Below are 115,343 nucleotides of genomic sequence, written 5' to 3'. Positions count from 1 at the left end.
GCACCCTCGAAGCCTCGAGCCTGCTGGAAAAGATCGAAGTCCTCACCTGCGTCGCCCAGTACGAACCTTATAAAGTGCTGATCATCGACGATTCGCGTGCGCAGGCCTTGCACACCGAGCGCCTGCTCAATAGCGCCGGCATCGTCACCCGCACCTTGATCGAACCGATTCAGGCGATGGCTGAACTGGCCGACTTCCAGCCAGACCTGATCATCCTCGACATGTACATGCCGGCCTGCACCGGTACCGAACTGGCCAAAGTGATTCGCCACAACGATCGCTATGTCAGCGTGCCGATCATTTACCTGTCGGCCGAGGACGATCTGGACAAGCAACTCGACGCCATGAGCGAGGGTGGCGATGACTTCCTGACCAAACCGATCAAGCCGCGCCACCTGATCACCACCGTGCGCAACCGCGCCGCCCGCGCGCGCAACCTCAAAGCACGGATGGTCCGCGACAGCCTCACCGGTCTGTACAACCACACGCACATTCTGCAATTGCTCGAAGACTGCTCGTTCCGCGCCCGCCGCGAGAACAAGCCATTGAGCTTTGCCATGCTCGACATCGACCATTTCAAACGGGTCAACGACAGCCACGGCCACCCGATGGGCGACCGGGTGATCAAGAGCCTCGCGCTGTTTCTCAAGCAGCGTTTGCGCAAGACCGACTTCATCGGCCGTTACGGCGGCGAAGAGTTCGCCATTGTCATGCCCGACACCGATATAGAAGCCGCTCACAAAGTGCTCGACGAAATCCGCCAGCGCTTCGCCGAAATCCACTACCCGGCGCAGCCGCAGGATTTGTGGTGCACCTTCAGCGCCGGAGTGGTGGAGATGCACGATGATTGCGACAGCCTGATGATGGCCAGTCAGGCCGACGAAGCGCTGTACCGTGCCAAGGGTGCCGGACGCAATCGCGTGCAGACCGCGCGCGACTCAAAGCAAAGTGCCACTTTTTCATCGGATTCCACTGATTCGGTCATAACCCTGTAACAGAACCGCAATAAATTCAGGCGCTTACCATTTCTGCCGTTGGTAGCCGTCATGCGCCTGAAGTTGCTCACCAATCTCAATACCCTGCTGTTGGTCGCCGTGTGCCTCGCACTCGGCGCGACGCTGTGGTGGTCGCAAAAAGCCCTCGAACGCCCGTATCTGTTGATGGAGCGTTATCTGGGGCTGTCGCAGCAATTTCAGAACGAGGTGGCACGCAACGTCGAGGATTACCTCGCCAGCGGTGACGCTTTGCGCCTGAGCAGCGCCAGCCAGGCCATCGACGGCTTGCAGAAGGAGCTCGGCGAATTGCCGCCAGCGCTGGCCGACACCCTGCGTCCGAGCCTGTCGGGCCTTGATGAATTCAGCAAGACCGACCTGCTCGCTGCCGGCAAACTGGCGGGCGACCCGCAGGCCTTGCTGTTGCAGGCAGAGCGCGAACTGAGCGCCAGCCTCGATCAGCTCAGCACTTACGCCAACGGCAATGCGGCTTATCTGACGCCGTTGCTCGTCGCTTCGCAGCACTTGGGCAAGCTGTCACTGGCGCGGGACAAACTGGTCAGCAGCGGGCGCAGTGAACTGGCCGCCGATGTTGAGCGCGAAGTCACCAATATCCGCTCGCAAGCTCAAGTGATTGATGCCCTGCCCTTGCTCGGCGTCGTCGCCAACAATGAATCGGGCAGCGACGATTTCGCCGCGCTGATGGGCATCGAGAGCAGCGAAAAAGCCGTTGCCGAAGACGCCGGTGTCGGACTCAAACGCGAGCTCAACAGCTTGCTCGGACGCTATCCGGCGGAGCTGGCACGCACACGGGATCAGATTCAGAAACGCACCGACCTCAGCACCGCCACCCACCAGAAAATCGCCGCCGTGCAGCAGGCCATCGCTGGACTTGAGCCGGTCGTGCGCGCGCAGCACGGGCAGATTCAAGGCGAAGTGCGGCTGATGCAAGGCGTGATGATCGGTTTGATTCTGCTGATTGCGTTGCTCATCGACACCTTGCAGCGGCGGCTGGCCCGCACGCTGACCAATCTCGCTCCGGCGCTGTCGAACTGGGCCGAAGGCGATTTCAGCCGCGATATTCATTTGGGCAAAACCAACCGTGAACTGCACGACATCGAGGCCTCGCTCAATCGCTTGCGTGCCTACCTGGTGGATTTGGTCGGGACAATTCGCGGCAATGCCGAACAAGTCGCAGGCAGCAGCCGCACGCTTGCCGAACTGAGCAACGACTTGCACAACGGCGCCGAACATCAGGCCGGTGACACCGCGCTGATCCGCGATTCCCTCGGCGAACTTGAAGCGACAATCCAGCAAGTTGCCGGTGATGCGCAGCAGGCAGCGGATGCCAGTCGTCACGCTGGACTGGCGGTCGAGCATGGCCAGACCGTGATTGGCCAAAGCCTCACCGGCCTGCACGCGCTGGTCGGTGAGGTTCAGAGCAACGCGCAAATGATCGAGCATCTGGCCGAGGAGTCAGCGACCATTGGTGGCGTATTGACGGTAATTCGCTCGATCGCCGACCAGACCAACCTGCTGGCCCTGAACGCGGCGATCGAAGCGGCGCGTGCCGGGGAAATGGGTCGAGGATTTGCCGTGGTGGCTGAAGAAGTGCGCTCGCTGGCACAACGTACAGCCGGCGCAACTGCCGAGATTCAAACCCTGATCGCCGGCCTGCAAACCGCTGCTCGTCAATCGGTTGAAGGCATGCGCGCGCAGGTCGAGCACGCCGAAGCCACGGCCAATCAGGCGCAAGCGGCGGATGGCGCGCTGGATAAAATCGTCGGCGCGATCCAGACCATTTCCGACACGGCGATCCGCATTGCCGACGTCACGGCGCAGCAGAGCGGCGCGGTCAGCGAGATTCGCGATCACAGTGAGCGGATTCATCAGTTGGGTGGGGATAATCTGGTGCGTATCGGCCGCGGGCGTGAGCAGGGTGAGAATCTGCTGGTGTTGGGTGGGCAATTGCATACAGCCGTGCAGGCCTTCCGCGTCTGACGAAAATCCCTGTAGGAGCTGCCGAAGGCTGCGATCTTTTGATCTTGCTCTTGAAAATCAAAAGATCGCAGCCTGCGGCAGCTCCTACAGGGGGTTCACCACAAGTGACCGGATTAGGACCCTCAGTCACATATTTCGCGCAAACATCGGCCATCGTGCTGGCTATTGCATAGAACTGGACAGTCACAAAGTCTTTGCGGCATAGTCGCCGGGTTCTGACGATTGCTCATTCATAACAAGGACTACGCAGATGGCGACCCTCCTGGTGCTGCACGGCCCCAACCTGAACCTGCTCGGCACCCGCGAACCCGGCACTTACGGTTCCACGACCCTGGCGCAGATCAATCAGGATCTGGAGCGCCGCGCCCGTGAAGCCGGCCATCATCTGCTGTATCTGCAAAGCAATGCCGAGTACGAATTGATCGACCGCATCCACGCCGCGCGTGGCGAAGGGGTCGATTTCATTCTGATCAATCCAGCAGCTTTTACGCACACAAGTGTCGCATTACGTGACGCGTTGCTGGGAGTGAGCATCCCATTCATCGAAGTGCATTTGTCCAACGTGCACAAACGCGAACCTTTCCGCCATCACTCTTACTTCTCCGACGTAGCGGTGGGAGTGATCTGCGGCCTTGGCGCCAGCGGTTACCGACTGGCCCTGGAGGCTGCGCTAGAACAGCTTGAAACACAGGCAACGGCTTGAACTACAAGCGTTAAACGCCCCTGACCGACCCTTGGGAGTTGATGATTCATGGATATCCGTAAAGTTAAGAAACTGATCGAATTGCTGGAAGAGTCCGGCATCGACGAGCTCGAGATCAAGGAAGGCGAAGAGTCCGTACGCATCAGCCGTCACAGCAAGACCCCGGCTCAGCAGTACTACGCGCCGGCTCCGATGCACGCTCCGGCTGCCGCACCTGCCGCCGCTGCTGCTCCGGTTGCTGCCGCAGCCCCGGCTGCCGCTGCTGCACCAGCGCTGAACGGCACTGTTGCCCGTTCGCCGATGGTCGGTACCTTCTATCGCAAATCTTCGCCAACCTCGCCGTCCTTCGTTGAAGTCGGCCAGACCGTGAAGAAAGGCGACACTCTGTGCATCGTCGAAGCCATGAAGATGATGAACCACATCGAAGCTGAAACCAGCGGTGTGATCGAGTCCATCCTCGTCGAAGACGGCCAGCCGGTTGAGTACGACCAACCGCTGTTCACCATCGTTTGAACTGCGGAGAGCCTTTGATGACTGCGAAGTTGGAAAAAGTTCTGATCGCTAACCGCGGTGAGATCGCCCTGCGGATTCTGCGTGCCTGCAAAGAGATGGGCATCAAGACCGTCGCCGTTTACTCCAAGGCCGACAAAGAGCTGATGCACCTGGGTCTGGCAGACGAATCCGTCTGCATCGGCCCGGCGTCTGCCGCTCAGTCCTACCTGCACATCCCGGCCATCATCGCTGCCGCTGAAGTGACTGGCGCGACCGCCATTCACCCAGGCTACGGTTTCCTCGCGGAAAACGCCGATTTTGCCGAGCAGGTCGAGAACTCCGGCTTCGCGTTCATCGGCCCGAAAGCCGACACCATTCGCCTGATGGGTGACAAGGTCTCAGCCAAGCACGCGATGATCGAAGCTGGCGTGCCAACCGTTCCAGGTTCCGACGGCCCACTGCCGGAAGACGAAGAAACGGCATTGCGCATCGGTCGTGAAGTCGGCTACCCGGTGATCATCAAAGCCGCTGGCGGCGGTGGTGGTCGCGGCATGCGCGTGGTGCACAAGGAAGAAGACCTGATCGCCTCGGCGAAACTGACCCGCTCCGAAGCAGGCGCGGCGTTCGGCAACCCGATGGTCTATCTGGAAAAATTCCTGACCAATCCGCGCCACGTCGAAGTGCAGGTACTGTCCGACGGCCAGGGCCACGCCATCCATCTGGGCGACCGCGATTGCTCGCTGCAACGCCGCCACCAGAAGGTTCTCGAAGAAGCGCCGGCACCCGGCATCGACGAGAAGGCTCGCGAAGAAGTGTTGGCCCGTTGCGTCAAGGCGTGCATCGACATCGGTTACCGTGGCGCCGGCACCTTCGAGTTCCTCTACGAAAACGGTCGTTTCTACTTCATCGAAATGAACACCCGTGTTCAGGTGGAGCACCCGGTTTCGGAAATGGTCACCGGTATCGACATCGTCAAGGAGATGCTCAGCATCGCCGCCGGCAACAAGCTGTCGTTCACGCAGGATGACGTGGTAATTCGCGGTCACTCGCTGGAATGCCGGATCAACGCTGAAGACCCGAAAACCTTCATGCCGAGCCCGGGCACGGTCAAGCATTTCCACGCACCAGGCGGCAACGGCGTTCGCGTCGATTCGCACCTGTACAGCGGTTATGCGGTTCCACCGAACTACGACTCGCTGATCGGCAAGCTGATCACTTACGGCGCGACCCGCGACGAAGCCATGGCCCGCATGCGCAATGCCCTGGACGAAATCGTGGTTGACGGGATCAAGACCAACATCCCGCTGCACCGTGATCTGGTTCGTGACGAAGGCTTCTGCAAGGGGGGTGTGAACATTCACTACCTCGAGCACAAGCTGGCCAAGCAGTCGTAAGACTGACCTGGCGTGAAAAAACCCGATCCCTGTGGATCGGGTTTTTTTATGCCTGCAGCCAGCGCATCAGTTCATCGACACCAAGGTAAAAGCTTGCCCCTGAATCATTTCAGGGGTTGCCCGGCGCCCGTTCTGGTCGACTACAGCGCCAGAGGCATCTTGGTGCAATGGCTTTCGACGAAACCGCTCCATGAATACCTGTGCGCGTTTCGACACCGGATCGCTGGCATATCTGGCCCGCTGCAAAACCGGCGAATACAAGCGTTCAACCTGGCTGGCGGAAGTCTTGAACACCGTCGAAACACCATTGTTCAGATTCAACGAAACAGCATAGGTATTACCCAGACAGGAAGAATACGACCAGTAATCCCATGTCGGCCTCAGCCCCTGTTGACGCAATACACTCCTGACCGGTCCACCGATGTCGGTGCCGGTCAGCCAGTCACCGCCCACCAGCGTGACCCGAACATCTTTGGGCGAGCCTCCCAGACGCGTCATCGCATCCTTGACGGTGTGGTTGATCAGCGAGCGAATGTTGTGATCGAAATGAATGACTGCGCCGACCTTCGTCGTCGGGTTGTACATCGAGGCAATCACGCAGGTCTGCGCATTCAGCGAAAACAGATAATTGTCCATAGACCCGGCGACAAACTTCGCCACCACAGCCTCGCCCTGCAACGCACCACGGTTCAGCACTGGCTCGACCCGGCCGGGAAACGCATTGCGCAGATTGTTCACTCGACCAAGATTACGTACCTGATCATTGCCGCCGCGCAGCCCGACCCGGTCATGCGTCCATTTGCCACTCGCAGTCAGACGTACGGGGCGCTGATAAATGGCTTCGGGGCGCCGGGCATCGATCAGGCTGAGCCCCCCGAAATGCGGGTTTTCCCTGACCTGGAAGTACTTGCCTCTGTTGCGGATGTAATAGGTCGGCTGGGGCTGTGCAGCACTGGGCGGACTGCGCCATGTGCCAAAAAAGACACCTTCTTCAGTGACCTGCTGCAAATTATCCGGCTTGTTGCTGACAGCCTGTCTGGCGTAAAAACGCACCTTGCGAACCGCCGGCAGCGCTTCCTTGCGAATCGGAGCGACGGTGCTCAAGCGCTCTGTGAGCAATGAGACCGGCCGCGTCGTGTGCTTCAGATTTCTGACCGTGCGCCCGAGTAACTTGACCGTACTGCCGGCGCCAACCATGGCAAACAGCGCGCCCCACGACGCCTCAAGCCAATGGCCGAGCGCGCCATCGACATCGCCTTCCAGATGCGCCGCGACGGCATCACCGGCACTGACGGCGATGAACACCAAGTCCAACAACAAGGCGAAGGGCGGAAACACCATGCAGAACGGCGCGGCGGCGAACATCAGTCCCTTGACCACCTGTCTTTCGATCATTTCCGCGCGGCTGGTCGTGATGTCGTGCACATCCGTAACCGTGCGCTCGATGTAAGCGTTGAACTCAACCCGCGCGTCGCTCACTCGCTGTGCTTCGTACAGCGTATCGACGCGCTGATTTTTTACCGCTATCGCATGCAAGGAGAGCGAAACGGTTTTGCGTGCAGCAACCGCCGTGCGCGCCATCAAGTAGTCATGCAGCTCGCCGGCGATGTCGCCAAACAGTGAATGGTACGGGCGCACCGCAAGGCCGTCAGGAGCATCCGGGGTATACAACCACCAAGACGGCTCGGGATCGAAAGCGGTAAAAACATAAACCCCGAGTACGACATGACCACGCACAGTAAACCTGAATACGCCGTCAGTCGTGACCCTGTTGGCGCCCGGCAAATGGCCCCCTGACGTTGGCAGTTGACTCAACAGCGAGACCTGGCGGACGAGCGCTGTATACACCGTGTCGCTTAGCCGTGCCTGACTTCGCGCAACCCGCAAGTCACGATCCATTGTCGACAGCAGCACATTGCGCCAGGCAAACCGGCGCGGCTCGTAGTCCGCATGGCGAGCGTCGAGATATTTGCCTCGGATCTCGCTGGCGTACTTCTCACCCAGCCAGGCCCCACGCAGATACAACGCCAGATCGGCGCTGCGCACCTCGCTCAGATCCTGGCCAACGGATGAGCGCACGCCCTTTTTCGGATTGTCGATACCAGCGTTGTCGTCGTAGCCGTAGATCGCCAGATCGAGCAGGCTGGCTACCGACTGTTTCCTGCGATCGGCGATGCCGGCGTTGTAATCGATCAACACGGTGGCCGGATCAACCGGTTCCAGCACCTGTTTGCTGCGCATATAAGGCGCGATCTCTGCGGCCACCGTGCGTCTGGCAAAATCGACAAAGACTTCGAAACCGCCCAGTAACTCATTGAAGACCTGCTGATGAACAACCAGCTCCTGATTCAGACTGCTGAGGCGTCGACGCGCATCCAGGGTCAGCGTTGAGTTCCAGCGCAGCAAGTTGTCCTCTTCAACCTGCTGCAGGTTTTTGGCCAGGCCCATTTTTACAGCCGCTTCGACGCACTGAGCGAACGGCAGGGGCGCACGCCGAATATCACTGCTCATACCCCAACGGCCAGGGTCGGCAGCCACGGCGACAAGATACTCCCGCGCTCGGCGATGGGCTGTGGGAGAAAGCTGCTGCAAAAGATATTCGCGACCGGACTCGCTCTGCGTCCAGCCCCAGACCTCTCCGGTCAATGCCGCCAGCGAAGGCAGGCGCACCCACTCCTGGCCGTCTGGCTTGTTTGGCGCGTACAGCAGCAGATCGCTCACCGCTGGTGCAGGCTCTTGCCGGTAAAACACCAGAAAGTCGGCACACTGCATGCCGTTGGGTAAAGCCAGTGCGGCGACGCGCAAAGATTCGCCCATGGCTTCCCCTGCCCACATCGATTCGAGACGATCATGATCGTCCACCGCCAGATGCCCCGCACAACGCGCAACGAACGCGCTTTGCTTGAGTCGCGCGACAAACCAGTCGATCAAGGCCTTTTGTACGTCCTCGCGCTCATACTGCCCGGCCAGGGCTCGCAGGTACCCGACCGGATAATCCTGGCCGGCCAGCATGTCGGCGATGAATGCCGGCTCCAGCGGCTGATTGCGTCGCGAAGGACCACTGGTGACTTCCAGAACGGCAGCGAAATCCGTACCGATCGGCCCCGCCGCGAGCAACTGGCTCAAACTGCGGTTCTGCGTCGGCTCGCCGACCGCTGAAAGCCACCTCAGGCGGACATCGATCCGGTCTGGTTCCACCTCCATGTCGAGTTTGAGCTGGATATAGTCAATCGCCTGTTGCCGGGCATAGGCGCGCAACGAGCCGTAGCCTTCCAGCAGATCATCGAGCGCTGCCTGGGCCTGCGACGTCTGTTCTTGATAATGGCGCAGCCTGGCACGCTCCGGTTCGTTCAGCACCCGCAGCCAATGCGGTAATTGAGCGTATGACTGCGCTTCGAGCCTCTTCTTTTCCGCACCCGTTGCCAGTGCGGTCAACCGATAGCGGCGAGCACCTCGTTCCTGAACCTTTTCGATTTGCCTGCGCAATCGATCCGGCGTCAGTCGCACGAGCCGGTCAGTGCGGAACAGCGCGTCGATGTCATCGATATAGCGCTGCAATTTGCGCAAAACCAACTGATCGAACGCAGCCTCCTGCCCTTTGGTTTCCCAATGTGTTCGCAGGTAGTTTTTGTATTGATCAAGGAAATGCTCAGAAACGCTCTCCACAGTCTGGATGACCGCTTGACGATGGCCGAGCGGAAATCCCCGGTCAGCAGCACCCGGCCAGCGGTACGGAGCGTCCTGAATCGCCAGGTACATCATCGGCTTGCCGTCGATGATTTTCTGCAGAATCGAATCGAGCAAAGCCAGCACAAAACCCGGATCGATATTGCCGTGCGGGTAATGATTGCGCAGCTCGGTCAACGCGAAAGCTTCCATGGCCTCCAATAAGGTCAGCTGACTGCTCAGGCGCTTGTCGATGAGTACCTGCCAACGCGTGATCCGCAGCAGAATCTCCTGGGCCGTTCCTGTGGGCGCAGCGGCTTCCGGTGGTTTTTCTTCTACAATCCCTTGTTCACTCGCCATATCGTCCAGCCCGCTTGCGTAGAAATGAGCTTTCACTCTATTTGCCGGCAACCGCGCTCCGGGGATACATATGTATATCGCGCCGGCGAATGTGTAACAGCCAAGAGGCGTGTCCACTTTGCCGGCGACCTGGCGTAAACTGCGCGCTTTTGCAGCTTCGGGCTGCCCCACAGATTTTCAAAGGTGCCCGCCATGCCTTGGCTGCAAGTCCGTCTCGCCATCACCCCCGAACAAGCCGAAACCTACGAGGACGCATTCCTCGAAGTCGGCGCCGTGTCGGTGACCTTCATGGACGCCGAAGACCAGCCGATCTTCGAACCGGAACTCAACACCACCCCATTGTGGTCGCACACCCACTTGCTGGCGTTGTTCGAAGGCGGCACCGAACCAGCCCCGGTACTGGCCCACCTGGAACTGCTGACCGGCAGCCCGCTACCCGAACACCACAGCGAAGTCATCGAAGATCAGGACTGGGAACGCAGCTGGATGGACGGTTTCCAGCCGATGCGTTTCGGCCAGCGCCTGTGGATCGTGCCGAGCTGGCACGCCGCGCCGGAACCTGATGCGGTCAACCTGCTGCTGGATCCGGGCCTGGCGTTCGGCACCGGCACTCACCCGACCACCGCTTTGTGCCTGGAATGGCTCGACGGCCAGGACCTGAAAGACTGCGACGTGCTCGACTTCGGTTGCGGTTCGGGAATTCTGGCGATCGCCGCCCTGTTGCTCGGTGCGAAAGAAGCCGTTGGCACCGACATCGACGTGCAGGCACTGGAAGCCTCGCGCGACAACGCCGGTCGCAACAATATTGCCGACGAACTGTTCCCGCTGTACCTGCCGCAAGACTTGCCGCAGGTTCAAGCTGACGTGCTGGTCGCCAACATTCTTGCCGGTCCGCTGGTTTCGCTGGCGCCGCAACTGTCTGGCCTGGTCAAATCCGGCGGTCGTCTGGCCCTGTCGGGCATCCTCGCTGAACAAGGTGATGAAGTCGCTGCCGCTTATGCACAGGACTTCGATCTCGACCCGATCGCCAATCGCGATGGCTGGGTGCGCATCACCGGCCGTCGGCGCTAATATGACCGCCTGCATAATCCGGATCGCCGCATGACCGACAGTTTCGTCACTCAGTGCCCGCATTGCCAAACCAGTTTCCGTGTCAGCCATGCTCAATTGAGCGTGGCCCGCGGGGTGGTTCGCTGCGGCTCCTGCCTGCAAGTGTTCAACGCCGCCAAACAGCTGCTGGAACAACACGCCGGCAAGGACGCGGTGACGCCGGTCGCGCCTTCGCTTGCCGAGCCACCGCCGATTGTCGAGTCGACGCCAGCCGTCGAACCCGTAGCCATCGTCGAGCCGCCGGCACCGCGCGCCATCAGCCAAAAGCAGTGGAGCGCCTCGGAGCTGGATCTCGATAGCCTCGATCTGGATCAGGAACTTGCCCGCCTCGAGCAACGGGAAATCCAGCCGACCACCGAATTCGGTCGTCCCCGCGAAGATTCTCTGAGCGCCCGGCGCGACATGCCTGAGCCGGACGAAACCGTCTGGCGCGACAGCCTGTTCAGCGAACATGCCGATGAGCACACGATCGAGCCCGACGACGAGACAGAAGTCTCGGAGATCGAACCGGCCAAAGCCGCGCGCACCGAGCCTTCGCTGACTTTGGAACCGGTAGATCTCGACGACGAGCCGGTGATCCCGCAGCTGCGCCTTCACGACCCGATCGATCCGAATGCCCGTCGTGAACGATTTTCTGCCAGCGACGATATCGATGACGGCGACGAGTTGCCATCGATCGAGCCACTGCGCAAAAAACGCGATCGCGCCGAACCCGGTGTACGCGCTGAAGTCCTGCAAGACCTGACCGACGACCCGCTGCAACTGGACTGGCAGAAACGCCGCTCGCCGTGGGGACGCCGCATGCTCTGGCTGCTGTTGGTGCTACTGGCGGCGGGCGGACTGGCGGCCCAATACGTCGCCTATCATTTCGACGAACTGGCCCGTCAGGATCAATACCGTCCGTGGTTCCAGCAAATCTGCCCGCAGATCGGCTGCACAGTGCCGTCCAAGGTCGACATCGCCCGGATCAAGAGCAGCAACCTGGTGGTGCGCAGTCATCCGGAGTTCAACGGCGCATTGGTGGTCGACGCGATCATTTATAACCGCGCGACGTTCTCTCAGCCCTTTCCATTACTGGAACTGCGTTTTGCCGACCTCAATGGCCACTTGATCGCCAGTCGTCGCTTCAAACCCGGCGAGTACCTCAGAGGGGACCTCGAAGGTCTGGCGGAAATGCCGCCGCAAACGCCGATCCACATTGCGCTGGATATCCTCGACCCAGGCCCGAAAGCAGTGAATTACAGCCTGAGTTTCCACTCGCCCGAGTGAATCCCTGCGGCGGTTTGCAATTGACGGCGGTTTTCTGACTTTGCCACCCACAACCAAACCTGTGGCGATAACGGAATAACTGTTCAGATTTTGTTCAATTCAGCCTTTATCCAGTCATCGAGAGCGGGTATCATGCCAACCCTTTTTCGAACTCTCATGATCCGGCCCCACCTCAGGGAAGTCCTATGTCGGCGGTACGCATCGGCCCATACACATTGCAGAACGGCTTGATTCTTGCCCCTATGGCGGGCGTCACCGACCAGCCCTTTCGTCAGCTGTGCAAGCGTTTGGGCGCAGGGCTTGTAGTCTCGGAAATGGTCACCAGTGACATGAGCCTGTGGAACACCCGCAAGTCGCGCATGCGCATGATCCACGAAGGCGATCCCGAGCCCCGCTCGGTGCAGATTGCCGGTGGCGACGCGCAGATGCTGGCGGATGCGGCCCGGGCCAACGTCGAATTGGGCGCGCAGATTATTGATATCAACATGGGTTGCCCGGCAAAGAAGGTCTGCAACAAGGCCGCCGGTTCCGCGTTGTTGAAGGACGAAGCACTGGTGACCGAGATCCTGCAGGCCGTTGTGGCTGCGGTTGATGTGCCGGTCACCTTGAAGATCCGCACCGGATGGGATCGCGACAACAAGAACGGCCTGACCGTGGCGAAGATCGCCGAGCAGGCCGGGATCACCGCGCTGGCAGTGCATGGCCGCACTCGCGCCGATCTGTACACCGGTGAAGCCGAGTACGACACGATTGCCGCGATCAAGCAGGCGGTGTCGATCCCGGTGTTTGCCAATGGCGATATCGATTCGCCGGAAAAGGCCCGTTACGTGCTCGACGCGACCGGTGCCGATGGCCTGTTGGTAGGCCGCGCCGCCCAAGGGCGGCCATGGATTTTTCGCGAGATCGAACACTTCCTGCGTACCGGCGAGAAATTGCCGGCACCGGAGCTGATCGAAGTGGAACACATTCTGCTGGAGCATCTGGCCGCCCTTCACACTTTCTATGGGGATGTGATGGGCGTGCGCATTGCGCGCAAGCATGTGGGCTGGTATCTCGCAACCTTGCCGGGCGCCAGGGAGTTTCGCGCCCACTTCAATCGTTTGGATGGTACGGAAACACAATGCGCCAACGTTCGGGAGTTCTTCGCCGAGCGTTACAAGAGCCTGACAGGGGACGAAGAAGGGGTGGCCGCATGACGATGATGACCGAGACTTTAGTGAGTGGAACAGCACCCGTGAGCGACAACGTGAATTTGAAACAGCACCTCAATACCCCGAGCGAAGAAGGCCAGACCCTTCGCGGGAGTGTCGAGAAGGCGCTGCACAATTATTTCGCCCACCTTGAGGGCGCGTCCGTCACGGATGTGTACAACCTGGTGCTCTCCGAAGTCGAGGCTCCCCTGCTCGAAAGCGTGATGAACTACGTCAAGGGCAACCAGACCAAGGCCAGTGAGCTGCTCGGACTTAACCGCGGCACGCTGCGCAAGAAACTCAAGCAGTACGATCTGCTGTAAGCATTCAATCAAACCAGAAAGGCGCCCGCGTAAAAAACGGTCGCCTTTTTTGCTGACTTCCTTTGCTTTTGATGGAAATTGAGATGACCGACCAGACTACCCGCCTGCCGATCCGCCGCGCCTTGATCAGCGTTTCCGACAAGACCGGGATCCTCGAATTCGCCAAGGAGCTTGAAGCTCTGGGCGTCGAGATCCTCTCCACCGGCGGAACGTTCAAGCTGCTGCGCGACAACGGTGTTGCCGCAGTGGAAGTCGCGGATTACACCGGTTTCGCCGAAATGATGGACGGTCGGGTGAAAACCCTGCACCCAAAAATCCACGGCGGCATCCTCGGTCGTCGCGGTACTGACGACGCGATCATGAGCGAGCACGGCATCAAGCCGATCGATCTGGTTGCCGTTAACCTGTACCCGTTCGAAGCCACCATCAACAAGCCAGGCTGCGACCTGCCGACCGCCATCGAAAACATCGACATTGGCGGCCCGACCATGGTCCGTTCGGCGGCGAAAAATCATAAAGACGTAGCGATCGTGGTGAATGCCAGCGACTACGCCAGCGTCCTGGAAGGCCTGAAAGCCGGTGGCCTGACCTACGCGCAGCGTTTCGACCTGATGCTCAAGGCCTTCGAACACACGGCTGCCTACGACGGCATGATCGCCAACTATATGGGCACTGTGAATCAGGCCGCTGAAACCCTGAGCACTGAAGGTCGCAGCGAATTCCCGCGCACCTTCAACAGCCAGTTCATCAAGGCCCAGGAAATGCGCTACGGCGAGAACCCGCACCAGAGCGCGGCGTTCTACGTGGAAGCCAAGCCTGCCGAAGTCGGCATCGCTACCGCGACCCAACTGCAAGGCAAAGAACTGTCGTACAACAACGTGGCCGACACCGACGCCGCGCTGGAGTGTGTGAAGAGCTTCGTCAAGCCAGCCTGCGTGATCGTCAAGCACGCCAACCCGTGCGGCGTGGCGGTCAGCCCGGACGCTGAAGGCGGCATCCGTCAGGCTTACGAACTGGCTTACGCGACTGACACCGAATCGGCATTCGGCGGCATCATCGCCTTCAACCGTGAACTGGATGCCGAGACCGCCAAAGCGATCGTCGAGCGTCAGTTCGTTGAAGTGATCATCGCCCCGAGCGTCAGCGAAGAGGCTCGCGCCATCGTTGCAGCCAAAGCCAACGTGCGCCTGCTGGCCTGCGGCGAGTGGTCGGCAGACCGCGCAGCCGCGTGGGACTACAAACGCGTCAACGGCGGTCTGCTGGTACAGAGCCGCGACATCGGCATGATCAGCGCCGATGACCTGAAAGTCGTGACCAAACGCGCGCCGACCGAACAGGAAATCCATGACCTGATCTTCGCCTGGAAAGTCGCCAAGTACGTCAAGTCCAATGCCATCGTCTACGCCAAGAACCGTCAGACCATCGGTGTCGGCGCGGGCCAGATGAGCCGCGTAAACTCGGCGCGTATCGCCGCGATCAAGGCTGAGCACGCCGGCCTGCAAGTTGCCGGTTCGGTGATGGCATCGGACGCGTTCTTCCCGTTTCGCGACGGCCTCGACAACGCGGCCAAGGTCGGCATCACTGCGGTGATCCAGCCGGGCGGCTCGATGCGTGATGCTGAAGTGATTGCTGCTGCCGACGAAGCTGGCATCGCGATGGTATTCACCGGCATGCGCCACTTCCGTCACTGATTCCCCGCTCCCTCTGCACGCAGGAGCCATGTAGGAGCTGACGAGTAAAACGAGGCTGCGATCTTTTGATCTTGTTTTTGAAAAGCAAGATCAAAAGATCGCAGCCTTCGGCAGTTCCTACAGGGTTTGAATGCTGAGGTTTGGTAGCGCCCACAGAATTTTGAGGTTTTTGAAATGAATGTTTTGATCATTGGCAGCGGTGGCCGTGAACACGCCCTGGCCTGGAAAGTGGCTCAGGATCCGCGCGTGCAGAAAGTTTTCGTCGCACCGGGCAACGCTGGTACCGCCATCGAAGCCAAGTGCGAGAACGTCGCCATCGACGTATTGGCTCTTGAGCAACTGGCCGACTTCGCCGAGAAAAACGTTTCCCTGACCATCGTCGGCCCGGAAGTGCCGCTGGTCGCTGGTGTTGTTGATCTGTTCCGCTCCCGTGGCCTGGACTGCTTCGGTCCGACCGCCGGCGCTGCACAGCTGGAAGGTTCGAAGGCCTTCACCAAGGATTTCCTGGCTCGCCACAAGATCCCGACCGCCGACTACCAGAACTTCACCGAGATCGAGCCGGCCCTGGCGTATCTGCGTGAAAAAGGCGCACCGATCGTGATCAAGGCCGATGGCCTGGCGGCCGGTAAAGGCGTGATCGTCGCCATGACCCTGGCCGAAGCCGAAGACGCCGTGCGCGACATGCTCGCTGGCAATGCCTTCGGTGACGCCGGTTCGCGCGTGGTAATCGAAGAATTCCTCGACGGCGAAGAAGCCTCGTTCATCGTCATGGTCGATGGCAAAAACGTCCTGCCGATGGCCACCAGCCAGGACCACAAACGTGTTGGCGACGGCGACAGCGGCCCGAACACGGGCGGCATGGGTGCCTACTCCCCTGCCCCGGTGGTCACTGCCGACGTGCACCAGCGCGTGATGGACCTGGTGATCTGGCCGACCGTGCGTGGCATGGCTGAAGAAGGCAATGTCTACACCGGTTTCCTCTACGCCGGTCTGATGATCGACAAGGCTGGTAATCCAAAGGTTATCGAGTTCAACTGCCGCTTCGGCGATCCGGAAACCCAACCGGTGATGCTGCGTCTGCAATCGAGCCTGGTGCTGTTGGTTGAAGCCGCTCTGGCGCAAGCACTGGACAAGGTTGAAGCACAGTGGGATCCACGCCCGAGCGTGGGCATCGTGCTGGCCGCTGGCGGCTACCCGGGCGACTACGCCAAGGGTGCGGCGATCAACGGTCTGGACGCTGCGGCCAGCCTGGAAGGCAAAGTCTTCCACGCCGGTACCGCGCTGAAGGATGGTCAGGTCGTCACTGCCGGTGGTCGCGTACTCTGCGCCACCGCAATGGGCGCTAGCGTCGGTGAAGCCCAGCAGCAAGCCTACAAGCTGGCCGAGGCCATCGACTGGGAAGGTTGCTTCTACCGCAAGGACATTGGCTACCGCGCCATTGCCCGTGAACGTGGCGAAACCCAGGAATAAGCTGTTCATCAAGTCCGGCAAGGGATACCGTTCCTCGCCGGACTGTTCCGCCGCGGCGCATCGTTATATTCTGGCATCAACCTACGAAGGGATTTCGCCGTGCGCTGGCTCAGGATTGCCATAAGCTTCACCGTCACGTTGCTGACCTTGCTCTGCATGCTCCCGGCCCAGGCCGCGCAAGGCAGTGGCTGGTCGGTATTGCTTGACGATCAGGGCAATCTGCAACTGAGCGATATCCGCTCCGCTCGCTACACCAATCAATTCAGCCCCATCGACCTCGACCGCCTCACTGCGGCCGAGCCCGATGGCGCCCTGTGGTTGCGCTTCAAACTGGCGCCGGGCAAGCACGAACAAGTGCTGCGCATCTTTGCCCCCGACCTGTCACAGCTCAATCTCTACGTGCTCGACGGCGACAAGCTGATCGAGCAACGCAACACCGGCACCGACCAGCCACAGGCCGAAAGGCCGTTGCCGAGCAGCGACTTCATGCTGCCGTTGCCCCAGACCGACAAACCGCTCGATGTCTACCTGCGCCTGGTCTCCGATCACCAGTTGCGGCCGCACGTCACCCTGCAATCGGCGGTGATGAGCGCGGCCAACCACAATCAGACGCTGATCTTCGGCTTGCTGTTCGGCTGTCTCGCCATGCTGCTGTTGCACAACCTTGTGCGCTACGCCTACTCCCGTTCGCGCAGCAGCCTGTGGCTGGCGGTCTGCGAGGGTCTGCTGGGCCTCAGTCTGTTGCTGCTGCTCAACCTCGCCGGCCCCTGGCTGCCGAACTGGCACGCGGTGCAGACCCCGGGCGCCTATCTGGCGTTGCTGCTGACCGCTCCAGCAGGGTTGATGTTCGCCTATCGCTTCTTCGCGCCGCTCGGCCCGCACCCGCTGAACAAACTGTTGATTGGCGACATCCTGTTTATCGTCACCTGCAGCCTGTTGCTGCTGTTCGTCAATACCCTGCCGCTGAACATCATCACCTATGCCCTGGTGGCCCTGGCCGGCCTGAGCATGTTGTTTGTCGCCTTCTATCACTGGCAGAAGGGTTACCGCCCGGCGCGCCTGTTCGTCGCCGCAATGGTGGTGTTCAACATCGGCACCTTGATCATTCTTCCCGCGTTGCTGGGGCTGACACTGGTGTCGCCGCAGGGTCTGATCATGACCCTGATGGCATTCATCTGTATCAGCGGGCTGCTGATGAGCATCGCCCTCGGCGAGCGTCAGCGCAGCATCACCGAAAGTCGTTTCAGCGTCAGCCGCGACCTCGCCGCGAGCAATGCCGAGATCAACGCCAAAGCCGAGTTCCTTGCCAAGATCAGCCACGAAATCCGCACGCCGATGAACGGCGTGCTGGGCATGACCGAACTGCTGCTGGGCACGCCACTGTCGGTCAAGCAACGCGACTACGTGCAGACCATCCACAGCGCCGGCAACGAATTGCTGACGTTGATCAACGAGATTCTCGACATCTCCAAGCTCGAGTCGGGGCAGATCGAACTGGACGATGTGCAGTTCGACCTCAATGCCTTGATCGACGACTGCCTGAGCATCTACCGGGCCAAGGCCGAACAACAGAACGTCGAACTGATCAGCTTTATCCAGCCGCAAGTACCGCGGGTGATCAGCGGCGACCCGACCCGCCTGCGTCAGACGCTGCTGAGCCTGCTGGAAAACGCCCTGAAGAAAACCGATGAAGGGGAAGTGCTGATCGTCGTCGCCCTCGACGAGCGCAGCAACAAACCGCGTCTGCGCATCGCCGTGCAGGACAGCGGTGAACCGATGGAGCAGGAAGAACGCGACGCACTGATGCACGCCGAACTGCACAGCAAGCACTTCCTTTCGGCCAATCGTCTGGGTGGCAACCTGGGGCTGGTGATCGCGCGACAACTGATCCGCTTGATGCATGGCGAGTTCGGCATCAAGAGCGGCGCCAATCAGGGCAGCACGTTATGGCTGACTTTGCCGCTGGACCCCGACCGCCTCGAACACCCGACCTCCGATCTCGACAGTCCGCTGCAGGGCGCGCGGGTCCTGGTGGTCGACGACAACGACACCTGCCGCAAAGTGCTGGTCCAGCAATGCAGTGCGTGGGGGCTGAATGTCAGCGCCGTACCTTCAGGCAAGGAAGCGTTGGCCCTCCTGCGGACCAAGGCGCACCTGCGTGATTACTTTGATGTGGTGTTGCTCGATCAGAACATGCCCGGCATGACCGGCATGCAGCTCGCGGCCAAGATCAAGGAAGACCCGAGTCTGAACCACGACATCCTGCTGATCATGCTCACTGGCATCAGCAATGCGCCGAGCAAGATCATCGCGCGCAACTCGGGGATCAAACGCATCCTCGCCAAACCGGTGGCCGGCTACACCCTCAAGACCACCCTGGCCGACGAGCTCAACCAGCGCAACAAAGGTCAGGTGGTGTTCCAGCCGCAAGTGGTCACCCCGGCCACGGCGGCGAAAGTGCCGAGCGATTTCCGCATCCTCGTCGCCGAAGACAACACGATTTCGACCAAAGTGATTCGCGGCATGCTCGGCAAGCTCAACCTGCAACCGGACACCGCAGCCAACGGCGAAGAAGCCCTGCAAGCGATGAAAGCCCAGCGTTACGATCTGGTGCTGATGGACTGCGAAATGCCGATCCTCGACGGCTTCTCGGCGACCCAGCAGTTGCGCGCCTGGGAAGTCAGCAATCAACGCATTCGCACGCCGATCGTGGCGTTGACGGCGCATATTCTCGCCGAACACAAGGAGCGCGCGCGTCAGGCCGGGATGGATGGGCACATGTCCAAGCCGGTCGAGTTGTCACAATTGCGCGAGCTGATCGAGCACTGGGTAGCCGAGCGTGATCAGCAGAACCGTGCCACGACGCCCACCTCCTGAGCCGACAGACCCCGTAGCGCCTGATAGACTCCCCCACGAATTCCCTCGCCAGTGAGCTTGCACCATGCTCCATGTGTTGTTCAGCGTTTACCTGAAGATGCTGGTGCTCTACAGCCCGTTCTTCGTGCTGTCGTGCTTTATCAGCCTGACCCGCGGTTATTCGCGCAAGGAACAACGGCGGCTGGCCTGGAAAGTCGCCGTGGCCACGCTGGTCTCCAGCATCTTGCTGTATCTGTTCGGGCGGGTGATTTTCGATGTGTTCGGCATCACCGTGGATGCGTTTCGCATCGGCGCCGGCAGTGTGCTGTTCATTTCGGCACTGGGCATGGCGCAGGGCAAACCGGCGGTACAGGCCGACAATGTGCAGCAGGACGTCACCATCGTGCCGCTGACCATCCCGCTGACCGTCGGCCCGGGCACCATCGGTGCCTTGCTGGTGATGGGCGTCAGCCAGCCGCACTGGGACGACAAACTCACCGCGATCATGAGTATTGCCCTGGCCAGTTTCACCGTCGGCGTGGTGCTGTACCTGTCGAATCGTATCGAGCGGATTCTGGGCGATCAGGGCTTGCAGATCGTCAGTCGTTTGATGGGATTGTTTGTTTGCGCCTTGGCGGCGCAGATCATTTTTACAGGGGTCAAAGGCTATTTGGTGCCCTGAACAAGCGCTTCGAATACGTCAGTATATTTCTTGCAAAGGGCCGTGAATTTACTCTTCACGGCCCTTTTTGCTTCTACCTCGGTCGTTGACTCAAAGCGCTGCCTCGATCAGCACGTTCAGACTGACCACGGCATTGGCGCCCTGTATCTGCGCAAAACGCTGCAACCAATCAGCGAGAGTAAACGTGCAGTGGACCCGCTCATCGAGCCGGACTGTTATTTCCATTGGCGTGTTTTCCTCGCCGCCCTGCGGCTCGACATCCCGCACAATCAGCGTGCTTGCACTGTCCGGGTCGGCAAACACCAGATGCCCTTCAACCCGCGACATCAAAAGGCGCGCGCAGTCAGCCATGTCGAGAAACAGCAGGTTCGTGCCCGAACCATCGTCGTCCGCTGCCAGCCGCGTATCGACCACGATGCAGTCCAGACGCTGCCAGGTTTCGTCGGTGATGCGATACCCGGTTTCCCGGGAACCGAAGGCCAGAATCAGTGTGTCGATACCATCGGGCAACAATGCGCAGACATCGGTCACCTCATCGCTCAAGGACAGGGACAACACCTCGCCTTCGCGGTGCGCGTGGCAGCCCGGAATCCAGACAGGATCAGGATCGACCGGGCCTGCGCTGAAGACAAGTCCGTCAACTGCGTCGAACAGCAGCGCTACGGTGTTTTGGCGCGTGCCAAGAAACGTCGGCCACTGTCGCGCATGGCGCCCGGCGACCTCAAACAAGCGATCCGTTGCAGGCAGGTAATACGTGTAGCGCGCGCCGGTATGTTTGACCGGCACGACTTGCGCGTGGACCTGTCCCGCGAGCAGTGCTTTCAAGCGCGTACGCCACTGCTCGGCCGTCTGCCCCTGCACGTGCGACCAGCGATTTTCCACGCTGATGATCCGCGCTGGCTGCTGATCGTGCAGCTCGACATTGACCCCGTCGCGGGTTTGCCCGAGCAGACCTTGTCCATGCCTCAGCACGTGAACAAATGACCACTGCGGCCAGACCTTTTCTGCCATGGGCAACTGCCCGGGGCTCACGCGCTGCGGCCCAGCAGCAAACGCGACGCGCAATGCCTCGATGGCAATCGTCGGCTGGCGATAAAGCCGCCCGGTCGAACCCTCCAGCAACCATGCGGCCTGTTTGTCCGGCGTCAGTCCCAACGGCGTCAACTGCACTTCAGGACCGATGTTCGACACGACGAATTGCTCCTCGATGCACCACGCCGGCAGAAATGCATGAGCCGCCCCATTGCCCAATCCGATGAGCGGAAAAGGTTCGGCTTTGTAGACTTTTGCCAGCGCCGGCAAGGCGTCCAGCCAGTCGGAGTTGAGCTGTAGCCAGCGCTGGCCGAGGCCGGCAAATTTCAGAATGTTCGGTGTGGGAATGCCGCCCATCCACTGCTCATCTTTAAGGTTGGTGTCGACCTCGAAAAGGCGGCCGTCGGCCTTGGTGGCAATGTAGCTTCCGAACGTTTGGGTGACGTCGACAATATCGCGCTCGATGACCCGATTGATGAATTGCCCCACCCTCGGTTCCACCCCTCGACTGATGGTCTGCGCTTGCTTGCTGTAGAACAGCAGCGCACCGCTCTGTGGATCGGCCGGCATCAACATGACCATGTCCGCCTCACTGCCCAACCCCGCCGAAAAATAGTGGCCCGTGCGTTTGTTGACCCAGGCACGCCGGCGCAATCCTTCGAAGTAGTAGGTGCGCGCGTAAACGAACGATGCATATACCCAGGTGCTGATGGCATTGGCCATGTCCGGGGTTTCATCGTTATACGCGCCGAAGGTCGTGAAGTGATGCAAGTCGCCCTGCCCGGGGCGCGCGGTGGGTTCCTCGATAAACGACGACTTGATGCCCGTCAGGACCACGGCCGCATCGCTGAGGCGATACTCCAGTGTGGTTTCGGTTTCAGTTATCCGGGCGTCGATCAGCAAGCGTTGCAACACTCGCAAACTGCCATCGGCGTCCTGGACACAACCCATGATGTGCGACCCGCTCGCGGGGTTCATCAAGCGGTAGCGATGCACAACCGTGCCGGTGATGGTGTCCACACGCCAGACCGTCGCCCGTTGCGGATGGTAGAACCAGGCATGGCGGGCACTGGCGCCGCCCAACAGCAGCCCCTCGTTCACCGCGCTCGGCAGATTGCGTGCGTACAACAGACGATCACTGGTCGCGTCATACCAGGCGGTGGTCACCACCATGGTGGCGGCGGGCACGCGAAATTTGTACAGCGCCACAGCATTTGCGACCAATCGGCCTTCGCGGGCGTGCTGGCGCAGCATCGCCAGTATTTGCGGCAGGCGGCTTTGATCATCAAGGGTGACCGACTGCAAGCGAAGGCAGCGCTCCCACCCATCGACCCGGAACAGGCCCTCGGCCAGTTCGATCAAGCCATCGAAAACCGACAGCAGCGTGCCATCAACCAGCAGTTGGACTTCATCATCATTTTCCCGATTCGGGACGGCAAATCTGACCTGTTCCAGGCAAGCCCAGGTCGCCTGCACGATCCACTTGGCACGGCCATGAAATCTCACCGCGACAATGCCGGGTACCAGACGCACCTGATAGTCCCCGGCAGGAGCGGTGATCGCGTAGGAAATTTTGTTCTGCACTGGCGCTTCCAGCGTCGGCACCACCAGTTGTCGTACCTGACTGTCCAATGCCACCGTGATGTCTGTCGGTTGATAGACCGGATGCAGCTTGTACAGAATGTGCGGCAGCGACGGGTTACTGGTGAGATAAAAGCGCCGGTTTCCGTGTTGGTCATATTCCAGCATGTCCGCCATGCGATCCGTCACTTGCGGGTAGCGGGTTTCAGCAGGGATGTCGCCAGCGTCCCCGACCTCGCCGGGAAGGGGTTCGTAGGTGTACCCGCCCAGCCCCTTCAACTGATACTCGTAACCGTAATGGCAGATCGGCGTGCACGGCAGCACCAGCGTCTCGAGCCTGTCGGTTTCGTCACGGTAAAGGTGAACGACCTCCGGCAGCCCCAGTGCCTGGCGGATATCGAGGGACAGGTGAATAGCCTGCGGGTCATCGTTGTACTGCGGCAGTTCCAGTAGCCCGCCCGTCCATGGGTAAAACTTCTGGCTGTCGAAGCGCACGTCATTGGTTTGCAGGTTCAGACTGACGATGACCGCTTCTGCGGGAAATTGCAGCACGCCATCCTTCAAGGTGTAGGCACCGCGCCGGTAAGCATGACCGATCGCCCGCAGATGATTGCCCACCGCCGTCGCCTTGTCCCTGATCTGTCCCAGGTTGCTGGCAATCGCCGTCACCCCAATGCCGACACCCAGCAGCGGCACCGAGAGAACGGCCGCTGCCGTGCCCACCGCCCCGCCAGCCGCCAAAGCAACAACATCCAGCCCCAATGCCGCAACGTTGAATACCAGTGAGGTGGAGAACCGCGAGCGTTGCTCGTGGTTCTCGGCCACCGACAGGTTGTGGAGATCGAAGCCGATGTTGGCGAGCGAAAATACCAATCCGCCTGCCGTGGTGGCACGCCCCAGCAGACGCCCGGACAACGACGACTGACCAAGCGCCAATGCCCGTTCGCTGGCCGCCACCTGACGCACCAGATTGATCGTCTGGGCCGTGTCGCTCAATACGCCGAAACCCAACTGCGCATAGTTGAAATAGACCTGCACTTGCAGGGCTATCGACAAAACCGGCGCCCGCTCGCCATCAGCCTGATAGTCACGATGGCGCATTTCAGTGACCAACGCCTGGATCGCGAAGGCGAAACTCAGACGACTGCCGCCGTCGGCTTCGACCACGGCACTCGGCTTGCCCGTCAATGCGATAACCAAACGTTGAAGGTGTTTTTTAAGCCTGTCGAACCGCGCATCGGCGGTGCCGACCGTCAGTGATCTGGCCGGGTTTTGCACATCCACCAGCGTCAGCGAATAACCCGCGTCCGGTTTTGTCTTGAGCGTTTCCAGCAGCGGCAGATAGTCGCCACCCAATGTGTGTTCAGCGCGCAATTGCCGGGTCGCCTGATCAAACTCCTGCGCCCAGTAACGCGCGTCCAACTGCGCGAGGCTAGCCCCCAGCCGCGCGTTTTCACTGAGTGAGCGCGTGCGTGCGACAGCTTGCCTGGCCCAGACCGAAGCCGCCTGAGGATCGGCGATCGCTGCGGTTTGCAAAAAACTTTCGACGCGCAACCCGGACGACAATGTCCGCTCGGCAAGCGCTACGGTGTCCAGTTCGATTACATCGAACTGCGCAGTGCCGATGTCAGCCAGGCCGTACAACTTCGCCAAAGTGTTGCCGTCGTCACTTAAATAACGTGCCACGCCCTGCTTCATTTCTGCGCTTGCGGCAAATCCATAAATCGCAAAATTGGGATCATAAAAGCGATAGAACGTTTGCTCATCCACTTGCCCTTTGGCCACCAGCAAAGCGTGATTGCCTGTGTCGAGCAGCAGGACGCCGGGGGCGGTTTTCGCTTCCAGTATCTGCATCACGCTGTCGAGGCTTTGCCGGCCACGAGCCTGTCCGATCGCACGCCCGGAGACCTCGCCCAGCTCATCCAGCGCACTGAGCAACGCCCGCGAATCAACGTCTTCCGGCCTCAGGCTGGCATTGGCCACACGTCCGATCAGTGCACGCTCGGCCAACCCGCCGGCCACCACGGCGGCGCCCATCAACAACGCCAGCGGGTAGCAACGGCGTCCCGGGTCGCCCGTGCTGCGCCTCAACAAATCCTGCGGCAGTTGCCTGACGGACACGGCGCCGGACTGGAACAACGCCTCCCGCACCTGGCCACCCCGCTTGAAAATGTGCCTGTGGTATTCACGCTGTGCCGTGCGATTGATCTGTCCGATGCGCTCGCCCCACTGTTTCAGCGTCAGCGGTTCGCTCATCGCCAACGCCTTGAGTTCGCGCGCCGTGTGCGTGCTGTGGATGCTCGCGCCGGCAAGCCCCGCCTCGAATGTCGGCGATGCCTGCTGAATCAGGGCCTTTTCGATCGCGTGGTAACGGGCGAACAAACCGCCCTCAGCGGTTTCCCGAGCGATGTCCATAACGCTCTGCCAGACCGGGGCAAACCCGGCGGCATCCAGGCTGTTTGCCCCCAACATCCCGCCGAGGATGACGCGTTGCAACGGGCTGAGTTGCTCAACCGCCAGCGAGCCATGGGCAACGAGGGTGAACAACTCATTGAGATTGCGGGTAGGCTCCGCGCCATGGGACAGCGGAATCTCACGGACTGTTTGCGCGCGAACCTGCTCACGACTGTCGAAACCGATGGAGATCGCTGAATTGAACGTCATGTCGCCGCTCAACTTCTCCTGCATCGCGCGCAGGAACGGCTCGCCCAGATCGTCCATCAGTGGCTGCAATACCGAGGTCAACAACACCGGTTGGCCTTCGATGACCGGCCAGCCCTGCTTGAAGGTTAGCGTGTGCGCTTTCAGCAGATCCGCCAGTTGGCCGACGTAGCGCGATTTCAGTTTGCCGTTCTGCCACTTCTCCCGCTCTTCGAGCAACCATTGCTCGGCCTTACCGTCGACGGTCCAGCCGGAGATCATCTCCTCCTCGGTGTGGGTGTTGTAGCCTTCGAGCAACTTCAGGCGCTCACGGATCTGCACATGTCGATCGGGTTGCAGGTGCTGCTCTATGTATTTGAGCAGCGCGGCCGCGGCGGCTCCCGGGCCGGTCAGGGTGATGGTGCCGCGGGCTTCAAGGCGAATGCCATCGCGGTAATAGGTAAAAATCGCGTCGATCAATCTGGAGCGGAACACCTCGCCTTGCGCTTCAGGCAGTTTGCCCTGCGCCTGAGCTTCGTTGACCACATTCTCGACCACATCAAACATCCGGGCCTGATCCGTCGCGTCGATGCCGGCGAGCGCCGCACGCCGCTCCACTTCCAGCAGGCAGTCATAATTGAGGCGGATCATCTGCATGTACGCCAGGGTCATGGCACTGCCGGGATGGGCCAGCATGTGCGCATTCATTTCCGCCCAGTCCGGCAAGCCATAGGCCGTGCCCAAACGCATCGCGTCCTGCGGCACCGCGTGATCTTGCGGTGCGACAAAGATCTCGCTTAGCGGGTGTTGTTCACGGGCAAACGCCGTCAATGCCTCGAGGTGTTCGGGCGGGATTTTGTCAGTGCGGTCGAGATAACGCTGGCGGTCGCGTCCCGGCATCAACGCTTCATTGTGGTTCAACAGCAACTGCAAAACGCCGATTCGGCCTTCTTCGCCGACGCTGAGAATATCGACACCGGCCAGCGTCTCCGCCAGTGGCGGCAAGTAATCCATGTCACTGTAACGGCCACCTTCGAGGTATTCGGCCTGCAGGCGCACGACATCGCTCGCCGCGGCAAAATTGCCGCGCATGGCCACCTCGCGCTGATAGACATCCTGCAAAAAGTGCCCGGCAAATTCGTCGCCGACATCGCGCAATTGCAGGTCCGCTCCGAGCATCGCCTGATGCGTCTGCAGGCAGCGCTGGCGAAAGGCTTCGAGCGTCGCCCGATCCTTGCCGTAGGCACGCACCATCAAGTCGATCCGCGCTTCGTCGGCTCGCCCCCGCCACTGTGCTTGCTGAAGGTGGGCGAACATCTGCTGCTTCAACACCCGCGCACGGTCTTCGATCATCTGCGACAACTGAAAAGCCTTGCTGACCTTGTCACCGCCCGACTCCAGCGCATCCACTCTGGCGCTGTCGAGGATCACCCGGTTCATTTCAAAGGCCAGCAACGCATCACTGTCGTACCAGAGGTTGAAGCGGTAACCCTGCGGCTCCAGCACCTGGCGCCAGATGTTCATGTAGTCGCGCTGATTGGCCCCGACTTCACTGCCGCCCACCCAGACAAAGTGCATGATTTTCGCCACGGGCCTGGCCACGCCATGGAGCATGGCGTGTGTGTCCTCCAGCCTGGCGACAGACTTGACCAGATCCGATCTGATCTGGCTGATGGCTTCGGAAAGGGGCTGAGTCCTGCGTTGGAGCAACGACTCCAGCGCCTCCTGAAACAGCTTGATCAACAGCAGTCGCTGCGGGTCATCAGCGGCTTGTCTGGCCAGTTCATAGTGCGACAGCAACGCCTTGTATTCAGCGCTGCCGGCAAACTCGCTCAGCGCCCGCTGCAGTTGCGAGAAGTCTTTGACGGAAAGGATTTCGTACGGCTGGTTGGTTTTCATCGTGGCACTTCTTCAATAACGGCTTCGTTCGCCACGAAACTATTGAACTGAAGTACCACGCTCAAACCCGAACAAACTCAAACGATGTCCAGTGAAACAGCCAATAACACTCGGGGTTTGCGCTTGAACCATGTGGCAATGAATTGCCTGGTTTCTTACCGGCGCACAAACGCACAAGGCCGCCAATCCAGAAGATTGGCGGCCTTGTGTTCGAGCGGGATGATTCAATCCGAAGCGTTAACCGGATATCACGTCTCACGCAGTTGCTTACAACTGCGCTGGACGCTCAACACGACATTCTCACGCCCCGGGTTTTTCACCGTACCAGCGCGGGGTGTAAACCCAGACGCCGTCGTCGCCGCGCGGGAAGGTGCAGGTGGTCGAAGAACCAATCAACACCATGGTGCGCATATCCACTTGCTCGGGGGTTAAGGCGCCGAGTGTCGTGGCGCGCAGGGTCTGGCCCGGACGGCCGATGTCGCGGCCCAATACCACGGGAGTTTCAGGTGCGCGATGCTGCGCGACAATCTCCAGCGCCCGGCCCAGTTGCCACGGACGTGCACGGGAGATCGGGTTGTAGAACGCCAACGCCAGATCCGCTTCAGCGGCCAGATCCAGACGTTTCTCGATGATCGACCAAGGCTTGAGATTGTCCGACAGCGACATCACGCAGAAGTCATGGCCCAGTGGCGCACCGGCCTGTGCTGCGGTGGCCAGCGAAGCGGAAACACCCGGGAGAATTTCCAGGTCGACGCTGTGCCACGCCGGGTCCGTCGACTCGTGCAAGGCTTCGAGCACCGCCGCCGCCATGGCGAACACGCCGGGATCACCCGATGACACAACAATCACCGAGCGCCCCTCGGCGGCCAGCCGGAAGGCGTGACGGGCGCGCTGCATCTCTTCGCGGTTGTCGGTGCAGTGCTGCACTTGATCGTCGCGAAACGGCCCGGCCATGCGTACATAGGTCTCGTAGCCGAGCACATCGGTGGCGCGGGCCAGTTCGGCCTTCACCGCTGGCACCATCAGTTCGGCAGCGCCGGGGCCGAGGCCGATCACGGCGAGACGGCCGCGTGGCCGGCCAATGCTGGAAACATCCAACGGCTGTTCGGCGACCGCGATTGCCATGCCGTGGCTGACCACAACTTTAGCCTCAGGCACTGCGGCACGAGCCAGAGTTTCGATGTCGCTTTGCGCCGCAACGAAGCGCAGCGGCACACCCAGCTCAAGCGCCGCTTCACGCAAAAGTGGCGAAGCCATTTGCGTCTCGCTGGCCAGCAGACAGGCCAGCGATTGCCCGGCGATTTGCGCCTGCTGCAACGCACTGCGAACGGCACTCGCCAGGTCCGCTGTGTCGGCACTCACCACCAGCGCCACGCTGCGTGGATAGATCAGTAACTCACTGTCACTCACCTCACGCGCGGCACTGCCGACATGAATCGAGCGCTGCGCCTGCGGATCTTCCGGCAATTGCGCCTGATCCAGCCACGGCGCCGCGCCTTCGATGCGCACGCTGTGACCGGCCAACAGGTCGGAGACAAAACGCTTGCCCAGTTCCAGATCGCCCAGGGCATAACCGCTCGGAGGGTTGAGCAGGCACGTGCCAAAACGCAACTCGCCGCTGGTGGTGATCGCGGCTGCGACTTGCAGCCCGGCAGCGATGTCGCGCGCCATGACATTCACCCCGCCGAGGCCACCCAACAGCGGCACCACGGCGCTGCCGTCTTCGGCCACGGCGAGTACCGCAGGCTCGGCGCCCTTTTCCAGCAACAGCGGCGCCAGCGTACGGATGACGATGCCGGCCGCGCACAGGGCAATGATCGGCGTGTCCTGCTGATACAACGCGCGCAAGGTCGCGCCGAACTCCTGATAGGTGCAATCGGCGCCTTCGACGCGCCCGGCGAGGCCGTGGATCTGCGCCGCCGGATAGACCTGCTGAATGCGCCGTGCGGTGGCCAGGCTACCCTGGCCGAGAATGACGATGGCTGGCGTAGATTGAGTCATCAGCCTTGCCACCGTTCGCCCGGCACGATGATCAGCGAGAAGTACGGCGACGACATCGGCTCGACCTGATCCATCGGCACGATCTTCTGATTGGCCATGGTCGCGCGCTCGACATACAGCGCGCGTTCGGCCAGCCCCAGTTCTTCGAGGACCTGACGCACTTTGGGGAAATTGCGCCCCAGCTTCATGATCACCGCCGCGTCGGCATCGGCCAGACGCCGCTTCAACTCTTCATGGGGCAACACGCCCGAAAGCACCGACAGGCTCTGATTGCGATACACCAGCGGAGCGCCGAGCACCGAAGCGCCGCCCAGCATCGAGCACACGCCCGGCACCACTTGGGCTTCATAACGAGTGGCGAGGCGATCGTGCAGGTACATGTAGGAGCCGTAGAAGAACGGATCACCTTCACAGATCACCGCCACATCGCGACCGGCATCCAGATGGGCGGCGAGCGTCTCGGCGGCTTCGTCGTAGAAATCGCTGATGACCTGCTCATAGGACAGCGGCGCCGGCAGCGCTTCGGTGGTCACCGGATAGACCAGCGGCAACAGGTTCTGCGCCTGTTGCAGATGCGCTTCGATGATGCCGAACGCGTTGCCCTTTTTGCCCTTGGCGACGAAGTACGCCACTACCGGCGATTCGCGCAACAGGCGCAGGGCCTTGACGGTAATCAGCTCCGGATCCCCCGGGCCGACGCCCAGGCCAAGCAAACGTCCTTTGGCCTGCATCATTCGATCTCCGTGGCGAGGGCATTGACGGCGGCGGCGGCCATGGCGCTGCCACCGAGGCGGCCTTGCATGATCACGAACGGCACGCCACGGCTGTCGGCGGCCAGGGCGGCTTTCGACTCGGCGGCACCGACGAACCCCACCGGGAAGCCGAGGATCAGCGCCGGTTTCGGTGCGCCGGCGTCAAGCATTTCCAGCAGATAAAACAGTGCGGTCGGCGCGTTGCCGATTACCACTACGCTGCCTTCCAGGTGCGGACGCCACAGTTCCAGCGCGGCGGCGGAACGGGTATTGCCCAGCTCGCGCGCCAGCTCCGGCACGCTCTCGTCACGCAAGGTGCAGATCACTTCGTTGTTGGCCGGCAGGCGCGCACGGGTCACACCTTCGGAGACCATCCGCGCATCGCAGAGGATCGGCGCACCGGCGGCGAGCGCATCGCGCCCGGCCTTGCCGGCACCTTCGGAGAACTGCAGACCGTCAATGGCCTCGACCATGCCGCAGGCGTGAATCACCCGCACCGCGAGTTTTTCCAGATCGGCCGGGATGCGCGCCAGATTGGCCTCGCGGCGAATGATCGCGAAGGAGTTGCGATAAATCTCCTGACCATCGCGGATGTAATCAAGCATCAAAGGGGCTCCGAGAGCGGGCGGCGAGCAGGGTCGCGGCCGCTTCAATAGTAAGGTTGCGTGCGTGCAGCGCGCCGAAACCCGGCAGCGTCGCATCGCGAAAATAGAGGTCGTAATGACCGGCACTGACGGCCAGCAACGTCGCCGGGGCACAGTGGGCGGCAGCGCAAGAGCGCGTGCAGCCACTGAGATGCGCGTTGACGGCCGTGGGCAGCAGCGTCGCCAGATGGCGGGCATCCTGCTTGGTGTCGGCCAGGCCTTTGCCGCAGCCACTGGTCCCGGTGCAAGCGATCAAGCGTGCGAGGGGCTCGGTAGCGCGGGTCAACAGGTTCAGTTGCTCAAGACCTTCCTGCACCTGAGCCGCATCACTTGCTTTGACGTCCGGCACCAGCAGGCTTTGCCAAGGCGTGAAACGCAGGCTGCCATTGCCGAACTGGCGAGCCAGTTGCGCAGCCCCGCGCAGCATCGCCGGATCGAGACGGCCCAGCGCCGGCACCGCACCGATATACACCTGACCCGCATTGTTTTGCGGATGAACACCGATGTGCAGATCGTCCGCCTCGGCGGTGCGCTGCCAATCGCTGATCGGCTTGATCGGCAAACGTGCGCTCAGTTGTTGAAGAAACGCCGGCATCGGCAATTCATCGAGCAAATGACGCATGCGCGTCTGCTCGGGACGCGCCAATGCCAGAAACAACTCCAGCACCGCCACCACCAACGCATGGCCGTGCTCCAGCGCCACCGCGCCGACCGCGCGATCTGTCGGGCATCCGGCCAGGCCGAACGCCAGCCAGGTTTCACCGTCACGCGCGAATGCCGACAACCACAGGTCGTGGGGATGTTCGAGCATCGCCAGCGCTTCACCACCATCCAGTTGCACGGCGAACTTGGCGCTCAGCTCGTGGAACCGTGGATGGCTTTGCAAAGTATCGAGGATCTGCCCGGCGAGGCCGCGCGTGTCGATCTGCATCTGCCGATCAATGCCGGCAGCGGGGCTGAGCATCAGGTTGCGCACATCGTCACCGGCCGCCGTGCGCGGGCCGAGACCGGCGGCGAGCAAGCGTTCGATCAGTGCCGCAGATTGCTCACCGATCCCGCGAATCTGCAGATTGGCACGGTTGGTCGCCTCGATCGCCCCGCCGAACTGTTCGGCGGCATCGGCCACCGCGTCGGCCTGATCGACGCTGATCGAACCGCCATTGAGCTTGATCCGGCAGATGCCGCCGTCCAGTGCCTGGACGATACGCAGCAACCCCGGGCAGGCCGAGGGGCGTAAGGCGGTGGACATCGGGCGTTCGTTCAAGGGGCTGACCGGCTGCGTGGGAAAGGCGCTTCGCGGGCGAAGGCGCGGTATTATGCCTGCTTTGTCCGCTGGCATGAAAAGACTGCCCGTCGGAACGGCGTGTTTAGAGGAATATAGATGTCACCCTGGCTGACGGTAGTGGGAATCGGTGAAGACGGCTTCAAGGGCCTGGGCAAAAACGCCCGGCGTGCCCTGCTGGGCGCCTCGCGGATCGTCGGTGGCCAGCGCCAACTGGATTTGTTGCCGGTGTGCATTCGCGGCGAACGGCAGTTGTGGCCGAGCCCGTTCTCCCTCGCGCCGGTGCTGGAACAGTGTGGCGAAGCAGTTTGCGTATTGGCCAGCGGCGACCCGATGTTCTTCGGCGTCGGTGCCAGCCTCGCCCGCCAGGTGCCAAGCGAAGAGATGCTGATCCTGCCCGCCCCGTCGTCCTGCTCGCTGGCCGCCGCCCGTCTCGGCTGGCCATTGCAGGAGGTGGTGACGCTGTCGCTGGTGGCCCGACCGCTGGCGGCGCTCAATGCGCAATTGTTCAGCGGCGTGCGCCTGTTGTTGCTGAGCAACGATGGCCAGAGCCCGGCGGCGGTCGCGCAATTGCTCGGCGAGCGCGGCTTCGGTTCGAGTCGCATGAGCGTGCTTGAGCATCTTGGCGGTGACGCCGAACGGCGCATCGACAGCACCGCCAATGCCTGGAATGCCGCGTCCGTGGCCGACCTCAATGTCATCGCCATCGAATGTCTGGCCGACGCACAGGCCCCGCGCCTTTCGCGTCTCGCCGGACTGCCGGATTCGGCCTTCCAGCACGACGGCCAGTTGACCAAACGCGACGTGCGCGCCATCACCCTCGCCCGCCTCGCCCCGACCCCCGGCGAACTGCTCTGGGATGTCGGCGCCGGCAGCGGCTCGATCGGCATCGAGTGGATGCGTGCGCACCCGAGTTGCCGCGCCTTGGCCATCGAAGCCGACGAAGGTCGCCAGCAATTGATCGAGCACAACCGCGATGCACTGGGCGTGCCCGGTCTGCAACTGATTCGCGGCAAAGCCCCGCAGGCACTCGCGGGACTGGAACGCCCGGACGCCATCTTCATCGGCGGCGGCGTGACCCGTGAAGGCGTGTTCGAAACCTGCTGGGAACAGCTCAAACCCGGTGGCCGTCTGGTCGCCAACGCGGTGACGCTGCAAAGCGAAATGGCCCTGATGAACTGGCGCGAACGCTTCGGCGGCGAGCTGACGCGTATCCATGTTGCCCAAGCGCAACCACTCGGCGAGTTCGACACCTGGCGCCAGGCACTGCCGATCACCCTGCTCGATCTGGTCAAACCCCTCGATGCGTGACGAAACCGCCGAACAACCCGCGCCCCTGCGCAGCGGCCTGACCACCGGCAGCTGCGCCACCGCGACCAGCCTGGCCGCCGCGCGCCTGTTGCTCAGCGGACTGGCGGCCGATGCGGTGCAGATCGTCTTGCCCAAAGGCAAACAGGTGCAGATGCGTCTGGAGTTCTGCCGGTTGACAGATGACGGCGCCGAGGCCGGCACAATCAAGGATGCTGGCGACGATCCCGACGTGACTCACGGCGCGTTGCTCTATTCGCGCGTGCGGCTGCTGAGTGAACCGGGGATTCGTTTCAATGCCGGCGCCGGCGTGGGCACCGTAACGCGGCCGGGACTGGTGCTGGGTGTCGGCGAGCCGGCAATCAACCCAGTGCCACGCAAGATGATCAGTGATCACCTGACACTGCTTGCCACCGAAACCGGTTATGCCGGCGGCTTCGACGTCACGGTCAACGTCGAGGGCGGCGAAGCGCTGGCGCTGAAAACCATGAATCCACGGCTGGGCATTCTTGGCGGTTTGTCGATCCTAGGCACCAGCGGCATCGTCCGGCCATTTTCCTGCGCGGCTTACATCGCCTCGATCCATCAAGGCATCGACGTGGCGAAAACCAACGGTTATCTGCACATCGCCGCGTGCACCGGCAACGCCAGCGAAGACACCATGCGCCGGGTCTACAACCTGCCGGAAATCGCTCTGATCGAAATGGGCGATTTTGTCGGCGCGGTGCTCAAGCATCTGCGCAAAGTGCCTGTGGATAAACTCAGCCTGTGTGGCGGCTTCGGCAAGATCAGCAAACTGGCCGCCGGGCACATGGACTTGCATTCGCGGCATTCAAGTATCGATTTGCCGCAACTGGCTGAGTGGGCGGCGGCGATTGGCGCCGATGAGGCGTTGCAACAAAGCATTTGCGAGGCCAATACCAGCCAGCAGGCATTGGCCATGGCCAGTGCGGCGGGGATCGCCCTCGGTGATGAGGTCTGCCGCCATGCGTTGAATTTCGCCCGCAGCGTGGTGCCGCCGCAGGTGCAGGTCGAGGTGTTTGCGATTGATCGTCAGGGCGGCATTGTCGGGCAGGCCGGAGGTTTTGCATGAAGCGCATATTGCTGCTCGGCGGCGTGACCGAAGCACTGGCGATTGCCCGCACGCTCGGGCCAGAACATATCTACAGCCTCGCCGGTGTTGGCCGGGTGCCGACGGACCTGACCTGTCAGGTGCGCGTCGGTGGCTACGGGGGCGCTGAAGGTCTGGCGCAATTCATTCATGACGAAGGCATCGATCTGCTGCTCGACGCCACGCATCCGTATGCCGCACAGATCAGCCAGAACGCCGCGACCGCCGCACGACTGACCGACATCCCCTGCTGGGCTTTGCGCCGTCCGGCGTGGCAGCCGCAGCCCGGTGATGACTGGCGCGAAGTCAGCGACTGGGCCGAGTTGATCGCTACCCTCAAGCCGTTTCGCCGACCGCTGTTCACCCTCGGCCGTGAACCGCTGCAACACCTCGATGAAATCCCTCAGGACCAGTTCTGGACCTTGCGCGCCCTCGACGTCTACCCCGGCAATGAACGCTGCGAAGTGATCGGCGCGCGTGGGCCGTTTCTGTTGGAGGATGAGCGGGTGCTTTTTGAAAGACGGCAGATCGATGTGCTGATCAGCAAGAACAGCGGCAGCACTGCCACCGAGCCCAAGCTGGAGGTGGCGCGCGAGCGTGGGGTACCGGTGATTGTGTTGAAGCGACCGGGGTTGCCGGGGGTTGATCGGGAATTTGCCTCGGTCGACAAAATCCTCGCTGCCCTCGCTGCCCTCGCTGCCCTCGCGACCTTTAACCGTATCTGAAAATAAGCACAGATCTCACGGCCGCCTGCGCCGGCAAGTCGAATCGTCGCACCGCCGCTTCCACTGGGTTCGCGGGGTGAACAGGCAATGTGGTCGCCACCGAACAGTGTGGGAGCGAGCCTGCTCGCGAAAACGTCGGCAAAGTCTGCACATCATTGCCTGACCCACCGCTTTCGCGAGCAGGCTCGCTCCCACAATGTCACGGGCTCGGCCGGATATCTGACCTGAATCCTACAAACGCGCCGGACACTGCCCACAACAACTTAACGAATCACTGACTATCGGCATTCAGCGTCCACCTCTACGCTCAACGTCTTTGATTCCAAGGGCGTACATATCCAATGTCAGAAAAATTCTCCCGTTTCGACGTCAAGGATTACCTCAAAACGCCTGCCGATCTTAGCGAATACATCAAGGGTTGTGAGATCGAAGACTCGGGCGATGGGCAGCTCAACCGGGTGGCGCTCCGAGACTACAAGCAGACCATTCGTGCACGAATAGAAAGCGACTCGAATTTCGCCCAGGCAATGCGAATCGAAGCCGCTACACTCATTTATAACGGCGAAATCGAGCTGGGGCGCAGGCTTCTCAAGCTCTTGCAGGCAGCGCTGCGACACCAAACCGCACGACGCTTTTTTACTTATCGGCCCTGATCAGGCTAAATAGCCGCGCCTGATCGCCCACCCAATGGATCTGTCCCATGAACCGACACCGGCTAGCAATTGCCTGGATCGCCTGCTTTGCAGTGCTGTTCAACATGCTCGCCATGCCGATGACCGGGGCGATGGCGCAGGCGGCCAATTCACCGGCCGAACAGTTGCTCTGGAGCAGTTTCTGCACCGGCAGCGGGACGAAGATGGTGGCGATCAACATCGGCACCATCGATCAAAAAGCCCCGACCAACGATACACATTCGAACATGCAGCATTGCTGGTGCTGCTCAGGCTCGGCGCCACTGGTGGCGCTGCCGGGGCATTCGCCGCAGCTGTATTTCGCCCGCTATGAAAGCAATCGCAGTGTGGCACCCGCCTTGCTGCAAACACCCACGCCGCGCCAGCAATGGCCGAGTCTCAATCCCCGCGCCTCCCCTCTGGTTTGATTTGTTCGCGCAATTGACCTGCGTTTCAAATCGTTCTGGAGAACTGCCATGTTGAACAAACTCATCATCGTCGCTGCGCTGCTGTTGCCGGCGTGCTTTGCCCATGCTCACGAATACAAAGCGGGCGAGCTGGAAATCGCTCATCCGTGGTCGCAAGAGCTGCCGCCGAATGCGCCAACGGTCGCCGCCTATTTCATCATTCACAACGCCGGCAAGACGGACGACCGCCTGCTCAGCGTCGACTCGCCGATTGCCCCCGAAGCGCAACTGCACGAACACGTGATGCAGGGCGATCTGATGAAAATGCAGCAAGTGCCGAGCGTGGCCATTCCGGCCGGCGGCAACGTGACGTTTGCACCAATGGCCTATCACGTGATGCTGCTCAACCCGACCGATCGCAGCCTGCTCAGCGACGGCAAGCGCTTCCCGCTGACCCTGCATTTCTACAAGGCCGGTGACGTCACCGTCGAAGTCTCGGTGCAGAAGAAACCGCCGGAAACCACACAGGCCCACGCGCACGCCCAGTAAGCCTTCCGGCAGACTCCGCCCATGCGCCCGCTGAGCGCCAGGCCGCCAATGCAACGCCGTCAGACTCAACACCTGACTCGCGGCAGCTGGATCGCCCTGTTCGCCATGTTGATGATTTTCATCGGCCCACTGATTTCTCAGTCGATGCCGATGGATCAACACGCCTCGACATCGATGCCGTTGAGCATGGACATGTCGATGGACATGCCGGGCATGGATCACGCGGGCCATGATGCAAAACCGAGCGCCGAACACTGCCCACCGCAATCCTCGCACCACGTGCTGTGGGAAAAGTGCGGCTACTGCAGCCTGCTGTTCAACTGTCCGGCGCTGACTGGGGGCGGTGATTTCGTCGCCTTCAACATCGCGCCGCTGAACACCTTCACCCCGCCCTCCCCGCGCCTGGGCCACGCCCGGCAGACCTTCTTCCCCGGCGCCCGCACCCGCGCCCCGCCCGTCACAGCGTAAATACCGCACCTCTGATTGCACACGGTTGAGAAGACAGCTTCAGGCTGCCGGCCGTGTCGTTTACGACTGTTTGATGGAAATTGTCATGTCCAGGTTTGCTGCTGTTCCACGCTCGGGCGTTGCCCCGGCGTCCTTCGCTTTGAACGAATCGCGGATTCGTTTCAGGCACGCTACCGCCGTCCTTTGCGGCGTCCTGCTGTCACCGCTGGTACTGGCCGATGATCACACCGGCCACCAGGAAGAACTGAGCCCGACGGTGATTACCGCGATCGCCCCGAGTTCGCCACTGACCATCGTCACCACCCCCAAAGACCCGCGCCAACCGGTGCCGGCCAGTGATGGCGGCGATTATCTGAAGACCATTCCGGGTTTTGCCCTGGTCCGCAACGGCGGCACCAACGGCGATCCGGTGCTGCGCGGCATGTTCGGTTCGCGCCTGAACATCCTCACCAACGGCAGCATGATGCTCGGCGCCTGCCCCGGCCGGATGGACGCACCGACCTCGTACATCTCGCCGGAAACCTACGACAAACTCACCGTGATCAAAGGCCCGCAAACCGTGCTTTACGGCCCCGGCGCGTCGGCGGGTACGGTGCTGTTCGATCGTGAGCCAGAGAGCTTCGGCGAACTCGGCACCCGCGTGAACGCGAGCATTCTGGCCGGCTCCCACGGCCGCTTCGACAAGGTTGTCGATGCCGCTGCCGGCGGCCCGCTGGGCTACGTGCGCGTGATCGGCAACACCGCGCATTCCGACGATTACCGCGATGGCAACAACGACATCGTCGCCTCGCGCTACGACAAGTGGAACGGCGACATCGCAGTGGGCTGGACCCCGGACGCCGACACCCTGATCGAACTCACCGCCGGCAAGGGCGACGGCGAAGCGCGCTATGCCGGACGCGGCATGGACGGTTCGCAGTTCCTGCGTGAAAGCCTCGGCCTGCGTTTCGAAAAATCCAACATCACCGACGTGCTGGAAAAACTCGAAGCGCAGGTCTACTACAACTACGCCGACCACGTGATGGACAACTACACCCTGCGCACGCCGTCCGGCACCGGGATGATGGCGGGCCCAATGGCATCCAATGTCGACCGCCGCACCCTCGGCGCACGGATCAAAGCCACCTGGCGCTGGGCTGATATCCAACTGATCACCGGCCTCGACGCGCAGACCAACGAACACCGCCAGCGCAGCGGCATGGGCATCGATACCTACAAGGATCAGCCGTACAGCAAGGACGCCGATTTCCATAACTATGGCGTGTTCAGCGAAATGACCTGGTACGCCGCCGACCGTGATCGGCTGATCAGCGGCGCCCGCGTCGACCGCGCTTCAGCCAAGGATTACCGGCAAACCACCGGCTCGGGAATGATGACTCGCCCGAACCCGACCGCCGACAATACCCGCGCCGACACCCTGCCCAGCGGTTTCATCCGCTACGAGCATGACCTCGCCGACAGCCCGACCACGCTGTATGCCGGCCTCGGCCACGCCCAGCGCTTCCCGGATTACTGGGAGCTGTTTTCGCCCAAGTCTGGCCCGGCAGGATCGGTCAACGCGTTCGATTCGATCAAACCGGAAAAGACCACTCAGTTCGACTTTGGCGTGAACTACAAGAGCGCCAAACTTGAAGCCTGGGCCTCGGGTTATATCGGCGTGGTGCGCGATTACATCCTTTTTGATTACACCCCGGGAATGATGGGCATGAGCACCTCGCGCGCCGAGAACATTGACGCGCGAATCATGGGCGGTGAACTCGGTGCCGCGTACAGACTCACCGACCACTGGAAAGCCGATGCGACCCTGGCCTACGCCTGGGGCAAGAACAGCAGCGATGGCAAAGCACTGCCGCAGATGCCGCCGCTGGATGCACGCTTCGGCCTGACTTACAGCGAAGACAACTGGAGTGCCGGCGCACTGTGGAGGGTAGTTGCCGCACAAAACCGTATCGATCAGAACAAGGGCAACGTGGTCGGCAAGGATTACGACAAGAGTTCGGGCTTCGGCGTGTTCTCACTCAACGGTGCCTACCGGATCAACAAGAACTGGAAGGTCAGCAGCGGCGTCGACAACCTGTTCGGCAAGGCTTACGCCGAACACCTGAACCTGGCGGGCAACGCCGGTTTCGGCTACCCGGCCAACGACCCGCAAGCGATCAATGAACCGGGGCGCACGCTCTGGACCAAGGTCGACATGAGTTTCTAACAAGAAAAGTCAAAAGATCGCAGGCTGCGCCAGCTCCTACCTGGGAGCGCATACACCCTGTAGGAGCTGCCGAAGGCTGCGATCTTTTGATCTAAAAAAATTCGCCCAGCGGAGCACACGTGATGAAACAGCCCAAACCGAATTTCTACAACCTGGCCTGGCGTTGGCATTTTTACGCCGGTCTCTTTGTCGCCCCGTTCATGGTGATGCTGGCCCTGACCGGCATCATTTACCTGTTCAAACCGCAGCTCGATTCGCTGATGTACAGCAGCCTGCTCAATGTCCCCGCCGGCCATCACACTGTCCCGGCCGATGACCTGCTGCAGCGGGTGAAAAGCGCTTATCCACAAGGCCAGGTCACCCAATACCTGCCACCGGTCAACGCCGAGCGCAGCGCACAGTTTGTGGTGAAGAACGCCGGCCATGAACTCAACGTATTCGTCGATCCATACCACGGTGACATCCTTGGCGAGCAGGATGCCAAGCAGAATCTGCAAGCCATCGCCCGCGCCATCCACGGTGAGTTGATGATCGGCACCGTCGGTGACCGCCTCATCGAAATGGCCGCCGGGTGGGGCGTGGTGCTGGTGGTGTCCGGCCTGTTCCTGTGGTGGCCACGCGGTCAGGCCGCGGGCATTCTGTGGCCACGGCTGAACAGTCGCGGCCGCGTGCTGTGGCGTGATCTGCACGCGGTCACCGGGTTCTGGGGCGCAACATTGCTGCTGGTGATGTTGCTCAGTGGCATGACCTGGACCGGTTTCTGGGGCAAGCAATACGCCCAGGTGTGGAACGTGTTCCCGGCGGCGATGTGGGACAACGTGCCGACCTCCGATGTCGAGGCGCGCAGCCTTAACAGCGCCACCCGCCAGACTGTGCCATGGGCGATGGAAAACACGCCGATGCCGATGTCCGGCGACCACGCCGAACACATGAACCACGGCGCCAGCAACGCCGGCCCAGCAGCACCCGCCATCCGCCTGCAAGACGTGCAAAACATTGCTACCCAGCGCAAGGTCGAGCCGGGCTACAGCATCACCCTGCCGACCACCGCCACCGGTGTGTTCACCATCGCGGTGTTCGCCGATGACCCGCGCAACGATGCGACCCTGCATGTCGATCAGTACACCGGCAAGGTCCTCGCCGATGTGCGTTTCGAACACTACGGCACGGTGGCGCGGGCCACGGAAATCGGCGTGATGCTCCACGAGGGCAAGATGTTCGGCACCTTCAACCAGATCGTCGTGCTGCTGATCTGTCTGATGATTCTGCTCAGCGCCGTCAGCGGTGTGGTGATCTGGTGGAAGCGTCGGCCACAGGGCAAATTCGGCGTACCGCCGCTGCGCCATGACTTGCCGAAATGGAAAACCGGTGTGTTAATCATGTTGGCGCTGGCGGTGGTGTTCCCGCTGGTGGGCGCTTCGCTGGTGGTGGTGTGGTTGCTTGACCGCCTGCTGCTGTCGCGCGTTGGGCGGACTGAGTCGGTCTCGACTTGAGTCGGATTCAACGAAGAGTGGCCGCCGGCGGCGGCACACTCCTTTGTCGAGACCCGCTATCGTCAGTTACAACTCATCCCGGACACGGACAGCGCCTTGGGGCGACGGCTGTTGGCGCAGCAGGTTCCAGCCGCGTCTTATCAGCCCGGTCTGCCGCCAGTAGTGTCCTGCGACGAGTACCCGGAACTCACCGAGTGCCATGAGACGTGAAATGAATTCCCCGGGACTTAGCCGGTTGGTCCAGCGCCCGTCCAGGAAAAACACCGATCGGGTCAGCAACAAATCCCTTTCGGCATCTGAATAACTTGGTGTGTATTTAAGCAATACCTGATGTGGCGTCGAGTAAAAATAATGCTGGATATCAAAACCCCTGCTCTTCAGATCATGGGTGTGGGCGTACACGAGCTCAGGTGCGGCAAAGTTGACTCCCACCTCCTCCGCGTCCTGCCCCAGAGTGGTGTTGCCTGACAGGTGCAACTGATGAGCAGCGACCGGTGTGTAACCTTCGGGATAATGCGGCGCCGGGTGTCGCCAACTGGCCGATGCGTCATTCGCCGACAGGAATATCCGCGCCAGCGGGTTTCGGTCATGTGCGGACCAGAGCATGGGTTCGAGCGGCACAAATTGACTGCCGGTTGCCGAGGCCAGGATGGCGCTCTCATGGCCGACATCGAAAACGGACTCGGTCGCACGCTTTTGTGTGTGGCGTGCAGCATCGTCGGGGTGATGGAAAACCGGGCCCAGCGCCGGGACCGGATTTTCCTGCCAGCGTTGCTCACGGCCGACATCGACCTGTCGTGGTTGCCAACTGTCTCCCACCTCGCCATGTCGCGACCAGTGATCGCTGCTCTCGATAACCTCTAACTTGCCCGCTCGTGCCATTCGGTGAACATAGGCAGAAATCCTGAACGTGCCTTTGGCAATATCCCTTTCATCGGCTGCGGCCTGTTGTACTGATACAAATGCATTGGGACGAAACTCGATCTGTCCGAACCGATCATAAAACTCGCCTGGCTCGAACGCATGCAACTGCAGTTTCAACAACGCCCCATCCGCGCAGGAAAAGTAGATCGGCAGATATCCCTGCGGCGTGTCGGCCCGTACGCACGCCGACTGAATTTCGCTGGGCATAAAAAAGCACTGGCGCACATCGTCAGACCGCACGCCCAAAGGCGGCAGCGCTGCTCGAAGATACAGGCCGTGCAGAGTAAAACCTGAAACCAGCTCGCCCTGTTCAAACACCCGATCCAGAGTCAACGCCGAACGCTGTACCGCCACGGGCAGGGTTGCGAGAAAAATCCCCTCCGGATTACCCAGAATGAAACCGAAGGCCGCCGTTTCCCGGCTCACAGACGCTTCGTGAACATATCTGGCGGCAGCATCTGCCTGAACGAACTGTGGACTGCAGGCGGGTCTGCTCAGGGCCTTGTCGTAGTCTCTCGTCGGCAAAAGATCCGTCGAATAAGGCGCCCAGACAATTACCCGGCGTGGCAGCCCCCAGATGTCGCTGCCCTTGATCACCTGCAGACGCCCCCCCTTGGCCAAAGCGTTGATCCATTCCACGGGCTGTAAATGCCTGCTGCGCAAGCCTTGCATTATCGCTTTTGCATCAACGGCGGCAAACCGATCGCCCTGGCCAAGCAGCTGCGAAAAAAGCTCGGCCTGCGGCTGGTAACTGAGCACCGAACCGTCCGGAGCGAACAGGTATTCGTACAATGGTTCCGGTTTGTAGCGCACCAGCGAGCCGTCCGCCAGCACGCGGTAGCGGTCTGTCACCCCGCGCCTGTTGAATGCCGACTCCAGTACATCGACCGATAACATGTTCAGATAGATCTGCTTCTGAACCGGCGATACGACCAGCGACGCCTCACGAGTGATGCGCGAGCGGTAGCGCGCCACGATGTGACAATCGGCGGGAAATAATCCCTGGGTTCGGCTTTCCTCAGGGCAAACCTGGGTGACCTCGAAATCTTCATGGCTGACTTCAATCGGCGCGGTGGCCACGTAACGCTTCTCGGCCGTCTCCAGAATCAGGCCGCCATATACGCTGTCGGTCACAGCGGGAAGCAACGTTCTGGCGTGGATAGCAGCATCGTCAGCCGTCTGAAAAACCGGGCCGAGCCAGCGCCGCTGCAGATTGGCGTATGGCTGCCAGGGCACCTTGACCGGCCCCGTCCGGTCCCAGCATATGCCGGCACGCATCACCGCGAGTTCGCCACTGTTGGCGACCTCATGAACAAAATCGGTCGGCTGCCATTTCCCGGACGCCAGATCGTTCTTGATGGTCTCAAGCGCGCCTTGCGACGTAGCCTCATGAAACAGCTTGCTGGACTTGTTTCCTGCGTATTTCAACAAGGCGCCATCGCGCGCCGCTATATAGAGCGCTACCGGAACGTCAGAGGCTATTACCGGACGACGGCGTCCGTAACTCATCGCGGTTGTCAGGTTATCCGGCGAAATGAAGTAATGGGCTAGCCAGTCATCCGGACTTTTTGCCGCTCCCTCTACGTGATGATGCGAATACCAGCTGGCGTGTAAATCGAAGTCGTCAGGGAATCGATACCCAGGAGAAGTTCGCTGCAAGGCAAACAGGCTATCCAACTCAAACAGATTGCGCTGCGCTGCGCTGACCGGAACCCGTTCAGTGGCGATGTACTCGTCACGCTCACGATGTTTGAGGATGAAACCGAAACAGGCGCTTCTCTCTTCTTGCCAATGTCGGTCGTGCGCATGTTGACTCTGTGCCACTTCGTCCGCTGAAGCGAACACCGCACCGTACGCCACCGTTGCCGGGCGGCGCCACGGTAACGGCAATGGTAAAGCCAACGCAGGCAAATCCTTTGCAGGCCGGATGTGCCCGGGTAACGACGAGACCGCAAGCTCCGCCGTGTGCTTGGGAAACTCATGAATAACCTGCCAGACGGGCGCATCGGGATCAGGCGGCGCTTCTCGCACAGACCAGGTCGGGGCTATCCGGCCGCGATAGCCCCATAATTGATTATCCAGAAGGCTGGTCAACCGACCGCTGGCGGCTTGCTCACGAATGAAGTCTTGTGGGCGCTTGCTGCCAGCAGCCAGCTCGGTAGCCAAGGCACCGGGATTGTGCCGAGTGCCAAGGCGCCTGCTCAGACTCTGCGCTGACGACGAGCCGTTGGACTCATACCGCAGCAGAGAGTCCGGTACGGCTGATGCGTACAGCACGACCTGATCAAGCAGCACCTGTCTGATCTCATCGACACTGAACATCTGCAGACTCAGCAACGCTTCATGAAAGGTCCACTTGGGGTAATCGACGTCTGCAGGATCGAGCTTCGACAATGCAACGTGGCTCACATAGCGTGCGTGCAAAAGATGGTCATCCGGAAAAATCGCGTGCCCGTTATTGTCCTGCGGATAGAGCCGATTCTGCCCGAGCGTAGCGATATCGCCAGGCAGCGGCTCGGTAACCACGAAGCGATTGTCGCGCTGAAAAATGTAGCCGACGTACTGTCGGTCACGGCGGTTGCCGATTTTCTCGTGGGCATGACGGGCCGCGTCATCGGCGGTCAGGAATTCCCGACTCAAAGCTGGCCAGGGGAAATGACTGAAGGGCTGCCACTCCAGGTCTACCGCACCCAGGTTCGCCCACAATGCGCTGCCCCGCAGAACCTCGACTTTTCCAGCCAGCACCAGCATCGAGACAAACGCGTGCGGGCGCAGGGTTCCGGCCGATAGCCTCGCCTGCAGACCGTTGTCACTGATCGTGCCGTCAGCGTACTCGACGCTGAGTGCCGCTTCGACCGGAGTGCCGCTGAAGCTGTATTTCAACATGGCCTGATCGTGCGCCAGCATGAACAACGATAACCCGCGTCCGACCTTTGCCAGATGCCGGTTGCGGCCAAACGCGGCGATGGCCACCGCCATGTCATGAGGGCTGAAGAAGTTTTCGTAGAGCCACGGCTGCACAGGCGGAAATTGTTTGGGATCGGGTCGCGAGGCGAAGTAAAAGCCTTCCAGCCGATAGCCCCGCGGCAGTTGCAAATCGCCTTGGGTGTCCAGCGGGAAAAGGTGCCCGGCGTCCCAGGCTGCCAGCCCGCTTGGGCGTGCATGGGTCGCCACATATTCTTCGCCAGTGAGCTTTTTCAGGATCAGCCCGGCGGTCTGCGCGCCTCTGGATTTCAGTGCCGCAAGCACGGCACGCTCGGCATTGACGCAAACGCGCGTCATCAGCGGCATTTCGGTGACCGCGCCAGTGGAAAACGCCGCGCCGGCGGTCCAGTCCGCAGGTACCCGGCCCACGGAGTGGCCCCAGTCGGCGTTCGAGACAATAACGTTGAGTTCACCCACGGTCGCCAGCTTATTGATCAGCGCCATGACGTCATATGCACCCGACGCATCGCCAGACGGCGCGCCGGATTGATGCCAGAGGAAATAGTCGCGCTCCTCCGGCGAGCCGCTCGACACGTATTTGAGCAAGCTGCCATCGGGCCCGGAAAGGTAAGCGCTGCGGAAAAAATCCCGCGACGACACATCACCAATGAAATCGCCCCCTGAATAGAAGCTCATGAACAGCCTAAGCAGATTTTCATCCTGACGCCGATTGCCATTGCGAAACTGGTCATGTATCGGCGGATGGCTGTGTACGCTGGCGATACATCGGTAACCCAGTGGATGGAGCATGTCGCCACGGGCATCTGTCGGCACAATGGTGCCAAAGTCAAAGCGGGTGGCTTCACCCGGGATGGGTGAGGTGGCCAAGAATTTTCCGTCCGGGCGCAGCAAAATCACGCTGCCATATTCTTTGTCCGGGTTGAGTGGAATCCGTGTATGTACCCAATAGGCGGCGTCTTCTTCGCTCAGAAACGCCGGACTCACAGGGGGCAGCTTGAACGTTGCCGTAGAACTTGCGGCGCCACCGGACCGGCCAGACACATCACTCATATAAAACCTGCTTAGAAATCGGGATGAGCGAATGAGTGTGTGCCGGCGAGGCCAGTCACCAGCGGTACATGTTTATCGTTTTTGTATCCATACCTTTGCCAACCGCGACGCCCCAATCTGGCGCAGCCGTTTGCACCGACGCGCCACGAGCGTCCCCTGATGGTGCGCCGGCTCCGCGTGCAACCGCTCTGACACGACATTTTCCTGCCCAATCCCGACCGGGCACAGCCCTTGCAAAACACACCTTCAGTCGTCCGCATCTGCCAACCAAAAAAACTTCAAACGTTCATGGAGATCGCACAATGAAGCGTCGCAGTTTGATCAAGGCTTTCACACTCACGGCATCCATTGCCGCGATGGGCATGACCTGGACTGTCCAGGCCGCCGAGACCATCAAGGTCGGGATTCTGCATTCGTTGTCCGGCACCATGGCGATCTCCGAAACGTCGCTCAAAGACATGGCGCTGATGACCATCGACGAGATCAACGCCAAGGGCGGTGTGAACGGCAAGATGCTTGAGCCTGTAGTGGTTGACCCTGCATCCAACTGGCCGCTGTTCGCCGAAAAGGGCCGGCAGTTGCTGACCCAGGACAAGGTCGCCGTGGTGTTCGGCTGCTGGACTTCGGTGTCGCGTAAATCGGTGTTGCCGGTGTTCGAAGAGCTCAACGGCCTGCTGTTCTACCCGGTGCAATACGAAGGCGAAGAAATGTCGCCAAACGTCTTCTACACCGGCGCTGCACCGAACCAGCAAGCGATCCCGGCGGTTGAATACTTGATGAGCGAAGAAGGCGGCAGCGCCAAGCGCTACTTCCTGCTCGGCACCGACTACGTCTACCCGCGCACCACCAACAAGATCCTGCGTTCGTTCCTGCACTCCAAAGGCGTCGCCGACAAGGACATCGAAGAGGTCTACACGCCGTTCGGTCACAGCGACTATCAAACCATCGTCGCCAACATCAAAAAATTCTCCGCCGGTGGCAAGACTGCGGTCATCTCGACGGTCAACGGCGACTCCAACGTGCCGTTCTATAAAGAGCTGGCCAACCAGGGTCTGAAAGCCACCGACGTGCCGGTTGTAGCGTTCTCGGTCGGCGAAGAAGAACTGCGCGGCATCGACACCAAACCACTGGTGGGCAACCTCGCGGCCTGGAACTACTTCGAGTCCGTCGAGAATCCGGTGAACAAGAAGTTCGTCGATGACTGGAAGGCTTACGCGAAGAAACACAACCTGCCGGGTGCCGACAAAGCCGTGACCAACGACCCGATGGAAGCCACTTACGTCGGCATCCACATGTGGGCGCAGGCGGTCGAGAAAGCCAAATCCACTGACGTCGACAAAGTCCGCGAAGCCCTCGCCGGCCAGACCTTCGCCGCGCCGTCCGGCTACACGCTGACCATGGACAAGACCAACCACCACCTGCACAAACCGGTGATGATCGGCGAGATCCAGAGCGACGGTCAGTTCAACGTCGTGTGGCAGACCGAAGGGCCGATCCGCGCGCAACCGTGGAGCCCGTTCATTCAGGGCAACGACAAGAAGCCGGATTATGCGGTGAAGAGCAACTGAGTCTGACTTGGGTTTTGTGGTGAGGCGGAGATCTTTTCCCCCTCACCCCAACCCTCTCCCCCAAGGGGTAGAGGGGGAAAGGGAGCCGATCTTCATGCTTTTCAAAGCTTGAGTTCGACTCGAATTCGCAGGTCGCAAAATATCGTCCAGACACCTCGGTCAGTCCCCTCTCCCTCCGGGAGAGGGTTAGGGTGAGGGGCGGTTGAACAGGACACCACCAATGCCCACTGCTCTCTACCGCTTTATCTGTGCCATCGCACTCTTGTTGCCAATGCTGGCCCACGCTGGCGACGCCGAAGACTTCGTCGCGGCCAATCCCGTGCAACAAGCCAAACTGTTGGAAACCTGGGCCGCGCAGCCCGATCCGGCCCGTATCGAACTGATCAACGCCCTGCAACAAGGCGAACTGACCATCGATGGCCAGCCAAAAACCCTGCGCCTGAACAATCGCCTGCGAGGTCTGATCGACACCGCCATGGCCAGCCACCAGTTGCTCGCCGCCGACGCCAAAATCCGTCTGGCTGCCGCGCAGCAATTGCAGAAAAGCGCGAAACCCGCGCAGCTGAAATTCCTCGACCAGCAACTGGCTGGCGAAAAAGACGAAAGCGTCCATGCCGCTCTGAGCCTGGCGCTGGCCAATCTGCAACTGGTCGACAGCGACCCGGCGGTGCGCCTCGCCGCTGTACGCCTGCTCGGCGAAACCGGCGACCCACTGGCGCGAACACGCCTTGAAGGTTTGCTCGAACCCGGCGTCGAAAGCGATGCCGGCGTGCGCACCGCCGCGGAAACCAGCCTCGCGCAAGTCAAACGCAAACTGCTGATCGGCGAGATCCTCGGCCAGGCCTTCAGCGGCATGTCGCTCGGCTCGATCCTGCTGTTGGCCGCGCTCGGTCTGGCGATCACGTTCGGCCTGCTCGGCGTGATCAACATGGCCCACGGCGAAATGCTGATGCTCGGCGCCTACTCGACGTACGTGGTGCAGTTGATGTTCCAGCGCTACGCACCGCAAGCCATCGAGTTCTACCCGCTGATCGCCCTGCCGGTGGCGTTTTTTGTCACGGCGGCAATCGGCATGGCCCTGGAGCGCACGGTAATTCGCCACCTCTACGGCCGGCCACTGGAAACCCTGCTCGCCACCTGGGGCATCAGCCTGATGCTGATTCAACTTGTGCGTTTGTTGTTCGGCGCGCAGAACGTTGAAGTCGCCAACCCGGCGTGGCTGTCCGGTGGCATTCAAGTGCTGCCGAATCTGGTGCTGCCGTATAACCGCATCGTCATCATCGCCTTCGCACTGTTCGTCGTCGTACTGACCTGGCTGCTGCTGAACAAAACCCGCCTTGGTCTCAACGTTCGCGCCGTCACTCAAAACCGCAATATGGCCGCCTGCTGCGGCGTGCCGACCGGGCGCGTGGACATGCTCGCCTTTGGCCTCGGTTCAGGCATCGCCGGCCTCGGCGGCGTGGCGCTGAGCCAGATCGGCAACGTCGGCCCGGATCTCGGCCAGAGCTACATCATCGACTCGTTCCTGGTGGTGGTGCTCGGCGGCGTCGGCCAATTGGCCGGTAGCGTGCTGGCGGCCTTCGGCCTCGGTATCGCCAACAAGATTCTTGAACCGCAGATCGGTGCGGTGCTTGGCAAGATCCTGATCCTCGCGCTGATCATTCTGTTTATCCAGAAACGTCCGCAAGGTCTCTTCGCACTGAAAGGACGGGTGATCGACTGATGAACCAGCCTCTGTTAGTCACGGCCACACAAAAGGCCGGCCCAAAAGTCACCATTGCGGTCGGCGCGGTGATCCTCGCGCTGCTAATCGCCCTGCCGCTGCTGTCATTGTTGCCGGCGGAAAATGCCCTGTCGGTCTCGGCGTACACCCTGACGCTGGTCGGCAAAATCCTCTGCTACGCCATCGTCGCGTTAGCGCTGGATCTGGTTTGGGGTTACGCCGGGTTGCTGTCGCTGGGCCACGGTCTGTTCTTCGCCCTTGGCGGTTATGCGATGGGCATGTACCTGATGCGTCAGGCCGCTGGCGATGGTCTGCCGGCGTTCATGACCTTCCTGTCGTGGAGCGAATTGCCGTGGTACTGGACCGGTACCAGCAGCTTCCTCTGGGCGATGTGTCTGGTGGTGTTGGCGCCGGGGTTGCTGGCGCTGGTGTTCGGATTTTTCGCCTTCCGCTCGCGGATCAAGGGCGTGTATTTCTCGATCATGACCCAGGCCCTGACCTTCGCTGGCATGCTCCTGTTTTTCCGCAATGAGACCGGGTTTGGTGGCAACAACGGCTTCACCAATTTCCGCACGATTCTCGGTTTCGGCATCACCGAACCGGGCACCCGTGCGGTGTTGTTTCTGGCCACGGTGTTGTTGCTGGTGGCGAGCCTGTTCATCGGCTGGCGTCTGGCGCAGAGCAAGTTCGGCCGCGTGCTGACGGCGCTGCGCGATGCGGAAAACCGCTTGATGTTCTGCGGCTACGACCCGCGCGGTTTCAAGCTGTTCGTGTGGGTGTTGAGTGCGGTGTTGTGTGGCCTGGCCGGGGCGTTGTACGTGCCGCAAGTGGGCATCATCAACCCGAGCGAAATGTCGCCGACCAACTCCATCGAAGCGGCCGTGTGGGTCGCTCTCGGCGGTCGTGGCACGCTGATCGGCCCGCTGCTCGGCGCCGGTGTGGTCAACGGCATGAAGAGCTGGTTCACCGTGGCGTTCCCAGAATACTGGCTGTTCTTCCTCGGCGCGTTGTTCATCGTCGTGACGCTGTACTTGCCCAAAGGCGTGATCGGCCTGCTGAAGAAACGAGGTGAACAATGAGAGTCACGGCGAGCGCTGAATTCATGTTGGAACCGGCCTTCTTTCCCGTCGAACCGAACAAGGACGAGGGCACCAGTCGCGACTCGATCGGCCTTGGCCAGCGCGTCGGCCCGGGTCTGGATACCCGTCACGGCACGATCCTCACCCTGGAAGACATCAGCGTCAGCTTCGATGGCTTTCGCGCACTGAACAATCTCAACTTGTACATCGGCGTCGGTGAGTTGCGCTGCATCATCGGCCCCAACGGCGCGGGCAAGACCACGCTGATGGACGTGATCACCGGCAAGACTCGCCCGAGTCACGGCAAGGCGTGGTTCGGCGAAACGCTGGACCTGACGCAAATGAGCGAAGTGCAGATCGCTCAGGCTGGCATCGGTCGCAAGTTCCAGAAGCCTACGGTGTTCGAGGCTTTGAGCGTGTTTGAAAACCTTGAGCTGGCGCAGAAAACCGACAAGTCGGTGTGGGCCAGTTTGCGTGCGCGGTTGAGTGGTGAGCAAAAGGATCGCATCAGCGAAGTGCTGGAGACGATTCGCCTGACCACCTCGGTCAATCGCCCGGCCGGGTTGCTTTCTCATGGTCAGAAGCAGTTTCTCGAGATCGGCATGTTGCTGATGCAGGATCCGCAACTGCTGCTGCTCGATGAGCCGGTGGCGGGCATGACCGATGCAGAAACCGAGTTCACCGCTGAACTGTTCAAGTCGCTGGCGGGCAAGCATTCGCTGATGGTGGTGGAACATGACATGGGTTTTGTCGGCTCGATTGCCGACCACGTCACCGTGCTGCATCAGGGCAGCGTGCTGGCCGAAGGCTCGCTGGAACAGGTACAGGAAAACGAGCGCGTGATCGAGGTCTACCTCGGCCGCTGAAGATTTTGCCCTGTGTAGGAGCTGCCGAAGGCTGCGATCTTTTAATCTTGCTCGTCAAAAAAAAGATCAAAAGATCGCAGCCTTCGGCAGCTCCTACAGGGGGATTTGAGGAGATTTTGGAAATGTTGCGAGTCGACAAGCTGCACCAGTACTACGGCGGTAGCCACATCCTGCGCGGTCTCTCGTTCGACGTGAAGGTCGGCGAAGTCACCTGCCTGCTTGGCCGTAACGGCGTCGGTAAAACCACCCTGCTCAAATGCCTGATGGGCCTGCTGCCGGCCAAGGAAGGTGCGGTGAACTGGGAAGGCAAACCGATCACCGCGTTCAAGCCGCACCAGCGTGTCCACGCCGGCATCGCTTATGTGCCGCAAGGCCGGGAAATCTTCGGACGGCTGACCGTGGAAGAAAACCTGTTGATGGGTTTGTCGCGGTTTCCCGGCAGTGAAGCCAAAGAAGTCCCAGGTTTCATCTACGAATTGTTCCCGGTGCTGCTACAAATGAAGCAGCGTCGCGGCGGTGACCTCTCTGGCGGTCAGCAACAGCAATTGGCGATTGGCCGCGCATTGGCCAGTCGTCCGCGTTTACTGATCCTTGATGAACCCACCGAAGGCATTCAACCCTCGGTGATCAAGGAGATCGGCGCGGTCATCAAGAAACTTGCGGCGCGCGGTGACATGGCGATTTTGCTGGTGGAGCAGTTCTACGATTTCGCCGCAGAACTGGCCGATCAGTACCTGGTGATGTCCCGGGGCGAGATCGTCCAGCAAGGTCGCGGTGAAAATATGGAGGCCGAAGGTGTACGCGGGCTGGTAACGATCTAGTACAACGAACTAATCTGTAGCTTCCTAACGATAATTACAAACCATGAATTCGACTGTTTCACCTGCCCTGTTTACCCCGAGCTGGCACGCCGAGCTGGAACTCGCCTACGCGCGTTTCGGCGACTGCACGCGTCCGGTCATGCGCCGGCACCTCGGCCCGCTACGCGTGCAAAAACACTTGTACGCCGAAGGCCCCGAGGTCTGCCAGCACATCATCGTCCATCCGCCGGGTGGGATTGCCGGCGGTGATCGACTGGACATCAGCGCCCGCGTCGAACAGGACGCCTGGGCGCAGATCACCAGCCCCGGCGCGGCGAAGTGGTATCGCGCGGCTGGGCCGGCGTATCAAAAACTGGATTTGAAAGTGGCAGCCGGCGGGACGCTGGAATGGCTGCCGCAGGAAACCATCGTCTACAGCGCCGCGCAGGCTGAGCTGACAACTTCGATTGATCTTGAGGGTGATGCACGGCTGTTCTACTGGGACGTGGTGGCGCTGGGTCGCCCGGCCAGTGGCGAGCGTTTTGACCGTGGGCATTTTCAGGCCCATCTGGATATTCGCCGTGATGGTCGATTGCTCTGGCACGAGCGCCAACGCATTGTCGGCGGTGATGGTTTGCTTGATTCGCCGATCGGGCTGGATGGCAATCCGGTGTTTGCGACGTTGTTGGTCACCGGTGAGATTGAGGCTGAATTGCTTGAGCGCTGCCGCTCGTTGGGCCACGAAGTGCGTGGGGATTTGACCCAATTGCCGGGGTTGTTGGTGGCCCGTTGTCTGGCCAGTGAAGCGTTGCTCGCTCGCGCCTGGCTCATCGATTTATGGCGTTTGCTCAGACCCGCCCTGCTGGGTCGCGACGCGGTATCCCCCAGAATATGGAGCACCTGAAAAGCGACCCTCACCCCCCGCCCTCTCCCGGAGGGAGAGGGCGCCTGACCGAGTCGTTTGAAATGAATTTACTGCCTGAACGAATACTGCTGACTGAACCGGCCATTGCAAACAACCGAGATCAGTCCCCTCTCCCTCGAAAGAGAGAGTCTGACCGAGTCGCTTGAAATGAATTTAACTGCCTGAACGAATGCTGCTGACTGAACCGGCCATTGAAAACAACCGAGATCAGTCCCCTCTCCCTCGGGAGAGGGCTAGGGTGAGGGGTTGCTCCAACGGGCACCCCGCGCCCGCAAGAACCTCACAAATCTGCCCTGATGGAACCCCACAATGGACCTGACCCCACGCGAAAAAGACAAGCTGCTGATCTTCACCGCCGGCCTCGTCGCCGAGCGGCGTCTGGCCCGCGGCGTGAAACTTAATTACCCGGAAGCCATGGCCTACATCTCCGCCGCGCTGCTCGAAGGCGCGCGTGACGGCCAGACCGTGGCCGAGTTGATGCACTTCGGCACCACCCTGCTCAGCCGCGAACAAGTGATGGAAGGCATCCCGGAAATGATCCCGGAGATCCAGGTTGAAGCGACGTTTCCCGACGGCACCAAACTGGTCACCGTCCACCAGCCGATCGTCTGAGGCCGCGCCATGACTTACACCATTCGCGATGCGCTGCACGCCGACCTGCCGGCGATCCGCGACATCTACAACGACGCCGTGCTCAACACCACGGCGATCTGGAATGAACAAGCCGTCGATCTCGGCAACCGCCAGGCGTGGTTCAGCGCGCGTCAGGCCCAGGCTTATCCGATTCTGGTGATCGTCGACGGCGACAACAGCGTGCTCGGCTACGCTTCCTTCGGTGACTGGCGACCGTTCGACGGCTTTCGCCATACCGTCGAGCACTCGGTTTATGTGCGCAGCGACCAGCGCGGCAATGGCCTCGGCCCGCAATTGATGGCAGCGCTGATCGAGCGCGCCAGAACCTGCGGCAAACACGTCATGGTCGCCGCCATTGAAAGCGGCAACGCTGCCTCGATTCGTCTGCATGAGCGCGCCGGTTTCAACATTACCGGGCAGATGCCGCAAGTCGGCACCAAATTCGGCCGCTGGCTCGACCTGACCTTCATGCAACTGACCCTCAACCCTGGCGCGGAGCCGCCTGACGCCAACAAGGAGTGACACCGATGAACGCCGCCCAACTGCGCCGCGTCAATGCTGAAAGTTTTGCGCATTACCGTCAGGGCCTGATTGATCTGCTGCTCGATGCCGTGGGTTATGGCGCCAGCGTCGGCTTCATGGCCGACCTCGATGCGGCACAAGCGCGCGCGTATTTCGATGAGGTGCAGGACAACGTCAACAAAGGCAGTGTGCTGCTCTGGGTGGTGGTCAAGGACGAGCAGGTACTGGCCAGTGTGCAACTGGGCCTGTGCCAGAAGGCCAACGGCCTCAATCGTGCCGAGGTGCAAAAACTGCTGGTGCGCGAACACGCCCGGCGTCGCGGCCTCGGCCAGCAACTGATGAGTGCGCTGGAACTCGAAGCACCGAAACACAAGCGCGGCATGCTTTACCTCGACACCGAGGCCGGCTCGCCCGCCGAAGATTTCTACAAGGCGTTGGGCTACAGCCGCGCAGGCGAAATCCCTGATTACGCCTGCGATCCGAACGGCACCTATCGGCCGACCGCCCTCTATTACAAGATTCTGCAAGGAGCCCAGTGATGATTCCTGGTGAGTACCAGATCCAGCCCGGTGACATCGAACTCAACGTCGGCCGCCGCACTATCAGCCTGAAAGTCGCCAACAGCGGCGACCGGCCAATTCAGGTCGGTTCGCACTATCACTTTTTTGAAACCAACGACGCGCTGACCTTCGATCGCGCCGCCAGCCGTGGCATGCGCCTGAACATTCCGGCGGGCACCGCGGTGCGCTTCGAACCGGGGCAGAGTCGTGAGGTTGAGCTTGTGGATTATGCCGGGAAGCGGCGGGTGTTCGGGTTTGCCGGACGGGTCATGGGTGATCTCTGACATCTGCGTGCACCGCTGCCCCTCACCCCAGCCCTCTCCCGAGGGAGAGGGAGCCGAATGGGGGCTTTTCCGATCCTGAGTTCGACTCGATATTTCAGGTCGATGTCTGTCGAAAGAAACCCGCGATCAGTCCCCTCTCCCTCTGGGAGAGGGCTAGGGTGAGGGTCAATGGCTCACCACTATTTTCTTGAAGGACGCAGCATGAAGATTTCCCGTCAAGCCTACGCCGACATGTTCGGTCCCACCGTCGGCGACAAGGTGCGCCTGGCCGACACCGAGCTGTGGATCGAAGTCGAACAAGACTTCACCACCTACGGCGAAGAAGTGAAATTCGGTGGCGGCAAAGTCATCCGCGACGGCCAGGGCCAAAGCCAGTTGCTGGCTGCCGAAGTGGTCGACACGCTGATCACCAACGCGCTGATCATAGACCACTGGGGCATCGTCAAAGCCGACGTCGGCCTCAAGGACGGGCGTATCGCCGCGATCGGCAAGGCCGGCAACCCCGACGTGCAGCCCAACGTGACCATCGCCATTGGCGCCGGCACCGAAGTGATCGCCGGCGAAGGCATGATCCTCACCGCTGGTGGCATCGACACACACATCCATTTCATCTGCCCGCAGCAGATCGAAGAAGCGCTGATGAGTGGCGTCACCACCATGATCGGCGGCGGCACCGGCCCAGCCACTGGCACCAACGCCACCACTTGCACCTCCGGCCCGTGGCACCTGGCGCGCATGCTTCAGGCCGCTGACGCGTTCCCGATGAACATCGGCCTCACCGGCAAGGGCAACGCCAGCCTGCCGGAACCGTTGATCGAGCAGGTCAAGGCCGGCGCCATCGGCCTCAAGTTGCACGAAGACTGGGGCACCACACCGGCGAGCATCGACAACTGCCTGAGTGTCGCCGATCAGTTCGACGTGCAGGTGGCGATCCACACCGACACCCTCAACGAGTCCGGTTTCGTCGAAACCACCCTCGGCGCGTTCAAGGGTCGCACCATTCACACCTATCACACCGAAGGTGCCGGTGGCGGTCACGCGCCGGACATCATCAAGGCCTGCGGCTTCCCCAACGTATTGCCGAGCTCGACCAATCCGACCCGGCCGTTCACCCGCAACACCATCGACGAACACCTCGACATGCTGATGGTCTGCCATCACCTCGACCCGAGTATCGCCGAAGACGTTGCGTTCGCCGAAAGCCGCATCCGCCGCGAAACGATTGCCGCCGAAGACATCCTTCACGACCTTGGCGCGTTCTCGATGATCAGCTCCGACAGCCAGGCCATGGGCCGCGTCGGCGAAGTCATCACGCGCACCTGGCAGACCGCTGACAAGATGAAAAAGCAGCGCGGCCCGCTGCCGCAGGATGGCGAAGGCAACGACAACTTCCGCGCCAAACGCTACATCGCCAAGTACACGATCAACCCGGCGATCACCCATGGCATCAGCCATGAAGTCGGCTCGATCGAAGTCGGCAAGTGGGCCGATCTGGTGCTCTGGCGCCCGGCATTTTTTGGCGTAAAACCGACGCTGATCCTCAAGGGCGGCGCGATTGCCGCGAGCCTGATGGGCGATGCCAACGCCTCGATCCCAACGCCGCAACCGGTGCACTACCGTCCGATGTTCGCCAGCTACGGTGGTTCGTTGCACGCCACCAGCCTGACCTTTATCAGTCAGGCGGCGCAGGAAGCCGGGCTGCCTGAAGCATTGGGCTTGAAGAAGAAAATCGGCGTGGTCAAAGGCTGCCGTGATGTGCAGAAAACCGACCTGATCCACAACGACTATCTGCCGAATATCGATGTCGATCCGCAGACCTATCAGGTCAAGGCTGACGGGGTGTTGCTCTGGTGTGAACCGGCGGAAACGTTGCCGATGGCGCAGCGGTACTTTTTGTTCTGATCACAAAAAAGGCCCTTCGGGGCCTTTTGCTTGTCTGTCTGTTATACCGCGTCACCGTTCTTCGCGAGCAGGCCCGATCAGCGAACCGGCAAACATCAGACTGACTACTCCACCACCAGCCGCCCCAACCGCTGACGCAACATACGATTCTCGGCACGCAATGCCCGCACCTCTTCCAGCAGATCCAACGCCAGCGCAACACCTTCCCACTCCAGCTCCAGCTCGCGCCGCAACTTGGCGGCGCGTTTGGCCAGACTCAGTTCGTAATCGGTGAAGCGCCATTCCCGGGGCTGCGCGCCCTGAGGTTCGAGGATGCCGTGCTCGACGATTTCGATCACGTAGACGTCCGACAGATCGGCCGCCTCACAGAATTCTGCCAGGTCCAGTTGAACGATCAGGGGGCTGCTCATGATGGGCTACTCCGTCGTCGGGTTCAGAAGTTCTCTCGCGGATTGAACGCGGCTTTCTTCGCCAGTTCCTGCCACAGCGCCTTGACCTCGTCGTCGGCGGCTTTCGGCATCACGGCTTTGAGCTGGACGAACAGGTAACCGCGCTCGCCGGCCTTGTTTTTCAAGCCATGACCTTTGGCGCGCATGCGCTGGCCGTTCTGGCTGCCGGCAGGGACCTTGAGGTTGATCTTGCCGGTCAGGGTCGGCACCGCCACCTCCGCTCCCAGCGCCAGCTCCCACGGGGCCAGCGGCAAGGTGATGATGAGGTTTTCGCCTTCAACATCGAATTTCGGGTGTGGCGCAAAACGAATGGTCAGGTACAGATCGCCATTCGCCCCGCCACCGATGCCCGGTGCGCCCTGGCCTTTGAGGCGGATGCGCTCGCCGTCGGTCACGCCCGCCGGGATCTTCACGTTCAGGCTTTTGCTGGTGTTGCTGACGTGCTGGCCGTTGGCGTTGTATTGCGGCACCTGGAAGGTGACTTTCTTCGATTCGTTAGCGAGCGTCTCCTCAAGGAAGATCGGCAGTTCCATTTCCACGTCTTGCCCTCGGCGCCCAGCACTGCGTTGTTGTCGACCTTCGCCGCCACCGAAACCGGGGCCGCGATTGCCGAAGATCGAACTGAAGAAGTCCGAGAAGTCACCGGTGTCGCCACCGCCGCCGCCAAAGCCGCCACGGCTCTGCCAGCCCGGTGGTCCCTGGAACGGCTGACCGTGCTGACCATAACGGCGCAGCTCGTCGTATTCAGCGCGCTTGTCGGCGCTTTTCAGCGCTTCATAAGCTTCCGAGGCGTCTTTGAATTTGGCCTCGGCGTCTTTTTCCTTGCTGACATCGGGGTGGTATTTGCGCGCCAGCTTGCGATAGGCAGCCTTGATTGCCTTGTCGTCTGCTGTCGGCTCCACGCCGAGTATCTTGTAATAGTCTTTGAAGTCCATCGAAGGAGTCACCGTCCGTTATCGATTTCGCGCCGATACCAGCATGCGCCGATTCGCGCGTGCCAGGTTGACCGATCTCAAAGTTGTGACCGGGTGGCGCAGCAGAAGTTTATCGGCAGTGGACGGCGGTTCTTGCGACCGCCGGTGGTTCTGCCGGCCCATGCCAGCAAGTTTGGGGCAAAGCTTGAGGTTTCAAGGCAGTTTAGTCGTGAAATAGCAGATGACCGGCCTTCGAATCTGGCGCGCACTGACATACACTGCGCGGCCGTTTTTTTGACCGGAACCGAAAGACATGAAAGACGCCTCTCCAGCCCGTGCCTGCGGCATCGACTTCGGCACGTCCAACTCCACCGTCGGCTGGCTGCGCCCCGGCATGGAAACGATGATCGCGCTGGAAGACGACAAGATCACCCTGCCGTCGGTGGTCTTCTTCAACATCGAGGAACGCCGCCCGGTGTACGGTCGTCTGGCGCTGCACGAGTACCTGGAAGGCTACGAAGGCCGGCTGATGCGCTCGCTGAAAAGCCTGCTCGGTTCCAAGCTGATCAAGCACGACACCAGCGTCCTCGGCACGGCGATGCCGTTCAAGGACTTGCTCGGCCTGTTCATCGGCCAGTTGAAGAGCCGCGCCGAAACCGCCGCCGGTCGGGAATTCGAGCAGGTGGTGCTCGGGCGTCCGGTGTTCTTCGTCGATGACGATCCGCTGGCTGACCAGGAAGCCGAAGACACCCTGGTCGAAGTGGCGCGCAAGATCGGCTTCAAAGAGGTCTCGTTCCAGTACGAGCCAATCGCTGCCGCTTTCGACTACGAGTCGACCATCGAGAAAGAAGAGCTGGTGCTGATCGTCGACATCGGCGGTGGTACCTCCGACTTCTCGCTGGTGCGCCTGTCGCCCGAGCGTCGTGGACTTGATAACCGCCACGATGACATCCTCGCCACCGGCGGCGTGCACATTGGCGGGACTGACTTCGACAAACAGTTGAGCCTGCAAGGCCTGATGCCGCTATTCGGCTACGGCAGCCGCATGAAGAGCGGCGCCTATATGCCGACCAGCCACCACATGAACCTGGCGACCTGGCACACCATCAACTCGGTGTACTCGCAGAAATCCAGCCTGGCGCTGGGCAGCATGCGCTACGACATCGAAGACACTGGCGGCATCGATCGCCTGTTCAAGCTGATCGAACAGCGCGCCGGCCACTGGCTGGCGATGGAAGTCGAAGAAACCAAGATCCAGCTGACCCACACCGACAGCCGCCATGTGCCGCTGGACCGGATCGAAGCCGGGCTGAGTGTGGAACTGACGCGCGCACTGTTCGAATCAGCGATCGATGCGTTGCTGGAGCGGGTACGCGGCAGTGTTACCCAGTTGTTGAACGATGCCGGTGTGGCAGTGGATCAGGTCGATACCGTGTTCTTCACCGGCGGTTCGAGCGGGATTCCGGCGCTGCGCAACAGCGTCTCGGCGATGCTGCCGAATGCGCGGCATGTTGAAGGGAATATCTTTGGCAGCATTGGTAGCGGTTTGGCGATTGAAGCGATGAAACGCTATGGTGCCATGGCCTGACTTGAAATCGGCGTAGCGCCATTCGCGAGCAAGCTCACTCCCACATTTGACCGCATTCCTTCAGTTGAAATGCAATCCAGCGTGGGAGCGAGCTTGCTCGCGAAGGGGTCCGTTCAGTCGCTACAAGGCTTGGATCAAACCATCCCGCCCAGCTTCAACTCACTCTTCAGGTACGCGTAATAAATCGGCCCCGCCACCACCCCCGGCAGGCCGAATGCGGCCTCGAACACCAGCATCGCGAGCAGCAACTCCCACGATTTGGCACTGATCTGCCCGCCGACAATGCGCGCATTCAGGAAGTATTCGAGCTTGTGGATAACAATCAGATAACCCAACGCCGCCACCGCCACCCAGATTGACAGCGACAGGCCGACGATAGTGATCAGCGTGTTGGATATCAGGTTGCCGATTACCGGCAGCAGGCCGAGCAGGAAGGTCAGCACGATCAGGGTTTTGGTCAGCGGCAGCTTCACACCGAACATCGGCAGGATCACCGCGAGGAAGATCCCGGTGAAGAAGGTGTTGAGCAAGGCAATCTTGATCTGCGCAAAGACGATATTGCGAAATGCCTGCACCAGCAGGTGCAAACGGTCGAACAACGCGGCGGCCAACGGTTTGCGTTTGGTGACGTCGGGCACGCGCTGCAGGGCGATGATCGCGCCAAGCACCATGCCGATCAGCAGCGTCACGAACATGTGCGCGGCGTCTTTGCCGACCAGTTGCAACTCGGAGAGATGCTTGCTCAGCCATTCGCCGATCGCGACGCGAAATTCTCCGGCGCTGGCCGGTAGATAGGCGTCGATGAACGGCGGCAATTGCCCGCGCGCGCGATCAACCACGCCCATGAATTTGTCGAGGGAAGCGCCGGGATTTTCCGCTTCGTGCAGTAAGAAGCTGATGGCGCCAGCAAAAAGCAACGCCAGCACACTCACCACCAGCGTGCCCAGCAACGCCACCGCCAGCCAACGCGCGCGACGGCCTTCGATCAGCCGTTGCAGTTGCGGGGTGAGCATGTTGACCAGTTCATAGACCAACAAACCGGCCAACAGACTGGGCAACAAGCGCAGCGGCAACACCAGCAGCAAACCGCCGAAAATGATGATGCAACTGACCCAGAACACTACATGACGCTCAGAAAACGTTGGCATACAGCCTCAAAACGAACGGCGTAAAAGGATTGGCAGTCTGCCAGCGTTCCGGGGTGAGCACTAGAAATATGCGGAGCTTCAGCTTTTGGTGCCTGGCTTCAGATCCAGCCCTCACCCTAGCCCTCTCCCAGTGGGAGAGGGAACCGATTGGGGGATGCTCTGGATATCCAGTGACCTGAGACAACGCCATGGAATCCATAATCGCCCGGTTTTTTCAGGTCGACGAATGTCTTGTAACACTGCGGTCAGTTCCCCCTCCCTCAGGGAGAGGGAACCGATTGGGGGATGCTCTGGATATCCAGTGACCTGAGACAGCGCCATGGAATCCATAATCGCCCGGTTTTTTCAGGTCGACGAATGTCTTGAAACACCGCGGTCAGTCCCCTCTCCCTCTGGGAGAGGGTTAGGGTGAGGGCGCACTCCACAGAACCGGGTTATTTTTTCTTCAGGCAATCACTCATGAACGTCTTGCGCGCATCGCCGGTCAGGGCTTTGGTTTTCGCGTCGGCGTTGCAGGTTTTCATTTTCTCCTGCTGCGGGGTCAGGGCCTTGGCGTCGTTGGCTGCTGGCGCTGCCTTGAGGCAAGTGCTCATGAAGGTTTTGCGCTCATCGCCTTTCAGACTCTTGGCGGTCGCATCGGCATTGCAGGTGGTCATCTTGTTCTGTTGCGCCGTGGCGGCGAAACCCTGGGAACACAGGAGCAAACCAATCATCAACAAAGGCACACGCAACATCTTCATGGAGTTTTCTCCTTGTCGCCGCACCGATGGGAACGGCCTCTGCTGGAGTGTAGCCAAATCTTGTTACACCTTCCTGCCTTCCAGATGGCTACGGCGATACTGCTCCGGCGTACACCCGGCCTGCCGCGCGAACATAGCGATAAATGCCGAGCCACTGCTGTAGCCGAGATCGAAGGCGATTTCCTGCACGCTGCGCGAAGTTTCCAGCGCCTCGATTGCCGCGAGATAACGCAGACGCTGACGCCACTCGCCGAAACTCATCCCCAGCTCCCGAACGAATTGCCGGGCCAGCGTGCGTTCGCTGACGTGCACCTGAAGCGCCCAATGCGCCAGCGGCTGATTGTTGCCCGGCTCGGCCTGCAAGGTTTCGAGAATCGCCAGCAACCCCGGACTGCTCGCGTACGGCAGATAGCATTCGTGCACTGGCGCCTGTTGCAGTTGATCGACGAGAACCTGAGCCAGACGCTGATCGGCATCGAGTTCAGGAATCTTCACGTCGCGGGCGGCGAAGTCTTTGAGAATCGCCTTGAGAATGTCGCTGATCGCCAGGGTACAGGCGCGCTTGGGCAGTTCGGCGCAAACCTCGGGATCGAGGCACACCGCGCGATAGTTGACCGGTTGATGGCTGTAGAAACTGTGCTCAACCTGCGGCGGCACCCACACCGCGTACTGCGGCGGCGACATGAAACGGCTGCCGTCGACGTCCATGTGCAACACGCCATGAGCGGCGTACTCCAGCGTGCCCCACGGATGCCGATGCGGCGCGGCAAATTCGTGGGCGTTGAAATCGGCGTAGCGGAAGTACACCGCTGACGGCAGTTCGCTGAAATCCAGCAGATCGATGTGCTTGCTGTTCATGCTGTCCGGTTTCAGAGGCAGGTTGTCCGGTTCGAAGTATAGGCCTGCATCCAGACAAGGGATAATTGCGCTTCATCAACGTACTGGTTTCAACTCATGCAATACGCGTTTCCACTGCTGGCGATTTTTATCTGGGCCGGCAATACCGTGATCAACAAACTCGCGGTCGGGGCGATTTTCCCCGCCGAGATCGGTTTCTACCGCTGGCTCCTGGCCGGCTTGCTGTTCACCCCGTTCATGCTCAAAGCGGTGATCGCGCACTGGCCGCAGATCCGTCCGAACCTGGGCAGGATTTTCATCCTCGGCGTACTCGGCATGGCCGTGTATCAGAGCCTCGCCTACTTCGCCGCAACCCTGACCACCGCCACCAACATGGGCATCATCCTGTCGCTGATGCCGTTGATGTCGCTGGCCATGGCGATCATCAGCCTCGGCCAACGCCTGACCGCCGGTGCGCTGGTCGGTGCGGTTCTGTCGTTTGCCGGCGTATTGGTCGTGGTCTCGTCCGGCAGCCTCGGCGCGTTGCTGCAACACGGCGTGAACATGGGTGATGCGATGATGCTGATCGCCACCCTGGCCTACGCGATCTACAGCACTTTGCTGAAAAAATGGCAGCTGCGCCTGCCACCGCTGGTGTTGCTGTATTTGCAGGTGCTGGTGGCAATTGTCGTGTTGTTTCCTTTGTATGCTGCCTCGCCAAAAACCGGTTTGACCCTGCAGAACATTCCGCTGGTGCTGTATGCGTGCCTGCTGGCGTCGATGCTTGCGCCGCTGGCGTGGATGCAGGCGGTTCAGCGGTTGGGGCCGAGTCGCACGACGCTGTTCTTTAACTTGCTGCCGTTGATTACCGCGCTGATTGCGGCGGTGGTGTTGAAGGAGCAGTTGGCGATGTATCACCTGGTGGGCGGGTTGTTGACGTTGGGCGGGGTGATTCTTTCCGAGCGCTGGACCACCGTGTTGGGCCGCCGGATCAGCGTTGCCTGACCTGGCCCCATCGCGAGCAGGCTCACTCCTACATTTGGAATGCGTTCCCCTGTAGGAGTGAGCCTGCTCGCGATGAACAATAGCTCGGTCTTACAAGTTAAACCCCGGCAGACTCAAGCCGCGCCGCATGCTCGACAAACAGCCGCACCGGATCCGCGCCCTTGCCAACCAGCCCCAGTGACTGATTGACGATGTCGAAGTGATCCAGCGGATAGTCATCGCCAATCACCGTGCCCAGATGCGAGCTGTACCGCCCGACCATCCCGTCGCACTGCCCCGGCTCACGCACGAAGGTTTTCGCAAACAAGCGACAGCTGCGATTGGTCCCGTCGAACAGATTACCGCCACGATCAGTCTTGCCCGGCTGCAACGTCCCTGACCAAGAGTAATAACGCACGCCGTTAACCTCCTCCGGCCCGTGCCCACCCCAGGTTTCAGGCAACCCCTGTGGATAACGCTGATTGAACAGCGCCACACCCTCAGTCGTCAGCGATTGGTGCGAGGCGTGAATATCCACCGGCAGTTTCGGCCCGTGGTAACCGGTTTCCAACAGCGCCATCAGCCAGCCGACAAAACGCAGCAATGCTTCAAGCAGACGGCCCTTGGCGCTGTCCGCCGGGTAGTGTTTCTGCAGATAGTCGGCCAGTTCCGAACCATGATTCGGCCCGGCGACCGACGTCACTGAAGCCACCAGATCCGGCCGTTTCGCCGCCGCATAGCGCGCCGTCAGCGAGCCCTGACTGTGGCCGAACAGGTTGACCTTTTGTGCCCCGGTCTCGCGCAAGATCTCATCAATCTGCGCCAGCAATTGCTCGCCGCGCACCTCTGTAGAGTTGAGCGGCGACACCTGCACCGCGATCACCGTCGCACCACTGCGGCGCAATGCTTTGATGATGCCGTACCAGTACGGATAGAGCACCAGCCGGATAAACCCGAGCATGCCGGGCACCAGCACCAGTGGATAACGCGTCGACATGGGCAAACATCCTTGTGGTCGGTGAGTGGATGCAAGGTGTGCAAAACGCCCGCCAAGCATCCTCCCTGATGATGACAACTCAACCACCAGCCTACTTCAGGCCCACCACCCCCGCCACAATCAGCCCGACTGACAGCAGTTTGACCAGCGTCAGGCTCTCGCCGAGCAAGGCGAAACCGAGGAACACCGTGCCCAGTGAGCCGATCGCGGTCCAGATCGGGTAGGCGATGCTCACCGGCAACTCGCGCATCGCCAGTGTCAGGAAGTAGATCCCGCCAACCGCTGCAATCACCGTAATCACAGAAGGCCAGAGCCGGGTAAAGCCCTCGGCGTACTTCATGCCCATGGCGAAGGTCACTTCAAACCCGGCGGCGATCAGCAGGAACAACCAGGCCATCTAGAACTCCCTGGCCAGGTCGAACAAACGCTGCTCGGCCTCGGCCACCGACACTGCGAAGGTACGTTCGGCGGACTCTTCGCCTTCGGCCGCGACCACGCTGACGTCGTTGATGCCGATGAACCCCAGCGCCGTGCGCAACCATGGATCGGCGTGGTTCAAGGCTTCCAGTTCACCACCCGGACCGAAGCCGAAACCACCGCGACTGGTGACGATCAGCGCCTTCTTGCCCTGCAACAGTGGGGTGTACTGGGCGACGCCATTGTCCAGCGTGTGATCAAAGGTCAGGCCCAGCCGCACGATCTGATCGACCCAGGCCTTAAGGCCGCTGGGTACGCTGAAGTTGTACATCGGCGTGGAAATCAGCAGCAGGTCGTGGTCGAACAACTCGCCGACCAGTTGATCGCTCAGCGCCAGATCGGCCTGCATCGACAATGGACGCGCTTCAGGCTGTGGATAAAACGCGGCGGCGACAAAGGCTTCATTGACGGCGGGAATCAGCGCTCGACCGACCTCACGTCGAGTCACCTGCGCCTGTGGATGACGCACCTGCCAGGCGCTGAGAAAAGCTTCCGCCAACCGCCGCGAGTGCGAACGGTCGCCACGCGGGCTGGCATGAATCGCAAGAATCCTGCTCATCTGTAAATCCTCCGGACTAGAATCAAACTGCTTGTGGCTTGCAGCTTGCGGCTCGCCATTGCTTCTTCTCAAATGAGCAAAAATCATTCGGGATGAATTGATTTCATCCATGGAGTTTTCCAATGTTCGCCTCGCTACCGCTGACCGCCCTGCGCGCCTTTGAATCGGCATCACGATTGCTGAGCTTCAAGGCTGCCGCCGAAGAGCTGTCGGTCACGCCGACCGCGATTTCCCACCAGATCCGTTCGCTGGAAGACTGGCTCGGTGTCGCGTTGTTTGAACGTCTGCCACGCCAGGTGCGCCTGACCGAGGGCGGCGAACGCCTGTTTCGCAGCCTGCACGGCGCATTGCTGGAGGTGGCGCAAAGCGTCGACACCCTGCGCCCGCAACGCAGCGGCAGCACGCTGACGCTGTCGACCACCGCCGCGTTTGCTGCGCTGTGGCTGGTGCCGCGTCTCGGGCGCTTTTACGCACAGCATCCGAACATCAACGTGCGCCTCGATACGCACTGCGAAGTCATCGATCTGCATCAGGACGCCAGTGTCGATCTGGTCCTGCGCTACAGCCTCGACGATTACCCGAACCTGTATGGCCTGTGCCTGTTCGATGAGTCGTTCGGCGTGTACGGCTCACCCGAGCAAGTGGCGCTGGCGGCGCGGCGTACACCCACGTTGATCAGCGTGCGCTGGCACAATTCCAAGCTGTATGCCCATGGCTGGGAAGCTTGGTGCGCCAAGGCCGGCGCAAACTGGTTGAACCAGCCACCGGCCATCCGTGAATACGATGAAGAGCATTACGCCCTGCAAGCGGCGATCGCCGGGCAAGGGCTGGTGCTGGCGAGCAATATTCTGGTGTCGGAGAGTGTCGCCAGTGGTTTGCTGGTGCCGTTCATGGGCCAGGTTCAGGTCGATGGCGCCGGGTACAGCGCGTTGTGCGTGCCAGGGCGCGAGCGGCATCCGCCGGTGCGGGCGTTTTTTGCCTGGTTGCGTGAGGAGGCAGTTTTGTCCGGGCTGGCACCAAGATCGCGGCCTTCGGCAGCTCCTACAGGGGTTGCGTAAACCGATAAAACTTTTTGCAACGCTCACGACTCACAGCTTAGGTAGCGACCGCGTCCGCAGAACGTGGCGACAATCGGATTAGCCTCCAGGAGATCGAAATGAGCGACGACCTGCATCTGTCAGATGTTCAAACCTTGCGCGAACGTGCGCGCCAACACGTCGAGAACGGCGCCGTCACCGAGGGCTATAGCGCCGACCGTGAAGAGGTGCTGCGCTTGCTCAATGAATCGCTGGCCACTGAACTGGTCTGCGTGTTGCGCTACAAGCGCCACTACTTCATGGCCAATGGTGTGAAAGCCCATGTGGCCGCCGAAGAGTTTCTCGAACACGCCACCCAGGAAGCCCAGCACGCTGACCGTCTGGCCGAGCGCATTGTGCAATTGGGTGGCGAGCCCGAGTTCAACCCCGACATGCTGTCGAAGATGTCCCACGCGCAATACGTGGCCGGCAACACCCTCAAAGAGATGGTCTACGAAGACCTCGTTGCCGAGCGGATCGCCATCGACAGCTATCGCGAAATCATCCAGTACATCGGCGAGAAAGACCCGACTACGCGGCGTATCTTCGAAGATATCCTGGCGCAGGAAGAAGAACATGCCGATGACATGGCTGACATCCTGAACGACCTGTAACCCTTCAAAACCGCCTGCTCGCGAAGGGGCCGCAACAGAAACAAAAAGATCGCAGCCTTCGGCAGCTCCTACATGGAAATGCATTCCAAGGTAGGAGCTGCCGAAGGCTGTGATCTTTTGATCTGGCTCTTATTTAGTGGGCTTAACGGTGACCGGCGCCTTGCCCGCCTTCATCTGTTCCAGCAACGGCGCACACTGATTCGGCTCACCGCCACTCGGTGCCACCAGCGCCAACAGCCCCGCCGCCGGCGCGGCGATCACACCCAGCGCAACCATCCCCGCCCCGCGCAACATCAGCGGCACGGCCTTCACGCCGGCATCCGGCTTGATGAACTTGCCGCGCACGTACAGCGGCGAGCGCAGGGAAATCAACCGCCAGCCCTTGGATTCCGGTGTCACGGTCAGATCCAGCTGCTCGGTGGCCATGTTCGCCGTGCCGTCGATATAGATGATCGCGTTCTCGGTATCGAAGACAAACAACTGCGTGGTGGCCAGACCGGTTTTGATATCGAAGTCCGCCGCTGCGCAGTTGATCTTCACTTCCTTGTCGCCAAAGATCTTGCCGACCACATAATTGCCGACGTTGAGCCCGGCCAGTTCCATCAGCTCACGGCTGATCGCGCCGTCGTTGATCAACATCTTCAATTTGCCGTTGGCACCACCCAGCAGTTTGGCCACCGAGTTGCCGCGACCAGTGATATCGGCGTCACCGTTGAGTTCACCGAAACTGGTCTTCATCGGTTCAAAGGTCGGGAACAGCTCCTTGAGCTTGAACTTGCGCGCGGTCAATTTCGCGCGGCCCTCAAGCGGTTCGGTACGGCCGTTGAGGCGGATCTGTGCATCGAGATTGCCACCAGCGACACCGAAGCGCAGCGGCTCCAGGCTGAGTTCCCCGTCGTTGAGTTTCAAGTGGGTATAGAGGTCGTTGAACGGCAGTTTCTCGCTGTGGACGATGCGCTTGCCGGTGAACTCGACATCGGCATCCATCGCGCGCCAGCGATCAGTCTTGAACTCTTCCACCGGCAGCACTTTATCGGCTGGCTGTTTGCTTTCGCCGCCGCGCGCCTTCTGCTTGTCATTGGAGTCAGCGCCGATCAGTGGTGCGAGGTCAGCGAACAACAGTTGATTGGAGAGCAACGCGCCGCTGAGTTTCGGCCGTGGCTGGCTGGCGACGTAGGTCAGGTCGCCATGGATGTCACTGCTGCCGATCTTGCCGTTGAACTGCTCGTAGGTGAATTTCGCCCCGGCCTCATCGTGCAATTTGGCGATCAAGTGACCGTCAGTGGAATACGGAGGGGTGTCCGGCAGCGTCACGCCAGTCAGCGGATAAAGATTGCCGAGGCTGGCGCCGGCCAGTTTCAGGCGCAGATCGAGAGCGCCGAGGTTGAGCGGATCCGTCAGCGTGCCGGCCAGTTCGATGCGAGTGTCGCCAATCTTCGCCTGGGCCTGCAGCGGGAATGGCTTGCGCGCATCCTGCAAGGCGAGCAGCCCACCGATCTTGCCTTGGCCGGTGAGGTTCTGACCGTGGTATTGGCCTTTGACCTTCAAGGCAAATGCATAATCCTGCGGCGCACCGCCCTTGTCCTGCGCAGTCTTCGCTGCTTTGTCACCGACGATATCGCTGTAGGGGATGGGTTTGCCCAGCGGATCGATCAGCACATCAAGATTGGTTTTGAGCGTTTGATCGTCGAGGGTGACATGGCCCTTGTCAAAACCGATGGCGCCGATGTCGACCACCCAGCTCGAGGGTTCAGCGTTCGGATCTTTCGGATCGAACTTGAACGTCCAGTTGGCGCGGCCATCGGCCAGACGCTGCAACTCGGCATTGGGTTCGGTCAGGTCGATGCGCGGAATCACCACGCGTTGCGCCAGCAATGCCAGCGGCGAGATACGCAGCTCCACGCGTTTGAGCGTGACCATCTGCTGCTTTTTCGACCAGTCCGGGTTGCCGAGGCTCAAATCCTCTGCGACCACGTGCGGCCACGGCACCCAGGCGCGCCAGCCACCCTCGTCCGGCTCGCGCTGCCAGATCACCGCGAGGTTGCCATTGATAGCAAACGGTCGGTGCAGTTCTTCCGAGACTTTGGCGTTGAGCGGCGGTTTGATCCGGTTCCAGTCGAAGAACACGATGATCAACACCAGCACGGCCAGTAGCAGCACGAGGATGGCGAAGGTCCAGCTGAAGATTTTTCCAGTGCGCGTCATGCACAAAGCTCCTGATCACGACCGCACGCAAAGACTGCGGCGTACGGCTGAAACGGCGGGCCAAAGCAGCCCTCATGAAATCTACGACTGGCAAACCAGCCGCAGGTTTAATCGAAAGGCCAATTACCGCGTAAAAAGCCGCGCGAAATCTGACCGATCAGTCGAACAGTGTTACCGCGACCCGCACGTTTGCGAGGCGCGAGTGAGTCGGAAATACCCACCTCGGTGCAAAACCGTCGCCCGGAAAGCCGCGATCTAGAGCCTCCCGGCAGAACAATCAATTCTGTTGATTATTACCATTGCGTTTATGAACTTTTATATCGACTTATCGAGAGTAGCATTGCCCTCGTACCCACTTTATCGCCCTCCCAAGGAGCAACCCATCATGAAACGCCAATTACTGCTCAGCCTTACCCTGTCGATGCTAGCCAGCACTGCTTTCGCCCTGCCCGCTGCCGACCAGGCTACCCCGCAAGTGAAATCCAGCCACTCGGTATTCAGCCAGACCGTAGCAGCTGATGGTTCGGACCGTACCCCACAAGGTCAGACCCTGGCTGAAGGCGGCCGTGATCGCCTGGAAGAGAAAGGCCTGGTTCAGGACGGCTACGACAAGACCCCACAAGGTCAGACTCTGGCTTCCGATGGCAGCGACCGCACCCCACAAGGCCAGACCCTGGCTTCCGACGGCAGCGACCGCACCCCACAAGGCCAGACCCTGGCATCTGACGGTGGCGACCGCACTCCACAAGGCCAGACCCTGGCTGACGACGGTTTCGATAAAACCCCACTGGGTCAAGCACTCGCCGAAGGTGGTGGTGACCGTGTGATCGAACGCAACAGTGCCTTGAGCTAAGCCCATGGCGGCCGCGAAAAAAAGCCCAATCACCGGATTGGGCTTTTGACTTTTCTGGCCGGTGAAATCTTCTGCCCCATGTCCTCTCGTTCGACGCCGACAAAGCCGATTTGCTAGAGTGCGGCGCTTGTCCTGCCAAAGAACACACCCTGCGATGCTGCCCCGCGCCGAACAGAAACAACAGACCCGCAACGCCTTGATGGACGCTGCCCGCCACCTCATGGAAAGCGGCCGAGGATTCGGCAGCCTGAGCCTGCGCGAAGTGACCAAAACCGCCGGGATTGTGCCCACCGGTTTCTACCGGCATTTTGCCGATATGGATGAGCTGGGCCTGGTGCTGGTCAGTGAAGTCGGCCAGACCTTCCGCGAAACCATCCGCTTGGTGCGCCACAACGAATTCGTCATGGGCGGCATCATCGATGCCTCGGTACGGATCTTCCTCGACGTGGTCAGCGCCAATCGCTCGCAATTCCTGTTTCTCGCCCGTGAACAGTACGGCGGTTCGCTGCCGGTGCGTCAGGCAATCGGCCGGTTGCGCGAGAACATCAGCTCCGACCTGGCGGCCGACCTGACGATGATGCCCAAGCTTCAGCACCTGGACGCCGCCGGTTTGAGCGTGATGGCTGACCTGATCGTCAAATCGGTCTTCGCTACCCTCCCCGACATCATCGACCCGCCGGTCGAAGCCCTGCCGGAGCATCTGACGCCGCAGGCAAAGATCACCCAGCAGTTGCGCTTCATCTTCATCGGGCTCAAGCACTGGCAAGGGCTAGGCAGTACCGAGTAACAACCTCTTCCTTACTGATACATCCGGTCCCCTGTAGGCCTTCGCCTGCTCGCGATAGCGGTTTATCAGCTACATATTTGCTGACTGACACTGCGCTATCGCGAGCAGGCTCACTCCTACAAAGGTGCGGTGTCACAGCCTCCATTTGGTGCATTAAAAAATCTTCACGCACCAAAACCTTCCATATTCCCGCAACATCTTGAAACATCCACTACGCTCCGACAGGGATTTCCTACATCTCGTCCGATTGGCAAGGCCCTTGCTCTAGCCAGAGTATTGTCCATAGCTGGAAGCTTTCCGATGCTGGTGATTCACCGCAGAATCGACCCTCAACCCGTCTGGGCCGCCGAGTTGCACCTGACCTTCGAAGCGCGGAGCAAAAGCCGTTTGCGCTGTTTCAGTGCCGAGAACGAAGACGTCGGGTTGTTTTTGGAGCGCGGTCAGCCGCCGCTGTATGACGGCGAATGCCTACAAGCTGAAGACGGCCGCATCGTCCGCGTCTGCGCCCGCCCCGAGCAATTGCTGCACGTCACCTGCGCCAACGCCTTCGAACTGACCCGCGCTGCCTATCACTTGGGTAACCGCCACGTCGCCCTGCAAGTCGGCGATGGCTGGCTGCGTCTGCTCGACGACTACGTGCTCAAAGCCATGCTGGAACAGCTTGGTGCGCAGGTAGAAGCGATCGAAGCGCCATTCCAGCCCGAGCACGGCGCTTATGGCGGCGGCCATCACCATTCTCGACACGGCGACGAAGACTTCAACTACGCGCCGAAACTCCATCAGTTCGGCGTACGCCTGTGAATCCGGCCTGGGCGCTGCTGCGCCTGGCCAGTCCGCAATTGCCGATTGGCGGCTACAGCTATTCGCAAGGCCTGGAAATGGCTGTGGATAACGGCGGCGTCAACAACCCGGACAGTGCCCGGCGCTGGATCAGTGATCAGTTGCTGCTCAACCTCGCCCGCTTCGAAGCGCCGCTGCTGCTCGCGCATTGTCAGGCGGTGGCGGATGGCCGATGGGCCGAGCTGCTGATCCTCTGCGAAAGCCATCGCGCCAGCCGCGAGACGCGCGAGTTGCATCTGGAAAGCCGGCAGATGGGTTATTCGTTGCAACAATTGCTCAATGGTTTGCCGGAACTCGACGCAGCCGCCCGCGATTTTCTTGATCAATGCCCTGAACCCCATCTGGCCCTGTGCTGGGCGCTGGCCGCGCGCGCCTGGGGCATCAGCCCGCAAGACGCCCTCGCCGCGTGGTTGTGGAGCTGGCTGGAAAACCAGCTCGCCGTACTGATGAAAACCTTGCCGCTGGGCCAGCAAGCCGCCCAACGCCTGACCAGCGAACTGCTGCCGCTGCTGCAACAAGCGCAGCAGGACGCGAGCCGAATCAATCCCGACCACATGGGCAGCGCCGCGTTCGGCCTGTCCCTGGCGTGCATGGCCCACGAGCGCCAGTACAGCCGCCTCTTCCGCTCTTAGGAGAAACAACCATGAACACACAACCTCTGCGCGTCGGCATCGGCGGCCCGGTCGGTTCCGGTAAAACCGCGTTGACCCTGGCCCTGTGCCTGGCTCTGCGCGAGCGCTACAACCTCGCCGTGGTCACCAACGACATTTACACCCGCGAAGACGCCGATTTTCTCGTGCGCAACGAAGCCCTCGCACCGGAGCGGATCATCGGCGTGGAAACCGGTGGCTGTCCGCACACGGCGATCCGCGAGGACGCCTCGATCAACCTGGAAGCGGTGGATCAACTGAACCGGCGCTTTCCGGGGCTCGATCTGATTCTGGTGGAATCCGGCGGCGACAACCTGTCGGCGACTTTCAGCCCGGAGCTGTCCGATCTGACCATCTACGTGATCGACGTTTCGGCCGGCGACAAGCTGCCGCGTAAGGGCGGGCCGGGGATCTGCAAGTCCGATCTGCTGGTGATCAACAAGATCGATCTGGCGCCACTGGTGGGCGCCTCGCTGGAGATGATGGACAGCGACACCCAACGCATGCGCAACGGCAAGCCGTTCGTCTTCAGCAACCAGAAAACCGGTCAGGGCCTTGAGCAAATCATCGCCTTCATCGAACGCCAGGGCCTGCTGACCGCAGCCTGATTCACTGCTCAACAAGGAAGCTTATCCATGACACTCAAACGTATTCTTGGCGCTGCGGCGCTGCTGCTGACGCCAGCGCTGGCCTTCGCTCACCCGGGGCATGGCGACAGCGGCCTGGTCGCCGGTATCAGCCACCCGATTGGCGGCCTCGACCATTTGCTGGCGATGCTGGCTGTCGGTTTGTGGGCTGCGCAGCAGCAGGGCGCCGCGCGCTGGGCGCTGCCGTGCACGTTTGTCGGCACCATGCTGATCGGCGGCATGCTCGGTTTCGAAGGGCTGGAACTGCCGGCACTGGAAAGCGGGATTGCCGCGTCGGTGCTGGCGTTGGGTCTGGCGGTGGCGCTGGCGGTGCGGCCGCCGTTGGTCATGGCAGTAGCGGCGACGGCGCTGTTTGCGTTGTTCCATGGCGTGGCGCATGGCTTGGAACTGCCGGACATGAGCAGTCCTTGGGCGTATGCGGCGGGTTTTGTGGCCGCGACTGCTGCACTGCATGCCGCTGGTTATGCGGTGGTGCGTTTCCTGCCTCAAGCTGCTGCGCCGTTGGTGCGCCTTGCAGGTGCGGCTTCGGCGGCGACTGGTGTTTGGTTGCTCGCAGGCTAGTTTTATTGTCTGAACTGGCCCCTTCGCGAGCAAGCTCGCTCCCACATTGGAGTTGTGGCATACACAAAACCTGTGGGAGCGAGCTTGCTCGCGAAGGCGGCCGATCAGACGCCGCATCTCTGATGCCGGTCTCTCTGCTACCATGTCGCGCAATCGCCCCAGCCGTGACGACGTCCGCCCATGCCCCACGCTTCTCGCTCCACCTCCCTGCCCGAATTGACCGCCCTGTTCGGCGCTGTGCAACAGCACTTCGTCAACGTGATCGTGCCGCTCTGGCAAGGCCCGGGCTGGAACGCCGACATGGCGCTGCCCTATGAGGCGCTGGACGCCACGCATCAACCACTGCCGCCGCAGCGCTATCGGGCGATGGCCTGTGCGCGGCAGCTGTATCTGTTTTCCAGTCTGATCGGGGTTGTGGATAACGCTGAAGTGCGTGCGGCGGCGCTGTTCCGCTCCTTGCAACGGCACTTTCATGATGCCGAGCATGGCGGCTGGTTCTACAGCGTCGATGCCCAGGGCAAACCGCTGGATCAGCGCAAGGATCTCTACACCCACGCTTTTATCCTGTTTGCCTGCGCGCATTACTGGGCAAAATCCGGCGATCCGCTGGTCGAGTCGACGTTGAATGCGGCGCTGGAAATCATCGGCCGGCGCTTCGCCACCGGCGATGGCTTGTACGAAGCCTGCCTGGAACGGGACTGGATCACCCTGCAAACCGGTCCACTGCAAAACCCGCTGATGCACCTGGCCGAAGCGTTCCTCGCCACCCTTGCCGTGCGCGAAGATGCCCAAACGCAGACAGCGTTGCTGGCGTTATGCACAGCCATGCACAAGCAGTTCGTCGATCCGCAATATGGCGTGTTGATGGAGAAGCCGCTCGGGGCTGTGGATAACTGGTATGAGCCGGGGCATCAGTTCGAATGGTATTTCCTGCTCGAATCGTCGCCGTTATTGCGTGGTTCGAAACTGCATGCAGCACTGGACCGGGCATTTGCCTTCACCGAGCAATACGGTGTGGTGCAGCCATCCGGTGCGGTACGGGCGATGCTCGATCTGGAAACCGATGGACGCCCGCGAGACTCGACCCAGCGGATCTGGGCGCAGGCGGAATATCTGCGCGCACTGACCTTGCGTCAGGGCAGTGAAGCGGTGGTGCTGCGCCAGTTGCAGGCGTTGCAGCAGCGGTTTCTGCATGCCGGTGGCTGGCATGAGTGCCGGGATGAGTTGGGGGAGGTGAGCCGCAAGGACATGCCTTCTACTACGCCGTATCACCTGGCGACTTGCTATAGCGGCCTGGCTGAATATCTTCGCTGACGGATAAATAGCTATCGCGAGCAGGCTCACTCCTACAGGGGAACGCATTCCAAATGTAGGAGTGAGCCTGCTCCGGGCGGCGATCCGACGATTGGCCGTTATGCGGTCGTTAGGCGATCCACTTCTTGTCGCCGGTAAAGCTGATGGTCAGCCAGCGCGCTGCATCCGGCTTGCCCAGCTTCGCCGAGATCTCTTCGCGCAACGCATCCAGTTGCCCGACATTGCTCAGCGCATAATCCGCCGGCAACACCACATGAATCTCGATAAATCGCGCCCGCCCGTGCTTCTGCACGTACGACATGTAATCGTCGAAACCGTGTTCGGTTTTCGCCGCGTCCATCACCTGTCGCACCTGCTCATCCAGCGTGTCCGGGGCAATCCCCAGGACATCACGCAGGGCCGGTCGAAGAATCTTGAACGCCGGCGGCAACATGGTCAGGGCCAGCACGATCAGGATCAGCGGGTCGACATACACCGCCCACTGCCCATAGCCCTGCGACTTGAGCAGCAGCGCCGCGAGGAAACTGATCAAAAGGCCCACGGACAGCATCGCGTCCACCAGCCAACTGATGTTGTCGAACTGGATCAGACTGGATTTGAGCTTGAGGTTACGGTGCCGCACGTAGAAAAAGTAGGCGAACTCGACCACGGTAAACACGGCCGCATAAATGATCACCAGCCCCAACTCGATCTCGCGGCCACCGTTGATGATGCCGAACACGCCGTTGAGAAACGCGTAGATCGCGATCAGCATCAGGAAACTGCCTTCGATCAGCAGCACCATCGGCTCCAGATGCCAGAAACCAAACTGGAAACGGTGGTTGCTTTGCTTGGCGATCAGCTTGGCCGTGATCAGCATCAGGACTTTGATGAAGGTTGCGATCAGCGAGAAAAAACCATCAAACAGGATGGATTGGGAACCTGAAACAAAACCGGTGACGATCCCGGCAATCGCCACAGCCAACATCAGAATGGTCGATTGTTTGAGCAGTGCCTGCTCACCTCGGTTACTCACTTTGACTCCTCGAAAACCTTGAAAACCGCGGGATGCGGTTGGGTTGTTGCGAGGGGAGTTTACCTTATCGGGATTTATTGCCTGTGACGGCCCCTTCGCGAGCAAGCTCGCTCCCACATGAGACCGCGATCAACTGTGGGAGCGAGCTTGCTCGCGAATGGCTTCAACGCGGTCTTAAGCCTTGTTCCGCTCGATGGCAAAACCCGCCCAGGTCTGGCTCACCGGCATCAATTCCAGGCTATTGATGTTGATGTGCGCCGGCGCGTTCATCACCCAGAAAATCGTCTCGGCAATGTCCTGCGGCTGGATCGGCTCGGCACCGGCGTAAGTCGCGTTGTAGCGTTCCTGATCGCCGGCAAAACGCACCAGCGAGAACTCGCTTTCGCACAGCCCCGGCTCAATGTTGCTGACCCGCACGCCCGTGCCTTGCAAGTCGCAACGCAGGTTCAGCGAGAACTGTTTAACGAACGCCTTGGTCGCGCCATACACATGGCTGCCCGGATACGGATAGTTGCCAGCAATGGAGCCAAGGTTAACGATGCCGGCGCCACGGCCATGGGCGATCAGGCGCGGCAGCAGCAAGCGGGTGGCGTACATCAGGCCTTTGACGTTGGTGTCGACCATGGTGTCCCAATCGTCCAGATCGCACTTCGGCGCCGGGTCCACGCCCAGCGCTAAACCTGCGTTGTTGATCAGGCCACGCAGCTTGGCGAACGACGGCGGCAGGTTGGCAATCGCCGCTTCCATCGCCTTGCGATCGCGCACATCAAGCACCAGACCGTGCACTTCGGTCTGTTTCGACAATTCGGCGCACAACGCATTGAGGCGTTCTTCACGACGGCCGGTCAGCACCAGTTTCCAGCCAGCCTCGGCAAAACGGCGGGCGCAGGCTTCACCAAATCCGGACGTCGCGCCGGTGATAAACAGGGTGTTGGACATCGTGTTCTCCTTGCTTCGGCCGCCAGGGCAGCCCTTGGAATAGAAAATCAGCAGGCAGCATGCCCGCCCGCGCATTCACGGGCAACACCCACAAGCTGTACAAAAAATAACCAGACATACCAACGCCACAGCTACCGTGGCCTGTAGCCATGTGCACGCATGTTATCCACAGTCCCTTCCACAGTTTCCGGGGGCAACTGGAAACGCGCAAAGCCGCGCCACACAAGGCTTTGCGGGCGAAATAGAAAGTTTTTTGCTTGACCCTGAAGCGGCAGATGTGCCGGAGATGGCATTTTGCACGACCGAGCAGTCAGCGCAGTGATTGCGCGAGGCCAGTAATTACGGCCCTCAGCGCAGTCTTTCCAGAGTTTAATCACAGACTTATCCACAGGCTTGTTCACCCGGAATCGCTGCTATCCGCGACACTATAAAAAGGTTGACAACAAAGACTTCAAGCCCCGCAAAAACGCCTGATCAAAAAACAACCACACACTTGCAGGCCACGGTTTACATGGCGCGCAGCCAGATACACCCACGTTATTCACAGCCAGCTCCACAGCAAACGGGGACAAGTCAAATCTGTGGAAAAACAGCCATTTGCAGCGTCTATATGTCGCGCTTTGGCAGCTTGGGGAATTTGTTTTCCACAATTCCACGCAAGACTTGAAATCACTGATCAATTCCCTGTAGGAGCTGCCGAAGGCTGCGATCTTTTGATCTTTAAAGACAACATCAAAAGATCGCAGCCTTCGGCAGCTCCTACACAGGCGTGCGGTATGTTTGCGGAATGAAAAAACCCCGGGACTTTCGTCGCCGGGGCTGTGCATAACCTCGAAGAATCAGTGCCCGCCCAGATAGGCGTTACGCACCTCCTCATTCACCAGCAACTCTTTACCCGTGCCCGTCAGGCGAATCTCGCCGTTGACCATCACATATGCGCGGTCCGACAGCTTCAGCGCATGGTTGGCGTTCTGCTCGACGAGGAAAATGGTCATCCCGGTTTTCGCCAATTCGCGCAGGGTCGCGAAGATCTGCTTCACCACAATCGGCGCCAGGCCCAGGCTAGGCTCATCGAGCAGCAACAACTTTGGTCGGCTCATCAACGCGCGGGCAATGGCGAGCATTTGCTGTTCACCGCCAGACATGGTCATCGCCCGCTGGTTACGTCGCTCTTCAAGCCGTGGGAACAGCGTAAACATGCGCTGCATGTCCTCTTTGGCGTACTTGTCGCCAATCGGAATGGTGCCCATCAGCAGGTTTTCCTCGACGGTCATGTCGGGGAACACTCGCCGCCCTTCCGGCGACTGCGCAATGCCGTTGGAAGCGATGTAGTGCGAGGACTTGTGGGTGATGTCGACGCCTTGATAAAGAATCTGCCCGCCCGCCGCCCGTGGCTGGCCAAAGATCGACATCAGCAACGTCGATTTGCCGGCACCGTTGGAGCCGATCAGGCTGACGGTTTCCCCTTCGTTGATCTGCAGCGAAACACCTTTGAGCGCCTGGATCGGGCCATAGAAGACGTCGAGGTCTTTGAGTTCGAGGATCGGTTGCGTCATACCAGCTCCTCTTCGTCGGCGCCCAGATAGGCTGCGATCACCTTCGGATCGTTGCGGATCGCTTCAGGCCCGCCTTCGGCGATGACGATGCCGTGGTCCAGCACCACGATGTGGTCGGAAATGCTCATAACCATGCCCATGTCGTGTTCGATCAGCACCACGGTCAGATCGTGCTCGTCGCGCAGCAGCCGGATCATCGCGCTGAGCGCTTCGGTTTCCTGAGGGTTGAGGCCGGCGGCCGGTTCATCGAGGCAGATGATCTGCGGCCGCGTGCACATGGCCCGGGCAATTTCCAGACGGCGCTGTTGGCCGTAGGAAAGCTCACCGGCGAGCCGGTTGGCGCAGTCCACCAGATCGACCACCTCCAGCCAGTAGAATGCGCAATCCAGCGCGTCACTTTCGGCCTTGCGGTAGCCCTTGGTGTTGAGGATGCCGGCAAGCATGTTGCGGTTGACCCACATGTGCTGGGCCACCAGCAGGTTTTCCAGTACCGACATTTCCTTGAACAGGCGAATGTTCTGGAACGTCCGCGCCAGGCCTGCCCGGTTCACCAAATGCGTACCGCCGAACATCTTGTAGTACATACGGCTGAGGAATGACTTCGGCGATACGAAATCGGTCGGTTTGAACGACTCGCCCAGCAACTGGATGACGTTGGTCTGCTGACCGCGCACATTGAGTTCGATCTTGCCGCCGGAGGCCTTGTAGAACCCGGTCAGGCAGTTGAACACCGTGGTCTTGCCTGCACCGTTGGGGCCGATCAGGGCGAAGATCGAGTTGCGTTTGACCTTCAGGCTGACATCGCTCAAGGCCTTGATGCCACCGAAATGCATCATCAGCTTTTCAACAGAGAGTACGACTTCACTCATGGCGCAGTCCTCTCATAGTGAATGGCACCTTTGCGTGGAGTGACCCCGGTCCGGCTGATGCGAATCAGCCCGCGTGGTCGCCAGATCATCATCAACACCATCAGGATGCCGAACAGCAGCACGCGATATTCGGCGAAGCCGCGCAGCAATTCCGGAGCGACGGTGAGTACGAATGCCGCAATCACCACGCCGATGGTCGAGCCCATGCCGCCGAGCACGACGATGGCGAGGATCAACGCCGATTCAAAGAAGGTGAACGAGGTCGGGTTGACAAAGCCTTGGTAGGTGGCGAAGAACACACCGGCCAGACCGGCGGTCGATGCACCGATGGTGAACGCCGAGAGCTTGACCAGCACGTGGTTGAGCCCCATCGAACGGCAGGCGATTTCATCTTCACGCAGGGCTTCCCAAGCGCGACCCACCGGCATTTTCACCAGACGATGCTTGATGTACAGCACGGCCAGTACCACCAGGAACAACACCGCGTAGATGAAGTAATACTTCACGTCCGGGTTGTAGGCGATACCGAAGAACTCGTGAAACGGCACCCCGCCATCCTTCGCCCGCTTGCCGAACTCCAGACCGAAGAACGTCGGCAGCGGCGCCGGCATGCCATTCGGGCCACCAGTCAGCGACAACCAGTTGTTGAGGATCAGACGAATGATTTCACCGAAGCCCAGGGTCACGATCGCCAGGTAGTCGCCATGCAGTCGCAACACCGGGAAACCGAGGATGCAACCGGCCAGACCCGCGGTGATCGCCGCCAGCGGCAACACCGTCCAGAAACCCAGCCCCAGGTATTGATAACCCAAGGCCAGACCGTAGGCACCGATGGCGTAGAACGCCACATAACCAAGGTCGAGCAGACCGGCCAGACCGACCACGATGTTCAACCCCAGCCCCAGCAGCACGTAGATCAGCCCGAGGATGACCACGCCGAGCAGATAGGAGTTGGAGACAAACGGCACGATGACGGCCAGCACAATCAGCAGCGGAATGATCCAGCGCAGCGAGGATTTGTGATCGGCAGGCAGCACGTGCACACCAGAGCCGGTGTTCTCGAATCCGTCGAGAATTTTCAGGCCCTTGGGCGTTTGCAGGAACAGGCTGAGGGCAAAGCGGCCGATCATGACAATGCCGATGATCCAGGCCACGCGGGTCGGTTCGAGGTTAAAGCTGTAACCCTCAAGCACGACGCCGACAATCGGGCCGAAAACGATCAGGGCAATCAGGCCGGCAAGAATCGCCTCAACCAGGCTTTTTTTGATATCGATGGATTTTTGAGTGGTTGAAGACATCGCTTACACCTTCGACACAAGAGGACGGCCCAACAGGCCCTGCGGCCGGAAGACCAGAACAAGTACGAGCAGCGAGAAGCTGAACACGTCTTTGTAGTCGGAGTTGACCAGGCCGGAGAACAGCGACTCGGAGATGCCGAGGATGATCCCGCCGAGCATTGCCCCTGGCAATGAACCGATCCCGCCGAGTACCGCTGCGGTAAACGCCTTGATGCCGATAATGAAGCCGGCATAGAAGTCGAAGGTGCCGTAGTTCATGGTGATCAGCACGCCGGCCAGCGCCGCCATGGCTGCACCGATGATGAACACATAGGAAATGACCCGATCGGTATTGATGCCGAGGATCGAAGCCATCTTGCGGTCTTGCTGGGTCGCACGACACATGCGTCCGAGCTTGGTGTACTTGATGACATAGGTCAGCAGGCCCATGCCGACGAATGCGGCCACCAGAATGAAGACTTTGGTGTAGGTCAGTTGCACGAAGCCGGTACCGACTTCTACACGCCACGCCCCGGTCAGCAGGGTAGGTACGCCCTGTTGTTTGGCGCCTTGGGCGATCTGTGCATAGTTTTGCAGGATCAGCGAGATACCGATGGCGCTGATCAACGGTGCCAGTCGGGTGGAGTTGCGCAGGGGTTTGTAAGCGACACGCTCGATGACCCAGCCATACACCGCCGTGATCACGATGGTGAAAATCAGGGTGCCGAGCATCAGCAGCGGGAAGGATTCAATACCGAAGTAAGCCAGCAGAGCCAGACTGATTGCCGCCAGGTAAGCAGAAATCATGTAAACCTCGCCGTGGGCGAAGTTGATCATGCCGATGATGCCGTAGACCATTGTGTAGCCGATGGCGATCAGGCCATAGACCGACCCGAGGGTCAGGCCGTTGACCAGTTGCTGCAGGAAAATACCATCCATAACGCAATCTCACGCAGTGAGAACCTGCACACCAGTGATGTGCGGTTCTTCTAGGAAAAATACAGATTTACGTCGGAGCAATGTCAGCCACGATCAGCCCATCCCACACCGTCCCTGTGGGAGCGAGCCTGCTCGCGAAAGCGGTCGATCATTCAACACATGTGTTGGCAGTCATTCCGTCTTCGCGAGCAGGCTCGCTCCCACTTTGGATTGGTGGGATCAGCTGATCGCGTCAGCCCTTACTTCTGTTTTTCCAGCTGGTGATATTTGCCGTCCTTGTCCCACTGGTAAACCACGTAGTCGGAGACTTTCAGGTCGCCCTTGGAATCCCAGGTTTTTTCACCCATGACGGTTTTAACCGGGTTTTTCTTCAGCCAGGCCGCAGCCTCTTCGCCCTTGTTGGACTTCGCGCCGTTGAACGCGGCAGCCAGGGTTTGCACCGAAGCGTAGGCGTACAGGGTGTAGCCTTCAGGCTCGGTACCGGCCTTGCGGAAAGCATCTACCACGGTCTTGCTGTCTGGCAGCAGACGTGGGTCGGCGCCGAAGGTCATCAGCACGCCGTCGACGAATTGCGGGCCACCGGCGGTGGTCACCAGTTCGTCCGTCACGATGCCGTCATCGGACATGAACTTGACGTCTTTCAGGCCTTGTTCACGCAGTTGGCGAACCAGCGGGCCGGCTTCCGGGTGCAGACCGCCGAAGTAGACGACGTCGGCGCCAGCGCCACGGATCTTGGTAACGATGGTGCTGAAGTCTTTTTCGCCACGGGTCAGGCCTTCGTACAACACAGGCGTCACGCCGCGCTTGACCAGTTGGGCTTTGGTGGCATCCGCCAGGCCTTGGCCGTAGGTGTCTTTGTCGTGCAGTACGACAACTTTCTTGCCCTTGAGCACGTCGACGATGTAGTCGCCGGCCACGATACCTTGCTGGTCGTCACGCCCGCACATACGGAACATGGCGCTGAGGCCGCGCTCGGTGACTTGTGGGTTGGTCGACCCCGGGGTGATCGCGATGATCCCGGCTTCGTCGTAGATTTCCGACGCTGGAATGGTCGAAGAGGAGCAGAAATGACCGACCACGCCGGCGACTTTCTGGTTGGTGAGGTCCTTGGCGACCGTCACGGCCTGCTTCGGTTCGCAGGCGTCATCGCCCTTGACCAGTACGATTTTCTCCCCGTTGACGCCGCCTGCCGCATTGACTGCGTCAGCCGCTGCCTGTGCACCCTTCATGTACTGCTCGCCAAATGCCGCGTTGGCGCCCGTCATTGGACCCGCTACACCGATTTTCACATCAGCTTGAGCAAACGCAGAAACACCCAACGCAGTAGCCACTGCGAGGGCCAGAAAGCCTTTCTTGTAAAACGTCTGGGACATGAGGTGGTGCTCCAAGGTTTTTTTTAGTTGGCACTGCGACTTCACTTCACTGATTGCTCTGAGCAAGGGCCGTGCCATCGGTTTTTTATTCTTCAAAAAGTCGCTGCTTTCTTGTTATTTCGACTGTTTCGTTCCCATTTTCATTGGGCGTGCAACCGTCTAAACCGCGGAAGGTGAAACCATTTATTTTTTCAGGCGCAACCCGCACGCGCCATCATTGCAACCGCGGCGCCAAACGACGTGCAACCAGCCTGTAACAGCCCGCGTCACCGAACTGCACACTGCTGGTGCGGGACTGCTACAACCCGCACCATTACAGGCTAGTCGCTACGTGAAAAAGCGCCGCGTCCGGCAACATATTTCAACACTCAAATCACAATGCGCAGGCACTGGCCCGCGTGATACAGCGAGAACCCGGCCTCGTACAGACAACTGCGCAAGCCCACACCGGTCAGGGGCTGCATCGGTGCGAAGGGAATCGGCAGGGCTTGAGGATTTCCGTTACACAGGTAATCAGCGAAAGCCTTGCCGACCACGGTGCCGGTGGTGACGCCACGGCCGTTGTAACCGGTGACGGCCACCAGCCCCGGCGCCGGCTCGAACAGGCGCATGAGGTGATCTGGCGTAAAAGCGATACGCCCGGTCCAGGTGCATTCCCACTCGACCGGTTTCAGATTGGGGAAATAATGCTGCTGCACGCGATCGGCCCAGGCCTTGAGAAACCAGGTCGGTTTTTGATTGCCGTTGCCCAGGCTGCCGAGCAATAACCGCCCTTCTTTGTCACGGCGGATGCTGCTCAACACCTGACGCGTATCCCACGAGCCCTGCCCGCCCGGGAGAATTGCCTGCGCGGCGTCTTCACTCAGCGGCACCGAAGCGACCTGATAGTAGTAACCGGGGAAGAAGTTGCGCTTGAGTTCGGTCCAGTCGCCTTCGGTGTAGGCGTTGGAAGCGATGACCACTTGCTCGGCCAGTACCGAACCGTGTTCGGTCTGCACCGACCATTTCGCGCCCTGACGCTCAAGGCGAGAGACTGGGGAATGATCGAACATTTGCCCGCCGAGTCCGCTCACTGCGTTGGCCAGCCCGGTGACATAAGCCATTGGGTTGAGCGTGCCGGCGCGACGATCGAGCAACGCAGCGGCGATTTTTTGCGTGCCGGTGGCTTGCTCGCAGGCCTTGCCGGTCAGCAGTTCGACTGGCGCACCACGGCGCTTCCATTGCTGCTCGCGACTGCGCAGATCCGCCTCGCCCTTGGCGTTGTGCGCCATGTGCAGGGTGCCTTCACGGCGCAACTGGCAATCGATGTTGTACTTATCCACAAGGCTGAACACCAGCGCCGGCGCCGCTCCGAGCATGCGGTTGAGCTGGCTGCCGACCGCTTCGCCAAACCCGGCCTCGATCTCGTCCGGCGGAATCCACAGGCCGGCGTTGACCAGCCCGACGTTGCGCCCGGAACCGCCATGACCGGCGCGATGCGCTTCCAGCACGCAGACGCTTTTGCCTTTTTCCAACAGATGCAGCGCCGCCGACAATCCGGTGAACCCGGCGCCGATCACGCAGACATCGACCTTTACTTCGCCCCGCAGCGCGGTGTTATCCGGCCTTTGCGGCGTGAGCTTTTCCCACAGACATTCTTCGCGTAACGGCATTGCCAGACTCCAACAGAAACCTAACCAAATGCGCTTGCAGGGCCACCAAAAGATCGCAGCCTTCGGCAGCTCCTACAAAACCGCAGCCAACCGCAGCCCTGTAGGAGCTGCCGAAGGCTGCGATCTTTTCAGCTTTCTCTCAATCCTCAGTCGAACGTGATGCCCTGCGCCAGCGGCAACTCCAGCGAATAATTCACGGTGTTGGTCTGACGGCGCATGTACGCGCGCCAGGCGTCCGAGCCCGACTCACGGCCACCACCGGTTTCTTTCTCGCCACCAAACGCGCCACCGATCTCGGCACCGCTCGGGCCGATGTTGACGTTGGCGATGCCGCAGTCGCTGCCGACTGCCGACATGAACTGCTCGGCCTCGCGCACATCGGTGGTGAAGATGCAAGACGACAAACCTTGTGGCACCGCGTTGTTCAGGCGCAGCGCTTCCTGGAAATCGCTGTAGCCGACTACATAAAGAATCGGTGCGAAGGTCTCACTGCAAACCACATCACTTTGCTCGGGCATTTCAACGATCGCCGGCGAAACGTAGTAGGCGTTGGGGAATTGATCCTCAAGCTGACGCTTGCCACCGAACACCCGACCGCCCTCGCTCAACGCCTGCTCCAGCGCGTCCTGCATGTTTTCGAAGCTGTGCTTGTCGATCAGCGGGCCGACCAGATTGCCTTCCAGCGGATTGCCGATGCGCACTTTCGAGTACGCAGCTTTGAGGCGAGTAACGATTTCTTCCTTCACCGACTCATGGGCAATCAGTCGACGCAGGGTGGTGCAACGCTGCCCGGCAGTACCGACGGCGCTGAACAGAATCGCCCGTACCGCCATGTCCAGATCGGCGCTCGGGCCGAGGATCATCGCGTTGTTACCGCCCAACTCCAGAATGCTGCGAGCGAAACGCGCGGCGACTTTCGGCGCCACTTCGCGGCCCATGCGTGTGCTGCCAGTGGCGCTGATCAACGCAACACGCGGGTCATCGACCAAGGCTTCGCCAGCGTCGCGACCACCAATAATCACCTGGCAAAGATTCGCTGGGGCATCGCTGAAATTCTTCACCACGCGATCAAACAGCGCTTGGCAGGCCAACGCGGTCAACGGGGTTTTCTCTGACGGTTTCCACACCACCGGGTTGCCGCAGACCAGCGCCAGCGTGGTGTTCCATGCCCACACCGCGACCGGGAAGTTGAACGCGCTGATCACCCCGACCACGCCCAGTGGATGCCAGGTTTCGCGCATATGGTGGCCCGGACGCTCGGAGGCGATAGTCAAACCGTACAACTGGCGGGACAGACCGACGGCGAAATCGCAGATGTCGATCATCTCCTGCACTTCACCCAGACCTTCCTGGGTGATCTTGCCGGCTTCCCAGGAAACCAGTTCGCCAAGATCAGCCTTGTATTCACGCAACACTTCACCGAACTGACGCACCAACTCGCCGCGACGCGGCGCCGGCACCTTGCGCCACTGCTCGAACGCATGATCTGCGCGACTGATGTGCTGCTCGACTTCGGCCGGGCCTTCCCAGTTCACGGCGGCAATGCGGCTGCCGTCGATGGGCGAATGCACCGGCACTTTGCCGTTCTGATAAAGGGCCGGGTTCACACCAAGACGATCGAGCAATGCGGCAACCATGGGTCACTCCTCAAGCAAAAAACTGAATGTGTGCGGACGCTTTTTCGCGACCGGGCAGGCCTTTAGTTGTAGCGTCACAATGGCGAGGCAACAAACGACCTTTACGCGAGATATCATTCCGTTTATTCATGCTGGGCATAGAAAGACAAGAAAAGGATCAGCCATGCTGAACAAACGCCACTTGCCGTCGATCACCGCATTGCAGTGTTTCGAGGCCGTGACCCGGCACTTGAGTTTCACGCGCGCCGCCGAGGAACTGAATCTGACCCAGAGTGCGGTGAGCAAACAGGTCGCGCAGCTTGAAGAGCTGTTGCAGCATTTATTGTTCCGACGCGTGCGTCGACGTTTGCAGATGACCCCGGCCGGGGATTTGTACCTGGTTGAAGTACGAAAAATCCTCACACAAGTGGAGATGTCGACGCATTACCTGCGCTCCTACGGCGGCGAGACCGAAGTCCTGCGCGTCTCGACGCCCTCGACCTTCGGTGCGCGCTGGCTGGTGCCACGCCTGAAAGGCTGGCGGCTACGCCATCCGTCGATTCATCTGGACTTGTGCAACGAGCAGGAAGCGGATGATCTGCTGCAAGGGCGCAGCGATCTGGCGTTCTATTTCGGCCAGGGTTCACGGCCCGGCACTGAATGCCTGAAGTTGTTCGGCGAAGAGTTGGTGCCGGTGTGCGCGCCGGGCAGCCTGCCGGACAAGCCGTTTACTGACCCGACGCAACTGACCGATCTGGTCCTGCTGCAAAATGCCTCGCGCCCCCAAGCCTGGCACGACTGGTTCGACAGTCAGGGTTACCAGACCGAACACAGCTACCACGGGCCACGCTTTGAAACCTTTTATATGTGCATCCGTGCCGCGCAGGTTGGCTGCGGTGTGGCGTTGTTGCCGCGATTTCTGGTGGAAGAGGAATTGGCCGACGGCAAACTGGTCATTCCTTTTGAGCATGCCATGCCCAGCACTGATGCCTATTACCTGGCGTACCCGGAGCACGCGGCGGAAGTGCCCAAGGTGCGGGATTTCGTGAAGTGGATGCTGGAGCAGATCGACAACCCTTGATCCCCCTACTCTTGCTCGCTCCCAAAGGTGGGGGGGAGTTTATCAGGCGATAACAAACAAGCCCTCAACAAGCTGAGCCTGGGCCAGACGCGCACGTAGATCGTCATCGATAGCGCAATCATCAGGCTTGTACAACCGAACGCGTCGATAGGCATCGACGTGATTGATTTCCTGCCCGAGATATTCCCAGACAACCCTGCAGCACGCAGGAGCACGATGATCCGCAGCAGAAACCCCTATTTTCAAACCATTGAGCCGTGTAATACAGCTTTTAAAACTCGGGATGAGAATGGTCTGGCTGATTTCATTGGAGGTAAGTGACTCATAATCGATGAAAAACAAGCGATCCCGCAGGTAATAGGCAACACCCAGATATTGATACCGTTCAAAATCTTCCCCCGCCCCGGCAATCTGTAAGCGCTCGTTTCTCTCGTAGACGACGTCATCCCCCTCCCCCCGCACATGCACAAGCGAACACAGAATGGAGCCGGGGTCAGTCATTGCGTGGTAATACTCGTAGTAATAACCGATGTGGGCTTTCAGTTCCGCTGAAGACTTATGACGCAGATGCTCATGCATTATCTGTGGCGCAGTTACTTCGCCCAAGGCTGGGTTCTTACGGGCTTTCACGCCAATCAGGTTGATGAATTGCTCCGTTGGAAGTCCAATCTCAAACTCCTCCACACCAAAGAAGTCGCAGATTCGTTTGAGATTAAAAGGTGTCGGAACGCTTTTCCCACAAAGGTACTTATTAAATTGCCCACGGTTTATACGAACTTTCCTACAAACCTCCGCGACAGATCGGTAGTGACTGCACAGCAGTCTCAAGTTTGCCGAAAGAAACTCACACATACAGTAATCCAACAAAAATCAAGAAGAGGCAACCATAGCAGCAACTCGCATCACTTTTAAGCAACTTGCGAAATTGCGCCGAATGAAATATGGCTGGATATTACGACACCTGAAAGCTTTCAGGACTGACGGCACCATTAATTCGCCAGCACCCTATATAGCAAGGAGCTTTGAATGCTAGACGTCATCAACGATTTTTTGTCGGGCAAGGTATTAATACCTTTAGTTCTTGGATTGGGAAGCTATTTCACTGTCCGATCGGGATTTGTCCAGATTAGATATTTCCGCCATATGTTCGGTGTTCTACACGGAAGTTGGCGCACAGGCAGCCATCAATTGAGTTCATTTCAAGCACTCACACTCAGTCTTGCCGGACGCGTGGGCACCGGCAATATCGTTGGGGTCGGGATTGCCGTCAGCATGGGTGGGCCCGGCGCCGTATTCTGGATGTGGATGACCGCACTTTTGGGTATGTCAAGCAGCCTCTTCGAATGCACACTGGGCCAGCTCTATAAGCGCAACGACGAAAACGGTCTCTATCGAGGAGGGCCGTGTTGGTACATCCAGCACGGTCTGGGCAAACGCTGGCTCGGGATAATAGCGGCTGTATTAATGCTGGTGACCTTCGGCTTTGCAATCAATGGTCTCGAGTCTCATGCAGTATCTCACTCGCTAAAGGATGCGTTTGGTCTGCCCCCCATGTGGTCAGGACTGGCACTTTCCTTGATGCTGGGAGTCGTCCTCATCGGCGGGATAAAGCGCATAGCAGCAGTAACCGACCTTTTGGTTCCTATCAAGGTCCTCGCCTATATCGGCGTAACAGGCTACGTGTTGATTCTGCAGTTCGATCAAGTTCCGACAATGCTGCTGACCATTATCAAAAGCGCACTCGGCCTGGATCAGGCGCTTGGCGGTCTGATCGGCAGTGCAATTATCATGGGTGTCAGACGCGGGGTATTTTCCAACGAAGCAGGACTGGGTAGTGCGCCTAACGTTGCGTCAGTAGCGAAGGTCAGTCATCCGGTTGCACAAGGTGTCGTACAAGCACTGAGTGTTTTCATCGACACATTCGTGATCTGCACATGCACTGCACTAATGATTTTGCTGTCCGGTTTCTACACTTTGGGCCTTGAAGGTGACGGGATCGCTCTGGCGCAAAACTCGCTGGCAGCGGTTGTAGGAGAATGGGGGCGAATGTTTATCAGCGTGGTGCTTGCGTTGTTTGTATTCACGGCGATGCTTTACAACTACTACCTGGGAGAAAACAGTCTGCGGTTCATGTTTGACGAACCTCGTAAAATGCTGACTCTCTATCGTGCGCTAGTGTTGACTCTAGTGTTTTGGGGTTCTGTCGAAGATCTTTCCACTGTCTTGGCTTTTGCAGATATCACCATGACGTTACTGGCACTCGTCAACCTGATAACGATGGCCTTGCTTTTCAAGATATGCCTGCGCATCTTGCGTGATTACGATGACCAACGCCGCGCCGGAGTCGAGACACCCATTTTCGATTCAAAATTATTTCTTGATCTGGATCTTGACCCTGTGGCGTGGCCACCGCTGGCTTGCCGTTCCAGCACAATGAAACTTATCGAGCCCTCTGACTCTCCGGAAATCAACAAACAGATTGCTTAGGCTTAGATAGAACAGATGCAGAGCCGTTAAACCAAGTAATGGCTCTGCACAAGGCAAACCAATAAACCCAACTATCGAACTATCGAACTATCGAACTATCGAACTAAAATAATATTAGACCCCTCGACTTGCCACGTCTAAAACAATCTGAAGGACCTTATCCCATGAATCGATTTCATCCGCTCAAAGCAAACGCAACTAACATCCCCACCTTCTTTATAGACTCGCACGCCGCACCTGATCAGTTATTTGAAGACGCCTGCTTCAGAATCCGCGCCGCCGCCAGTCTCCTGGAGACGTTCACCTCAGTCACTATTAAAGGAACCAACGACTCTGACTTCTATCGACTAATACTGCCTGCCTATGTATTGCTTCAGGATGGTGTTGATACGCTGGAACAGATCTCCTCCAAGGGAAGTTTCATCCATGTATAAAATTGCAACCAACGAAATGATAAGAGCTGCCATGATTAAAGCAGTTGAAACCAAGCTGATACCAAAACACGCTCTACTCGCCGAGTATATAAAGAGCTGGGACTGCCTTGAGCAAGTGCTTCACGCTGCACTTGAGGTACAACCGAAAATGAACAGTTTTTGCGGGCTAAGGTGTATGGCCTCAGCGGATCTTTCACCTGAAATCAAAAAAGCACTGGCAATCCCCACCGCTGATATGCGCCACTAGCGCCATTGATTGAGACCGCGCCACGGCGCGGCGCACCTGGAGACCCCGTTATGAGCGAGAGCGTGTTTGCCGATCGCATCGTGCAGAACCTGCTCGACACCGACTTCTACAAACTGACGATGATGCAGGCGGTGCTGCACAACTACCCCAACGTCGAAGTCGAATGGGAGTTCCGTTGCCGTAATAGCGAGGATCTTCGCCCGTATCTGGCCGAGATCCGCTTTCAGATCGAGCGTCTGGCCGAACTGAGCCTGAGCGCCGATCAACTGAGTTTTCTTGAGCGCATCAGCTTCCTCAAACCGGACTTCCTGCGCTTTCTCGGATTGTTCCGCTTCAACCTGCGCTATCTGCACACCGGTATCGAGAACGGCGAATTGTTCATCCGTCTGCGCGGGCCGTGGCTGCATGTGATTCTCTACGAAGTGCCGTTGCTGGCGATCGTCAGCGAAGTGCGCAACCGCTATCGCTACCGCGAAACCGTGCTCGAACAAGCGCGTGAACAGCTCTATCGCAAGTTCGACTGGCTGACCGCCAACGCCTCGGCCGACGAGTTGTCGCAACTGCAGGTCGCCGATTTCGGCACTCGCCGGCGCTTTTCGTATGGAGTGCAGGCTGAAGTGGTGAATGTGCTCAAACACGACTTCCCCGGGCGTTTCGTCGGCACCAGCAACGTACACCTGTCCCGCGAGCTGGACATGAAACCGCTGGGCACCATGGCCCACGAGTGGATCATGGCCCACCAGCAACTCGGTCCACGGCTGATCGACAGCCAGATCGCCGCGCTCGATTGCTGGGTCCGCGAATACCGTGGCCTGCTGGGGATCGCGCTTACCGATTGCATCACCACCGATGCCTTCCTCGGCGATTTCGACCTGTTCTTCGCCAAGCTTTTCGATGGTCTGCGCCACGACTCCGGTGACCCTGTGGTGTGGGGCGAAAAATGCATCGCCCACTATCACAGGCTCGGCATCGACCCGATGAGCAAGACCCTGGTGTTCTCCGACAGCCTGACCCTGCCCAAGTCGCTGGAGATCTTCCGCGCGCTGCACGGCCGGATCAACGTCAGCTTCGGCATCGGCACCAACCTCACCTGTGACATTGCGGGTGTCGAACCGATGAGCATCGTGCTTAAAATGACTGCCTGCAACGGCCAACCGGTGGCGAAGATCTCCGACGAGCCAGGCAAGTCCCACTGCAAAGACCCGAATTTCGTCGCCTATTTGCGACACGTGTTCCAGGTTCCTGCCGATTCCAGTCTATCTAGCAAGGAGTGAATTCATGCAAGCCGTACAGCGTGAGATTGCTGAACAGCTCAAGGTGCAACCGCCGTTCGCCGACTACCAGGCCCTGCAGGCCGAAGTCGCCCGGCGCATTGCCTTTATTCAGGATTGTCTGGTCAATTCCGGGCTCAAGACACTGGTGCTAGGCATCAGCGGTGGCGTCGACTCGCTGACTGCGGGCCTATTGGCCCAACGGGCAATGCGTGAACTGCGCGACCAGACCGGCGACAACAGCTACAAATTCATCGCCGTGCGCCTGCCGTACGAAACCCAGTTCGATGAACACGACGCCCAGGCCTCGGTGGATTTCATCGCTCCAGACGAACGCCACACGGTCAACATCGGTCCGGCGGTGAAATCGCTGGCCAGTGAAGTCGCGGCATTCGAAGGCAAACACGCGGTGTCGGTGGACTTCGTGCTGGGCAATACCAAAGCGCGCATGCGCATGGTCGCGCAGTACACCATCGCCGGCGCGGCGCACGGGTTGGTAATCGGCACCGATCACGCGGCGGAAGCGGTGATGGGTTTCTTCACCAAGTTTGGTGACGGCGCCTGCGATCTGGCACCGCTCAGCGGTCTGGTGAAGAATCAGGTTCGCGCGATTGCCCGCAGCTTTGGAGCGCCGGAGTCGCTGGTCGAGAAAGTGCCAACGGCGGACCTTGAGGATTTGTCGCCGGGCAAACCGGACGAAGCATCGCACGGCGTGACCTATGCCGAGATCGATGCCTTCCTGCACGGCGAGCCGGTGCGTCAGGAAGCGTTCGATATCATCGTCGCGACCTACAACAAGACTCATCACAAACGCGTGATGCCGTTTGCGCCGTAAGCGTTGATGGAATGAAAAAGCCCGCTGAGGAGTGATTCTCAGCGGGCTTTTCTTTGGCCATTACATTCATTGATGCGGATGGCCCCTTCGCGAGCAGGCTCGCTCTCACATTGACGGCGCAAACCTGTGGGAGCGAGCCTGCTCGCGAAGAACGATGACGCGGTAGTCCTGATTACTTGACAGTAATCGTGCCTTTCATCATCGAGATGTGGCCAGGGAACGAGCAGAAGAAGCCGTAGCCACCATCAGCGATTTTCGCCACGTCGAAATTCAGCGAATCGGTTTCCTTGGCGCCGATGATCTTGGTGTGAGCGATGATGCGCGCGTCACCTTCCGGCAGGTAGTTCTTGTCGATACCGGCGGCCAGGCCAGCGGTAGCGATTGGCTGCATGTCAGCTTCTTTGCTGATCACCAGGTTATGGCCCATGACGTTCTTCGGCAGGTTGCCGGAGTGGGTCAGCTCGACGGTGAAGGTCTTGCAGCTCTTGTCGATCACGATTTCCTTGGTGTTGAAGGACATCTGATCGGTGGAGTCAACGGTGGTTTTGCACTCGGCAGCCATCAATTGGCTGCTGGCCAGCGCCAGCAGGGATACCGCAACAACTTTGGAAAACATGGTGAATCTCCAAGGCAGGGTTAACAAAAACACGAATGATGGAAAGACTGCCTGAAATCTTCGCAAGTTCCTATGACTTGAGTCAAAAATTGTATACAACTTTCAGGCTATGACATTCATCGAAACAATCTAACGGCCAGAATTCCCGGCCCGCCCTATGATCAGCGCATCTACTGAGACGGAGTGCCTGTCATGTTCTTTAACGGTCTGTTGTGCAGTTTGCTCGCCGCCTACGCCTGTGGCGCCAGCGGTACCTTTGAATCGCCTGAACGCGAAGTTTAGGCCTTGGATCGAGGCTTGCCAGCCATTACCCTGTGACGGATTGACCCAGGAGGAAGGCATGTCTCTGAAATCCGTGTGTGTATTTTGCGGTGCCAACGCCGGCACTGTTCCGGCCTACACCGAAGCCGCCGTCGCCCTTGGCCGGGCCTTGGCCGAACGTAAATTGACCCTGGTCTACGGCGGTGGCGCCGTGGGTTTGATGGGCATTGTTGCTGACGCGGCGCTGGCTGCCGGCGGCGAAGTAATCGGGATCATCCCGCAGAGCCTGATGGACAAGGAAATCGGCCATAAAAGCCTGACGCGCCTGGAAGTGGTCGACGGCATGCACGCGCGCAAGGCACGCATGGCCGAGCTGAGCGACGCCTTCATCGCCCTGCCCGGCGGCCTCGGCACGCTGGAAGAGCTGTTCGAAGTCTGGACCTGGGGCCAGCTCGGCTACCACGGCAAGCCGTTGGGTTTGCTGGAAGTGAACGGTTTCTACAGCAAACTCACCGCATTTCTTGACCATATCGTCGGCGAAGGCTTCGTTCGCGCGCCACACCGTGACATGCTGCAAGTGAGCGAATCAGCGCAAACGCTGCTCGATGCCCTGGATAACTGGAAGCCGACCGTCACGCCAAAATGGGTCGACCAAAAACCCGGCTAACCACGAGGCACCGATACAAGGCAGAATATGCGCCGCTCAACCTCACCTTCGACCCAAGAGGATCGCCCATGGCCAAACCCAATTACTCCTTCGCCAAACGTCAACGAGACCTGGCAAAGGAACAGAAGAAAGAGGAAAAGCTTCAGCGCAAGAAACAAACCGCTGAGGAAGCGGCACTGAACCCTGACGGTGAAGTGGCGACGCAAGATGATGTTGATGCAACTGAAGTGACTGAAACACCGAAAGATCAGGCGCCCGACGCCTGAACCCCACCGGGTTTGATCATCGAATCAGACCCTGCGGATTTGTGACGGGGCTGGCGGTTCCACTGCCGGCCCTCACAGCCCTTCCCCTACCCAATACACCAAAATTCCCTGTGGGAGCGAGCCTGCTCGCGAAAGTGGTGTATCAGTGGAAATATTTGCTGCTGACACACCGCTATCGTGAGCAGGCTCACTCCTACAGTTTGATCTGCGTTAATCCAGGGGCATTACGGTGACGCGCACTTCCGGGTCATGATTGCCGCCGCCCAGAATCACCCCGCGCAACGGTGACACATCGGAAAAATCCCGCCCCCACGCCAGCGTGATGTGCTCCAGCGCCGGCTGCACATTGTTGGTCGGATCGAAATCCACCCAGCCCAGCACCGGACAAAACACCGACACCCAGGCGTGCGACGCATCGGCGCCGATCAGGCGTGGTTGCCCCGGCGGTGGCTGGGTCAGCAGATAGCCGCTGATATAACGCGCCGCCAGCCCTCGCGAGCGCACGCACGCCAGCATCAGGTGAGCGAAGTCCTGACAGACCCCACGCCGCCGTTCCAGCACTTCCACCAGCGGTGTCGCCACCTGGGTTGCCTCGGCATCAAAGGTGAATTCACTGAAGATCTTCTGCATCAAGTCTTGCACACCCAGCAGCAACGACCTGCCCGGCGGAAAACAACTTTGCGAAAACTCGACGAAGCTGCTTTTCAAATGCACGTAAGGGGACTGGAAGCGGTAGCGACAAGCTTCGAGCAACTCAGCGGACAGCGGTTGACTGCTGTAAGTCAGCGCATCGCGGGTCAGCTCCCAGGCGGGCGACTGACTGAAGTCCAGCACCGGCCGCGCCAGCACCTCAACAGTGAGCCGAGCATTGACCTGCAATTCATCGTGAGGCCGTTCGAAGGCCAGCCGGGTCAGCGGATTGCCAAACACGTCGAGCTCATCACGGCGGGCTGTCGGGTCCGGGCTGATCAGCAACCGTTGTTCGGTGCAGCGCTGCCATTCGCATTCACGCGGCCACAGGTGCGCCAGTTGCTGGGCGAGGGACACCGGGCTGTCGTAGTGGTAACAGGTGTCGTGGAGGATCTGGTAGCGAGCATTCATCAGACGGACACCGTGCGCTGGCTGACATCATCGACATGGGCGAAATGGCGCAGGGCCAGGCGATCCGACACTTGCCCGCTGGCCTCGGCAATGTCCTGCAGCAGATCCGCCAGACCATTCAAAGCGGCTCGTACGCTGGATTCCCCGAACAACGGATTCTCCAGACATCCCAGATCAAACCGCGCCAGACGCTCGACCAGTTGCGACAATGCCGCTTCCCGCGGCGCCGCGAAATCATCGTTCAAACGTTTCAAGGTGCGGGTCACCAGTTTCAACTGAAACAACACCGCGTGCGGGTTCTGCTCGTCTAGCAACAACAGGTCGAGCACCGGAATCAATTGCGCCACGGCCAGATAACGCGAACGGTAGGTGATACTGCTGTTGCCCAGTTCCAGCAGCCATTCGAGGCCCGCTTGATCGAACGCCCCGGCGCCGCGCAGAAATGCCGCCAGACTGCTGCTGAGAAACTGCAGACGCTCAATGCGCCGGCCGATCATCAGAAAGCGCCAGCCTTCGTCGCGGGTCATGTCGTCGAGGGCAAACCCGGAAAGCGCCGCCAGCGACATCACCAGCCGGTTGAGGAAGTCCAGCAGTTCGCCGAAGTCGGGTTCGTCGGTATCCAGTTCCATCGCTTCGCGCTGCAACTCCACCAGCGCCTGCCAGTTCTCCCGCGAAAGCTTGCCACGCACCTGCGAGGCCGCCCACTGCAAACGCTGCAGGTTGGCGCGCAGACTGAACGACCAGTCGTCGCCCAGCAGTGCCGCCAACAGACGCTCCGGCAGTTCACCCTCGTCCGGCAGCAGCGTCAGTCGCTCGCCGAGATCGACAGCGGCCTGCAACGCTTGCGGGTCGTCGCCGTCGACATAACGCGCGAGCATGATGCGCAGCAACCGCGCACTGTCATCACAGCGCTCGCAGTATCGGCCGAACCAGAACAGGTTCTCCACCACCCGTGAGGGCAGATACGGATCACGCCGCACCAGATCATGGACCCCAACGCGGCGCTGACTCTTCCACTGCTCGCCACTGGGCGGACGATCACCGAGTATCCAAGTGTCTTTGCTCGCCCCACCGCGCTGCATCGACACCACTTCGGCATCAGCCTCGGCGGCCACCCGGGTCAGACCACCGGGGAGCACGCGATAACCGTCAGCACCGGCCACGGCGTACATGCGCATGCCGATCGCCCGTGGTTGCAGTTGACCATTTTCCGCCTGCCAGATCGGTGCCTGGGACAGTTGAGCCAATTCTTGCGCCACATAAGCATAAGGACGCGCCTGCATGCGCTCGGCAAGCGCCTGACGCTGTTTTTCACTCAGATCACGGCCAAAGACCGGCGCAAAGCTCTGCGAAGAAAATGCTGGTTTGATCAGCAGTTCGGGCAGTTTTTCCAGGGCTTGGGCCAACACCGGCGCCTCACCGCACCACCACGTCGCGATCGACGGCAAAATCAGTTCTTCGCCAAACAGGTATTGGTTGATCTTCGGCAGAAAGCCCAGCAATCCCGGCGACTCCAGTACGCCGCTACCCAGCGCATTGGCGACCAGAACCCGCCCTTGGCGTACTGCCTCAAGCAACCCGGGAACGCCGAGTGCCGAGTCCGTGCGCAACTCCAGCGGATCGCAGAAATCATCATCGAGCCGGCGCATGATCGCATGCACCCGACGCAAACCACTGAGGGTTTTCAGGTAGACCGTGGCGTCGCGCACCGTCAGGTCACCGCCCTCGACCAGCGGATAACCGAGCTGCCGAGCCAGATACAAATGTTCGAAATAGCTTTCATTGAAGCGCCCCGGCGTGAGCAACACCACCAGCGGCGCGTCATCGTCACTGGGCGCTTGCCGCGCGAGGGTTTCCTGCAATGTGCGGAAGAACCCGGCCAGATGCTGCACCTTCAGATCCCGGTATAACTCGGGAAACGCGCGCGACACGATGGTGCGGTTTTCCAGGGCATAGCCGGCGCCGGATGGCGCTTGCGTACGATCGGCGGTGACCCACCAGCGCCCGTCCGGTGTACGCGCCAGATCCACGGCGTACAGGTGCAGAAACGTCGCTTCCGGCAGCGCGACATGCTGACAGGGCCAGAGAAAGTTGTTGTGGCCGAACACCAGCTCTGCCGGCAACAAGCCTTCGCTGATCAGCCGCTGCGGCCCATACAAATCGGCCAGTACCGCATTGAGCAGTCGCGCACGCTGGGCGATACCTGCCGACAGCTGCTGCCATTCATCCGCAGCAATCACGTGGGGCAGCAGATCCAGTTCCCACGGCCGATCAGCGCCCTTGGGATCGGCATAGACGTTATAGGTGACGCCGTTCTCCTGAATCTGCCGCGCCAGCAGCGCCTGACGCTGCAGCAGTTGCGCCGGCGTGCTGCGCTGCAACTGATCGAACAATCGCCGCCAGTGCGGGCGCACCGCGCCACTGCCGTCGAGCAGTTCGTGATAAGTGCCCGCCGTAAGCGGGTAGCGGTCTAGCAGGTCAGGCATGGAAAGCTCGGCAGACAGCAAGGTACGGTCAGACTAACGCAGGCACATGACGCGCGGATATACGAAAAATCCGCGTGTCGCGTAGGCCTTAGAAACGTCGCAAATCGATTGTCATCGGTAGCTCGTCACTGATTTCCACGTTGGGTACAGGAAGTTTCCCCGGCGTGTGTCCGACGCGGAAGAATCGCGCCATGCGCCGGCTCTCCGCTTCGTTGGCATTGACCGGCAACGTCTCGTAATTACGCCCGCCCGGATGGGCGACGTGGTACTGACATCCACCCAGCGAACGGCCCATCCAGGTGTCGAGCAGGTCGAACACCAGCGGTGCGTGCACGGGGATGGTCGGTTGCAAGCAGTTGGCCGGCTGCCATGCGCGGTAACGCACACCCGCGACAAACTCGCCAACCCGTCCGGTCGGATGCAACGGCACAGCGATGCCGTTACAGGTCAGCAGATAACGCTGTGGTGGCAGGCCTTTGACCTTGACCTGCAAGCGCTCCAGCGATGAGTCGACGTAACGCACCGTGCCGCCAGCCGCGCCCTCCTCGCCCAGGACATGCCACGGTTCCAGCGCCTGACGCAGCTCCAGTTCGATGCCGTTGACGGCGTAATCGCCGACCTTGGGAAAACGAAACTCCAGATGCGCTGCGAACCATTCGGCCCGCAGCGGATAACCGGCGTTGTTCAGTTCGACGATGACGTCGGCGAAATCCTGTTCGATAAAGTGCGGCAGCAGGAAACGGTCGTGCAGTTCGGTGCCCCAGCGCGCCAGTTTCGGCGGCGCATAAGGTTCGCGCCAAAACCGCGCGACCAGCGCCCTTAACAACAACTGTTGGGCCAGGCTCATGCGCGCATGGGGCGGCATTTCAAAGGCACGCAGCTCAAGCAAGCCGAGACGCCCGGTGGCGCCGTCCGGTGAATACAGTTTGTCGATGCAGAACTCGGCACGGTGCGTGTTGCCGGTGACGTCGATCAGCAGGTTGCGCAGCAGTCGATCAACCAGCCACGGCGCACATTCCTCGCCCGGCTCGGGCATCTGCGCAAAAGCGATTTCCAGTTCATATAAAGCATCATTACGCGCCTCATCGACCCGCGGCGCCTGCGATGTAGGGCCGATGAACAATCCGGAGAACAGATACGACAATGACGGATGGTTATGCCAGTAACTGATCAGGCTGCGCAGCAGATCCGGGCGGCGCAGAAACGGTGAGTCCGCCGGCGTCGCCCCACCGAGAACGAAATGATTGCCGCCGCCGGTGCCGGTGTGACGACCGTCGATCATGAATTTCTCGGTGGTCAGGCGGGTCTGGCGCGCCTCTTCATAGAGAAATTCGGTGCGTTCGACCAATTCGTCCCAGGTCGCTGACGGCTGCACATTGACCTCGATCACACCCGGGTCCGGGGTGATGCGGAAATTGCTCAAACGCGGATCGCTCGGCGGCTCATAGCCTTCCAGCAGCACCGGGCAATGCAGTTCATCGGCTGTCGCCTCAATGGCTGCGACCAGTTCCAGATAATCCTCAACCTGCTCCAGCGGCGGCATGAACAGGTACAAACGCCCCTCGCGCGCCTCGGCGCAAAACGCGGTGCGGGTCAGCCAGTCGGCAGATTCGTCGATTTTTGGCACGCGTTCGTCAGTCGCGGCAGGTTCGCCATGACTGTTGAGCTGCGTGGTTTCCGGCAGCTCAGGGAAGTCCTGATTCGGATCCTGAGGATGAATGAACGGATACTCGGCGGCCTTCACCCACGGCTGCGACCCCAACGGCAGGCGGTAGCCCAGCGGCGAATCCCCCGGTACCAGTCGGCAATGTTCGTCACGCAGATACCAGCGCCCGCTCTGCCATTGATCGCCTTTGGCGGTGCGCGCCAGCGGCAACACCTGACCGATTACCTTGTTCAGGCCCTGACTGAAGACCTTGCGCAGGCGTGCGCGCTCCAGCGGTTCCTCAAGACGTGAATCTTCGGCGCTGACATTGCTCGGCAACGAGCCCTCGCGCCAGAGGTAGTAGAAATTATCCTCGTAGGCCGGGAAGACAAAACGTGTAGGCAATTTCAGGCGCTCGGCGACACTGGCGAGGAAGCGTCCAGCCAGTTCGCCATCCGCTCCGTAGTCCTGCTGCTCATCGGCGATCAGTGCGTTGTTGTGCCAGATCGGCACACCGTCGCGACGCCAATAGCAATTGAGCGACCAGCGCGGCAGTTGCTCGCCGGGATACCACTTGCCCTGGCCGAAATGCACCAGACCTTGCGGCGCGTAATGCTTGCGCATGCGCTGGAACAGTTCAGCGGAAAGTCGCCGCTTGGCCGGCCCCAACGCGGCGGTGTTCCACTCGGCGCCATCCGGGTCATCGATGGAAACGAAGGTCGGCTCGCCGCCCATGGTCAGGCGCACGTCATCCGCCAGCAGATCGGCATCGATCTGCCGTCCCAGCGCCTGAATCGCCAGCCACTGCTCGTCGGTGTAGGGCTTGGTGACGCGCGGCGCCTCCCAGATCCGCTCCACCGACATTTCATGGCTGAATTCACATTCGCACGGCTCGACCAAGCCACTGATCGGCGCCGCTGAGGACGGATCGGGACTACACGCCAACGGGATATGCCCTTCGCCGGCGAACAGCCCGGACGTAGCGTCCAGGCCGATCCAGCCAGCGCCAGGCAGATACACCTCGCACCAGGCGTGCAGGTCAGTGAAATCGACTTCAGTGCCGGACGGGCCATCGAGGCTTTTCACGTCGGCGGTCAGTTGAATCAGATAACCGGAGACAAACCGCGCGGCCAACCCGAGGTTGCGCAGCAGTTGCACCAGCAACCACGCCGAATCGCGGCAGGAACCGGAGGCGTGCTCAAGGGTGTGTTCCGGGGTCTGCACGCCCGGTTCCATGCGAATCAGGTAACCGATGTCTTCGCTCAAACGCTGGTTGAGCGCCACAAGGAAGTCCACCGCCGGCAGCGGCGTGCGGTCGATGGCGTCCAGATAGGCTTTGAATTTCGGCGTCAGCGGCAGGGTTTCGAGGTACGGCGCCAGTTCCTTGCGCTCATCGGCGGCGTAGGAGAAAGGGATGTTCTCGGCGTAGGGTTCGAGGAAGAAGTCGAACGGGTTGAACACCGCCATTTCGGCGAGCAAATCGACCTCGATGCGCAGCTCATTGGTTTTCTCGGGGAACACCAATCGGGCGAGGTAGTTGCCCTGCGGGTCCTGCTGCCAGTTGATGAAGTGCTGCTCGGGCGAGACTTTCAGGGCATACGACAGAATCCGCGTGCGGCTGTGGGCAGCCGGGCGCAGACGTACGATCTGCGGGCCGAGTTCGACAGCGCGGTCATAGCGGTAATGCGTGACGTGATGCAATGCGACATGAATCGACACGGCGTGCCTCCTGCGAGCCTAAGCGTATTCGAAAGCGCGCAAGACTTATGCCATGCAGAGGGCTTGGGCGCTTTCCCGGAATGCTTAGGGCAGTACAGCACCAAAATCGGGCGATGCGGGGAAATGGTTTGGCGAGTTTGCTTCTATTTGTGGCAGACATGCGATGGTGGTTGCATATGCCGTCCTCTTCGCGAGCAAGCTCGCTCCCACACTTGGAATGCATTCCCCTGTGGGAGCGAGCTTGCTCGCGAAGAGGACAGTAGGCTCACCGCATTTTCTGGGGCCTGAAATGCAAAACGCCAACCCGAAGGTTGGCGTTCTGCTCAGCTCAAGCGATGTTTAGCGCGGTACGACCGGCTTGCGGGTCGGCTTCGGCCCTTTGCCTTTCGCGGCGTCTTTGCGCTCTTTCGCAGCCTGCTGGTTACGGGCAAACGCCGCCGCCTTGGCCTGCTCCCGCTTGTCCCAAGGATTACCACCGTCACTGGCACGCGGCGGCAAACCGGTGTGCTGGGTGAGAATCTTGGTGGTCTTCTCTTTACCGTCCTTCGCCACTTTATGGCTGCCGGCCGGTGTCGAGTTCTTGCGACGGGCGCTCTGGTAGCTGTCGGTCGCCGGTTGATGGGTCGGGATCAACTGATCCTTGCCCGAACCGATCAGATCAGCGCGGCCCATGCGGATCAGCGCTTCACGCAGCATCGGCCAGCCTTTCGGGTCGTGATAACGCAAGAACGCCTTGTGCAGACGACGCTGCTCTTCGCTCTTGACGATGGTCACGCCGTCGCTCTTGTAGGTGACCTTGCGCAGCGGGTTCTTGCCCGAGTGGTACATCGCGGTGGCGGTGGCCATCGGCGACGGGTAGAACGCCTGCACCTGGTCGGCGCGGAAGCCGTTGCCCTTGAGCCACAGGGCCAGGTTCATCATGTCTTCGTCGGTGGTGCCCGGGTGGGCGGCGATGAAGTACGGAATCAGGTACTGCTCTTTGCCCGCTTCCTTGGTGTACTTCTCGAACATGCGCTTGAACTTGTCATAGCTGCCGATGCCCGGTTTCATCATCTGGTTGAGCGGACCTTCCTCGGTGTGTTCCGGGGCGATCTTCAGGTAACCACCGACGTGGTGGGTCACCAGCTCTTTGACGTACTCCGGCGACTCGACCGCGAGGTCGTAGCGCAGGCCGGAGGCGATCAGGATCTTCTTCACACCCGGCAAAGCACGGGCGCTGCGGTACAGCTGAATCAGCGACGAGTGGTCGGTATTCAGGTTCGGGCAGATGCCCGGGAACACGCAGGACGGCTTGCGGCACGCGGATTCGATTTCCGGTGTCTTGCAGGCGATGCGGTACATGTTCGCGGTCGGGCCGCCGAGGTCGGAAATGACCCCGGTGAAACCTGGCACCTTGTCGCGGATCTCTTCGATTTCACGAATGATCGACTCTTCCGAACGGTTCTGGATGATCCGGCCTTCGTGTTCGGTGATCGAGCAGAAGGTGCAGCCACCGAAGCAGCCACGCATGATGTTCACCGAGAAACGGATCATGTCGTAGGCCGGGATCTTCTCCTTGCCGTACGCCGGGTGCGGGACACGGGCGTAAGGCATGCCGAACACGTAGTCCATTTCTTCAGTGGTCATCGGAATCGGCGGCGGGTTGAACCAGACGTCGACTTCACCGTGCTTCTGCACCAGCGCACGGGCGTTGCCCGGGTTGGTTTCGAGGTGCAGCACGCGGTTGGCGTGGGCATACAGAACGGCGTCGCCGCGCACCTTTTCTACCGATGGCAGGCGAATCACGGTCTTGTCACGGGTCATGCGCGGGCTGGCCAGGATCTGTACGACCTTGGCTTCCTGCGGATCGTCGACCGGACCTTTTTCCTGCTCGATGGCGCAGGCCTGGGTGTCCTGAGTGTTCACGTACGGGTTGATGATCTTGTCGACCTTGCCCGGACGGTCGATGCGCGTCGAATCGACTTCGTACCAGTCTTTCGGCGTATCGCGACGGATGAACGCGGTGCCGCGCACGTCGGTGATGTCTTCGATCTTGTGCCCATAGGACAGGCGCTGGGCGACTTCGACAATCGCGCGCTCGGCGTTGCCGTACAGCAGAATGTCGGCGCTGGCGTCGATCAGGATCGAGTTACGCACGCGATCCTGCCAGTAGTCGTAGTGGGCAATGCGGCGCAGGGACGCTTCGATTCCGCCGAGCACGATCGGCACGTGCTTGTAGGCTTCTTTGCAGCGCTGGCTGTAGACCAGGCTCGCGCGGTCCGGACGCTTGCCGGCCATGCCGCCAGGCGTATAGGCGTCGTCGGAACGGATTTTCTTGTCCGCGGTGTAGCGATTGATCATCGAGTCCATGTTGCCCGCCGCAACCCCGAAGAACAGGTTCGGCTCGCCGAGCTTCATGAAGTCGTCTTTGGACTGCCAGTTCGGCTGGGCAATGATCCCGACACGGAAGCCCTGGGACTCCAGCAGCCGGCCAATGATCGCCATGCCAAACGACGGGTGATCGACGTAGGCATCACCGGTAACAATGATGATGTCGCACGAATCCCAGCCAAGCTGATCCATCTCCTCCCTGCTCATCGGCAGGAATGGCGCTGGCCCGAAACATTCGGCCCAATATTTTGGATAGTCAAATAACGGCTTGGCTGCTTGCATGTCGACGACCGGTGTTGAAGTGAAAATTCGCGGGCGCGGAATATAGCACAAAAAATAACCAATTCCGACGGCAATGGTCGGTTTCTCTTACAACCCGCATCGAGCCTGCCCGATACCCCGTAACAGGCAAAAAAATCATCGTTCAAACTTAACGTTCATCAGTCCGGTGCCTGCGCCGACTGATGTGGCAACCCTTCAAGGATGAAGCAATGTCACCCAAACAGCCCGCCAAGGGCAGCATCAAAGTCAAGCCCCCCACCAGCCCGGATGCGCCGCAGCAAGGCAATACCGGGCGAGCGCCACGGACGGGGCCTGAACCGTCCCTGCCTGTCCCCTCTGCAACGCGTCCGGGCGGCACTCACGGCACTGCCAGCCCTGAGGTAACAAGACCGTCTCCCGTCGTCATCACGCACACAGCAAGCGCCTCGGTGAAAACGGGCGCAACGGGAGCAAAATCACTGGAGAGTTACCGTATCCCCGCACCTGACCGTTTGCCCCAGGCCAATATCGAGGGCTTGAGGCTGTACAAGGGCCGCGAATACGTCGATGTCGCGCACGGCAGCATCGTGATGGTCGGGGTCGATCCGCAGACCGGACTCTACCGCGCCCAACTCGCAGCCGAGCGGGTTGCCAATGGTCCGCTACTGCTGCGCGACGCCGACAGTGGTCTGTGGCATTCGCTCAAGGACGGTGACACCGTGACCTTGATTGACACTCACCTGCAGACGTTGCGCATGGATCTCGAACTCACACGCGCCAAGGCCGACAGCGACGGGTTATTGCGCCACGAGGGCCGACTGTACCTGTCCCTGCACACCCACGTTTATCAGGTCATGCACGATGTGAGTGCCTCCACGGCGACACAAAAAGCGTGGCGTATCGTCAACCCGAAAGATCCCGTGGCAACCGATATCGCAAATATCTACCGCGCCAGCCGCAGCGGCGAAACGCGGACTGTGCGGCGCGATGAGGGCAATCGCTGGGTCTATCATTTGCCAGAGCTGAAGGGAGCTATTCAGGACGCGGAGATTGCCCGCCTGAGTAAAGACACGTTGTTGCAGATGCATGAGCCTTTTCAAAAGGCCCACACGGAATTGACGAATTCGTCGGACCGCCACAACACCCTCTGGGCAGAAACCCAGAAACTGCCGCAGGGCAGTGCAGAGCAAAACGCAAAACTGCTGAGCCTGGAAGTGCATTTGCTTAAGCATGTGCAAAAACAGGCGGATTTCGTAGAGTCGCTGGTGCTCAACAGAAAATGGCTGACCCTTGCGAAAGCCAGCGGGCTATTCAAGCAGGAACTGCAGACTTTCCGCATAGAACGCGCCGAATTTCTGAACCGCCTCATGGCGGCCATGGACCTGCGGGTCAAGCCTACCGTCTCCAGTCTGGATGCCGACAGTTGCAAGCGGATCATCCCTCACCTGAACAAGAAGCTGAGGTTTATCGAAGAACGTGAAGTGGTGTTGGCAGAAATCAGAAAAGCCGACCCGGGAGCGGCACCGATACTCGAAGAAATCAGGCAGCAAGTGCCGTCGCCCGAGCGCATCAACTTCAACAAGCTGACCCTCTACGTGCACCTGTATGCGGGCACGCCCGACCATTCGCCCAATACCACCATGCCGTCGCTTTCTTGCGTCGATCTGGTCACCGGAGACCTGAAAAACATTCCGCAACACGAGCACCCCATGGCACTGCTTTTGAGCCTGGATCAGATCAGGGCGGACAAATCACGATTTGAGGTGCAACTGGCCACTCACGCTGACAGCGATGCCTCTCGGGCCGGGTACCTCAAGGAAATCCTCAGTTTGATCGATCCACTCGAGAGGCGAATCGATAACAGGCTCAGCGACATTCTGGAGTCGATCGGGCGCGACCGCGAACTGCCCAACATCGACCACGATATCGATTTTGACTTCCTTCCAGCGCTCCCCGACCCTTCCGAAAGCTCCCGCCCGTTAACGCCCAGGAAAGTTTTCCGGGTCCGTCAGCACGGTACTTACCGGGTTCTGGTCGGTGAAACGGAAACGGCTCAGGACGGCAATGTCATCGTCAGGGTTCCGGACCCGTTGCGCCCTGGCTCTCCATCCGCTCGCTACGAAAAAAGACAAGGTGAATGGCTGCCAGTGCGCCCTCCCATCACCAGTACACCCAGACCACAGCTGGTCGCCGAGGCCAACCGGTTACTGGCCGACGTCGAACAACACGTTGCCAAGGCCAGGGTGGACGAGGCGAGAAAAACCAATCCGACCGATATTGTCGAAGACCTGAGCAAAGAGACTGAACGACTGAACGAGCAGGCAAGGCGCCTGGAAAGCCATGAAGACGCAGACACCGAAATCCTCGACCTGGCTACGCGCTTGCGAAGCGCTGCCGTGTCACTGGAGGCGCATGGCCAAAGTGTTCTGGTGCGCATGTACAAGAACAGGGACGTGCTCGACATCATGCGTTTGAACTATCTGATGGATGCCGACGAAGTCAGCGTGAGCAAAACCGTTGATCGCAAGCCATCGGGCAAAGGCAAGGGCAAGTCGTTTCTCGACGTTTATTCGATCACTGATCGCGCCGATGACGCACCGTTATGGGAGGCACACTTCCACTATGACCAGCACAACGCCGCGCCGCTGAGTTTCACCACAAGAGGCGGCCACCTCAAAACCCTCGAACAGAGCCGACGCGGTATCGAGTCTCAGCGCCGCGATGAACAGGCTGGCTTGCCGCACGTGGCCATCTGGCGCCAGACCTTCGATGGCAAGACCGCGAGCAAGATTTTTGCACTGGCCAGCCAGGCTGGCGTGCCTTCCAGGCCTGAGTAAAGGACTCAGGGCCATACGATCAATCAGGCAATGACGCCGCCCCTGCCATCAGCTCCCGTTCAGGCGAACTGATGCGCAAACCCGCAAGGATAGAAAGACATGCCCGTTAAATCGCCCCCCAGAGGCAACAATTCCGGCAATCCCCCGGTTCGCCAAAACACTGTGCCAGACGTGGACACCCCGCGCCTCGACCTGCCACCGCGCACACATTTAGAGGTCTCGATACCCGGTGGGCAACCACCACGACCGGGCCGCTTACCAACGCCAGCCGATATCGACGCGATCGAGCCGGCTCCGAGCATCACCATTCATCGACCCGCGTTGCCAATTGAAAATCCGCGTGCGGCTAGCCAGTCCCTGGAACATTACTGGGTGCCTGCGGCCAGCGGTTTGTCGGATCGCAACGCTGACGGCTTGAGAACGCACAAGGGCCGCCAGTATGCCGACGTACCCGGCGGCATCGTGCTGGTCGGCAAAGATGCGCAAACAGGGCTGTATCGGGCCAGGCTGCCCAGCGAATCCAGTCCCTCGGGCCCCGTGCTGCTGCGTGACTCCAGCGCGGGACTCTGGCATGAGCTGGAACACTTCGAGCCGATCGGTGTGCCATTGTCGAGCAGCCGCCTGGAAGCTTTCCGCACGCCACTGGATTTCAGCGGCATTCAAAGGGGCAGCGATGGCCTTCACCGGCTCAACGGTAAACTCTATGCGGTGATCGACAACCACAGTTATCAGGTTCTGCACGACACCGATGCCTCGACCCCGTCGACAGCGGTTATGCGTATCGTCCGTGCGCAAGATCCGGTGGCCAGCGACAGCACCAATACCTACATCGCTACACGCCCCGGGCGCTCGGAGCCGATCATTTACGATGCTCGCGAAGGCTGGCTGGGAACGGCGGTCGGCGGTGCCGGCGGCATGTTCCGTAGCGAGCCAGGAAGCCCCGCGCATCCTGGCCTGCTGCAACGGTTTGCCAGCGCGATCAATCATTTGCGCACGCCAGAGTCCCGTGCTCGAAAGCTCTTCCCGGCCCTCGACAGCGATGAGATCACCCGGCTTCTGCATTCGCACGGAGATGACGTCCGCGGCTATCTGTCCCAACGCGAGGCCAGTTACAGGGCGCTCAAGGCGGATCTCGCTTCCTGGATCAGGAAGACATCCTCGCAGGCCCCCAACGAAGCTGCACATCCCGCAGTGGAGCGTGCCGTCGAAGAAATAAAACGTTGCTGGAAACGGCAGACGGGAACGACGCTGAAACTTGATTTGGGAGAGGCAATCCTTGCGCCGCTGACGGCTGATTTCAGCCATGTAAGAACTCTGGAGCTGAGAGCGGTCGCCTGGTCGGACACCGCCGATACCTTCCTTGGCAGTTTTCCCAACCTCGAGAAACTGTCGGTGACTCACTCCACCCTGGATACGCTACCGCCCGATATCGCGCCGATGACCGTTCTCAAGACTCTGGAGCTGAGCTCGAACCGAATCCAGCTCAATGAGCAGACAGCAGTAAAACTGGGCGCACTCAAACAGCTTGAACACCTCGACCTGTCGAGCAACCCGCTTGGCAGAATCCCCGACTTTCGCGGCATGTCGCAACTTCGGTCATTGAACCTGAGCAACACCGGACTGGATCACTGGCCCAGCGGTTTACGCGATCAAGTGGCACTGGACGTGGTCGACTTGCGCCATAACCAACTGCGCGAAATTCCACAGGCGATCCTTGACCCGTCAAACAATGAACTACTGGCGATTGCCCGTATCAACTCGGTCACCCTGATTGAAGGCAACCCCTTCCCGACCGGTTACTGGCGAACGCTTGAGGTTTATTGGCGCCGCGTAGTGGCCGACTATCCGGCGATGCGCACGGGTTCCCGCGCAGACGCGTTCAGACTGGATGGCGACATTCCCGAAGTGGCGATGGTGCGGCGTATGTATCCAGACAAGGACCCGCAAGCCGCCAGGGAATATCTGCTCGCCCTGGGTGATGGCGCCGAAGAGCAGATCGCGCGACGCATTGCCGGTTTCGAGTTACTGGAAACACAACTGCAGGCCTACATCGCCGACAGTCAACCCGGGGCGGCCAACGCCTTGGGCCCGGAAAGAGTCAACGCCACCCGCCTGGCAAGAATCATCAGAGGCTGCTGGCTGGGTGAGTCGGAAGGCGTATTGAAACTGCCACAGCTGTACGGTCCATTACCCCTGCTGACCGTGGATTTCAGTCACATCAAATCCCTCAGTCTCGACTCGGTAATCTGGTCGGACACCGCCAATACGCTCCTGTCCAATTGCCCCAATCTGGAAAGCCTGACCATCGTTAACTCCGGCATCGATAAACTGCCGCAAAAAATCGCCGAGATGGACAAACTCAACTATCTGGATCTGAGTTCAAACCTGATAAAACTGGATGAGCAAAGCGCTTTGGCACTCAGTGCACTGCATCAGTTGAAACAGATTGATCTGTCCAACAATCAACTGCGGGTGGTGCCTGACTTCAGCGCCATGTCCGGGTTGCAGGTCTTGAACCTGAAAAACACAGGCCTCACTCAGTGGCCTGCCGGGCTGCTCGACAAAACCGCTCTGACCAGCCTGGACCTGCGCGACAACCGCTTGCGCGAGGTCCCTCAGGCGAGCCTCAACCCGACACCCGAGACGCTGTCCGTGATCGCGCGGATCAACAATGTCACGCGCCTTGAAGGCAACGACTTCCCCTCCACGTACTGGCGAAAATTCGACGGCTACTGGCGACGCCTAAAACAGTCTCACCCCGAGCTGATGGAGCCGGCCCATCCCGCGGTATTCGATAGCGAAGACTCCAGGGCGCAGCGTTATCGAAACCTGTTCCCGAGCAAAACCATCAAGGAGTGCAGGGAGTTCATCTGGAATCATGACAAAGGCACCGTGGCGCCACGCTTGCTCGCGCTGGAACAAGAATTCGATCTTCTGAAAACCCAGCTCGACGACTGGGTCTTTTCCGGGGGCGGCAACCGCCTGCGTTACGTGCGTGCCAATCAGCTGCAAATAAACGCCACCACCCGTAATGACCGCACTGCAGCGCGGGATCGGATCATCAGTTGCTGGCGCCGCGAGACGGCGCAAAAGCATGCTTTCGACGGCACGCCGATCGGTCTGGAACTGGATTTGAGCGGCCTGACCTTGCCGACCCTGCCGGATCTGAGCATCGACTTCAGCCATGTTGGCTCACTCAGATTGAGCGGCATGAGTCTGACGGAGTCACCGGAAGGTTTCCTCACCCGTTTTCGTCATGTGCGCTGGCTGGACATGTCGAACAATCGCCTCAGGGACTTGCCCCCGGCGGTGGGAGAAATGCACGGGATGACGCGCCTGTTTCTGCAGCACAATCAACTTGAACTCAATGCAGAAACGGCGCGGATACTGGCCGGACGCACAACGCTCAGAGCACTCTGGATCGACCACAATCCCCAGCTCGGTGTGATCCCGGATTTCAGCCAGATCACCGATATGCGCGAGGTCACGCTGGCGAACACCGGCATCACGCAGTGGCCAACCGGGCTGTTTGATCAACCCCAGCTGACCCGGATCGATCTGAGCAACAATCAGATCACCACGATTCCTGACTTTGTCACTGCTCCGCCGCCGGAGCGTCTGGCGCACTCGGTCCAGGTCAACAGCGGCACGCTGGTGAGCAATAACCCGCTGTCGGACGCAACGCCGCAGCAATTGCTCGCCTACCGTGAGCGACTGACATTAGCCGGTACGCCTCTGACCCGAACAGCCAACCTGATCACGACGTCCGTCAACGTCGCACGACGTCCCGTCACAAGAGACGCCCTGGAACCGGACCCGCGATGGACTGAGGGATTAAGCGTCGACCAGGCTACCGCGCGAAGAGCTCAATGGCGCGCGTTACGCGAGCAGGATGGCTCGGACGGTTTCTTCAACATCCTGGCGAGCCGCGGTGACCATGCTGATTTTCGGCGTCAGGCCTGGGACGTTATCGATGTCATCACCGAGAATAATCCGCAGTCGCGAAGCCTGCGCAGGGAGCTGTTCGATCGCGCGTGCGAAGCCGGCTGCACTGACCTCGCTGCGGCCACCTTCACCGACCTGCAAGTCCTGGCCATGACGTACAAGGCTCGGGTTCAGGCCAGACTCGATTTGGATGGCGCACCCTTGGTGGCGTTGTCCAAAGGATTATTTCGTCTGAAGCACGTCGACGACTTCGCGGCCGCAGAGATCGCCTCAAGCAGGGCCATCATCAACGATCCGGCTGCCTCCCGCGAGCTGCGAAACAGCCATAGCTTGCGCATACGCGATCCCCATGAAATGACCATGGCCTACCGCTTTGGCCTAAAAGATCGCCTGCAATTGCCGTTTCAGCCGCAGGCACTGACGTTTATCGGCATGGCCGGCGTTACCCCGGCAATGCTGGATGCGGCGTATCGCAAAGTCTCGACGCTGAATGGTTCGCCTGAAGAGTTTCAGGCATTGGTGTCGATGAATTTCTGGCAGGACTTCATCATTCACAAATACCAGGCGCAATTCGATGCGAGTCGCCAGCCGTTCCAGGATCGCCAGGAAATTCTCGACAGCCAGTCATCACAAAGACTGCTGAGCGAAGCTCAATACAAATCGCAAACCGATGATGTAACGGCGCAGTTGGCGATTGTCGAAGCGACATTGATCCAGACGCTGACGCGACAGGAATTGCAGCCTCGAACAACAATCGAGGCGTCTTCTGCCAACGTCACGCCCGCGCAGGAAACCCCGGTCGCGAGTGGCGCGACGTTGTAATCGATACAGCGTCGCAGCAGGCCGATGAACTTCGGCCTGCTGTCACTCGTCGTCGTCGAAGTTGTAACTGCCCGGTGCGAGGTTTTCGAAGCGGGTGTACTTGCCGATAAACGCCAGGCGGATAAAACCGATCGGGCCGTTACGCTGCTTGCCGATGATGATTTCGGCGATGCCCTTGTGCTCGGTTTCGGGGTGATAGACCTCGTCGCGGTACACGAACATGATCACGTCGGCGTCCTGCTCGATCGCTCCGGATTCGCGCAAGTCGGAGTTCACCGGGCGCTTGTTGGGACGCTGTTCGAGGGAACGGTTGAGCTGCGACAGCGCCACCACCGGGCAGTTGAATTCCTTGGCCAGCGCTTTCAGGGATCGCGAGATTTCGGAAATTTCGTTGGTGCGGTTGTCACCACTGGAACCGGGGATCTGCATCAGTTGCAGGTAGTCGATCATGATCAGGCCGACGTCACCGTGTTCACGCACCAGACGCCGGGTCCGCGCACGCATTTCCGACGGACTGATGCCGGCAGTGTCATCGATGAACAGCTTGCGGTCGTTGAGCAGGTTGACCGCCGAAGTCAGGCGCGGCCAGTCATCGTCTTCCAATTGGCCGGAACGCACTTTGGTCTGGTCGATGCGCCCAAGCGAGGAGAGCATACGCATGATCAGCGATTCGCCTGGCATCTCGAGGGAGTACACCAGAACCGCCTTCTCGCTGCGCAACACGGCGTTTTCCACCAGGTTCATCGCAAAGGTGGTTTTACCCATCGACGGACGGCCGGCAACGATGATCAAGTCGGACGGCTGCAGGCCGCTGGTCTTCTCGTCGAGGTCGGTGTAGCCGGTGGACAGGCCGGTGATGGCGTTGTCGGTGTTGAACAGGGTGTCGATGCGGTCGATGGCCTTGGTCAGCAAATCGTTCACACCCACCGGGCCGCCGGTTTTTGGCCGGGCCTCGGCAATCTGGAAGATCTGGCGTTCGGCTTCGTCGAGAATCTCGGCGGCGGTGCGGCCTTCGGGGTTGAAGGCGCTGTCGGCGATTTCGGTGCTGATGCCGATCAACTGGCGCAACGTCGCTCGCTCACGAACGATCTGCGCATAGGCCTTGATGTTGGCGACGGACGGTGTGTTTTTCGCCAGTTCACCGAGGTAACCGAGGCCACCGACCTGCGAGGTCTGGCCTTCCTTGTCCAGTTGTTCAGACAGGGTCACCACGTCGATCGGCATGTTCTGATCGGCCAGCTTGGCGATCGCACGGAAAATCAGACGGTGGTCATGTCGATAGAAATCGCCGTCGGAGACTTGATCGAGCACACGTTCCCAGGCGTTGTTGTCCAGCATCAGACCACCGAGTACAGCCTGTTCGGCCTCGATGGAATGCGGCGGCACCTTCAGGGCAGCGGTTTGCAGATCGTATTGCTCGGGAGCGGAGATGTCGTTCATGGCCACTTGTGTAATTTGGAAAAACAGGGAGTTCAGAAAGACAAAGGGCACGACCTGTAAACAGGATCGTGCCCGATGTTAACCGTCTGACGGGCAAGCCGCCAGCCGATCAGGTGTTACTTAAGCTGCTACCACGACAACGCGTACGGTGGCTTCAACTTCGGCGTGCAGGTGCACAGCCACGTCGAATTCACCCACGTTGCGGATGGTGCCGTTCGGCAGACGAACTTCGCTCTTCGCAACTTCAACGCCGGAGGCGGTCAGTGCGTCAGCGATGTCGTGAGTACCGATCGAACCGAACAGCTTGCCTTCGTCGCCAGCGGTGGCAGTGATGGTCACTTCCAGCTCGGCCAGTTGGGCAGCACGGCTTTCAGCCGATGCTTTACGGTCTGCGGCAGCTTTTTCCAGCTCAGCACGACGCTCTTCAAACGCAGCCAGGTTGGCAGCAGTTGCAGCGGTAGCTTTGCCGAAAGGCAGCAGGTAGTTACGGCCGTAACCGGCCTTAACGTTTACTTTGTCGCCCAGGTTGCCCAGGTTGGCGATTTTTTCCAGAAGGATCAGTTGCATGTGGAAATCCTCTTAACTTTTAACCTTCACCGTTCGCGTTATCGGTGTCTTTCGACACGTGACGACCGCGAAAATCAATCAGGCTGTCGACAATGGCCAGAACCACGAGCAACGGATAGATCAGCTGCATGAACAACAGCAGCGTGACGTACAACCCCACCAGCCAGAAACCGGCCAGTCGCTTCTGCCCGACCAGCCCGTGAATCAGGGCGAGTCCGGCGAACACCAACGGTACACTGCACAACGGCGTCAACATGGCCATCTGTGCACCGAGATTCGGGCCCAGAAGCATCAACGCCAGCAGCAACATCGCCGGCCCCAGCGGGATCCGGATGGCGCGAAACTCGCGACCAAAACCACCCGGGTTGTACAACAACGCCTGCCAATGCCGCCCGACAATCAGGCTCAGCACGCTGACGATCTGCAACAAAGCCGCAATCAGTCCGGTCAGGACCGGTGCAATCAGGGACGCGAAACGCGCTTGCTCATCGACCGACAATTGCTTGTAAGTCTCACCAAGAAGCGCCGGCATGACCTTTATCAAGGCCTGCGCGAGCATCTCGATCTGGGCCGCAAACGCCGCCCCGAGCACCACTGAAAAAACCACTCCAATCACTACGCTGACCAGCAGCGTGCGGACCCAGGATTCACTTGCGCGCAAAACCAACGCAAGCCCCGAAGACCCCAGCAGCACCAGAAGTGCCCGTGGGTCATCGGCATACAGCCACCAGATCAACGCCGGCAGCAGCCCCAGAGACAGAACACCCAGGGCGTCCGTCAGTCCGCGCCGCAGCAGCACAAGGCTCCCCGCGGCAGCACCCAACCAATACAACAACGGCAATGTTGCACATCCGGCCACCACGAGAGTGGCCTGCATACGGCCTCGCATGATGAACTCAGCTAAGGCACGCATGCATTCAATCCTTTGCTACTTGTCGACTGCCCGGTCTCAGCGGCCGTGGCTGTCGGTGTAGGCCAGCAGGGCCAGGAAGCGGGCGCGCTTGATAGCGGTGGCCAGCTGACGCTGATAACGAGCTTTGGTACCGGTGATGCGGCTTGGAACGATTTTGCCGGTCTCGGATACGTAGGCTTTCAGAGTGTTGAGATCTTTGTAATCGATCTCTTTCACGTCTTCAGCGGTGAAACGGCAGAATTTACGACGACGGAAGAAACGTGCCATTTGATAGGCTCCTTAATAAGGTCCGTGGATTACTCGTCAGCGTTATCGCTGTCGTTCTCTTCGCCTTCAGCGCTTTCAGCGCCTTCGTGCTCAGGACGATCGCGACGCTCACGGCGCTCACTGCGGTTTTCTTCAGCCTTGAGCATCTCGGACTGGCCGGTAACGGCTTCGTCGCGACGGATGACCAGGTTACGGATCACTGCATCGTTGTAGCGGAAGTTGTCTTCCAGCTCGGCCAGGGCCTTGCCAGTGCACTCAACGTTCAGCATCACGTAGTGAGCCTTGTGAACATTGTTGATTGCGTAGGCCAGTTGACGACGGCCCCAATCTTCCAGACGGTGGATTTTGCCGCCGTCTTCTTCGATCAGCTTGGTGTAACGCTCAACCATGCCGCCGACTTGCTCGCTTTGATCCGGGTGGACCAAAAAGATGATTTCGTAATGACGCATGAATGCTCCTTACGGGTTGTAGCCTGCCGCTCAAAAACGGTCAGACAAGGAGTGAATGACACTTATGAACTTGCTGGCGCGGGGCACATGCGTGCCTGCCGTCACAGCAAGGGGCGCAATTGTAGAGAAG

The 115,343-nt window shown here is 60.0% G+C and carries 90 protein-coding genes (1 of these 90 only partly in view); 54 read left to right on the top strand and 36 right to left on the bottom strand.

Features of this window, described 5'->3' with window-relative positions:
* The 5 genes from gcbA to accC form a co-directional block, all read left to right on the top strand.
* On the top strand, nucleotides 1-995 hold the 3' portion of the coding sequence (gene gcbA / locus H8F23_RS20020; RefSeq protein WP_093430251.1) for a diguanylate cyclase GcbA. Its footprint begins 676 nt before the window's first position; 995 of the gene's 1,671 nt are visible here — the last part of the coding sequence; its start codon lies off the left edge, out of view; it ends in the stop codon at nucleotides 993-995.
* A 51-nt stretch (nucleotides 996-1,046) separates the two neighbouring features.
* On the top strand, nucleotides 1,047-2,993 hold the full coding sequence (locus tag H8F23_RS20015) for a methyl-accepting chemotaxis protein (protein WP_194935528.1): 1,947 nt from the start codon (nucleotides 1,047-1,049) through the stop codon (nucleotides 2,991-2,993).
* 250 nt (nucleotides 2,994-3,243) lie between these two features.
* On the top strand, nucleotides 3,244-3,696 hold the full coding sequence (gene aroQ / locus H8F23_RS20010; protein WP_093430249.1) for a type II 3-dehydroquinate dehydratase: 453 nt from the start codon (nucleotides 3,244-3,246) through the stop codon (nucleotides 3,694-3,696).
* 48 nt (nucleotides 3,697-3,744) lie between these two features.
* Entirely contained in the window at nucleotides 3,745-4,209 is a 465-nt protein-coding gene (accB, locus tag H8F23_RS20005) for an acetyl-CoA carboxylase biotin carboxyl carrier protein (RefSeq protein ID WP_093430248.1), read from the top strand.
* Nucleotides 4,210-4,226: 17 nt separating this feature from the next.
* Nucleotides 4,227-5,582, top strand: a complete 1,356-nt coding sequence (gene accC / locus H8F23_RS20000; RefSeq protein WP_093430247.1) for an acetyl-CoA carboxylase biotin carboxylase subunit — start codon at nucleotides 4,227-4,229, stop codon at nucleotides 5,580-5,582.
* Between the two features lie 66 nt (nucleotides 5,583-5,648).
* On the opposite strand, the gene H8F23_RS19995 is transcribed toward accC, so the two are convergent.
* The gene (locus tag H8F23_RS19995) at nucleotides 5,649-9,608 is read right to left on the bottom strand and encodes a ferritin family protein (RefSeq protein ID WP_194935527.1); all 3,960 of its coding nucleotides are present in this window, start codon (nucleotides 9,606-9,608) and stop codon (nucleotides 5,649-5,651) included.
* A 192-nt stretch (nucleotides 9,609-9,800) separates the two neighbouring features.
* Between H8F23_RS19995 and prmA the strand changes: the two genes are divergently transcribed.
* The 8 genes from prmA (at nucleotide 9,801) to H8F23_RS19955 (ending at nucleotide 20,199) form a co-directional block, all read left to right on the top strand.
* Entirely contained in the window at nucleotides 9,801-10,679 is an 879-nt protein-coding gene (gene prmA / locus H8F23_RS19990) for a 50S ribosomal protein L11 methyltransferase (RefSeq protein WP_093430245.1), read from the top strand.
* A 30-nt stretch (nucleotides 10,680-10,709) separates the two neighbouring features.
* Nucleotides 10,710-11,987, top strand: coding sequence for a DUF3426 domain-containing protein (locus tag H8F23_RS19985; RefSeq protein ID WP_194935526.1), 1,278 nt, complete (start codon nucleotides 10,710-10,712; stop codon nucleotides 11,985-11,987).
* Between the two features lie 185 nt (nucleotides 11,988-12,172).
* On the top strand, nucleotides 12,173-13,183 hold the full coding sequence (gene dusB, locus H8F23_RS19980; RefSeq protein ID WP_194935525.1) for a tRNA dihydrouridine synthase DusB: 1,011 nt from the start codon (nucleotides 12,173-12,175) through the stop codon (nucleotides 13,181-13,183).
* Nucleotides 13,180-13,500 (top strand): DNA-binding transcriptional regulator Fis, encoded by a 321-nt coding sequence (gene fis / locus H8F23_RS19975; RefSeq protein WP_003221275.1) that lies wholly within the window; start codon nucleotides 13,180-13,182, stop codon nucleotides 13,498-13,500. The genes dusB and fis overlap by 4 nt, the downstream gene beginning before the upstream one ends.
* Nucleotides 13,501-13,583: 83 nt before the next feature.
* Nucleotides 13,584-15,191, top strand: coding sequence for a bifunctional phosphoribosylaminoimidazolecarboxamide formyltransferase/IMP cyclohydrolase (gene purH, locus H8F23_RS19970; protein WP_194935524.1), 1,608 nt, complete (start codon nucleotides 13,584-13,586; stop codon nucleotides 15,189-15,191).
* A 174-nt stretch (nucleotides 15,192-15,365) separates the two neighbouring features.
* A complete protein-coding gene (gene purD / locus H8F23_RS19965; RefSeq protein WP_116255825.1) occupies nucleotides 15,366-16,661 on the top strand; it encodes a phosphoribosylamine--glycine ligase in 1,296 nt (431 codons plus the stop codon).
* 99 nt (nucleotides 16,662-16,760) lie between these two features.
* Nucleotides 16,761-19,538 carry a hybrid sensor histidine kinase/response regulator gene (locus H8F23_RS19960; protein ID WP_099757885.1) on the top strand — a complete coding sequence of 926 codons (2,778 nt, stop codon included), beginning with the start codon at nucleotides 16,761-16,763 and terminating at the stop codon, nucleotides 19,536-19,538.
* 64 nt (nucleotides 19,539-19,602) lie between these two features.
* Complete coding sequence (locus H8F23_RS19955; RefSeq protein WP_194935523.1) at nucleotides 19,603-20,199, top strand: MarC family protein; 597 nt, start codon at nucleotides 19,603-19,605, stop codon at nucleotides 20,197-20,199.
* A gap of 90 nt (nucleotides 20,200-20,289) precedes the next feature.
* Here H8F23_RS19955 and H8F23_RS19950 read toward each other — a convergent pair whose 3' ends face one another.
* The 5 genes from H8F23_RS19950 to cobG all read right to left on the bottom strand — a co-directional run bounded on the left by H8F23_RS19950 (nucleotide 20,290) and on the right by cobG (nucleotide 31,997).
* A complete protein-coding gene (locus H8F23_RS19950) occupies nucleotides 20,290-27,351 on the bottom strand; it encodes a TcdA/TcdB catalytic glycosyltransferase domain-containing protein (RefSeq protein WP_194935522.1) in 7,062 nt (2,353 codons plus the stop codon).
* Between the two features lie 300 nt (nucleotides 27,352-27,651).
* On the bottom strand, nucleotides 27,652-29,352 hold the full coding sequence (gene cobJ, locus H8F23_RS19945) for a precorrin-3B C(17)-methyltransferase (protein WP_194935521.1): 1,701 nt from the start codon (nucleotides 29,350-29,352) through the stop codon (nucleotides 27,652-27,654).
* Nucleotides 29,352-30,086 carry a precorrin-2 C(20)-methyltransferase gene (locus H8F23_RS19940; RefSeq protein WP_371857758.1) on the bottom strand — a complete coding sequence of 245 codons (735 nt, stop codon included), beginning with the start codon at nucleotides 30,084-30,086 and terminating at the stop codon, nucleotides 29,352-29,354. The genes cobJ and H8F23_RS19940 overlap by 1 nt, the downstream gene beginning before the upstream one ends.
* Entirely contained in the window at nucleotides 30,083-30,709 is a 627-nt protein-coding gene (locus tag H8F23_RS19935) for a precorrin-8X methylmutase (RefSeq protein ID WP_093430238.1), read from the bottom strand. The genes H8F23_RS19940 and H8F23_RS19935 overlap by 4 nt, the downstream gene beginning before the upstream one ends.
* Nucleotides 30,702-31,997, bottom strand: coding sequence for a precorrin-3B synthase (gene cobG, locus H8F23_RS19930; protein WP_324187894.1), 1,296 nt, complete (start codon nucleotides 31,995-31,997; stop codon nucleotides 30,702-30,704). Before cobG ends, H8F23_RS19935 begins: the two co-directional genes overlap by 8 nt.
* A gap of 132 nt (nucleotides 31,998-32,129) precedes the next feature.
* Here cobG and cbiE point away from each other — a divergent pair, with 132 nt between their 5' ends.
* The 9 genes from cbiE (at nucleotide 32,130) to H8F23_RS19885 (ending at nucleotide 40,968) form a co-directional block, all read left to right on the top strand.
* Nucleotides 32,130-33,341 carry a precorrin-6y C5,15-methyltransferase (decarboxylating) subunit CbiE gene (cbiE, locus tag H8F23_RS19925; RefSeq protein WP_194935519.1) on the top strand — a complete coding sequence of 404 codons (1,212 nt, stop codon included), beginning with the start codon at nucleotides 32,130-32,132 and terminating at the stop codon, nucleotides 33,339-33,341.
* Nucleotides 33,334-34,431, top strand: coding sequence for a cobalt-precorrin-5B (C(1))-methyltransferase (locus tag H8F23_RS19920; RefSeq protein ID WP_194935518.1), 1,098 nt, complete (start codon nucleotides 33,334-33,336; stop codon nucleotides 34,429-34,431). Before cbiE ends, H8F23_RS19920 begins: the two co-directional genes overlap by 8 nt.
* Nucleotides 34,428-35,174 carry a cobalt-precorrin-6A reductase gene (locus H8F23_RS19915; RefSeq protein ID WP_194935517.1) on the top strand — a complete coding sequence of 249 codons (747 nt, stop codon included), beginning with the start codon at nucleotides 34,428-34,430 and terminating at the stop codon, nucleotides 35,172-35,174. Before H8F23_RS19920 ends, H8F23_RS19915 begins: the two co-directional genes overlap by 4 nt.
* Before the next feature lie 341 nt (nucleotides 35,175-35,515).
* Nucleotides 35,516-35,827, top strand: coding sequence for a hypothetical protein (locus H8F23_RS19910; protein WP_127925664.1), 312 nt, complete (start codon nucleotides 35,516-35,518; stop codon nucleotides 35,825-35,827).
* A 47-nt stretch (nucleotides 35,828-35,874) separates the two neighbouring features.
* Nucleotides 35,875-36,273, top strand: a complete 399-nt coding sequence (locus H8F23_RS19905) for a DUF2946 domain-containing protein (protein ID WP_194935516.1) — start codon at nucleotides 35,875-35,877, stop codon at nucleotides 36,271-36,273.
* A 48-nt stretch (nucleotides 36,274-36,321) separates the two neighbouring features.
* Nucleotides 36,322-36,801 carry a copper chaperone PCu(A)C gene (locus tag H8F23_RS19900; protein ID WP_194935515.1) on the top strand — a complete coding sequence of 160 codons (480 nt, stop codon included), beginning with the start codon at nucleotides 36,322-36,324 and terminating at the stop codon, nucleotides 36,799-36,801.
* A gap of 21 nt (nucleotides 36,802-36,822) precedes the next feature.
* Entirely contained in the window at nucleotides 36,823-37,269 is a 447-nt protein-coding gene (locus tag H8F23_RS19895; RefSeq protein ID WP_194935514.1) for a DUF2946 domain-containing protein, read from the top strand.
* 85 nt (nucleotides 37,270-37,354) lie between these two features.
* Nucleotides 37,355-39,475 carry a TonB-dependent copper receptor gene (locus H8F23_RS19890; protein ID WP_194935513.1) on the top strand — a complete coding sequence of 707 codons (2,121 nt, stop codon included), beginning with the start codon at nucleotides 37,355-37,357 and terminating at the stop codon, nucleotides 39,473-39,475.
* A gap of 122 nt (nucleotides 39,476-39,597) precedes the next feature.
* Complete coding sequence (locus H8F23_RS19885) at nucleotides 39,598-40,968, top strand: PepSY-associated TM helix domain-containing protein (protein WP_194935512.1); 1,371 nt, start codon at nucleotides 39,598-39,600, stop codon at nucleotides 40,966-40,968.
* A gap of 66 nt (nucleotides 40,969-41,034) precedes the next feature.
* Here the strand turns inward: H8F23_RS19885 and H8F23_RS19880 are convergent, their stop codons facing one another.
* A complete protein-coding gene (locus H8F23_RS19880; RefSeq protein WP_194935511.1) occupies nucleotides 41,035-45,888 on the bottom strand; it encodes a DUF4329 domain-containing protein in 4,854 nt (1,617 codons plus the stop codon).
* A 302-nt stretch (nucleotides 45,889-46,190) separates the two neighbouring features.
* Between H8F23_RS19880 and urtA the strand changes: the two genes are divergently transcribed.
* From urtA to ureC, 11 genes are all read left to right on the top strand, one after another.
* Nucleotides 46,191-47,456, top strand: coding sequence for an urea ABC transporter substrate-binding protein (gene urtA / locus H8F23_RS19875; protein ID WP_095047339.1), 1,266 nt, complete (start codon nucleotides 46,191-46,193; stop codon nucleotides 47,454-47,456).
* Nucleotides 47,457-47,676: 220 nt separating this feature from the next.
* Complete coding sequence (urtB, locus tag H8F23_RS19870) at nucleotides 47,677-49,179, top strand: urea ABC transporter permease subunit UrtB (RefSeq protein WP_194935510.1); 1,503 nt, start codon at nucleotides 47,677-47,679, stop codon at nucleotides 49,177-49,179.
* Entirely contained in the window at nucleotides 49,179-50,258 is a 1,080-nt protein-coding gene (gene urtC / locus H8F23_RS19865) for an urea ABC transporter permease subunit UrtC (protein ID WP_110719601.1), read from the top strand. The genes urtB and urtC overlap by 1 nt, the downstream gene beginning before the upstream one ends.
* Nucleotides 50,255-51,124, top strand: a complete 870-nt coding sequence (gene urtD / locus H8F23_RS19860) for an urea ABC transporter ATP-binding protein UrtD (protein WP_093430222.1) — start codon at nucleotides 50,255-50,257, stop codon at nucleotides 51,122-51,124. Before urtC ends, urtD begins: the two co-directional genes overlap by 4 nt.
* A 122-nt stretch (nucleotides 51,125-51,246) precedes the next feature.
* A complete protein-coding gene (gene urtE / locus H8F23_RS19855; RefSeq protein WP_194935509.1) occupies nucleotides 51,247-51,945 on the top strand; it encodes an urea ABC transporter ATP-binding subunit UrtE in 699 nt (232 codons plus the stop codon).
* 43 nt (nucleotides 51,946-51,988) lie between these two features.
* On the top strand, nucleotides 51,989-52,828 hold the full coding sequence (locus H8F23_RS19850) for an urease accessory protein UreD (protein ID WP_194935508.1): 840 nt from the start codon (nucleotides 51,989-51,991) through the stop codon (nucleotides 52,826-52,828).
* A 330-nt stretch (nucleotides 52,829-53,158) separates the two neighbouring features.
* Nucleotides 53,159-53,461, top strand: coding sequence for an urease subunit gamma (ureA, locus tag H8F23_RS19845; RefSeq protein ID WP_007915951.1), 303 nt, complete (start codon nucleotides 53,159-53,161; stop codon nucleotides 53,459-53,461).
* 9 nt (nucleotides 53,462-53,470) lie between these two features.
* A complete protein-coding gene (locus tag H8F23_RS19840) occupies nucleotides 53,471-54,004 on the top strand; it encodes a GNAT family N-acetyltransferase (RefSeq protein ID WP_194935507.1) in 534 nt (177 codons plus the stop codon).
* A gap of 5 nt (nucleotides 54,005-54,009) precedes the next feature.
* Nucleotides 54,010-54,543 carry a GNAT family N-acetyltransferase gene (locus H8F23_RS19835; RefSeq protein ID WP_093430218.1) on the top strand — a complete coding sequence of 178 codons (534 nt, stop codon included), beginning with the start codon at nucleotides 54,010-54,012 and terminating at the stop codon, nucleotides 54,541-54,543.
* Nucleotides 54,543-54,848 (top strand): urease subunit beta, encoded by a 306-nt coding sequence (locus tag H8F23_RS19830; RefSeq protein WP_194935506.1) that lies wholly within the window; start codon nucleotides 54,543-54,545, stop codon nucleotides 54,846-54,848. Before H8F23_RS19835 ends, H8F23_RS19830 begins: the two co-directional genes overlap by 1 nt.
* A gap of 201 nt (nucleotides 54,849-55,049) precedes the next feature.
* Complete coding sequence (gene ureC / locus H8F23_RS19825; RefSeq protein WP_194935505.1) at nucleotides 55,050-56,750, top strand: urease subunit alpha; 1,701 nt, start codon at nucleotides 55,050-55,052, stop codon at nucleotides 56,748-56,750.
* A 104-nt stretch (nucleotides 56,751-56,854) separates the two neighbouring features.
* On the opposite strand, the gene H8F23_RS19820 is transcribed toward ureC, so the two are convergent.
* On the bottom strand, nucleotides 56,855-57,160 hold the full coding sequence (locus H8F23_RS19820) for a chaperone modulator CbpM (protein ID WP_194935504.1): 306 nt from the start codon (nucleotides 57,158-57,160) through the stop codon (nucleotides 56,855-56,857).
* A 23-nt stretch (nucleotides 57,161-57,183) separates the two neighbouring features.
* Nucleotides 57,184-58,134 carry a DnaJ C-terminal domain-containing protein gene (locus tag H8F23_RS19815; protein ID WP_194935503.1) on the bottom strand — a complete coding sequence of 317 codons (951 nt, stop codon included), beginning with the start codon at nucleotides 58,132-58,134 and terminating at the stop codon, nucleotides 57,184-57,186.
* 292 nt (nucleotides 58,135-58,426) lie between these two features.
* Here H8F23_RS19815 and H8F23_RS19810 point away from each other — a divergent pair, with 292 nt between their 5' ends.
* The gene (locus tag H8F23_RS19810; protein ID WP_194935502.1) at nucleotides 58,427-59,701 is read left to right on the top strand and encodes an Hsp70 family protein; all 1,275 of its coding nucleotides are present in this window, start codon (nucleotides 58,427-58,429) and stop codon (nucleotides 59,699-59,701) included.
* 134 nt (nucleotides 59,702-59,835) lie between these two features.
* Here the strand turns inward: H8F23_RS19810 and H8F23_RS19805 are convergent, their stop codons facing one another.
* The 3 genes from H8F23_RS19805 to H8F23_RS19795 form a co-directional block, all read right to left on the bottom strand.
* The gene (locus H8F23_RS19805; protein WP_194935501.1) at nucleotides 59,836-60,849 is read right to left on the bottom strand and encodes an AI-2E family transporter; all 1,014 of its coding nucleotides are present in this window, start codon (nucleotides 60,847-60,849) and stop codon (nucleotides 59,836-59,838) included.
* A gap of 434 nt (nucleotides 60,850-61,283) precedes the next feature.
* Nucleotides 61,284-61,589 carry a PsiF family protein gene (locus tag H8F23_RS19800; RefSeq protein ID WP_007950613.1) on the bottom strand — a complete coding sequence of 102 codons (306 nt, stop codon included), beginning with the start codon at nucleotides 61,587-61,589 and terminating at the stop codon, nucleotides 61,284-61,286.
* Nucleotides 61,590-61,652: 63 nt separating this feature from the next.
* Complete coding sequence (locus H8F23_RS19795) at nucleotides 61,653-62,447, bottom strand: AraC family transcriptional regulator (protein WP_194935500.1); 795 nt, start codon at nucleotides 62,445-62,447, stop codon at nucleotides 61,653-61,655.
* A 96-nt stretch (nucleotides 62,448-62,543) separates the two neighbouring features.
* On the opposite strand from H8F23_RS19795, the gene H8F23_RS19790 reads away from it, so the two are divergent.
* On the top strand, nucleotides 62,544-63,431 hold the full coding sequence (locus tag H8F23_RS19790; RefSeq protein WP_093430210.1) for a DMT family transporter: 888 nt from the start codon (nucleotides 62,544-62,546) through the stop codon (nucleotides 63,429-63,431).
* Nucleotides 63,432-63,528: 97 nt separating this feature from the next.
* On the opposite strand, the gene H8F23_RS19785 is transcribed toward H8F23_RS19790, so the two are convergent.
* The 3 genes from H8F23_RS19785 to H8F23_RS19775 all read right to left on the bottom strand — a co-directional run bounded on the left by H8F23_RS19785 (nucleotide 63,529) and on the right by H8F23_RS19775 (nucleotide 65,443).
* Entirely contained in the window at nucleotides 63,529-64,407 is an 879-nt protein-coding gene (locus H8F23_RS19785) for an esterase/lipase family protein (protein WP_194935499.1), read from the bottom strand.
* A gap of 91 nt (nucleotides 64,408-64,498) precedes the next feature.
* Nucleotides 64,499-64,804 carry a DMT family transporter gene (locus H8F23_RS19780; RefSeq protein ID WP_134175805.1) on the bottom strand — a complete coding sequence of 102 codons (306 nt, stop codon included), beginning with the start codon at nucleotides 64,802-64,804 and terminating at the stop codon, nucleotides 64,499-64,501.
* Nucleotides 64,805-65,443 carry an FMN-dependent NADH-azoreductase gene (locus H8F23_RS19775; protein ID WP_194935498.1) on the bottom strand — a complete coding sequence of 213 codons (639 nt, stop codon included), beginning with the start codon at nucleotides 65,441-65,443 and terminating at the stop codon, nucleotides 64,805-64,807. It lies immediately after the preceding gene.
* 122 nt (nucleotides 65,444-65,565) lie between these two features.
* On the opposite strand from H8F23_RS19775, the gene H8F23_RS19770 reads away from it, so the two are divergent.
* Nucleotides 65,566-66,501, top strand: a complete 936-nt coding sequence (locus H8F23_RS19770) for a LysR substrate-binding domain-containing protein (RefSeq protein WP_194935497.1) — start codon at nucleotides 65,566-65,568, stop codon at nucleotides 66,499-66,501.
* Nucleotides 66,502-66,599: 98 nt separating this feature from the next.
* Nucleotides 66,600-67,133 carry a ferritin-like domain-containing protein gene (locus tag H8F23_RS19765; RefSeq protein ID WP_093430205.1) on the top strand — a complete coding sequence of 178 codons (534 nt, stop codon included), beginning with the start codon at nucleotides 66,600-66,602 and terminating at the stop codon, nucleotides 67,131-67,133.
* A 129-nt stretch (nucleotides 67,134-67,262) separates the two neighbouring features.
* Here H8F23_RS19765 and H8F23_RS19760 read toward each other — a convergent pair whose 3' ends face one another.
* Entirely contained in the window at nucleotides 67,263-69,338 is a 2,076-nt protein-coding gene (locus H8F23_RS19760; RefSeq protein WP_093430204.1) for an AsmA family protein, read from the bottom strand.
* Between the two features lie 385 nt (nucleotides 69,339-69,723).
* Here H8F23_RS19760 and H8F23_RS19755 point away from each other — a divergent pair, with 385 nt between their 5' ends.
* The 7 genes from H8F23_RS19755 to H8F23_RS19725 all read left to right on the top strand — a co-directional run bounded on the left by H8F23_RS19755 (nucleotide 69,724) and on the right by H8F23_RS19725 (nucleotide 74,990).
* Nucleotides 69,724-70,191 (top strand): hypothetical protein, encoded by a 468-nt coding sequence (locus tag H8F23_RS19755; protein WP_194935496.1) that lies wholly within the window; start codon nucleotides 69,724-69,726, stop codon nucleotides 70,189-70,191.
* 154 nt (nucleotides 70,192-70,345) lie between these two features.
* Complete coding sequence (locus tag H8F23_RS19750) at nucleotides 70,346-70,978, top strand: TetR family transcriptional regulator (RefSeq protein WP_194935495.1); 633 nt, start codon at nucleotides 70,346-70,348, stop codon at nucleotides 70,976-70,978.
* Nucleotides 70,979-71,278: 300 nt separating this feature from the next.
* On the top strand, nucleotides 71,279-71,779 hold the full coding sequence (ureE, locus tag H8F23_RS19745) for an urease accessory protein UreE (RefSeq protein ID WP_187678569.1): 501 nt from the start codon (nucleotides 71,279-71,281) through the stop codon (nucleotides 71,777-71,779).
* Complete coding sequence (locus H8F23_RS19740) at nucleotides 71,776-72,450, top strand: urease accessory protein UreF (RefSeq protein WP_194935494.1); 675 nt, start codon at nucleotides 71,776-71,778, stop codon at nucleotides 72,448-72,450. Before ureE ends, H8F23_RS19740 begins: the two co-directional genes overlap by 4 nt.
* 11 nt (nucleotides 72,451-72,461) lie before the next feature.
* Nucleotides 72,462-73,076 (top strand): urease accessory protein UreG, encoded by a 615-nt coding sequence (gene ureG / locus H8F23_RS19735; protein ID WP_077570691.1) that lies wholly within the window; start codon nucleotides 72,462-72,464, stop codon nucleotides 73,074-73,076.
* Between the two features lie 27 nt (nucleotides 73,077-73,103).
* A complete protein-coding gene (locus tag H8F23_RS19730; RefSeq protein WP_194935493.1) occupies nucleotides 73,104-73,676 on the top strand; it encodes a HupE/UreJ family protein in 573 nt (190 codons plus the stop codon).
* Between the two features lie 180 nt (nucleotides 73,677-73,856).
* Complete coding sequence (locus tag H8F23_RS19725) at nucleotides 73,857-74,990, top strand: AGE family epimerase/isomerase (RefSeq protein ID WP_194935492.1); 1,134 nt, start codon at nucleotides 73,857-73,859, stop codon at nucleotides 74,988-74,990.
* 109 nt (nucleotides 74,991-75,099) lie between these two features.
* Here H8F23_RS19725 and H8F23_RS19720 read toward each other — a convergent pair whose 3' ends face one another.
* The 9 genes from H8F23_RS19720 to amaB form a co-directional block, all read right to left on the bottom strand.
* Nucleotides 75,100-76,005 (bottom strand): cation diffusion facilitator family transporter, encoded by a 906-nt coding sequence (locus tag H8F23_RS19720; protein WP_194935491.1) that lies wholly within the window; start codon nucleotides 76,003-76,005, stop codon nucleotides 75,100-75,102.
* Nucleotides 76,006-76,179: 174 nt separating this feature from the next.
* Nucleotides 76,180-76,944: an SDR family oxidoreductase gene (locus tag H8F23_RS19715; RefSeq protein WP_093430198.1), complete on the bottom strand. Its 765-nt coding sequence runs from the start codon at nucleotides 76,942-76,944 to the stop codon at nucleotides 76,180-76,182.
* Nucleotides 76,945-77,783: 839 nt separating this feature from the next.
* Nucleotides 77,784-78,500, bottom strand: a complete 717-nt coding sequence (locus H8F23_RS19710) for an ABC transporter ATP-binding protein (RefSeq protein WP_007915900.1) — start codon at nucleotides 78,498-78,500, stop codon at nucleotides 77,784-77,786.
* Nucleotides 78,497-79,369 (bottom strand): ABC transporter ATP-binding protein, encoded by an 873-nt coding sequence (locus H8F23_RS19705; RefSeq protein WP_016985385.1) that lies wholly within the window; start codon nucleotides 79,367-79,369, stop codon nucleotides 78,497-78,499. The genes H8F23_RS19710 and H8F23_RS19705 overlap by 4 nt, the downstream gene beginning before the upstream one ends.
* On the bottom strand, nucleotides 79,366-80,667 hold the full coding sequence (gene livM / locus H8F23_RS19700; protein WP_194935490.1) for a high-affinity branched-chain amino acid ABC transporter permease LivM: 1,302 nt from the start codon (nucleotides 80,665-80,667) through the stop codon (nucleotides 79,366-79,368). Before livM ends, H8F23_RS19705 begins: the two co-directional genes overlap by 4 nt.
* Before the next feature lie 3 nt (nucleotides 80,668-80,670).
* A complete protein-coding gene (locus H8F23_RS19695) occupies nucleotides 80,671-81,585 on the bottom strand; it encodes an ABC transporter permease subunit (RefSeq protein WP_007915894.1) in 915 nt (304 codons plus the stop codon).
* 239 nt (nucleotides 81,586-81,824) lie between these two features.
* Nucleotides 81,825-82,958, bottom strand: a complete 1,134-nt coding sequence (locus H8F23_RS19690) for an ABC transporter substrate-binding protein (protein ID WP_007915892.1) — start codon at nucleotides 82,956-82,958, stop codon at nucleotides 81,825-81,827.
* Nucleotides 82,959-83,326: 368 nt separating this feature from the next.
* Nucleotides 83,327-84,610 carry an L-pipecolate oxidase gene (gene amaA / locus H8F23_RS19685; RefSeq protein ID WP_093430195.1) on the bottom strand — a complete coding sequence of 428 codons (1,284 nt, stop codon included), beginning with the start codon at nucleotides 84,608-84,610 and terminating at the stop codon, nucleotides 83,327-83,329.
* A 146-nt stretch (nucleotides 84,611-84,756) separates the two neighbouring features.
* Nucleotides 84,757-86,247, bottom strand: a complete 1,491-nt coding sequence (gene amaB, locus H8F23_RS19680) for an L-piperidine-6-carboxylate dehydrogenase (protein ID WP_099757852.1) — start codon at nucleotides 86,245-86,247, stop codon at nucleotides 84,757-84,759.
* A gap of 163 nt (nucleotides 86,248-86,410) precedes the next feature.
* Here amaB and H8F23_RS19675 point away from each other — a divergent pair, with 163 nt between their 5' ends.
* The gene (locus H8F23_RS19675) at nucleotides 86,411-87,307 is read left to right on the top strand and encodes a LysR family transcriptional regulator (RefSeq protein WP_194935489.1); all 897 of its coding nucleotides are present in this window, start codon (nucleotides 86,411-86,413) and stop codon (nucleotides 87,305-87,307) included.
* Between the two features lie 42 nt (nucleotides 87,308-87,349).
* Here the strand turns inward: H8F23_RS19675 and H8F23_RS19670 are convergent, their stop codons facing one another.
* A complete protein-coding gene (locus H8F23_RS19670) occupies nucleotides 87,350-88,159 on the bottom strand; it encodes a helix-turn-helix domain-containing protein (RefSeq protein WP_194935488.1) in 810 nt (269 codons plus the stop codon).
* 174 nt (nucleotides 88,160-88,333) lie between these two features.
* Between H8F23_RS19670 and H8F23_RS19665 the strand changes: the two genes are divergently transcribed.
* From H8F23_RS19665 to nadE, 5 genes are all read left to right on the top strand, one after another.
* Nucleotides 88,334-89,794 (top strand): alanine/glycine:cation symporter family protein, encoded by a 1,461-nt coding sequence (locus H8F23_RS19665; RefSeq protein ID WP_194935487.1) that lies wholly within the window; start codon nucleotides 88,334-88,336, stop codon nucleotides 89,792-89,794.
* Between the two features lie 164 nt (nucleotides 89,795-89,958).
* Nucleotides 89,959-90,228, top strand: a complete 270-nt coding sequence (locus H8F23_RS19660) for a hypothetical protein (RefSeq protein ID WP_194935486.1) — start codon at nucleotides 89,959-89,961, stop codon at nucleotides 90,226-90,228.
* The gene (locus H8F23_RS19655) at nucleotides 90,221-90,475 is read left to right on the top strand and encodes a hypothetical protein (protein ID WP_194935485.1); all 255 of its coding nucleotides are present in this window, start codon (nucleotides 90,221-90,223) and stop codon (nucleotides 90,473-90,475) included. The genes H8F23_RS19660 and H8F23_RS19655 overlap by 8 nt, the downstream gene beginning before the upstream one ends.
* 50 nt (nucleotides 90,476-90,525) lie before the next feature.
* Entirely contained in the window at nucleotides 90,526-91,749 is a 1,224-nt protein-coding gene (gene pncB / locus H8F23_RS19650; RefSeq protein ID WP_194935484.1) for a nicotinate phosphoribosyltransferase, read from the top strand.
* 4 nt (nucleotides 91,750-91,753) lie between these two features.
* Nucleotides 91,754-92,581 carry an ammonia-dependent NAD(+) synthetase gene (nadE, locus tag H8F23_RS19645; protein ID WP_122599297.1) on the top strand — a complete coding sequence of 276 codons (828 nt, stop codon included), beginning with the start codon at nucleotides 91,754-91,756 and terminating at the stop codon, nucleotides 92,579-92,581.
* Between the two features lie 172 nt (nucleotides 92,582-92,753).
* On the opposite strand, the gene azu is transcribed toward nadE, so the two are convergent.
* Nucleotides 92,754-93,197, bottom strand: a complete 444-nt coding sequence (gene azu, locus H8F23_RS19640; protein ID WP_194935483.1) for an azurin — start codon at nucleotides 93,195-93,197, stop codon at nucleotides 92,754-92,756.
* A gap of 340 nt (nucleotides 93,198-93,537) precedes the next feature.
* On the opposite strand from azu, the gene H8F23_RS19635 reads away from it, so the two are divergent.
* Nucleotides 93,538-94,125: an LOG family protein gene (locus H8F23_RS19635; protein WP_093430190.1), complete on the top strand. Its 588-nt coding sequence runs from the start codon at nucleotides 93,538-93,540 to the stop codon at nucleotides 94,123-94,125.
* 68 nt (nucleotides 94,126-94,193) lie between these two features.
* Entirely contained in the window at nucleotides 94,194-94,391 is a 198-nt protein-coding gene (locus H8F23_RS19630) for a hypothetical protein (protein ID WP_194935482.1), read from the top strand.
* 210 nt (nucleotides 94,392-94,601) lie between these two features.
* On the opposite strand, the gene H8F23_RS19625 is transcribed toward H8F23_RS19630, so the two are convergent.
* The 4 genes from H8F23_RS19625 to H8F23_RS19610 all read right to left on the bottom strand — a co-directional run bounded on the left by H8F23_RS19625 (nucleotide 94,602) and on the right by H8F23_RS19610 (nucleotide 103,994).
* Nucleotides 94,602-95,492, bottom strand: coding sequence for a transglutaminase family protein (locus H8F23_RS19625; protein WP_194935481.1), 891 nt, complete (start codon nucleotides 95,490-95,492; stop codon nucleotides 94,602-94,604).
* Nucleotides 95,492-97,978: a circularly permuted type 2 ATP-grasp protein gene (locus H8F23_RS19620; protein ID WP_194935480.1), complete on the bottom strand. Its 2,487-nt coding sequence runs from the start codon at nucleotides 97,976-97,978 to the stop codon at nucleotides 95,492-95,494. The genes H8F23_RS19625 and H8F23_RS19620 overlap by 1 nt, the downstream gene beginning before the upstream one ends.
* Nucleotides 97,979-98,066: 88 nt before the next feature.
* A complete protein-coding gene (locus H8F23_RS19615; protein ID WP_194935479.1) occupies nucleotides 98,067-101,342 on the bottom strand; it encodes a transglutaminase family protein in 3,276 nt (1,091 codons plus the stop codon).
* A 339-nt stretch (nucleotides 101,343-101,681) separates the two neighbouring features.
* Nucleotides 101,682-103,994 carry a YgiQ family radical SAM protein gene (locus H8F23_RS19610; RefSeq protein WP_093430185.1) on the bottom strand — a complete coding sequence of 771 codons (2,313 nt, stop codon included), beginning with the start codon at nucleotides 103,992-103,994 and terminating at the stop codon, nucleotides 101,682-101,684.
* A 209-nt stretch (nucleotides 103,995-104,203) separates the two neighbouring features.
* Here H8F23_RS19610 and H8F23_RS19605 point away from each other — a divergent pair, with 209 nt between their 5' ends.
* On the top strand, nucleotides 104,204-106,810 hold the full coding sequence (locus tag H8F23_RS19605) for a hypothetical protein (RefSeq protein WP_228759301.1): 2,607 nt from the start codon (nucleotides 104,204-104,206) through the stop codon (nucleotides 106,808-106,810).
* Between the two features lie 99 nt (nucleotides 106,811-106,909).
* The gene (locus tag H8F23_RS19600; RefSeq protein ID WP_194935478.1) at nucleotides 106,910-111,577 is read left to right on the top strand and encodes an NEL-type E3 ubiquitin ligase domain-containing protein; all 4,668 of its coding nucleotides are present in this window, start codon (nucleotides 106,910-106,912) and stop codon (nucleotides 111,575-111,577) included.
* A gap of 42 nt (nucleotides 111,578-111,619) precedes the next feature.
* Here H8F23_RS19600 and dnaB read toward each other — a convergent pair whose 3' ends face one another.
* From dnaB to rpsF, 5 genes are all read right to left on the bottom strand, one after another.
* Nucleotides 111,620-113,017, bottom strand: a complete 1,398-nt coding sequence (dnaB, locus tag H8F23_RS19595; RefSeq protein WP_007915846.1) for a replicative DNA helicase — start codon at nucleotides 113,015-113,017, stop codon at nucleotides 111,620-111,622.
* Between the two features lie 120 nt (nucleotides 113,018-113,137).
* Nucleotides 113,138-113,584: a 50S ribosomal protein L9 gene (gene rplI / locus H8F23_RS19590; RefSeq protein WP_003186385.1), complete on the bottom strand. Its 447-nt coding sequence runs from the start codon at nucleotides 113,582-113,584 to the stop codon at nucleotides 113,138-113,140.
* Between the two features lie 19 nt (nucleotides 113,585-113,603).
* Nucleotides 113,604-114,497, bottom strand: a complete 894-nt coding sequence (locus H8F23_RS19585) for a hypothetical protein (RefSeq protein ID WP_016983782.1) — start codon at nucleotides 114,495-114,497, stop codon at nucleotides 113,604-113,606.
* 36 nt (nucleotides 114,498-114,533) lie between these two features.
* A complete protein-coding gene (gene rpsR / locus H8F23_RS19580; RefSeq protein ID WP_002551829.1) occupies nucleotides 114,534-114,764 on the bottom strand; it encodes a 30S ribosomal protein S18 in 231 nt (76 codons plus the stop codon).
* 29 nt (nucleotides 114,765-114,793) lie between these two features.
* Nucleotides 114,794-115,213: a 30S ribosomal protein S6 gene (gene rpsF / locus H8F23_RS19575; protein ID WP_007915844.1), complete on the bottom strand. Its 420-nt coding sequence runs from the start codon at nucleotides 115,211-115,213 to the stop codon at nucleotides 114,794-114,796.
* Between the last annotated feature and the right edge of the window lie 130 nt (nucleotides 115,214-115,343).

Origin of the sequence: Pseudomonas neuropathica (assembly GCF_015461835.1) — a bacterium.
In the GTDB taxonomy this organism is placed as follows: Bacteria; Pseudomonadota; Gammaproteobacteria; order Pseudomonadales; family Pseudomonadaceae; genus Aquipseudomonas; species Aquipseudomonas neuropathica.
The sequence above is the reverse complement of the archived record's forward strand: the minus strand, read 5'-3'. Positions and strand labels throughout refer to the sequence as shown.

Bases quoted from the DNA above. Each gene is read 5' to 3' on its own strand.
- H8F23_RS20015 (WP_194935528.1), top strand. From the start codon at position 1,047: ATGCGCCTGAAGTTGCTCACCAATCTCAATACCCTGCTGTTGGTCGCC.
- aroQ (WP_093430249.1), top strand. From the start codon at position 3,244: ATGGCGACCCTCCTGGTGCTGCACGGCCCCAACCTGAACCTGCTCGGC.
- accB (WP_093430248.1), top strand. From the start codon at position 3,745: ATGGATATCCGTAAAGTTAAGAAACTGATCGAATTGCTGGAAGAGTCC.
- accC (WP_093430247.1), top strand. From the start codon at position 4,227: ATGACTGCGAAGTTGGAAAAAGTTCTGATCGCTAACCGCGGTGAGATC.
- H8F23_RS19995 (WP_194935527.1), bottom strand. From the start codon at position 9,608: ATGGCGAGTGAACAAGGGATTGTAGAAGAAAAACCACCGGAAGCCGCT.
- prmA (WP_093430245.1), top strand. From the start codon at position 9,801: ATGCCTTGGCTGCAAGTCCGTCTCGCCATCACCCCCGAACAAGCCGAA.
- H8F23_RS19985 (WP_194935526.1), top strand. From the start codon at position 10,710: ATGACCGACAGTTTCGTCACTCAGTGCCCGCATTGCCAAACCAGTTTC.
- dusB (WP_194935525.1), top strand. From the start codon at position 12,173: ATGTCGGCGGTACGCATCGGCCCATACACATTGCAGAACGGCTTGATT.
- fis (WP_003221275.1), top strand. From the start codon at position 13,180: ATGACGATGATGACCGAGACTTTAGTGAGTGGAACAGCACCCGTGAGC.
- purH (WP_194935524.1), top strand. From the start codon at position 13,584: ATGACCGACCAGACTACCCGCCTGCCGATCCGCCGCGCCTTGATCAGC.
- purD (WP_116255825.1), top strand. From the start codon at position 15,366: ATGAATGTTTTGATCATTGGCAGCGGTGGCCGTGAACACGCCCTGGCC.
- H8F23_RS19955 (WP_194935523.1), top strand. From the start codon at position 19,603: ATGCTCCATGTGTTGTTCAGCGTTTACCTGAAGATGCTGGTGCTCTAC.
- H8F23_RS19950 (WP_194935522.1), bottom strand. From the start codon at position 27,351: ATGAAAACCAACCAGCCGTACGAAATCCTTTCCGTCAAAGACTTCTCG.
- cobJ (WP_194935521.1), bottom strand. From the start codon at position 29,352: ATGACTCAATCTACGCCAGCCATCGTCATTCTCGGCCAGGGTAGCCTG.
- H8F23_RS19940 (WP_371857758.1), bottom strand. From the start codon at position 30,086: ATGATGCAGGCCAAAGGACGTTTGCTTGGCCTGGGCGTCGGCCCGGGG.
- H8F23_RS19935 (WP_093430238.1), bottom strand. From the start codon at position 30,709: ATGCTTGATTACATCCGCGATGGTCAGGAGATTTATCGCAACTCCTTC.
- cobG (WP_324187894.1), bottom strand. From the start codon at position 31,997: ATGTCCACCGCCTTACGCCCCTCGGCCTGCCCGGGGTTGCTGCGTATC.
- cbiE (WP_194935519.1), top strand. From the start codon at position 32,130: ATGTCACCCTGGCTGACGGTAGTGGGAATCGGTGAAGACGGCTTCAAG.
- H8F23_RS19920 (WP_194935518.1), top strand. From the start codon at position 33,334: ATGCGTGACGAAACCGCCGAACAACCCGCGCCCCTGCGCAGCGGCCTG.
- H8F23_RS19915 (WP_194935517.1), top strand. From the start codon at position 34,428: ATGAAGCGCATATTGCTGCTCGGCGGCGTGACCGAAGCACTGGCGATT.
- H8F23_RS19910 (WP_127925664.1), top strand. From the start codon at position 35,516: ATGTCAGAAAAATTCTCCCGTTTCGACGTCAAGGATTACCTCAAAACG.
- H8F23_RS19905 (WP_194935516.1), top strand. From the start codon at position 35,875: ATGAACCGACACCGGCTAGCAATTGCCTGGATCGCCTGCTTTGCAGTG.
- H8F23_RS19900 (WP_194935515.1), top strand. From the start codon at position 36,322: ATGTTGAACAAACTCATCATCGTCGCTGCGCTGCTGTTGCCGGCGTGC.
- H8F23_RS19895 (WP_194935514.1), top strand. From the start codon at position 36,823: ATGCGCCCGCTGAGCGCCAGGCCGCCAATGCAACGCCGTCAGACTCAA.
- H8F23_RS19890 (WP_194935513.1), top strand. From the start codon at position 37,355: ATGTCCAGGTTTGCTGCTGTTCCACGCTCGGGCGTTGCCCCGGCGTCC.
- H8F23_RS19885 (WP_194935512.1), top strand. From the start codon at position 39,598: ATGAAACAGCCCAAACCGAATTTCTACAACCTGGCCTGGCGTTGGCAT.
- H8F23_RS19880 (WP_194935511.1), bottom strand. From the start codon at position 45,888: ATGAGTGATGTGTCTGGCCGGTCCGGTGGCGCCGCAAGTTCTACGGCA.
- urtA (WP_095047339.1), top strand. From the start codon at position 46,191: ATGAAGCGTCGCAGTTTGATCAAGGCTTTCACACTCACGGCATCCATT.
- urtB (WP_194935510.1), top strand. From the start codon at position 47,677: ATGCCCACTGCTCTCTACCGCTTTATCTGTGCCATCGCACTCTTGTTG.
- urtC (WP_110719601.1), top strand. From the start codon at position 49,179: ATGAACCAGCCTCTGTTAGTCACGGCCACACAAAAGGCCGGCCCAAAA.
- urtD (WP_093430222.1), top strand. From the start codon at position 50,255: ATGAGAGTCACGGCGAGCGCTGAATTCATGTTGGAACCGGCCTTCTTT.
- urtE (WP_194935509.1), top strand. From the start codon at position 51,247: ATGTTGCGAGTCGACAAGCTGCACCAGTACTACGGCGGTAGCCACATC.
- H8F23_RS19850 (WP_194935508.1), top strand. From the start codon at position 51,989: ATGAATTCGACTGTTTCACCTGCCCTGTTTACCCCGAGCTGGCACGCC.
- ureA (WP_007915951.1), top strand. From the start codon at position 53,159: ATGGACCTGACCCCACGCGAAAAAGACAAGCTGCTGATCTTCACCGCC.
- H8F23_RS19840 (WP_194935507.1), top strand. From the start codon at position 53,471: ATGACTTACACCATTCGCGATGCGCTGCACGCCGACCTGCCGGCGATC.
- H8F23_RS19835 (WP_093430218.1), top strand. From the start codon at position 54,010: ATGAACGCCGCCCAACTGCGCCGCGTCAATGCTGAAAGTTTTGCGCAT.
- H8F23_RS19830 (WP_194935506.1), top strand. From the start codon at position 54,543: ATGATTCCTGGTGAGTACCAGATCCAGCCCGGTGACATCGAACTCAAC.
- ureC (WP_194935505.1), top strand. From the start codon at position 55,050: ATGAAGATTTCCCGTCAAGCCTACGCCGACATGTTCGGTCCCACCGTC.
- H8F23_RS19820 (WP_194935504.1), bottom strand. From the start codon at position 57,160: ATGAGCAGCCCCCTGATCGTTCAACTGGACCTGGCAGAATTCTGTGAG.
- H8F23_RS19815 (WP_194935503.1), bottom strand. From the start codon at position 58,134: ATGGACTTCAAAGACTATTACAAGATACTCGGCGTGGAGCCGACAGCA.
- H8F23_RS19810 (WP_194935502.1), top strand. From the start codon at position 58,427: ATGAAAGACGCCTCTCCAGCCCGTGCCTGCGGCATCGACTTCGGCACG.
- H8F23_RS19805 (WP_194935501.1), bottom strand. From the start codon at position 60,849: ATGCCAACGTTTTCTGAGCGTCATGTAGTGTTCTGGGTCAGTTGCATC.
- H8F23_RS19800 (WP_007950613.1), bottom strand. From the start codon at position 61,589: ATGAAGATGTTGCGTGTGCCTTTGTTGATGATTGGTTTGCTCCTGTGT.
- H8F23_RS19795 (WP_194935500.1), bottom strand. From the start codon at position 62,447: ATGAACAGCAAGCACATCGATCTGCTGGATTTCAGCGAACTGCCGTCA.
- H8F23_RS19790 (WP_093430210.1), top strand. From the start codon at position 62,544: ATGCAATACGCGTTTCCACTGCTGGCGATTTTTATCTGGGCCGGCAAT.
- H8F23_RS19785 (WP_194935499.1), bottom strand. From the start codon at position 64,407: ATGTCGACGCGTTATCCACTGGTGCTGGTGCCCGGCATGCTCGGGTTT.
- H8F23_RS19780 (WP_134175805.1), bottom strand. From the start codon at position 64,804: ATGGCCTGGTTGTTCCTGCTGATCGCCGCCGGGTTTGAAGTGACCTTC.
- H8F23_RS19775 (WP_194935498.1), bottom strand. From the start codon at position 65,443: ATGAGCAGGATTCTTGCGATTCATGCCAGCCCGCGTGGCGACCGTTCG.
- H8F23_RS19770 (WP_194935497.1), top strand. From the start codon at position 65,566: ATGTTCGCCTCGCTACCGCTGACCGCCCTGCGCGCCTTTGAATCGGCA.
- H8F23_RS19765 (WP_093430205.1), top strand. From the start codon at position 66,600: ATGAGCGACGACCTGCATCTGTCAGATGTTCAAACCTTGCGCGAACGT.
- H8F23_RS19760 (WP_093430204.1), bottom strand. From the start codon at position 69,338: ATGACGCGCACTGGAAAAATCTTCAGCTGGACCTTCGCCATCCTCGTG.
- H8F23_RS19755 (WP_194935496.1), top strand. From the start codon at position 69,724: ATGAAACGCCAATTACTGCTCAGCCTTACCCTGTCGATGCTAGCCAGC.
- H8F23_RS19750 (WP_194935495.1), top strand. From the start codon at position 70,346: ATGCTGCCCCGCGCCGAACAGAAACAACAGACCCGCAACGCCTTGATG.
- ureE (WP_187678569.1), top strand. From the start codon at position 71,279: ATGCTGGTGATTCACCGCAGAATCGACCCTCAACCCGTCTGGGCCGCC.
- ureG (WP_077570691.1), top strand. From the start codon at position 72,462: ATGAACACACAACCTCTGCGCGTCGGCATCGGCGGCCCGGTCGGTTCC.
- H8F23_RS19730 (WP_194935493.1), top strand. From the start codon at position 73,104: ATGACACTCAAACGTATTCTTGGCGCTGCGGCGCTGCTGCTGACGCCA.
- H8F23_RS19725 (WP_194935492.1), top strand. From the start codon at position 73,857: ATGCCCCACGCTTCTCGCTCCACCTCCCTGCCCGAATTGACCGCCCTG.
- H8F23_RS19715 (WP_093430198.1), bottom strand. From the start codon at position 76,944: ATGTCCAACACCCTGTTTATCACCGGCGCGACGTCCGGATTTGGTGAA.
- H8F23_RS19710 (WP_007915900.1), bottom strand. From the start codon at position 78,500: ATGACGCAACCGATCCTCGAACTCAAAGACCTCGACGTCTTCTATGGC.
- H8F23_RS19705 (WP_016985385.1), bottom strand. From the start codon at position 79,369: ATGAGTGAAGTCGTACTCTCTGTTGAAAAGCTGATGATGCATTTCGGT.
- livM (WP_194935490.1), bottom strand. From the start codon at position 80,667: ATGTCTTCAACCACTCAAAAATCCATCGATATCAAAAAAAGCCTGGTT.
- H8F23_RS19695 (WP_007915894.1), bottom strand. From the start codon at position 81,585: ATGGATGGTATTTTCCTGCAGCAACTGGTCAACGGCCTGACCCTCGGG.
- H8F23_RS19690 (WP_007915892.1), bottom strand. From the start codon at position 82,958: ATGTCCCAGACGTTTTACAAGAAAGGCTTTCTGGCCCTCGCAGTGGCT.
- amaA (WP_093430195.1), bottom strand. From the start codon at position 84,610: ATGCCGTTACGCGAAGAATGTCTGTGGGAAAAGCTCACGCCGCAAAGG.
- amaB (WP_099757852.1), bottom strand. From the start codon at position 86,247: ATGGTTGCCGCATTGCTCGATCGTCTTGGTGTGAACCCGGCCCTTTAT.
- H8F23_RS19675 (WP_194935489.1), top strand. From the start codon at position 86,411: ATGCTGAACAAACGCCACTTGCCGTCGATCACCGCATTGCAGTGTTTC.
- H8F23_RS19670 (WP_194935488.1), bottom strand. From the start codon at position 88,159: ATGTGTGAGTTTCTTTCGGCAAACTTGAGACTGCTGTGCAGTCACTAC.
- H8F23_RS19665 (WP_194935487.1), top strand. From the start codon at position 88,334: ATGCTAGACGTCATCAACGATTTTTTGTCGGGCAAGGTATTAATACCT.
- H8F23_RS19660 (WP_194935486.1), top strand. From the start codon at position 89,959: ATGAATCGATTTCATCCGCTCAAAGCAAACGCAACTAACATCCCCACC.
- H8F23_RS19655 (WP_194935485.1), top strand. From the start codon at position 90,221: ATGTATAAAATTGCAACCAACGAAATGATAAGAGCTGCCATGATTAAA.
- pncB (WP_194935484.1), top strand. From the start codon at position 90,526: ATGAGCGAGAGCGTGTTTGCCGATCGCATCGTGCAGAACCTGCTCGAC.
- nadE (WP_122599297.1), top strand. From the start codon at position 91,754: ATGCAAGCCGTACAGCGTGAGATTGCTGAACAGCTCAAGGTGCAACCG.
- azu (WP_194935483.1), bottom strand. From the start codon at position 93,197: ATGTTTTCCAAAGTTGTTGCGGTATCCCTGCTGGCGCTGGCCAGCAGC.
- H8F23_RS19635 (WP_093430190.1), top strand. From the start codon at position 93,538: ATGTCTCTGAAATCCGTGTGTGTATTTTGCGGTGCCAACGCCGGCACT.
- H8F23_RS19630 (WP_194935482.1), top strand. From the start codon at position 94,194: ATGGCCAAACCCAATTACTCCTTCGCCAAACGTCAACGAGACCTGGCA.
- H8F23_RS19625 (WP_194935481.1), bottom strand. From the start codon at position 95,492: ATGAATGCTCGCTACCAGATCCTCCACGACACCTGTTACCACTACGAC.
- H8F23_RS19620 (WP_194935480.1), bottom strand. From the start codon at position 97,978: ATGCCTGACCTGCTAGACCGCTACCCGCTTACGGCGGGCACTTATCAC.
- H8F23_RS19610 (WP_093430185.1), bottom strand. From the start codon at position 103,994: ATGCAAGCAGCCAAGCCGTTATTTGACTATCCAAAATATTGGGCCGAA.
- H8F23_RS19605 (WP_228759301.1), top strand. From the start codon at position 104,204: ATGTCACCCAAACAGCCCGCCAAGGGCAGCATCAAAGTCAAGCCCCCC.
- H8F23_RS19600 (WP_194935478.1), top strand. From the start codon at position 106,910: ATGCCCGTTAAATCGCCCCCCAGAGGCAACAATTCCGGCAATCCCCCG.
- dnaB (WP_007915846.1), bottom strand. From the start codon at position 113,017: ATGAACGACATCTCCGCTCCCGAGCAATACGATCTGCAAACCGCTGCC.
- rplI (WP_003186385.1), bottom strand. From the start codon at position 113,584: ATGCAACTGATCCTTCTGGAAAAAATCGCCAACCTGGGCAACCTGGGC.
- H8F23_RS19585 (WP_016983782.1), bottom strand. From the start codon at position 114,497: ATGCGTGCCTTAGCTGAGTTCATCATGCGAGGCCGTATGCAGGCCACT.
- rpsR (WP_002551829.1), bottom strand. From the start codon at position 114,764: ATGGCACGTTTCTTCCGTCGTCGTAAATTCTGCCGTTTCACCGCTGAA.
- rpsF (WP_007915844.1), bottom strand. From the start codon at position 115,213: ATGCGTCATTACGAAATCATCTTTTTGGTCCACCCGGATCAAAGCGAG.